The following is an 81,617-nucleotide window of genomic DNA, read 5'->3' as shown; positions in this document are numbered from 1 at the left end:
TTTATTTTCGCTATTCTCTGCTGACCCGGCGGCGTGTGTGCCGTTGTTCCGTGTCAGTGGAGGCGCATTATAGGGAGTTATTCCGACGTGACAAGCATAAAATACAAAAAACTTTTCGTTCGCTCACTTTTCAAACTTAACGCTTATTTATGTCGCGAATCGCCCGTTAAATGTGCGATTTCCCGCGCAAAACTGGCCACCTGCGACCAGTCGGTATAAACCACTTCTTTACGCGTATCGGTTTCACCCCCGGTCATCTTCATAATCAGGCGGATCATAAAGCGGTCATACCAGCGGTAGCGAGGGTAGCGCAGCGCGCCGGCAAAGACGGCGCACAGGTCTGGCTGCCACGGCGAGCTGAGTAAAAACTTGCGCGTGTAGCTGTTGGTCTGCGGTGTACGCTTCTCAGCTTTACGTGCGACCAGGTTGACCGAGTAAAAGGCACCGGGCAATTTGTTGAGCACCGCCGTGTGCTTTTTCACAAAGCGATCCAGCGCCGGATGGAAATGCCCGTAACGAATTGACGCGCCAATTACCACGCGATCGTAATCCTGCCAGGTTATCTGCTCCGCACGGTTCAGGTTCACCACATCCGAGTAAATACCCAGCTCTTTTAATTCCGATGCCAGATACGCGGCAATCTCACGCGTTTGCCCGTCTCGCGTAGAGAAAAGAATCAGTGTTTTCATCAACGGCTCCTTACTCGCGCCAGAATGTAGGGGTGAACAGCACCAGCAGCGTAAAGACCTCAAGACGACCAAACAGCATATTGGCAATGAGGATCCATTTCGCGACCGGATTCATGCTGGCAAAGTTATCCGCCACAACGCCCAGGCCAGGCCCGAGGTTATTCAATGTTGCGACGACGGACGCAAAGGCGGAGAAATCATCCACTCCCGTCGCGATAATCGCCAGCATGCTGACGATAAAGACCAGCGCATACGCCGAGAAGAACCCCCACACCGCTTCGAGGATACGTTCCGGCAGCGCGCGGTTCCCCAGTTTGATGCTGTAGACCGCGTTCGGGTGAACCAGGCGCTTCAGCTCGCGGTTCCCCTGCTTAAACAGCAGCAGAATACGAATCACCTTCAGACCACCGCCCGTAGACCCCGCACAACCCCCGATAAATGCAGAGCATAACAGCAGCACCGGCAGGAACAGCGGCCAGCGCGCGATGCTGTCCGTGGTAAACCCGGCGGTCGTCGCCATCGATACCACCTGGAAGAACGCCTGATTTAGCGTAGTCAGCGCGGAGTTGTAGACATCATGGAACCACAGCACCAGGGTACAGATGATCACCAGCGTCAGCTGGACGCCAATGAACATGCGGAACTCTGGGTCACGCCAGTACACCTTCAGGCTGCGCCCGCTCAGTAAAGAGAAGTGCAGACCGTAGTTACAGCCAGAGATCAGCAGGAAAATAGCAATGATGGTATTAATCGTTGGGCTGTCGAAGTAGCCGACGCTGGCATCGTGAGTGGAGAACCCGCCGATAGCTATCGTCGCGAAGCTGTGTCCGATGGCGTCGAAAGCGGGCATCCCGGCGAACCATAGCGCCAGCGCACAGGCCACCGTCAGCAAGACATAGATAAGCCAGAGAGTTTTCGCCGTCTCGGCAATACGCGGGCGCATCTTATTATCTTTCAGCGGTCCGGGCATTTCGGCGCGATAGAGCTGCATCCCCCCGACGCCCAGAATCGGCAGAATAGCCACCGCCAGGACGATGATCCCCATCCCCCCGAACCACTGCAGCATCTGACGATAAAAGAGAATGGCGTGCGGGAGTGAATCCAGCCCCACCAGCGTCGTCGCCCCGGTGGTCGTTAAACCGGAGAAGGATTCAAAAAAGGCATCCGTGATGCTCAGGTTAGGCTGCTCAGAGAAGATAAAGGGCAGCGAACCGACACTCCCCAGCACCGTCCAGAACAGGACCACAATCAGAAAACCTTCGCGAGATTTCAGTTCACCTTTCTGACGACGGTTTGGCCACCACAGCAGCGAGCCAATCGCCAGCGCGACAAAGAAGGTCTGGGTAAATGCCCGCCCCGCGCCGTCCCGGTAGATAAGCGCCACCAGTCCTGGGAGAATCATCGTCCCGGAAAAAAGTATGACCAGCAGTCCAACGATTCGGGTTATGGCACGAAAATGCATCTCTGCCGCTTCCTTTGGTATTCAAAAGTGAGGTGGGGATTATTCTTCAATCGGCAGCAATTGCAACGAACCACGACTAAAATCAGCTAGTTTTGCTGAAAAAGCAGCCAGTTCCGCCTGAGGAAGCGCCACGCGTAATTGCACCATTGCCTGATATTCACTGTGCGCGATGACGCCGTTAAACTGCCTCAGCAGCGCCTCGATGCCGGATAACTGGGCGTAATCGCACAGTAAAGTATATTCGGTGAGCGGCGTTTTGCGGGTGGTTATGAGCATATTCAAAGCCTGCTGAACCCCACCGCCGTACGCTTTAACCAGCCCACCCGTGCCTAACAAAATACCACCGTAGTAGCGCACCACCACGGCGGTAATTTCACCCACGCCGCTGCCCATCAGCTGCGAAAGCATAGGTTTACCGGCCGTGCCCGCCGGTTCACCGTCGTCGGAAAACCCCAGCTGTTGCGAATCGTCAGGCGGCCCTGCCACCCACGCCACGCAGTGGTGACGCGCGTCAGGATGCTCCGCCCGGACGGACTCGACAAACGCCTTTGCCGCCTCTACGCCGTCGGTATGCGCCAGCAGCGTAATAAAGCGGCTTTTCTTGATTTCCTCAACAAAGGTGACCGGTTCAGCCGGTATCAGCCAGCTTTCCATCAGGCCAGCTTCAGGTCTCGCGTCATGTTCTCGATACCGTTTTCGTGAACCACAACGTTATCTTCGATGCGAATACCGCCAAACGGCTTCAGCGCGTCAATTTTTTCCCAGTTGAAGTGTTTGCTGAACTGGCCTTCACGCCACGGCGCCAGCAGGGATTCGATAAAGTAGATCCCCGGTTCAATCGTCAGCACCATACGCGGCTCCAGAATACGGGTGCAGCGCAGGTAAGGATATTTAGACGGTGCCGCCAGGTGCGTACCGGTATCATCCTGCATAAAGCCCGCAACGTCGTGAACCTGCAGGCCCAGCGGGTGGCCGATACCGTGCGGCATGAATGGCCCGGTCAGATCGTTCTCGACCATCGCCTCTTCGCTCATGTCTTTCACAATCTGATGCTTACGCAGCAGTTTTGCGATGCGCTGATGGAACTGGATGTGGTAATCCACATAGCTGGTTCCCGCCTTCATGGTGGCAATCAGCGCCAGCTGTTCATCGTTCACGTCTTTAATCAGCTGCGCGAAATCGGTATCCGCATTCGCCGCCCAGGTACGGGTCAGGTCGGCCGCGTAGCCGTTGTACTCTGCCCCTGCGTCCAGCAGGAAGCTGCGCATTTCCGACGGAACATGGTGATCCAGTTTGGTGTAGTGAAGCACAGACGCGTGCTCGTTCAGCGCGACAATGTTGCTGTACGGCACGTCGGTATCACGGTGGCCTGTCGCGGTCAGATAGGCCTGGTTGATGTCGAACTCGCTCATACCGGACTGGAACGCTTCATGCGCCGCACGGTGACCGTTCACCGCCGTTTTTTGCGCTTCACGCATGCAGTAAAGTTCGTAGTCGGTTTTATACGCGCGGTAATAGTGCAGGTAATCAAGCAACCCTTTCGGGTTGAGTTTGTCTGCCGGAATATCCAGACCCAGCGCGCGCTCCGGAACAGGGCCAATGTAGCCGATATTGCCACGCGCCGCAGGCAGCTGGCTGCCAATGCCGTCCGCTTTCGGCAGCGCAATCACGTCAATCTCTTCGGTCCAGAAAGAGGTCGGCAGCGGCTCTACGTTGTGCCAGTAATCGACAGGCAGGTAGAACCACAGTTTCGGCTTGTTCACGCCATCCACCAGCAGCCAGCAATTTGGAACCTGAGTTACCGGTACCCAGGCTTTAAACTGCGGGTTCACCTTAAACGGATACGCGTGGTCATCCAGAAAGGTATTCATCAGCTCGCCGGAGTGGATCAGCAGCGCATCCAGCTTAAAGCGGGCCAGTACATCGCGGGTACGTTCCTGTAGGGTAACGATATGATTTTTATAAAGCGAAGCCAGTGAGTCCATCATTCTTCCTTTCGTTTTTTTGACCTCAAGTCATCGCATCTTAGCACACCTCACTCCGGCTGCGTGATTTCCACCGACCGTGATCAATGCAGCATTTTCTTAATGAGTAATTTGCATTTTATTAACATAAATCCCACACTCCGATTCATCTGGTATGACCAGATCCAATTGCTGGATTCAGGAGACTGACATGCTCTACAAAGGCGACACCCTGTACCTCAACTGGCTGGAAGATGGCATTGCCGAACTGGTGTTCGATGCCCCCGGCTCAGTAAACAAGCTTGATACCGCGACGGTGGCCAGTCTTGGCCAGGCGCTTGATGTTCTTGAAAAACAACCTGAATTAAAAGGGCTGCTGCTGCGTTCGAACAAAGCGGCCTTTATTGTCGGTGCCGATATCACCGAGTTCCTTTCGCTGTTCCTGGTCCCGGAAGAACAGCTGAGCCAGTGGCTGCACTTTGCTAACAGCGTCTTTAATCGTCTGGAAGATCTGCCTGTCCCGACCATTTCCGCCGTTAACGGCTACGCGCTGGGCGGTGGCTGCGAGTGCGTGCTGGCGACCGACTACCGTCTGGCGACGCCGGACCTGCGCATCGGCCTTCCGGAAACCAAGCTGGGCATCATGCCGGGCTTTGGCGGCTCCGTGCGCATGCCGCGCATGCTGGGTGCCGACAGCGCCCTTGAGATCATTGCCGCAGGTAAAGACGTCGGCGCCGAACAGGCGCAGAAAATCGGCCTGGTCGACGGCGTCGTGAAGCCAGAGAAACTGGTTGAAGGTGCTGTCGCCATTCTGCGTCAGGCCATCAACGGCGATCTCGACTGGAAAGCCAAGCGCCAGCCGAAGCTGGAGCCGTTAAAACTCAGCAAAATTGAAGCCACCATGAGCTTCACCATCGCCAAAGGCATGGTGATGCAGACGGCAGGTAAACACTACCCGGCGCCGATCACGGCGGTGAAAACCATTGAAGCGGCGGCCCGCCTCGGTCGCGACGAGGCGCTGAAGCTCGAAAATCAGAGCTTTGTCCCGCTGGCGCACACCAATGAAGCCCGCGCGCTGGTCGGTATCTTCCTCAACGATCAGTTCGTGAAGGGTAAAGCCAAACAGCTGACTAAAAACGTTGAGACGCCAAAACATGCGGCGGTACTTGGTGCGGGCATTATGGGTGGCGGCATCGCTTACCAGTCGGCCTGGAAAGGCGTGCCGGTAGTGATGAAAGACATCAGCGAGAAATCTCTGACGCTGGGCATGACCGAAGCGGCCAAGCTGCTGAATAAACAGCTGGAACGCGGAAAAATTGACGGGCTGAAGCTTGCAGGGGTGATCTCCACCATTCAGCCTGTGCTGGAATACAGCGGTTTCGACCGTGTCGACGTGGTGGTCGAAGCCGTCGTCGAGAATCCGAAAGTCAAAAAAGCGGTGCTGGCGGAAACGGAAGACAAGGTTCGTCCTGAGACCGTGCTGGCCTCTAACACCTCCACCATTCCAATCAGCGAACTGGCGAGCGTGCTGAAGCGTCCGGAAAACTTCTGCGGGATGCACTTCTTCAACCCAGTACACCGTATGCCGCTGGTCGAAGTGATCCGTGGGGAAAAAACCTCTGACGAAACCATCGCCAAAGTGGTGGCGTGGGCAAGCAAGATGGGCAAAACGCCGATCGTTGTTAACGACTGCCCGGGCTTCTTCGTCAACCGCGTGCTGTTCCCTTACTTCGCCGGTTTCAGCCAGCTGCTGCGCGACGGTGCGGATTTCCGCAAAATCGATAAAGTGATGGAAAAACAGTTCGGCTGGCCGATGGGCCCGGCGTATCTGCTGGACGTGGTCGGCATTGATACCGCCCACCACGCTCAGGCGGTGATGGCGGCAGGCTTCCCGCAGCGTATGCAGAAAGATTATCGCGACGCCATTGACGCGCTGTTCGATGCTAACCGCTTCGGCCAGAAAAACGGCCTGGGCTTCTGGCGCTATAAAGAAGACAGCAAAGGTAAACCGAAGAAAGAAGAAGATGCCGCGGTGGATGGTCTGCTGGCCGACGTCAGTCAGCCGAAACGCGACTTCACCGACGATGAAATCATCGCCCGGATGATGATCCCGATGGTCAACGAAGTGGTGCGTTGCCTGGAAGAAGGCATCATCGCCAGCCCGGCAGAAGCCGATATGGCGCTGGTATACGGCCTGGGCTTCCCTCCGTTCCACGGCGGCGCGTTCCGCTGGCTGGACACGCTCGGCAGCGCCCGCTATCTCGATATGGCTCAGCAGTATCAGCACCTCGGCCCGCTTTATGAGGTGCCGGAAGGGCTGCGCAACAAAGCGCGCCATAACGAACCCTACTATCCAGCAGTTGAGCCAGCCCGTCCGGTTGGCGAGCTGAAAACGGCTTAAGGAGTCACAATGGAAAAGGTTGTCATTGTTGATGCGATTCGCACCCCGATGGGCCGTTCAAAAGGCGGTGCATTCCGTAACGTGCGTGCGGAAGACCTCTCCGCACACCTGATGCGTAGCCTGCTGGCGCGTAACCCGGCGCTGGATCCTGCTGCGCTGGACGATATCTACTGGGGCTGCGTGCAGCAGACCCTGGAGCAAGGTTTCAACATCGCCCGTAACGCGTCGCTGCTGGCGGAGATCCCGCATTCGGTTCCGGCTGTCACCGTGAACCGCCTGTGCGGTTCATCAATGCAGGCGCTGCACGACGCGGCGCGTATGATCATGACCGGTGATGCGCAGGCCTGCCTGGTGGGCGGCGTTGAGCACATGGGCCACGTGCCGATGAGCCACGGGGTCGATTTCCACCCGGGCATGAGCCGTAACGTGGCGAAAGCCGCGGGGATGATGGGTCTGACCGCCGAGATGCTCTCTCGTCTGCACGGCATCAGCCGTGAAATGCAGGATGCCTTTGCCGCGCGCTCTCACGCTCGCGCATGGGCGGCGACGCAGTCCGGTGCCTTTAAGAATGAGATCATCCCGACCGGCGGTCACGACGCAGACGGCGTACTGAAGCAGTTCAGCTACGACGAAGTCATCCGCCCGGAAACCACCGTAGAAGCGCTTTCCACACTGCGCCCTGCGTTTGATCCGGTCACCGGTACGGTAACGGCAGGTACTTCGTCGGCGCTGTCAGACGGTGCCGCCGCGATGCTGGTGATGAGCGAAAGCCGCGCCCGCGAGCTGGGCTTAACCCCTCGTGCTCGGGTACGTTCGATGGCGGTCGTGGGCTGCGATCCTTCAATCATGGGCTACGGCCCGGTTCCGGCCTCGAAGCTGGCGCTGAAAAAAGCGGGATTAACCTCCAGCGACATCGACCTGTTCGAAATGAACGAAGCGTTCGCCGCGCAGATCCTGCCGTGCATTAAGGATCTGGGGCTGATGGAGCAGATCGACGAGAAGATTAACCTCAACGGCGGCGCGATCGCCCTCGGTCACCCGCTGGGCTGCTCCGGAGCGCGTATCAGCACAACGCTGATTAACCTGATGGAACGCAAAGATGCCCAGTTTGGTCTGGCAACGATGTGTATCGGGCTGGGTCAGGGTATCGCGACGGTGTTTGAGAGAGTGTAAGGCTATAACGTAGGCCCGATAAGCATCGCGCCATCGGGCTTTTGCCGGGAGGCGCTGCGCTTTCCCGGCCTACGAGAGGTATCTCGCCGCCAGTGGCGTCATTGGCGAAGAGAGAGAGTTTAGTTGCCGTTCTTCCCGCCTGTCAGGGGCGGGTTTTTTATTTAAATGAAGGCAAACGCATCGCCGAACAGGCGGTCTTCACGCGCGTCACGTTCGTTACAGAACAGGTCACGGGCAATTTTCGCCATCTCAAAACGGCCAGCGATATAGATATCGTGCCCTGCCAGCGTGCCATGATCCTGCAGCACCGCCGTCAGCACCGTCCCACTACGACCACGCCAGCCCTCTTCCGGCTGCTCAACCACCGGCTCAATACGCAGGTTAGGATGAGTTACGCTCAGCGCTTCCAGTTCAGACAGGTCGTACAGATGTTTCTCTTCGCGGCCACCCCAGTAAATGGTGATGTCGCGGTCCGGGTTTCGCGCCAGTGCGGTCAACAGAATAGAGCGCACATAAGAGAAGCCCGTACCGCCAGCGATCAGGATCAGCGGACGGTCTTCGTCATCGCGCAGCCACGCATCACCGTGCGGAATATCCACTACGATTTCACGTTCCTTCAGGATCCGATCCATCACCGCCATCGCATACAGGTTAAGCTCTGACGCACCAATATGAAGCTCAATAAATTCCTGCTCCGCTGGCGTTGAGGCCATAGAGAAAGGACGCTTATCACGCTCATCCATCACAACCATCAGGTACTGACCCGCGCGGAAAGAGAATGGCGCTTCTGGCACTAAACGGACGCGATATACGGTGTCGGTGATGGCATCTACCGAGGTCACTTTACAGCTTAAGGTTGTCATTCGCTCTCTCTGTCGGGAAGTCTATAGGGCTTAACGGTCAGCTCAGGGTTTACCGTTATTCATTATGGCCAGCTCGTCCCAGATCGCGTCAATTCGCGCGGTCACTGCAGGATCTTTTTTGATCGGGCGACCCCATTCACGGTCGGTTTCGCCAGGCCATTTATTTGTGGCATCCAGTCCCATCTTTGAGCCAAGACCGGAAACCGGCGAGGCAAAATCCAGGTAATCTATCGGCGTGTTTTCGACTAACACCGTGTCTCGCGCCGGGTCCATTCGCGTGGTAATGGCCCAGATTACGTCATTCCAGTCGCGGGCGTTAACGTCATCATCGCAGACAATAACAAATTTGGTATACATAAACTGGCGCAGGAAAGACCATACGCCCATCATCACGCGTTTAGCATGGCCAGGATACTGCTTCTTCATCGTGACCACCGCCATGCGATACGAGCATCCTTCAGGCGGCAGATAAAAATCAACAATTTCCGGGAACTGCTTTTGCAGAATTGGCACAAACACTTCGTTCAGCGCCACGCCCAGCACCGCCGGTTCGTCCGGTGGACGTCCGGTATACGTGGAGTGATAAATCGCATCTTCACGCTGCGTAATGTGCGTCACGGTGAACACCGGGAAGTTATCCACTTCGTTGTAATAGCCGGTGTGGTCGCCGTAAGGGCCTTCTGGCGCCATTTCACCCTGCTCAAGGTAACCTTCCAGCACAATTTCCGCACTGGCCGGAACTTCGAGATCGTTAGAAATACACTTCACGACTTCGGTTTTCGTTCCGCGCAGCAGGCCTGCAAACGCATATTCAGAAAGGGTATCCGGCACGGGGGTGACGGCTCCCAGAATGGTGGCCGGATCGGCGCCTAAGGCGACAGACACCGGGAAACGTTCCCCCGGATGCGCAGCGCACCACTCCTGGAAATCCAGCGCGCCGCCGCGATGCGACAGCCAGCGCATAATGAGTTTATTCTTGCCAATCAACTGCTGGCGGTAAATACCGAGGTTTTGCCGCTCTTTGTGCGGGCCGCGCGTAACGGTCAGCCCCCAGGTGATAAGCGGAGCGGCATCTTCAGGCCAGCACTGCATGATAGGGATTTTGGTCAGATCAACCGCATCGCCTTCCAGCACTTTCTGCTGGCACGGCGCGCCGCGCAGACGTTTGGTAGGCATGTTCAGCACCTGCTTAAACTGCGGCAGTTTGTCGAACAGATCGCGGAAGCCTTTCGGTGGCTCCGGCTCTTTCAGAAACGCCAGCAGTTTACCGACTTCACGCAGCGCCGTGACGTCTTCCTGTCCCATCCCCAATGCAACACGACGCGGTGTACCAAACAGGTTGCACAGCACCGGCATTGAGTAACCTTTTGGATTTTCAAACAGTAATGCGGGGCCACCGGCACGCAGGGTGCGGTCAGCAATTTCTGTCATCTCCAGATAAGGATCAACAGGAAGTGTAATACGTTTGAGTTCACCCTGCTTTTCCAGCAGCGTCAGGAAGTCGCGGAGATCGTGGTATTTCATGCAGTTAATCATGGCCTCTCTGTAAGCGCTTCATTATACGGCGTATGCCTGCTTGATGCTGTAATTTTGTTAAATAAGCGTGAACTTATGCGTTCTGTTCCATTTTCCCCCATTATAATCAACTTAGCGATCCCGCCAGGGTTTTGATATGCTTGCGCCCCGAACTAAGGGAAAGAGTGATTATGCAGGCCTGGTATTTACTGTATTGCAAACGCGGGCAACTTCAGCGCGCGCAGGAACATCTTGAACGTCAGTCTGTCAATTGCCTGACACCCGTGATCACGCTTGAAAAAATGCAGCGCGGGAAGCGCACAACCGTCAGTGAGCCGTTGTTCCCGAACTACCTGTTCGTGGAGTTCGACCCGGAAGTCATCCACACCACCACCATCAGCGCAACGCGCGGCGTTAGCCACTTCGTTCGTTTTGGCGCCCACCCGGCAACGGTTCCGTCGACGGTCATTCATCAGCTGTCGATTTATCAACAGCCTGAAGGGATCACCGATCCCGAAACCCCTTACACCGGCGATAGCGTCGTGATTACCGAAGGCGCTTTCGAAGGCCTGCAGGCGATTTTTGCCGAGCCGGACGGGGAAGCGCGCTCTATGCTGTTGCTCAATCTGCTGAACAAGCAGGTGCTGCAGAGCGTTAAAAACACCGACTTCCGCAAACTTTAAACGTTTATCCCGAACAGATTACGCACGTTGTCATCCGTCTGCGCCGAAAGCCAGTGCGGATCCTCTCCGCGCCACTTCGCAACGCTCTCAACAATGTGCCCCAGATACGCGGGCTCATTTCGCCGCGATGCCGGTTTGGGCTTCATATCGCGCGGTAGCAGATAAGGCGCATCGGTTTCAAGGAGTAGCCGGTCAGCAGGGATTACCGGCAACAGCTCACGAAGTTCAAGCCCGCGACGCTCATCGCAAACCCAGCCGGTAATACCCAGATAAAGCCCTCGCTTCAGGCAATCCAGCGCTTCCTGCCGTGAACCGGTGAAGCAGTGCAGTACCGCGCCGGGCAGTTTATCCAGCCACGGATCCAGAAGTGCCAGGAAACGCTCATGCGCGTCGCGGCAGTGCATAAATACGGGCATTCCAAGCTCTGCCGCCAGCGCAAGCTGGGCAGTGAACGCCTTTTCCTGCTCTTCAGGCGTGGAAAAGTTACGGTTGAAATCGAGACCGCATTCGCCGATCGCCACAACGTCTGGCGTCTTCGCCAGCCTGTACAGGGTGTCGCCGCTTTCCGGGGTCCACTGGCTGCTGTCGTGAGGATGCACGCCGGCCGTAGACCAACAGCGATCGTAGCGTTGCGCCAGCTGCTGCGCCTGCTCGCTCTCATGCAGGTTGGTGCCTGTCAGCAGCAGCCCTTTCACCCCGGCTGCAAACGCGCGCGCAACCACCTCATCACGATCTTTCGCAAACTGCGAGCTGGTCAGGTTAAGTCCGATATCAAACATGCAAATCCCCATATAACAACCGCCCTGACGGGCGGCTGGTTTTACTCTTCAGTGGTCTTGTCGGACGTATCGTCTTCGTCATCCGCTCGACGTCCTTTACCCACGTAGAAACGCGAGAAGAATACGCCGACCTCAAACAGACAGTACATCGGTATGGCCAGCAGCGTCTGCGAGAACACGTCCGGCGGCGTCAGCAGCATGCCGACCACAAAGGCGCCCACCAGGATATACGGACGCTTCTTACGCAGGTCATCCGGGGTGGTTACCCCTACCCAGCAAAGCAGCACAATGGCCACCGGCACTTCGAATGCCACGCCAAACGCCATAAACAGCGCCATCACAAAGCTGAGGTAGCTGGCGATATCCGTTGACACCTGGACCCCTTCCGGCGCGGTATGCGTCAGGAAGCCGAAGGCCAGCGGGAAGACAACGAAGTAGGCAAACGCCATCCCGATATAGAACAGCAGCGAGCTGGACACCAGCAGCGGGATCACCAGCTTGCGTTCATGCTTATACAGCGCTGGCGCCACAAACGCCCACACCTGGTAAAGAATGACCGGTGCAGAGGCAATCAACGACACCCAGAAGGTCAGCTTGATGGGGGTAAAGAACGGAGAAGCAACGTCTGTTGCAATCATCGTTGCGCCCAGCGGCATCTGCTTGATCAGCGGCGCAGAAACCACCTGATAGATGTCGTTGGCAAAATAGACCAGGCACAGGAATATGAGTAAAACCGCAATAATGCAGTTTAACAGGCGCTTACGCAGCTCAATGAGGTGCGTAATCAGCGGTTGAGTATCATCTACTGCCATGTTTACGCTTTATCACTCGACGAGGGGGAGGGTTCGGAAACAGACGCAGCGGGCTTCACTTCCGCCGTTTTTGCTACCGGCTCTTCCGGCTGCGCCTGTTTTTTCACTTCGGTTTCCTGCGGCGTCTGCTCTGGCGCGGCAGCCTGATGTTCAGCACTGGCAGGCGTTATGCCCTCGCGCTGCTCCTCGCTGCCCTTCACCACCGGATTATGGATGGTGTTCGCTTCATCGCTCGCTTTTTCAGGATCGTTAACGCTATAGGAGCGCTTCATCGATTCCGCCGCTTCGCGCAGCTCATCCATTGACGCTTTCAGTTCCGGCGTCAGGTTATCCATGCTCGCCTTCTCGACCTTTTTCAGGCTTTCCTGAAATTCCTGCAGCTTAAGCTCCTGCGCCAGTTCATTCTGAACGGTCGATGCCAGCGATCTCAGCGCACGAACCCATCCCGCAACGGTTTTCACTGCCACCGGCAGACGCTGCGGCCCCAGCACAATCAGGCCAATCACAAAGACCAGCAGGAGCTCACCAAAACCAATGTCGAACACGACTTACACCTGCTCTTTATCGTGGCGTTTAGCGTCATCCTTTTTGGCTTCTTCTTGCTTATCGGCGATGGATTTAGCAGTAAAATCAGCGTCCTGGCTGGTTTTATCCTGCTTGGTCTCATCATCGCTCATCGCTTTCTTGAAGCCTTTGATAGACGCGCCCAGATCGGAACCAATAGAACCGAGCTTTTTGGTGCCAAACAGCAGCACGACAATGACGGCAATGATCAACAATTGCCAGATACTGATACCACCCATACATGTTCCTCAGGGATAGATGATTAATGAGTCAGATCGCATTATACGTATGCGACCCGTCGATAGCGACGCACGCTCAGCGCGTTTTTCGCCAGCCTGCTAGCCAGACTACCACCCCGCCAGCCATCAGCCAGGCGGGCATCATCTGCCAGTCCGGACGGTTGATCAGCAGCAGCGTACCGCTCAGCAGCAGCGTTGCGCCAATTCCAAAGAGATAGCGTGACTGTCCCTGGCGAACACGGCTGGACTGAAGCTCGCGGGCGATTTTATCCATGCTGTGCTGAAGGTTCTTGCTCTGACGCAAACTGTCATAAACCAGTTCAGGAATTTCAGGCATTTTTTCTATCCAGAACGGACCTTTCTCTTTCAGCGAGCGCACCAGCGCCGGAATGCCAACCTGATCCTTAATCCAGGATTCAAGGAAAGGTTTCGCGGTCTTCCACAAGTCTAACTGAGGATAGAGCTGTCGGCCTACACCCTCAACGTAAAGTAATGTTTTCTGGAGTAAAACTAGCTGTGGCTGAACTTCCATATTAAAGCGGCGAGCCGTATTAAACAGGTTTAACAGTACGTGCCCGAAGGAGATTTCCGCCAGCGGTTTTTCAAAAATCGGTTCACAAACTGTCCGGATCGCGAACTCGAACTCTTCGACGTTGGTATCCGGCGGCACCCAGCCGGAATCAACGTGCAGCTCGGCCACTTTACGGTAGTCGCGGTTGAAGAACGCGATGAAATTTTCTGCCAGATACCGTTTATCTTCTTTGTTCAGCGACCCCACAATCCCGCAGTCGATCCCGATATACTTCGGATCCTCAGGGTGTTCGTAGCTCACGAAGATATTGCCCGGGTGCATGTCCGCATGGAAAAAGCTGTCGCGGAATACCTGGGTAAAGAAGACCTGTACGCCACGTTCGGCCAGGAGCTTCATGTTCGTTCCCTGTTTCTCCAGGGCCACCACATCCGAAACCGGAATACCGTAGATACGCTCCATCACCATCATGTCCTGGCTGCAGTAGTCAGAATAGACTTCAGGTACATAGAGCATCGGGCTGTTTTCAAAGTTGCGACGCAGCTGAATGGCGTTTGCCGATTCGCGCAGCAGATTAAGCTCATCAATCAGCGTTTTTTCATATTCCCGCACCACTTCCATTGGACGAAGGCGACGCCCGTCCGGCAGCAGGCGTGGTACCCAGCGCGCCAGACGATAAATCAGCTTCATGTCCGCTTTGATGATGGGCAGGATGTCCGGTCGAATGACCTTAATAACGACTTCTTTGCCGTTTTCTTTCAAACGCGCGGTGTGCACCTGCGCGATTGAGGCCGACGCCAGTGGCTTAATGTCGAAATCGTCGAACCAGGTCTCGACGGGTACATTCCCCATCGCCTCTTCAATCTGCTTTTTCGCGCGCGCGCCGTCAAACGGTGCGACGCGATCCTGCAGCATCGCGAGCTCATCGGCAATGAGAGGCGGGAAGAGATCGCGGCGGGTCGACAGCATCTGTCCGAATTTAATCCAAACCGGACCGAGCTCCTGCAGCGCCAGGCGCAGACGCTCACCCAGCGGTTGACCTTTATGGCGATTGGGCATCCAGAACAGCATCCGCCGCCAGATACGAAGCGGCAGCGTGATACGCATTTTGGGGATAAGCTCGTCGAGCCCGTAGCTCAAAAAGGTGCGAATAATAAAATAGAGGCGCCGAATTTCACCAGGCGTCATTTGCCCTCCAGTTTTTCCAGCCGTTTGGTTAACGCGTCAACCGCACGTTCAACAGCAGCGGTCTCTTCCGCAAACCATGCAACTTCCAGTGCCCCGGGCGCCATTCGCCACTCCTCAGTCAGCACTTCCGCCGCATAGCGTTGCTGGCGCTGAAGGCTTTTACGCGCAAAGGAGGCGCCACCATGAAGGACTTTCCCGATGCCTTCGGCGGCGATGTCGCCGATAAAAGGCGCAAGCAGCTCTGCCGGATCGAACTCCGCCAGATCGGTGAGCGCAACGAAGTTCTGCACGACCTGAATGTCGCCTTCCACTTCCAGCTCACCGCTGCGGATAAGCGCCGTTAATTGCTGGCGATCGCGCAGTTTTGGCAGCACGCTCATGTGCGTGATGACCGAGCAGTCGGCTTCACCTTCCCACGCCCCCAGAACGTCAAGCTGACGTTCGTTGAATACCAGCACAAGCGGCGCCGAGAACTCTTTTAAAACAATGCGCAATACCTTCCCGTTTAGCCGCTGACGTGCAGCTTTCAGCGCCGGAGCGCGATACAGAAAAGCGTTCAGTACATTCTCGACGCCTGCGGAGACTAAGGGTTTAAAGGGCACGGGACACCTCCACTCAGAATTTGTAACCGCGATGCAGCGCGACGACGCCCGCCGTCAGGTTGAAATATTCAACGTTCTCAAATTCTGCATCCTGCATCATGGCTTTTAATGTGTCCTGATCCGGGTGCATACGGATAGATTCTGCCAGATAGCGGTAGCTTTCAGCGTCGTTAGCTACCAGCTCGCCAATACGCGGCAGCACGTGGAAGGAATAGGCGTCGTAGGCTTTGCTCAGCGGCTCAATGATCGGTTTAGAGAACTCGAGCACCAGCAGACGTCCACCCGGCTTCAGCACGCGGTACATGGAGCGCAGCGCTTTTTCTTTATCGGTCACGTTACGCAGACCGAAAGAGATCGTGATGCAGTCAAAGGTATTATCCGGGAATGGCAGCGCTTCGGCGTTTGCCTGCACATATTCCACATTCCCCACCACGCCGATGTTACGCAGCTTTTCGCGTCCCATTTTCAGCATGGAGTCATTAATATCGGCAAGAACAACGCGACCGGTTTCGCCCACCAGACGGGAGAACTTCGCGGTTAAATCGCCCGTGCCGCCGGCTAAGTCCAGCACCGTTTGTCCACGTCGAACGCCGCTACAGTCAATGGTGAAGCGCTTCCACAAGCGATGAATGCCGAACGACATCAGGTCATTCATCACATCGTACTTCGCCGCCACGGAATGAAATACGTGGGCCACCATGTCAGCTTTCTGCGCTTTGGCGACAGTCTGAAAGCCAAAGTGCGTTGTGTCTTGTGAATCGTCAGCCATCTTAGAGCCTGCTTATCAGTAAAATGTTCGTGAAGTGTAACAGATTGGGCGCGTTTGCCCTACGTTTCAACCACCGCGAAAGAAACGCGCTGGAGCCTCGTCTGGTGATAAATCCGCCGCTAACGTGTTGTCTTCACTGTTTGTCTTTTGTTCGTCTGCCCCTTCTCGCAGGCGAAACTCGTCGTCCTGGGCGGTGGCCTGTTCGACCAATTCCGGATTAATCTCGCGTTTAACCTCAACTCCCAGGCTGCGGAATGATTCGGCCTGTGCCAGCAGATTGCCGCGTCCGGAGGCAAGTTTTTTCATCGCCTGACGGTAGTTATCCTGCGCACGATCGAGGCTCTGCCCGACTGAGGACATGTCGTCCACGAAAAGGCGCATTTTGTCGTAAAGCTTGCTGGCGCGATCGGCAATCTGCTGCGCGTTGCGGCTCTGGTGCTCATAGCGCCACAGGTTCGCAATGGTGCGTAACGCCACCAGCAGCGTGGTGGGGCTGACCAGCATAATGTTATTTTTGAGCGCTTCAGTGATAAGCTCAGGCTGTCTGTCGAGTGCCAGCAGAAACGCGGGTTCTACCGGGATAAACATCAGGACATAGTCCAGCGAGCGGAGACCCGGCAACTGCTGGTAGTCTTTTCTGCCGAGCAGGCGAATGTGGTTACGCACGGAGGCAATGTGCTCCTGCAGCGCCGATTCGCGGATGTAGTCATCTTCGGCGTTGAAGTAGCGCTCATAGGCCACCAGCGTCATTTTGGCATCAATCACCACATCTTTACCCTGCGGCAGCCGCACAATCACATCCGGCTGCATACGCGAGCGGGCGTCGTTTTCGATACTCACCTGCGTTTCGTATTCATATCCTTCCCGCAGGCCAGAGGCTTCCAGCACGCGGGTCAGCACCACTTCTCCCCAGTTGCCCTGGGTTTTGTTATCCCCTTTCAGCGCTCGGGTCAGGTTGACCGCTTCCTGCGCCATCTGGGCATTCAGCTGCTGGAGATTGCGAATCTCATGCGCCAGCGTGTGACGCTCGCGCGCCTCCTGCCCAAAGCTGTCCTGCACCTGACGACGAAAACCGTCAAGCTGTTCGCGCAGGGGCGTCAGCAGGCTGTTCAGGCTCTGGCGGTTCTGTTCATCAACGCGGCGGTTGCTGTGCTCGAAAATACGGTTGGCGAGGTTCTCAAACTGTTCGCTGAGGCGCTGCTCGCTGTTGATCATCTGGCGGATTTTGTCTTCCGCGTGCAGCTGGGTGGATTCAAGGCGGGTAGTCACTTCGCGGAGATCGGCCTCCAGCGAGGTGTTGATATCTCGCAGGTTGCGCAGCTCGTTATTGAGCAGCTCGCACTCCTCTCGCCAGTGGTCACTCAGCGCAAGCTGCTGCTTTGCCGCACTTAATTCAGCGACTATCTCTTCACGCTCTGCCAGCTGGTCGGCCTTCTGCTGTGCATGCTGATAGCTGGAAATGAGCCAGCCTATCGCCACACCCGCCAGCGCAATCACCGCATAAATCAGGACTGAGATATCCACAATGCCCCCTGCATCAACGTATTACCCGCACAAAATAAGATTGTGCTGTATAAACGTCCAGTTTGAAAGGGATTTCCTGCGAGGCGCTACGCAAAAAATAAAGGCCGAACGTGTCGGCCTTTGATTTCGAAAGGAGAGGACTAGATCAGACGACGCGCGGCTTCAACCACGATTTTCACCGCATGACTTTCGGTCTGCTTCATGGTTTCGGCGTTCGGGATCTCCTGCTGGGTACGGTTGACGATAACGCCCGCCACCATACCGGCACGCAGACCCTGGCTTGCGCACATGGTCAGCAGCGTTGCGGATTCCATTTCGTAGTTCATCACGCCCATGGACTGCCACTCCTCCATTGAGCCTTTGAAACGGCTTACCACGCGGCCTGAGAAGGTGTCGTAACGCTCCTGGCCCGGGTAGAAGGTGTCGGAAGAGGCGGTTACGCCCACGTGGGTGGTTGCGCCTACGGACTTCGCGGCTTCAACCAGCGCGGTGGTGCATTCGAAATCAGCCACTGCCGGGAATTCCATCGGTGCAAAGTGCAGGCTTGCACCGTCCAGACGGACGGAGGCGGTCGTGACCAGCACGTCGCCGACGTTGATGTGCGGCTGGATAGCGCCGGTGGTACCGATACGCAGGAAAGTACGGATGCCCAGCTGTGCAAGCTCTTCAACAGCAATAGACGTAGACGGACCACCGATACCGGTAGAGCACACGATCACCGCTTTGCCATCCAGCTCTGCGCGCCAGGTGGTGAACTCACGATGGGCAGCCAGCTTGACCGGCTTATCCATCAGCGCGGCGATCTTTTCCACACGCTCAGGATCGCCGGGGACGATAGCGAGCGTAGCCCCTTGTAAATCGTTTTTAGTGAGGCCGAGATGAAAAACATCAGACTTAGACATAGGGTGACTCCTCTGTGGGTCGGTTAGTCAGAAGAAGTAAAACGGTACTTTACAGAAGCACTACGCAGAATTTCGTGACACACCTCACCATGAATGAAAATGATTGCAGTTAATTTCCATTAAATAGTGACTTACATCACATTAACAAGTTATATCGCCAGGTGCTGCACAAAAGATAGACCGTTTAAGGCACTGTGAGTTGTTAACCTGGTGTCTATATTTACCTTTGCGCTAACTCATTGGTACGGAGAATGCCATGACTGAAAAAACCGGATTTGCACCTGCTGCGGCTCCGCATGCTTCAACCATCGTGTCGACGCCAGAAGCGGCAATTACCGCGGGTGAGACCTCCATTCCCTCGCAGGGGGAGAATATGCCTGCTTATCACGCACGGCCAAAATCGGCAGACGGCCCGCTGCCCATCGTGATTGTGATTCAGGAGATATTTGGTGTTCACGAACACATTCGCGACCTCTGCCGCCGGCTGGCGCTGGAAGGGTATCTGGCCGTTGCGCCAGAGCTCTACTTCCGTCAGGGCGATCCGAACGACTACAGCGATATTCCAACATTGCTCAGCAACCTGGTCAGCAAAGTCCCGGACGCGCAGGTGCTGGCCGATCTCGACCACGTCGCCAGCTGGGCGGCGCGCAACGGCGGCGATCCGCATCGTCTGCTGGTCACCGGTTTCTGCTGGGGCGGGCGCATTAGCTGGCTGTATGCCGCGCATAACCCGCAGCTCAAAGCCGCTGTCGCCTGGTACGGCAAACTGGTGGGTGAAAAAACGCTGAATTCACCGAAACATCCCGTCGATATCGCCACCGAGTTAAATGCCCCCGTGTTAGGGCTTTACGGCGGACAGGACACCGGTATTTCGCTTGATTCGGTAGAGACCATGCGCCATGCGCTCCGTGCGGCAAATGCGAAGGCGGAGATTGTGGTCTACCCGGATGCCGGGCATGCGTTTAACGCCGATTATCGTCCGAGCTATCACGCTGAATCAGCCAAAGATGGCTGGCAGCGGATGCTGGCGTGGTTTAGCCAGTACGGCGGGAAGAAAGCATAAAGCAAAAAGCCCGGTGGCGGCTTCGCCTTACCGGGCAATCTAACACCACTACGCCTGACGCAAATTCTGCGCCGCCTTCACCATGTTGGCGAGCGCCGCACGCGTCTCCGGCCAGCCGCGGGTTTTCAGTCCGCAGTCCGGGTTCACCCACAGGCGCTCTGCCGGAATGCGCTGGGCCGCTTTTTTCAGCAGGGCTTCTATCCACTCCACGCTCGGCACGTTCGGGGAGTGAATGTCGTACACGCCCGGCCCGATTTCATTCGGGTAGTCGAACTCTTCAAACGACTCCAGCAGCTCCATATCCGAACGCGAGGTCTCGATGGTGATCACGTCGGCGTCCAGCGCGGCAATCGAATCCATGATGTCGTTAAATTCGCAGTAGCACATGTGGGTGTGGATCTGCGTGTCGTCCTTCGCCACCGCGGCGTTAATGCGGAACGCTTCCACGCCCCACTGCAGGTAGGCGTCCCAGTCGCTGCGGCGCAGCGGCAGGCCTTCACGCAGCGCCGGCTCGTCAATCTGGATAATGCCAATACCTGCCGCTTCCAGATCGGCCACTTCATCACGCAGCGCCAGGGCTATCTGTTTGGCGATGGTTTCACGGGTCACGTCTTCACGCGGGAACGACCAGCAGAGAATGGTCACCGGACCGGTGAGCATCCCTTTTACCGGCTTGTCGGTCAGGGACTGGGCATACTTCGCCCACTCCACGGTGATCGCTTCCGGGCGGCTGACGTCACCAATGACCACAGGCGGCTTCACGCAGCGGGAGCCATAGCTCTGCACCCAGCCGTTTTGGGTAAAGACAAAGCCGTCCAGGTGCTCACCAAAGTATTCCACCATGTCGTTACGCTCGGCCTCGCCGTGCACCAGCACGTCCAGCCCCAGGCGTTCCTGCTCGATAATCGCCTGCTTGATGTGTTCCGCAATACCGGTGCGGTAGTGATTCGCATCCAGATTGCCCTTTTTGAAGTCCAGACGCAGGCCGCGGATCTCCGTAGTTTGCGGGAAAGAGCCGATAGTCGTTGTCGGCCAGGCGGGCAGGTTGAAACGGGCGCGCTGCGCTTCAGCACGCACCTCGTACGGGCTCTGGCGCTGGCTGTCCTGAGCGGTGATGGCCGCCAGGCGTTTTTCCACCGCCGGGTTGTGCACGCGCGCAGAGTGGCGACGCGCCTGAATCGGTGCGCTCCATTCGGTAATCGCCGCCGTATCGCCGCCGTTCAGCGCGTCGCGCAGCAGCGTCAGCTCTTCGCATTTTTGCAGGGCGAAGGCAAACCAGCTTTTCACCTCGGCATCCAGACGCGTTTCCACGCTCAGATCGATCGGGCTGTGCAGCAGGGAACAGGAAGAGGCCACCCAAAGCTCACGTTTGCCGACGATGTCTTTGATTTGTGCATATTTCTCGGTGAGATCGGCGCGCCAGACGTTACGACCGTTAATCAGCCCGGCGGAAAGCAGCCAGTCCGCTGGCAGGCGCTTGTGCAGCTCCGCCACATCATCTTTACCGTGTACGAGGTCAACGTGCAGGCCCTGCACCGGCAGCGCGTTAATGGTCTTCAGGTTTGGCGTCACGCCTTCGAAATAGGTAGTGAGCAGCAGCTTCACCTGCCCGGTGAGCGCGTCATACGCCGGTTTGAAGGCATCGAGCCATTCCTGCGGCAGCTCAAGCACCAGCGCCGGTTCGTCGATTTGTACCCACTGAATGCCGCGCTTGCCCAGCTCAATCAGCACCTGCTTGTAGACCGGCAAGATATCCTTCAGCAGGCTGAGTCGGTCAAACGGCTCACCTTTCACTTTGCCCAGCCACAGATAGGTTACCGGCCCGAGCAATACGGGCTTCACCTGATGACCCAGCGCCAGCGCTTCGTCCACCTCGTCCAGAAGCTGCGTCCAGGTCAGCCTGAACTGCTGACCTTTCACGAACTCCGGCACCATATAGTGATAGTTGGTGTTGAACCACTTGGTCATTTCCGCCGCTGCCGCTGGCTCCCCCGTTGGCGCGCGGCCGCGGCCGATGCGGAACAGGGTATCGATATCTACCGATCCATCTTTGTTCTGATGACGAGCCGGCACGTTGCCAAGCAGCAGGCTGGTCGTCAGAACATGGTCGTACCAGGCGAAATCGCCCACCGGCAGCAGGTCAATGCCCGCCTGTTTTTGCTGCTCCCAGTGGCGGGCGCGCAGCTCGCGACCCACCGCCAGCAGCTCTTCACGGGTGGCGTTCCCCGCCCAGTAGCTTTCTTGCGCTTTTTTCAGCTCGCGACGCAGGCCAACGCGAGGGAAACCGAGAGTGTGATTGCGGATTGTCATGGTATGCCCCTTGTGAAATTCGTTATTTAGACGTCCAGATGTTTACACCTCTATAATTGGCAGGTACTGTATATTCCTCAAGCGCAATATGTTCATGGCGAAGTGAAGGACTTTCATGATCGAGATTAAACACCTGAAAACGCTACAAGCGTTGCGGAACTGCGGCTCGCTCGCGGCGGCTGCGGCCACGCTGCACCAGACCCAGTCCGCCCTTTCTCACCAGTTCAGCGATCTGGAACAACGCCTCGGCTTCCGTCTTTTTGTGCGTAAGAGCCAGCCCCTGCGCTTTACGCCTCAGGGTGAAATTCTTCTTCAGCTGGCGAATCAGGTGCTGCCGCAAATCGCCAGCGCGCTGCAGGCGTGTAACGAACCGCAGCAGACCAAGCTGCGTATCGCCATTGAGTGCCACAGCTGTATTCAGTGGCTGACCCCCGCGCTTGAGAACTTCCGTCAGAAGTGGCCGCAGGTGGAGATGGACTTCAAATCCGGCGTGACCTTTGACCCGCAGCCGTCGCTGCAGCAGGGCGAGCTGGACCTGGTGATGACCTCTGACATCCTGCCGCGCAGCGGCCTGCACTATTCGCCGATGTTTGATTATGAAGTGCGCCTGGTGCTGGCCCCGGACCATCCGCTGGCGACCAAAACGCGCATCACGCCGGAAGACCTGGCGACGGAAACGCTGCTGATTTATCCGGTCCAGCGCAGTCGTCTGGATATCTGGCGTCACTTCCTGCAGCCCGCAGGCATTAGCCCGCAGCTGAAAAGTGTGGATAACACGCTGCTGCTGATTCAGATGGTGGCGGCCAGAATGGGTATCGCGGCGCTGCCGCACTGGGTGGTGGAGAGTTTTGAACGCCAGGGTCTGGTGCAGACCAAAACCCTGGGTGAAGGACTGTGGAGCCGACTGTACGCCGCCGTGCGCGATGGCGAGCAGCGTCAGCCGATCACGGAGGCGTTTATTCGCTCAGCGCGGAACCACGCGTGCGACCATCTTCCCTTTGTGCGGAGCGCGGAGCGACCCATCGGCGATGGACCCACAGCGAAGCCAGGATCACCGCTCCCCCAATAATGAAGCTCGGCCAGTGCGGCTGTTGCTGCCAGATGGCGAGGTTAACCAGCAGCCCTGCCGGGACATGCACGTTGTTCATGATCCCCAGCGTACCGGCGTCTACCTGCGTAGCGCCGTAGTTCCACATGAAGTACCCCAGCCCTGACGCCACCACGCCCAGCCAGACCAGAACGCCCCACTGCACGGTCGTGGTCGGCAGTTTTTGCGGGTTACCGAGCATAAACCACGCCGCCACCGCGACAATTGCGGCGCCCATATAAAACCAGGCGAACGCGTTATGCTGCGGCATCGGACGGGTTTCCATCAGACGTTTGTAGCCCACCATGCCGATGGCAAAACTGATGTTGGCGAGCTGGACGAACATCAGCCCGGTCCAGAAGTGATCGCTGACTTTGTCATAGCGAATAATCGCCGCGCCGATCACCGCCAGCGCCGCGCTAAGCAGGTATCCCCAGCGCAGGCGGCGCCTGCTGAGCAGGTCGTAAATCAGCGTGATATAGAGCGGCGTCAGCACGGTAAAGAGCAGGAATTCGGAGACAGACAGGTAGACATAGGCCCGGAAGCTGAACAAGTACATGATGCCGAGCTGCATCGCCCCCACCAGCATGTACAGCACAATCGTTTTCAGCGATTGCCCGCGCGTGCGCAGAAACGGCAGGAACACCAGCGCCGCCAGCCCCACGCGCATCAGCACCGAGAAGTAGCTGTCGACCGAACCGGCAAGGTATTCGCCAATCAGGCTAAAGGAGAAGGCCCACAGAATAGTGGTGATAATGAGTAGCGCCACAATGCTTGTCTCTCAAAAAGAAGGAGAGGCATTGTAGCGAACTCTTTAGTTGACATCTGAGCAATAAACAACCAAATGAAGATTATTCAAGGAACAGTTTGCGCAGATACTTCGGCACCGCGTTGTCTGCGTTGGTGCCGATCACTTCCAGCTCCGGGTGCAGATCTTTCAGACGCTGGTGCGCATTCTCCATAATGCAGCCCTTGCCTGCCATCGAAAGCATCTCGGCGTCGTTCATGCCGTCACCAAAGGCGATGCAGTCCTTCAGCTCGAAGCCCAGGCGTTTCGCGACGGCTTCCAGCGCGTGACCCTTGGAGACGCCCCCCGCCATCACTTCCAGGCAGGTCAGGGTTGAGAAGCTCACGTTGACGCGATCGCCCCAGCGGGCGTTGATCGCCTGTTCCAGCGGGAGCAGCTCTTCGTGGCTGTCACAGGTGAAGAACACCTTGCTGATCCCTTCCGGCTCCAGCAGGCCAGGTTCGTAAAGGGAGTAGTTGAATACCGCTTCCTTGAAGAAACGCATTTCGTCCGGACGGTGGCGGTTCATAAACCAGTCGTCGTCGCGGTAAACGTTAGTGACGATAGCCGGGTTGTTATGCACCACGCCAAACAGATCGGCGGCAATATCGCGATCCAGGTTGTGGGTAAAGATCAGGTTGCCGTCAGTATCGTGCACGCGGGCACCGTTGGAGGTGATCATGTACGATTTGATTTCCAGATTATCGCGGATCTGCCCCACGTCCACGTGGTGGCGACCGGTGGCAAACACGAAGTTCACGCCACGGGCGGTCAGGAGTTTTAAGGTCTCTTTCGCGTAAGGCGAGAGGGTGTGGTCGGGGGAAAGCAGCGTGCCATCTAAATCAGATGCAACAACCTGGTACATAGGGATTTCAACCTCTGGTGGAAAACAAAAATCAATTATGCCTGTTGAAAAATTCAACAATGGCGTTGAGCGCGACTGAGCGCATAGCGTCCTTTTCAAAAAGGATCTCATGGTACGCGCCGTTAATGACCAGCGGTTTTCCCCCTTCACAAGGGTGACCGGCGGCAGCGCGCAGTTCGCAATAACGGTCATGCATGCGGTTATCCACCACACGCTCTTCTTCAGCCTGAATCAGGAGCGTTGGCGTGTCGTCATTGCCGACGCCAGCCAGCACCTGCTCACCGGCAAGAATACCTTCCCGCACCCAGTGATAGGTCGGACCGCCCACGCGCAGGCGCGGTTCATCGGCATAAAAACGCAGGTTACGACGATAGCGCTGTCGGCTGTGGGTCAGCACGTTCATCGCAAACGGCAGTGCGCGCCAGCGCCCCGTCCCGATGGCATAGCCTTCTCGAATGCGCTGATGGCCCTCAGCCCAGTCAAGAATATGACGCACCATCCAGTCAGGAAAACGCATGACGATGCCATACATCGGCGCGGTGAGCGCAATGGCGTCGCACTGGTGCGCGTGGCGCTGTAAAAACAGCGTTGAAATCGCGCCGCCCATTGAATGCGCCAGAATATAGCGCTTCCGCCAGGGGCCGGGCTCGACCTCCTGCTGCCAGAACGCGGCGAGATCGTCGACGTAATCGCTGAAGTTATCCACGTGGCCGCGATGCGTATCCGATAGCAGGCGGCCAGAAAGCCCCTGCCCGCGGTGATCGATAATCAACACATCGAAGCCCAGATGGAACAGGTCATAGGCCAGTTCGGCGTATTTGATATAGCTCTCAATACGCCCGGGGCAGACAACAATGACCCGGTCATTTTTCTTATCGTGAAAACGCACAAAGCGTACCGGAATATCGCCGACGCCCGTAAACTCATCTTCCTCACGCTGCCGCCAGAAATCGGTCAGCGGCCCCATAGAGAAAGCAGCAAAAGCGTTTTCTCGTGTTTCCCAGTCCTTTTTCTGCTGAAACATTGGGTTTCCACTCACGTAATCCAGGGAATATCGTTTTTTTCGTCACCGGTCACAAAATGACTCAATAATAGCGTATTGTGGCATAAAAATAGACGGTTCGGGAGTTTCAAATGACCTTTGAATGGTGGTTCGCCTACCTGCTGACATCCATTATCCTCAGCCTTTCTCCGGGTTCGGGGGCTATTAACACCATGACCACCTCCATCAATCACGGCTATCGCGGTGCGGCGGCGTCGATTGCCGGTTTGCAGACCGGGCTGGGCATTCATATTGTGCTGGTCGGGATCGGTCTGGGGACCCTGTTCTCCCGCTCCGTGCTGGCCTTTGAGGTGCTGAAATGGGCCGGGGCAGCGTATCTGATTTGGCTCGGCATCCAGCAGTGGCGCGCGGCGGGCTCCATCAACCTGAATACGCTCGCCCAGACGCAAAACCGCGGCCATCTGTTTAAGCGCGCAGTGTTCGTCAACCTGACCAACCCGAAGAGCATCGTTTTCCTCGCCGCGCTGTTCCCGCAGTTTATCGTTCCGCATCAGCCCCAGGTGATGCAGTACGTGGTGCTGGGCGCGACCACCATTATCGTCGATATCATCGTGATGATTGGTTACGCGACGCTGGCGCAGCGAATTGCGGCGTGGATTAAAGGGCCTAAGCAGATGAAGGCCCTGAATAAAGTCTTTGGCTCGCTGTTTATGCTGGTTGGCGCGCTGCTTGCGTCAGCGCGTCATGCTTAGCGAGAAATGATGAGATGAATGCCGAAGCCGGCGAACAGCGCGCCGGCGAAGCCGTCAATCCACTTCGCGATACGCTGATAGCCGCGACGCATCGCCGGTAAGGCAAACAGGCTGGCCACGATGGTAAACCAGGCAAAGGTTTCAACGACGATCAGCAGGAAAATGCCCCAGCGTGCGCCAGTGCCGACGCTATCGCCGACAAACAGCGAGAACACCGAGCCGAAATAGATAATGGCTTTCGGGTTCGCCAGATTGGTCAGCAGCCCTTTTACAAAGCTGCGGCCGCCCGTTGCCAGCTCGACCTTTGGCTCTTGCGGTTTTTTCTCTTCTTTCTTCAACGCCCCGCGCAGCATCTGGTAGCCCATCCAGCACAGGTACAGCCCGCCGCCGACCATAATGATGTTATGCAGCCAGGCCATCTTCGCCAGGATAAGGTTCAGACCGAGCAGCGCAACGGCCGCCCAGACCATAACGCCCATGGTGATACCGAGCACGCCCATCATCGCCTCTTTGCGGGAGCGGCTGACGGCCGTTTGTGATACGAAGAAAAAGTCCGGGCCGGGGCTCATCAGCGCAACGATGTGCACTAACGCCACGGTGAGAAATAGCATTAACATAATTAGCTCGCGAGGAAATAATTTAGTGAGTCATCATCCTGGCACTTTTTCGCCCGGCTGACTACTCCTCATCATCACCGTCGGCGTGAGAGCGGATGAGCGCCATAAACTCTTTACCGAAGCGCTCCAGCTTGCGTGTTCCCACGCCGTTGACGCTGAGCATCTCGCTGGCGCTGAGCGGCATTTGCTCGGCCATCTCGATCAGCGTCGCGTCGTTAAACACCACGTAAGGCGGGATGTTTTCTTCGTCGGCGATGGCTTTACGCAGCTTGCGCAGTTTGGCGAACAGCTTGCGGTCGTAGTTGCCGCCGTAGGATTTCTGCATCACGCGCGGCTTCAGGGCGATGAAGCGCGGTACGGCGAGCTTGAGTTCGACGTCTCCGCGCAGGACCGGACGCGCCGCCTCGGTCAGCTGCAGGGCGGAGTGTTGGGCAATGTTCTGCGTGGCGAAGCCGAGGTGGATCAGCTGGCGAATAATACTCACCCAGTGCTCGTGGCTCTGCTCCTTGCCAATACCGTAGACCGGCAGCTTGTCGTGGCCCATATCGCGGATACGCTGGTTATTGGCGCCGCGCAGCACCTCCACCACGTAGCCCATCCCGAAGCGTTGATTCACACGGTAAATGGTCGAGAGCGCCTTACGCGCGTCCATCAGGCCATCGTACTGCTTTGGCGGATCGAGGCAGATATCGCAGTTGCCGCACGGCTCCTGGCGCCCTTCACCAAAGTAGTTGAGCAGCACCAGACGACGGCAGGTTTGCGCTTCGGCAAACGCGCCCATCGCGTTGAGCTTGTGGCGCTCGATATCCTGCAGCTGTCCCTGCGGTTTCTCTTCCAGACAGCGGCGCAGCCACGCCATATCGGCCGGATCGTAAAACAGCATCGCTTCCGCAGGCAGCCCGTCACGCCCGGCGCGTCCGGTTTCCTGGTAGTAGGATTCGATATTGCGCGGGATGTCGAAATGCACCACAAAGCGCACGTTGGGCTTGTTGATGCCCATTCCGAACGCCACCGTCGCGACGACGATTTGCAGGTCGTCGCGCTGGAATTTTTCCTGCACGTCGGCACGGATGTGGTTCTCTAACCCGGCGTGATACGCGGCGGCGCTAAAGCCTCGGTTTTGCAGACGCGCGGCGGTGTCTTCCACCTTCGCACGGCTGTTGCAGTAGATGATGCCGGACTTGCCGCGCTGCTCCTGGACGTAGCGCAGGAGCTGATCCAGCGGCTTGAACTTTTCCATCAGCATATAGCGGATGTTAGGGCGGTCGAAGCTGCTGACCTGAATATAGGGGTCGTTCAGCCCGAGCAGGCGAACGATATCGAGCCGCGTGGTGTCATCCGCCGTCGCGGTAAGCGCCATAAACGGCAGCTCGGGGAAGCGCTGACGCAGCTGGCCGAGGGCAGCGTATTCCGGGCGGAAATCGTGTCCCCACTGGGAAATACAGTGCGCTTCATCTACCGCCAGCAGCACCGGGTTCCAGTGCGCAAGATGGTCGAGGAAGTTATCCAGCATCAGGCGTTCCGGGGCGATATACAGCAGGCGGATCTGCCCGGTGCGGCACCCGGCCATCACCTCTTGCTGCTGCTCCCGGGTTTGCGTGGAGTTAAGACAGGCTGCCGCCACGCCGTTGGCGAGCAGCTGGTCAACCTGGTCTTTCATCAGAGAAATGAGAGGGGATACCACGACCGTCAGGCCGTTAAGCACCAGCGCGGGCACCTGATAACAGAGGGACTTACCGCCGCCGGTCGGCATCACCACCAGGCAATCACGACCTTCCAGCACCGTTTCAATGATGGTTTCCTGGCCGGGGCGGAACTGCTGGTAGCCAAAGGTTTCATGCAAAACCTGTTTAGCCAGCGACTCCTGATTCAATACTTCCGCCTGCGCCACGTTAACCCCATATGCCAGAAATGAAACAGGCGCTATTTTCAGCGCCTGAGAGAGAAACTTCAACGTTTAACGCAAAAACATTCGAACAGCCTAGAGAATATCGTTCAGCATCACGCCCACGCCGACGCGGGTCTGGTTGAAGTTGTAATCGATAAGCGACTCGCCGTAACCGCTGTACACCTGAGTATAGATGCGGACATGCTTCGTCATTGGATAGCTTAAGCCCACTTCCGCACCGCCGTAGCCGGTGTTCCAGTTGTACTGGCCTTTGGCGCTGAGCACGGCATCACCCAACTGATAGCCGACTTTGAGCTGGTAGTAGCCCATATATTTGGTGATATCCGGGTTATCATCGGTTTCGCCCACCACATACCACGGCTTCACTTCCACCATCCAATTACCGTTCTGCGCCATCAGACGCGTATAGGCGCGGTTCCAGCTGCGGGATGTCGGGTCAGAGCGACCGTTGGAATCGTGGTTAAAGCCCACTTCGACGTCACGCAGCGTCCAGCCCGCAAACTCATAATCCGTTGCAAAACCGAGGAACAGCTGCGGCTCATAGTTGGTTTCACGGAACGGCGAGGACTCTCCGCTGTTAGACAGCTGCCACCAGGATTTTTGGGTGTAAGACGCCCCGAGCACCGAGTTAGGCCCCAGAATACCGCGCCAGAACGGGAACGCGAGGCTGAGCTGGAACTTCACCTCATCTTTACGCGCATTATCAGACCAGTTATAGGAGCTTATCGCCTCTTTGTTGAGATCGCTGGTCTGGGTATAAATTACGTAGTTGGTGTCATACGGATAGAGCGTGAACGGATTGTCATGCTCCTGAAGAAGGTTCGCGATAATGCTACCGTGAACGGCAGGTTTATCATGCACCTCTTTAATCGTCGCTTCCTGCGCATATGCTGTGAGGGGCAGCGCAACCGCCGCCAGTAACCAGGCCAGATACGTCCGCATCGGTGGTGTTCTCCTGCAAAAGAGTAAAATTAGCTGAATAGTTATGTGGCGAACATTCTACAGACTTCTGCGACAACTGCTGCATCCTCGTTTCTGAAAGTGGAATTCCTTGTTGTCGAGGCATAAAATCAACATTTCGTTAACAATAAGGATGTGATGCCTCATGTCAGCCATGCTTACCGCCGAAGAAGTTTTAAAACTCGTGGGCGAGATTTTTGTTTACCATATGCCGTTTAACCGCGCGCTGGGACTGGAGCTGGAGCGTTACGAGAAAGACTTTGCCCAGCTGAGCTTCAACAACCAGCCGATGATGGTGGGTAACTGGGCGCAAAGTATTTTGCACGGCGGCGTGATTGCCTCCGCGCTGGACGTGGCGGCAGGTCTGGTCTGCGTGGGCAGTACGCTGACCCGCCATGACACCATCAACGAAGACGAACTCCGCCAGCGTCTGGCGCGTATGGGCACCATTGATTTGCGCGTCGACTATCTTCGCCCGGGGCGCGGAAATCGCTTTACCTGTACCAGCAGCCTGCTGCGCGCGGGAAATAAAGTTGCCGTGGCGCGCGTTGAATTACACAACGAAGAACAGGTGTATATCGCCAGCGCAACCGCCACTTATATGGTGGGTTGAGGCGGCAAAATCGGGTAAAATTAATTCACTTTTTTGTAACGGATTTTCCCGATGGATGCTAAACAGACGCGGCAGGGCGTTTTACTCGCCCTTGCCGCTTATTTTATTTGGGGTATCGCCCCGGCGTATTTCAAGCTTATCGCCTACGTTCCGGCCGATGAGATCCTGACTCACCGCGTTATCTGGTCATTCTTCTTTATGATTGCGCTGATGAGCCTCAGCCGTCAGTGGTCGGGCGTCAAAACGCTGCTGCAAACCCCGAAAAAGATTTTCCTGCTGGCGCTTTCAGCGGTGCTGATTGGCGGCAACTGGCTGCTGTTTATCTGGGCGGTGAATAACCATCACATGCTCGAAGCGAGCCTGGGGTACTTCATTAACCCGCTGGTGAACATCGTGCTGGGGATGATTTTCCTCGGTGAGCGCTTCCGCCGGATGCAGTGGGTGGCGGTGATTCTGGCCTTCTGCGGCGTACTGGTGCAGCTCTGGACCTTCGGCTCGCTGCCGATTATTGCCCTCGGCCTGGCGTTCAGCTTTGCGTTCTACGGCCTGGTGCGTAAGAAGATTGCGGTGGAAGCGCAGACGGGGATGCTGTTTGAAACCCTGTGGCTGCTGCCCGTGGCGGCGATTTATCTCTTCGGCATCGCCGACAGCGCCACCAGCCATATGGGCAGCAACCCGTGGTCGCTGAACCTGATGCTGATGGCGGCGGGCGTGGTGACCACCATTCCACTGCTGTGCTTCACCGGTGCCGCGACGCGTCTGCGTCTCTCCACGCTGGGCTTCTTCCAGTACATTGGCCCGACGCTGATGTTCCTGCTGGCGGTGGTGTTTTACGGCGAAGTGCCGGGGGCGGATAAGATGGTGACGTTCGCCTTTATCTGGGTGGCGCTGGCGATTTTCGTCGCCGATGCGATTTATACCCAGCGCAGGGTGCGCAAAGGGCTGTGATGTTGCCTTCACCCTAACCCTCTCCCACAGGGAGAGGGAATTCGATCGTAGGGCGGGTAAGCGCAGCGCCACCCGCCAGATTTTTACAGCCAGTTCCGGCGCTTAAAGTACAGATACGGCGCCAGCCCCGCGAGGATCATAAAGATAATCGCCCCCGGGTAGCCAAAGCTCCACTTCAGCTCCGGCATAAACTCAAAGTTCATCCCGTAGCTGGACGCCACCAGCGTCGGCGGCAGGAACACCACGGACACTACCGAGAAGATCTTGATGATGCGGTTCTGCTCGATGTTGATAAAGCCCATCGCCGCCTGCATCAGGAAGTTCACCTTCTGGAACAGAGATTCGTTGTGCGGCAGCAGGGATTCGATATCTCGTAAAATCTCCCGCGCCTGCTCCAGCTGACCGCCCGGCAGACGCGCCTTGCGCACCAGGAAGTTCAGCGCGCGCTGGGTATCCATCAGACACAAGCGCACCTTCCAGCCGATATCTTCCAGCTCCGCCAGCGTGGAGAGCGCTTCGTCGTACTCATCGCCCTGATGGCCTTCCATGATCACGCGGCTCAGCTTTTCCAGATCGCTGTAGATGTTTTCGATTTCGTCCGCCAGCTGTTCAATTTTGGTCTCGAACAGATCGAGCAGCAGCTCGTACGCGTTGCCGTCCACCATTGCCTGGCTGCGGGCGCGCATGCGGTAGAGACGAAATGCCGGCAGCTCGCGCTCGCGCAGGGTAAACAGACGGCCGTCGCGAATGGTAAACGCCACGGTGGAGTTACCCGCGTGGTCTTCCGCATCTTCAAAGAAGAAGAAGGAGTGAATGTGCAGACCGTCTTCGTCTTCAAAAAAACGCGCGGATGCTTCGATGTCTTCCAGTTCCGGGCGAGTTGCCAGGCTTTGCCCCAGTTCAGATTGTACGCGAAGGCGTTCATCGTCGTCCGGCTCGACCAGATCCACCCATACGGCATCAATGAGGGGCTGTGACTCTTCGGCTTCAAGCCGAGTCAGTCGGTTATTTTCGAGTTGAAATGCGCTCAACATGACCGGGACTCCCAATGCAAAAAATATCGGACAGTTCGGTGGGCACACAGAAACAAATTGGGTTTCAGACCATTAAACAGCCTGACTCAGCGCGACGGGAATAATGCAGGTCGCTGACAACCACTAAGGCCATCAGCAAGAGGAGATAGCCTTAGGAGTTGTTCCTGGATGACAGGGAATTGAGCCAGTATCTACTGGGTGTGTCCAAGGCGAATGTCCTCTTAGCGTAATCGTGCGCGCATGTTACGCCAGCTATAACTGTGGCGTCAACACGCAACGGAACGCTGAAGGGCATTAATTGACCTTCACTGTATAAGGCTAGCAGATTATTACAAAATAATGATATTTTTCTGAATGTTAGACTGTTTCCAGCTTCGCATAGGCCGCCACCAGCCATTTGATACCCTGCCCCTGGAACGCTACCTGCAGGCGGCTGTGCTCGCCGCTGCCTTCCAGATTCACAATGGTGCCTTCGCCAAACTTCGAATGGCGCACGCGCTGGCCCAGCTTGTAGCCGGTGTCGGTTTCCGCAATCGGCGAGCCCATGCGCTGATGGCTGACCGGACGGCTGATGCTCGCCCGCAGACGCACCTCTTCCACGCACTCCTCCGGCAGTTCGCCGATAAAGCGCGACGGACGGTGATAAACCTCTTTACCGTACAGACGGCGTGTTTCGGCGTAGGTTAGCGTCAGCTTTTGCATCGCGCGCGTCACGCCCACGTAGGCCAGACGACGTTCCTCTTCCAGACGGCCGCCTTCATCCAGCGACATCTGGCTCGGGAACATCCCCTCTTCCATCCCGACGATAAACACCTGCGGGAACTCCAGGCCTTTGGCGGAGTGCAGGGTCATCAGCTGAACCGCATCCTGCCAGGTGTCCGCCTGCCCTTCTCCCGCTTCCAGCGCAGCGTGGGACAGAAACGCCTGCAGCGGCATCAGGTCTTCGTCTTCTTCGTTGTAGCTGAACTGGCGCGTTGCCGTGACCAGTTCCTCTAAGTTCTCAATACGGGTCTGGCCCTTCTCGCCTTTCTCCTGCTCGTACATGGTGCGCAGGCCGGAGTCTTTAATCACCCGGTCGGTCTGCACGTGCAGCGGCATATCGGCCGTTTCCTGCGCCAGGGCGTCAATCAGCTCGAGGAAGCGCTGTAATGCGCTGGCGGCACGTCCGGCGAGGGCTTTTTCCTGCAGCAGCTCGCGGCACGCCTGCCACAGCGTCAGCTGGCGATCGCGCGAGGCCTGACGCACGACGTCCAGCGTGCGGTCGCCAATCCCGCGGGTCGGCGTGTTCACCACGCGCTCAAACGCCGCGTCGTCGTTACGGTTCGCAATGAGGCGCAGATACGACAACGCATCTTTGATTTCCTGGCGTTCGAAGAAGCGCATGCCGCCATAAATGCGGTACGGCATGCTCACCTGCAGCAGCGCCTCTTCCAGCACGCGCGACTGGGCGTTGCTGCGGTAGAGAATGGCGCACTGCTCCAGCGCGCCGCCGTTGTCCTGCCAGGTTTTTATGCGGTTCACCACGAAGCGGGCTTCGTCGAGCTCGTTGAAGGCGCAGTAAATCGAAATCGGTTCGCCGTCGACGCCGTCGGTCCAAAGCTTTTTACCCAGACGCCCGTTGTTGTTCTCAATGAGGGCGTTGGCCGCGCTCAGGATGTTGCTGGTTGAGCGGTAGTTCTGCTCCAGACGGATGGTTTCCGCGCCGGGGAAATCGTTGAGGAAGCGCTGGATATTCTCCACCTGCGCCCCGCGCCAGCCGTAGATCGACTGGTCATCATCGCCCACGATCATCACCTTGCCGGTATCACCGGCCAGCAGGCGGATCCATGCGTACTGGATGTTATTGGTATCCTGGAACTCGTCCACCAGAATATTGGTGAAGCGTTCACGGTAGTGCTGCAGGATGTGCGGCTTGTTGAGCCACAGCTCGTGGGCGCGCAGCAGCAGCTCGGCAAAATCCACCAGGCCGGCGCGATCGCACGCTTCCTGATAGGCCTTGTAGACGTTCTGCCAGGTCTGCTCGACCGGGTTGCCGAAGCTCTGAATGTGGTGCGGGCGCAGCCCCTCGTCTTTCTGGCCGTTGATGTACCACATCGCCTGACGCGGCGGCCACTGCTTCTCGTCGAGGTTCATCGCCTTGATCAGGCGCTTCAGCAAGCGGAGCTGGTCTTCGCTGTCGAGGATCTGGAAATCCTGCGGCAGGTTAGCGTCCATATGGTGCGCGCGTAGCAGGCGGTGCGCCAGACCGTGGAAGGTGCCAACCCACATGCCGCCCTGGCTGGTGCCCATCAGCTGGGCGATACGGTGGCGCATCTCTGCTGCCGCCTTGTTGGTAAACGTCACCGCCATGATGGAGTACGGGGAGCAGTTCTCCACGCTCTGCAGCCAGGCGATACGGTGAACCAGCACGCGCGTCTTACCACTGCCCGCCCCAGCCAGCACCAGCATGTTGGTGCGCGAGGCGGCAACCGCGTCACGCTGTTTGTCATTAAGGCTGTCGAGCAGGTAAGAAACGTCCATTGGCACCGTCACATAGTATTCAGGAACACAGCAAAGCGCCCGGTGGCGCTTCGCTTACCGGGCCTACAACTGCAAACCCCTGGTAATTTATACAATATTACTGGTGATTATATCAGCGTCGTGAGGGATGCCAACCGTGAAATTTCCACGTGCGGCAGAAGACGGCTGTCGGTTGCGGTCATCAGCTCCGCATTTTCCGGCTTGATCCAGCAGGCCTGCATCCCGCAGCGGATAGCACCGGCCACGTCCGTGGTCAGGTCATCCCCCACGTGCAGAATGTTACCCAGCGGCAGGTTAAGCTTATCCGCCGCCAGATGGTACATATCGCTGAACGGCTTCGCACGCCCGTGCGGGCCTGCGCGCAGCACAAATTCAAAGTAATCGCTAAGGCCAAACAGCTCGGGCTGTGCATTGCCGTTGGTGATGGCCACCAGCGGCCACTTTTCGGCAAGCTTCGCCAGCGTGTCGTGAGTCTCCTGAGGCACGTCGATACGGCTGCGCCATTTGGCAAAGTTTTCCATGGCCGCTTCGGCACCGATGGCCGCATCCTGCGCGCTCAGGCCGGCATTAAGCATCGCCTGCTCAACCGCACGACGACGCCATTCGGTCACGTCGTGGTAAATGTCCGGCTCGGTCTCCCGCAGGGACTGACGGAGCTTCTGAAAGTCCTTGTTCTGCATCGCTTTCAGCGCAGGATGGTAGTTCTGCACAAACGCCAGCGACTCCTGCTCGGTACGCAGGATCACCTCGCGGTTGTCGTAAAGGGTGTCATCAAGGTCAAACGTCAGGGCTGAGATCTGACCAAGTGGGCGGTAAAAACGCATTATTTCCCCCGTTTGGCGCGTGGATGCGCCGCGTCATACACCGAGGCAAGGTGTTGGAAGTCTAAGTGGGTATAGATTTGAGTGGTCGACAGATTTGCGTGGCCAAGCAGTTCCTGCACGCCGCGCAGATCGCCGCTCGACTCAAGCATGTGTGTCGCAAAGGAGTGGCGCAGCTTGTGCGGATGAACGTGGCTGTTCAGCCCCTGCTTAATGCCCCACTCCGCAAAGCGCTTCTGGACGTTACGCGACGAGATCCGTTTGCCGAGTTTCGACAGGAACAGCGCATCCTCTTCGCTGCCAAACAGCCCGCGCAGGTCAAGCCAGTGCTCAATCCAGGAAACCGCATTGCGGCCAATCGGCAGGCGGCGCTCTTTGCTGCCCTTGCCCATCACCCACACTTCACCGGACTCCAGATCGAGGTGTTTGATATCAAGATTAACCAGCTCGGACAGACGCAGCCCGGCACCGTACATCACCTCCAGCATCGCGCGGTCGCGCACGGCGAGCGGATCGTTAAGGTCGATATCCAGCAGGCGATTTACGTCGTCAACGTCGATATTTTTAGGCAGATGGCGCGGCGCTTTCGGCGTGGCGATCCCCTTTGCCGGGTTGGCTTTTAAGGCCCCCTGGCTGACCAGCCAGTCGAAGAAACTGCGCAGCGCTGAGAGCCTGAGCGCCAGGCTTGCCGGGCTGAGATTTTTTTTACGGCTACGCACGACGAACCCGCGTACCGTCGCAGCGTCACATTGTTGCCAGCTTTTCAGGCCGATTTCGTCGGCAATCTGCATGATGGCATCAAGCTGACGCTGGTAGTTGAGCAGGGTAATGGGGCTAAGCTGACGCTCCACGCCCAGATAGCGCAGAAAGCGCGAGACGTCAGTGGCGAGCAGTCCGTCCGTCATACGCGCTCAATCCAGCGCTCCAGCAGCTCGGGCAGCATCAGGGCGATCTCCTGCAGCAGGTGCGTGGCTTGCCCCTGCTCATAGTGATGCGCATCGCGGCTGGTAAATAACATGACACCCAGATCGCCATCGCGCCCCATCAGCGACATCGCCACCGAGCCAATCGCTTTGGCTTCCGGTAACACCACCAGCAGTTCAGGCCCGTTCAGCGGCCCCAGATAGTGGTGCTCATGGCCCAGACGCTGAATGCGCAGCGGTTCAAACGCCTGACGGCTGAGCGCCAGATGGGTGAACCCCGACGGTGCGCCAATGCGCCAGCGGTCAGGGAAAAGACGAATCGTTGCGCCCGCCAGCCCCAGCTCGCGAGCCCAGCGGTGGAAGCGGCTGAGGAACTCGTCAAGGCTGTGCGCCGACGCCAGACGCGCCTGCAGATGCAGCAGACGATAGAACAGGCTTTCGTTGGTGCTGGCCTGCTCCATCAGCAGCGTCATGTTCTCTTCTAACTGATTGATGTGGTTGCGCGAGCGCGCCATGTGCCATTCGACCAGCGACACGGTCCCGCGAACCGGATGCGGCACGCGCATCTCTTCGACGACGCGTGCATTGCGAATAAAAAACTCAGGATTGCGCAGCAGATAATCAACAACAGCTCTGTCGTCCAGTTCCGTCACTGTTTCCTGCAGTTCTTCCCCTGGTTGTTTCATAGATGGATAAACCCGTCATAGACATGTGCCGCCGGGCCAGTCATATAAAGTGGATGACCCGGTCCTTTCCAGGCGATATCAAGCCGACCGCCCGGTAACTCCACGCGAACCTCTTCTGCCAGTAACCCCTGAGAGATGCCCACGGCCACCGCAGCACAGGCGCCGCTTCCGCAGGCCTGAGTCTCGCCCGCGCCGCGCTCGTAAACCCGCAGGCGAATGTGCTCGCGCTTCACCACCTGCATAAAGCCGATGTTCGCGCGCTCCGGGAAACGTTCATGGCTTTCCAGCACCGGGCCGAGCGTTTCGACCGCGGCGGTTTCCACATCATCAACCTGAATCACGCAGTGTGGGTTACCCATTGAGACGACGCCGCACAATACTGTCTGCTCGGCCGCACGCATAATATAGGTCTTTTCCGCTTTGTTTGCGCGAAACGGCACGAGGGAGGGCTCGAAGTTAGGCTCGCCCATATTCACGCGCACCAGCTCATCATCGGTGACGCTGAGCACCATGCGGCCATTGGCCGTGCTGACGCGAATATCACGCTTGTTGGTCAGCCCTTTCAGGCGGACAAAGCGGGCAAAACAGCGCGCGCCGTTGCCGCACTGGTTAACTTCGCTGCCGTCCGCGTTAAAAATACGGTAGTGAAAATCGAGGTCGGGATCGTACGGTGGCTCGACCACCAGCAGCTGATCGAACCCCACGCCCAGATGCCGATCCGCCAGGCGACGGATCAGTTCCGGGGAGAAAAACACATTCTGCGTTACCGCGTCGACGACCATAAAATCGTTGCCAAGGCCATGCATTTTAGAGAACTGCATCATTTGCTCCATTGCGCGGGTACAGAACGTTGTCGTCAGAGATTAACCTGAGTCGGGCCACCGTTGTCGCCACGGTCGTTAGTATTTGGCGTGGTAGACTCAATGCCGCTTTGCACGGGTTTCGTCGGCGGCGGCGCGGTTTTATCCTCTGGCGGGAAGTACAGCGGTCCTTTCAGTCCACAACCAGTCAGGCTAAACAGCGTGATGAGAACGGCAAGCGTTCGGAAGACGTTTTTCATTATAAAGTTGCTCGTAAGTTCAAATCTGTTTCTATCATCGCAGGAGAAGACACAAAAGCAAGAGTTTGCCGCTTTCCTGCAACGGGAATTATTTAGGGTTATACTGCCGGCATCACGAAAAACAGGAACAAAACCATGAACGACAGTGAATTCCATCGCCTTGCCGACAACCTGTGGATGACCATCGAAGAGCGTCTTGACGACTGGGACGGCGACAGCGATATCGATTGTGAAATCAACGGCGGCATTCTGACCCTGAGCTTCGAAAATGGCAGCAAAATTATTATTAACCGCCAGGAGCCGCTTCACCAGGTGTGGCTGGCCGCGAAACAGGGCGGCTATCATTTCGATCTGAAAGACGGGGAATGGGTTTGCGACCGCAGCGGCGTACTTTTCTGGGATCTGCTGGAACAGGCGGCGACCGCGCAGGCGGGTGAGGCTGTGCGTTTCAGATAGTTTTGGTGCCGGGTGGCGCTGCGCTTACCCGGCCTACGGGTTCGAGTTGTTGTAGGCCCGGTAAGGCGTAGCCGCCACCGGGCGAGCGAAAAGGCTCAGGAGAAATACTGCTGCAACAGCGGCGCGGTGTCCTGATTGGCAGGCGCGGCAGGCGTTACGGCCTGGGTACGGAACGGGATCACCTGCGTACGACCGTCGACGTTCACAATCTGGTAGAACTGCGGCAGGTTAAAGTTGATAAAGCTTGAGCCGTAGGTGAAACGGTCGTGCGAAGAGGAGTAGAAGCGGCTGACGTCGCGCACCAGCTCCTCTTTACTGCCTTCACAGTGGTGATACACCTCGGCGCGGTTGGTTTCATCCAGAATGTAGATGTTGAACCCGGCATCGTCGCCCGACTCTTCAAAGAAGAACTGAATAATCCCTTCGCTGGCGAATCCATCCACCACCTGCGGCAGCTTAACGTGGTTGGTTTCCACCTGCACCGACAGGCCATGCAGCTTGTTGTGTGAAATCGCGCCGTAGAACTCGATGGCGTTTTCCAGCTTCTGTACCGACACGTTCAGACGTTCGAAGAACAGGCCCCAGGTCTGGCCGGAGACGCGCAGCGCTTTAAAGCGCCCGGTTTCCTGGCGAGTACTGGAGAGACGCAGTTCGATACACTCGGAAACCAGCTGCTGCACGCGGGTACGAATTAAACCGCGCAGGTGCTGGCTGTAGCAGAACACCTCAACGCTGTCCGGCGGTGCGGCATCCTGGTGCATCTTGCCGAGAATGGTTTTCAGCGCTTCGATCATCGCCTGCTCGCCGTTGAAATGCAGGGTACGCACTTCGTTCCACGAGTTGCGGTACAGCAGATCCACGCTGCCCACCAGGCAGTTTTGCTGCTCGCCAAAGCTGAAGACGTCCAGCTTGCGGAAGTCAAAATGAACCACCTGATTGCGGAAGGCCGCCGTCGGGTCGTATTCCAGGTTGACGATAATCGCCAGATGGCGAATTTCGCACGGGCTGTAGAGCGCTTTCGGCGTTGGAGCAGGCAGGCGCAGCGGGAAGTGGTGCGACACATCCGCGACCATCTCCTGCAGCTTAGCGAGATCAACCACCTCGTTGCCTTTGATAAACAGGCGCGTGCGCGAGGTCAGCAGGCCGTTAAACCAGGCCCAGGCCACCAGCTTGTTCAGGTAGCGGTTATACTCCAGCGGCTGATGGCTGATGATTGAGTCCATGCTTGGCGCACGGTTATACAGATACCACCCGGTGCGGTTTGCGCGGCCCGGCGGCACATAGATAAAGGTCAGATTCGGTTCTGACAGGTCTGGCGAAATCTGCGGGTTAACCAGGGTGACTTTACCTGGCAGCGCTTCAAACGCGGCGTACAGCTTACGGGTTAATACCCCGATGTCCTGCGGGCTGGCGGAAACGCTGAGGTTGTTACGGCGCGCAAAGCGGATCAGGTTACGATAGCTTTGCATCATCGCATCGAGCAGTTCGTTGTGCGCTTCACGCACCTGATCGATTTTCCAGTTGGCCCGGTTGTCGAGCATGGACAGACGCGCTTCGTCCCATCCCCACTCTTTCACTAACTGACTGACCACTTCACGACGCCAGCCCACGCAGGCGCGCTCGCGGCTCAATTTCTCACAGACTTTGAGATAGAAACATCGGCGCACCAGGTCAAGACGCGTGGTGTCATCAATGGCTTTCAGGTATTCGGTCACGCGCTCCAGCATCATGCAGTAGGCGTCCAGCCCGAAGGAGACGATCTCCCCGTCGTGCAAACGCTGCTTGATATCTTTCGCCAGCAGGCGCGGCGTAGGGTATTCCCAGGAATAGGCTTCCAGCAGCAGCGTTTTCAGCACCGCTTTGTACGGCGAGTCGATACTTTTATAGAGCTGCCAGAGGCTTGCGCCAAAGTATTCTTCGGCTGACAGAGAGCTCAGACCGCCGAGGTCCAGCCATTCGTTTGGCGTCAGTACGCCCTGCGCATAAAGCGACATGACGTAGTCATCGTAATGCTCTTCTTCTTCGCAAGGGACCATATTCCACAGAATACGCTTCCCGGCTAGACGCACGGCAGTACGGTAAAATTCATCCAGCAGTAAGATGTGCTGAGTCGAGCCGCAGTCCTCACCACCCAGACTGCCGCTTTCGTTATGGCGGAAACGGTTTTCATCAATCAGGAAGAAGCTTACTTCCACGCCGAGCGAGGCAGCCCAGCTCTCCAGCAGGCTGCACTTGCGCTGCAGCAGCTGACGCTCGTCGTTATCGAGCCATGACTGATGGCAGACCCAAATGTCCAGGTCCGAAGAACAGCTTTGCCCTACCGATGAGGTGCTCCCCATAGAGTAAACGCCGGTAATCGGCAGTTCACCTTTTGGAGACTCTTGTGGCGGCATGCCGCGGTAGAGTTCCAGTTCGTTGAGGTAATGCTGTTGGGTTTCATCAGGCGTGAAAAGGCAAATGCCCTGGGGAACGTTACCGTCAAGGTAGCCAGGCATCAGCGGATGGTGATAGTGCAATAATGTCGGCAGCAGACTGTATACCTGCTGGAAAGCAGGGCCCATGGCAGCAAGCGCGCGATCCACACGCAGTTGATTAATGGCATCCAGTCTCTGTTTCAGAGTCTCAATATAGAGGTACAAGACGTATCGCCTGATGTTTCCGGGTGTCGCAAGCTATTCAAAATACGAATAACAGCGGACCCGCAGTATTTCAAAAAGATAACCGTTACCCTTTTTCGCCCTTATCATTTTTAGTGGTAGCGACGAAAAAATGGTCTAAAACGTGATCAATTTAACACCTTGCCGGTTGACCGTAAAGAAAGATGCGCTACATACAAGTGTAGCACCGTTCTGTACGTGTAAATTCCTGAATACGGCTATGGCTGACGAATACGCCGCCTTGTCCCTCTCACGCTTCATCAACCGTAAAACTGCCATCCCAGAGTCAACAATGTTAGGATGGTTAGCGATTGATAATGACGGTAACAAGCATGTTAGACAATGTTTTGAGAATTGCCACACGCCAAAGCCCTCTCGCGCTCTGGCAGGCACATTATGTGAAGCAGCGCCTTGAAGCCTGCCACAGTGGATTGCGCGTCGAGCTGGTGCCGATGGTCACGCGCGGTGACGTGATCCTCGATACGCCCCTGGCGAAAGTGGGCGGCAAAGGCCTGTTTGTCAAAGAGCTGGAACTGGCATTGCTTGAGAACCGCGCCGATATCGCCGTACATTCAATGAAAGACGTGCCCGTCGAGTTCCCGGAAGGGCTGGGGCTGGTGACCATCTGCGAGCGCGAAGATCCGCGCGATGCGTTTGTCTCTAACCACTATGACTCGCTCGACGCGCTGCCGAAGGGTAGCGTAGTTGGCACGTCCAGTTTACGCCGTCAGTGTCAGCTGGCAGAGCGCCGTCCTGACCTGATCATTCGCTCGCTGCGCGGTAACGTCGGCACGCGCCTGGGCAAGCTGGATAACGGCGATTACGATGCCATTATCCTCGCCGTTGCCGGCCTTAAGCGTCTGGGGCTGGAGTCGCGCATTCGCGTGGCGTTGCCGCCAGAGCTGTCGCTCCCGGCCGTGGGCCAGGGTGCCGTCGGCATCGAGTGCCGTCTGGACGATGCGCGTACCCGCGAACTGCTCGCGCCGCTGAACCATGACGAGACCGCTATCCGCGTAAAAGCCGAGCGTGCGATGAATACCCGCCTCGAAGGGGGATGCCAGGTACCGATTGGCAGCTATGCTGAATTAACAGAAGGTGAACTGTGGCTGCGCGCGCTGGTGGGCGCTCCGGACGGTTCGCAGATGGTACGCGGCGAACGTCGCGGCAAGGCGCAAGATGCCGAGCAGCTTGGCGTGTCGCTGGCTGAAGAGCTGCTGGATAACGGCGCCCGCGAGATTCTGGCTGACGTTTATAATGGAGAGCCCCCTGCATGAGTATTCTCGTCACCCGCCCTTCTCCCGCAGGAGAGCAGTTAGTGAGCCGTCTGCGCGCACTGGGGCAGGTGGCCTGGAGTTTTCCGCTCATTGAATTCTCCCCCGGTCGGGAGCTCTCTGCGCTCGCCGACCAGATGAATACCCTTCAGGAAGGCGACCTGCTGTTTGCGCTGTCGCAACATGCCGTGGAATTTGCCCACGCGCAGCTGCAACAGCAGGGTTTGACCTGGCCAACCGCCCCCCGCTATTTCGCGATTGGCCGCACAACGGCACTGGCGCTGCATACCGTAAGCAGCGCGGACGTTCGTTACCCGTTAGATCGGGAAATCAGCGAAGTCTTGCTACAATTACCTGAATTACAAACTATTGCCGGAAAGCGTGCGCTCATTTTGCGCGGTAACGGTGGTCGCGAGCTGCTGGGCGAAACGCTGCGTGAACGTGGTGCAGACGTGACGTTCGTTGAGTGCTATCAGCGCTGTGCAAAACACTACGATGGCGCGGAAGAGGCGATGCGCTGGCACGCGCGCGGCATTAATACGCTGGTGGTCACCAGCGGTGAAATGTTACAACAGCTTTGGTCGCTGATACCGCTCTGGTATCGCGAAAACTGGTTACTCCGCTGTCGGCTTTTAGTCGTCAGTGAGCGTCTGGCGAACCAGGCCCGGGAACTGGGCTGGCAGGATATTCGGATCGCTGATAACGCCGACAACGATGCGCTGCTGCGCGCATTACAATAACTCTCAAATGGGAAGCCATAATGACGGAACACGACAAATCCTCCGCCGTGGTTGAAGAGACCAGGGAGACTGTGGAGACGACGCCACAGCCAGAGACGACAGAGAAAACCGCTGAGAAGAAAAACGGCAGCAACAAAACGAGCCTCGCGCTGAGCGCGATTGCCATTGCCATTGCGCTGGCAGCAGGGGTTGGCCTGTACGGTCTGGTGAAGCAACAGGGTGCTAATCAAACGTCCACCAGCGACGCGCTGGTGAATCAGCTCACCGCCCTGCAAAAAGCGCAGGAGACGCAGAAAACCGAGCTGGAAGCGGTGATTAAGCAGCAGGCCGCCGCGCTTGCCGAGGCGAACAGCAAACAGGAAGAGCTGACCAAACAGCTGGGCGACGTGCAGCAGAAAGTCGCCACGATTTCCGGTACCGATGCCAAAACCTGGCTGCTCTCGCAGGCTGACTTCCTGGTGAAGCTCGCCGGGCGTAAGCTCTGGAGCGATCAGGACGTCACCACTGCCGCCGCGCTGCTGAAAAGCGCCGATGCGAGCCTGGCAGACATGAACGACCCGAGCCTTATCACGGCCCGTCGCGCGATCACCGAGGACATCGCCAGCCTCTCCGCCGTCTCGCAGGTGGATTACGACGGCATTATCCTTAAGGTGAACCAGCTGTCGAATCAGATTGATAACCTGCAGCTGGCGGATAACAACGACGACGACTCCCCGATGGATTCCGACGGTACCGAGCTTTCCAGCTCCCTGAGCGAATGGCGCATAAACCTGCAGAAAAGCTGGCAGAACTTTATGGACAGCTTCATCACTATCCGCCGTCGCGACGAAACCGCCGTGCCGCTGCTGGCGCCGAACCAGGATATCTATCTGCGCGAGAACATCCGTTCCCGCCTGCTGGTAGCGGCTCAGGCCGTGCCGCGTCATCAGGAAGAGACGTACAAACAGGCGCTGGATAACGTTTCAACGTGGGTACGCGCCTACTACAACACCGATGATGCGACGACCACCGCCTTCCTCGAAGACATTGATAAGCTGAGCCAGCAGAACATCACCATGAACGTGCCGGATAAGCTGGCCAGCCAGCCGATTCTGGAGAAACTGATGCAGACGCGCGTACGTAACCTGCTGGCGCAACCGGGCGTGCCGGCAGAGCCGTCGGGCGAAGCTGCTCCGGCTCCGGCTCCAGCGCCTGAAAGCGCACCACAAGGAGAGTAATGATGCTTAAAGTCCTCTTACTCTTCATCCTGCTGATCGCCGGGATCGTGCTGGGACCTATGCTTGCGGGTCATCAGGGTTACGTCCTGATCCAGACCGATAACTACAACATTGAAACCAGCGTAACCGGCCTGACGATCATTCTGATCCTCGGCGTGGTGGTGCTGTTTGCGATCGAGTGGATCCTGCGCCGCATTTTCCGCACCGGTGCCCACACGCGCGGCTGGTTCGTTGGCCGCAAGCGCCGCCGCGCCCGTAAGCAGACCGAACAGGCGCTGCTTAAGCTTGCCGAGGGTGACTATCAGCAGGTTGAAAAGCTGATGTCGAAAAACGCCGATCATGCCGAACAGCCGGTGGTGAATTATCTGCTCGCTGCCGAAGCGGCGCAGCAGCGCGGTGACGAAGCCCGCGCCAATCAGCATCTGGAGCGGGCGGCAGAGCTGGCTCATGGCGACCCGATTCCGGTAGAAATCACGCGCGTTCGCCTGCAGCTGGCGCGCAATGAAAATCACGCGGCGCGTCACGGTATCGATCGCCTGCTGGAAGTTGCGCCACGTCATCCGGAAGTGCTGCGTCTTGCCGAGCAGGCGTATATTCGTACCGGCGCCTGGGGTTCACTGCTGGACATCATTCCGTCAATGGCGAAGGCCGAGGTGGGTGACGATGAACATCGTGATGAGCTTCAGCGTCTGGCATGGATTGGCCTGATGGATCAGGCGCGCGCCGACCTGGGCAGCGACGGTCTGAAAACGTGGTGGAAGAATCAGAGCCGTAAGACGCGTCAGCAGGTTCCTCTGCAGGTCGCCATGGCGGAACATCTTATTGAATGTGACGATCATGACACGGCTCAGGAGATCCTCCTCGACGGCCTGAAGCGCCAGTATGACGATCGTCTGGTGATGGTGATCCCGCGCCTGAAAACCAATAATCCTGAGCAAATCGAAAAAGTGCTGCGTCATCAGATTAAAACCGTCGGTGACCGCCCGCTGCTGTGGAGCACGCTTGGTCAGTCGCTGATGAAGCACGGAGAATGGCAGGAGGCGAGCCTCGCCTTCCGCGCGGCGCTGAAACAGCGTCCGGACGCGTTTGACTACGCGTGGCTTGCCGATACGCTGGACAAGCAGCATAAGCCGGAAGAGGCAGCCGCCATGCGTCGTGATGGGTTGCTGCTAACGCTGCAAAATAACGGTACGCAGCAGTAAATAAAAAGGAGGCCAGCGGGTCTCCTTTTTTTATCGCCTTTCTCCTGCTACATTCTTTGCACCCACATCCGCAAACGAATCCGCCAATGTAACGATGTCTTTTCATTAACCTTTTTTCACACACGCGCACATTTTGCAGCGTGGACTAAATCGTTTTTGAAAGGAAATCTCAATGAACTCGCTTTTGTATGCGCTTATCCAGGCGCTGCGCTGCCACCGCTGGCTGCGCCTGCTTGCCTGCGCTTTTATCTTTTCTTCGCTGGGGAATGGTCTAACCCAGGTTGTGGTCTTCGGTTTGCTCTTAGCATGGTCAGCCCCGCCCGCTCTGCTGACTCTCGCTTTTCTTTTCGCTACGGTACCCGGATTCATCGGCAGCACGATCGGTGAAAAGCTGTGCTCACGCTGTTCTCCGATCTCCCTGCTGATACTGACCGAGGTGCTGGGCTTGCTCGCCCTGCTCTTTCCCCTGCTTGGCGTGGGTTACCACAGCGTTGCCGCATTGCTCGCCGTGCAATCCACCGAAGCGCTGCTCAGCGGGATGAGTTGGCCCGCGCTGACATTGCTCTTTAAGCGCGGATTTAGCGAAGCAGAGCTGCCTGCTGCGACCTGTCTGGAAAATGTGATTTTTGCTTCTCAGGTGTTGTTAGGGACCGGCCTCGGCGTGGTGCTGTTTCAGAAGACATCCGTGTTTACCCTGCTGGCCATTGATGCCTTGAGCTTTTTCGGGTCACTGTTACTGCTATGGATGGCTGGACGCCGGTTTTCTCCGGCACCAGGCCCCACTACTATGGAAAAGGGGGGTTCTGCAACATTACGCTGGCAGGCGTTGACCGTTCGGCAGAAACGCAGCCTGCTCATCCTGCCGGCGCTGGCCGCCGTCGGATCACCGGCCATGGCGCTTCTTCCTGCACTGGCCCAGCAGCTCCGTCCTCAGGATGCGGCGGGCCTTGCTTTGCCCCTGCTTTTCGCGAGGAGTCTGGGGCAGCTTTGTGGCCCCCTGCTGCTAAAAAAAGAGAGCCTGATGCGCTTTGCGGCCCACACGCCGCGAATAATCGTTTGTCTGAGCATCTTTCTGGCCGCTTATGGCATGCTGCCGTTTTTGTCCGGGTGGACGGTATGTGCGCTGGGGATGATCTTTATCGCGCATCTGGCCTCGAATGTTCTCTTCGCAGCGGGCACGTTTGGCGTACTCAGTAGTTTTCCTCTCACGCAAACCGCTTCTGCCAGCGGTAAAGCCTGGCGCTGGCAAACGCTCAGCGCCTCTCTTTTCACCGGCATTGCAGCGGCGGTGGCTTCAGGGTTTGGCTCAGCACAGGCGCTCTATGCTGTCTCTGCATCGGCCCTGCTGATGGTCGCCCTGATCGTGCGCAGGTACAGGAAATAAGGCATAAAAAAACGCCTGCTATAAAAGCAGGCGTTAAAACAGGTCTGTAAGACAACATATTTGGTGCTTCACTCAACGTTGTGTCCATGGTGTCTGATGAGGCCGAAGCGACATCTGTCAGTGGACGATAAGCACCGTAAATGGCTCTGCGTCATTCCTGAGTTTATGAGGCACTAAGGCGAACATAAGAGATGGAATGAGCATCTACACGCATATTATTGCACGTAACGTGCCAACATAACACCCAGAACTTTTACATGACGCAACATTTTAAGATAAAAGGAAATTATGCTGCTAAGCGCCGTCTTAAGCGCTACAACGTAGCGGGAAAAGGCGGGAATATGTCGCCAGGAGGAGACGGCAAAACCCATAAATGGTTTTTTATATGACTTTCAATGAGTTGCATGTCGCTGGATTGCGACAATGAAAAAGGACGTGGTTGGGGAATAACGACAGGGATGAAGAATCGCAGAAAACAAAAAACCCCGCCGAAGCGGGGTTCAAAATTGGTCGGCGAGAGAGGATTCGAACCTCCGACCCACTGGTCCCAAACCAGTTGCGCTACCAAGCTGCGCTACTCGCCGATGTACTGCTTTTTGAATTTTTAGTTCAATTCATTTAAAAAGTCGTGGTGCGAGGGGGGGGACTCGAACCCCCACATCCAAAGGACACTAACACCTGAAGCTAGCGCGTCTACCAATTCCGCCACCTTCGCAATTCACAACTCTTTCAAATAATGGGGTGGCTAATGGGATTCGAACCCACGACAACTGGAATCACAATCCAGGGCTCTACCAACTGAGCTATAGCCACCACTGTATTCTTTCACGCGGTACTGACTACTTCTCAGACCACCGCAGCTCTAGCGCCGGGACTAAAATGGCGCGCCCGACAGGATTCGAACCTGAGACCTCTGCCTCCGGAGGGCAGCGCTCTATCCAGCTGAGCTACGGGCGCTTAGCGCCGTTGCGGGGCTGGATATTACGTACCTCCGTCCCCGCTGTCTAGTGCTTTTTTGAAAAAAATGCGCGTTTGGTTATGGTTTGCACATTTTGCCGCTTATTCCTCCACTTTCTGCGTGGTGCCGCGGCGACCCAGGCCAAAAAGCTTATATGCGGCCGTCACAGCCGCCAGGAAGATCATCCCGACAAACAGCGACATGCGGGTATCTTCATTAAAGTACATGCCGATTAATACGCAAATCAGGAACGCCATCGTCAAATAGTTCGCATAGGGGAACAGAATTGAGCGGAACGGATGGCTTTCGATCGCTTTTTTATGCGCATGGCGGAAACGCAGCTGGCTGATGAGGATAACAAACCACGGCACCATGCCCGGCAGCACACTGGCGCTATAAACGTAAACGAACACGCGTTGCGGATTCGGGATGATGTAGTTCAGACACGAACCAATCAGCAGGATCGCAATGGAGACCGCCACACCCGCCACCGGTACGCCGGCACGTGAGACTTTACTCATCGCCGCAGGCAGCTGGTTATTCTTCGAAAGCGCATAGAGCATACGCCCGCAGCTGTACATCCCACTGTTACAGCCTGACAGCGCTGCCGTCAGGACCACAAAGTTGATGATACCCGCCGCCGCCGTGATACCAATTTTGGCGAAGGTTAAAACAAACGGGCTACCCGTCGTGCCAATTTCGTTCCATGGGAAGATGGTCACGATGACGAAGATCGCACCCACATAGAAAATCAGGATACGCCACAGCACTTTGCCCACCGCGCTACGCAGCGTGACCTGCGGGTTTTTCGCTTCACCGGCGGTAATACCGATCAGCTCCACGCCCTGATACGAGGCCACAACGATACACAGCGCCGTCAGGAAGCCCTTCCAGCCGCCGGCAAAGAAGCCGCCGTTTTCGGTCAGGTTGCCAAAGCCGATAGCGTGTCCACCGTTGCCAAAGCCGAAGAAAATCACGCCCAGGCCAACGACAATCATCACAATAATCGTGGTGACTTTGATCATTGCGAACCAGAACTCAATTTCACCGTAAAGGCGCACGGCTGCCAGGTTTGCCAGCGCCACCAGCCCCACGGCAATGAGCGCGGGTATCCACTGGACCATGTCCGGGAACCAAAACTGGACGTAGACCCCTATCGCGGTGATCTCTGAGATGCCCACCGCCATCCACATAAACCAGTATGACCAGGCCGTCAGGTAGCCGAAGAAGGGGCTCATATAGCGATGCGCGTAAACGGCGAAAGAGCCGGTTACCGGCTCCAGGAAGAGCATTTCGCCCATGGAACGCATAATGAAGAAAACAAACAGCCCGGCGATAATATACGCCAGTAATACGGAAGGGCCTGCCCATTTGAGCGTGCTTGCGGAGCCCATAAACAGGCCCACGCCGATAGTGCCGCCCAGCGCTATCAGTTCAATATGACGAGCTTCCAGCCCACGCTGTAGCTCCGGTTGTTTCTCTGCCATAGATCCTCGATTGTGTTTGCTGTTTCCCGGCTTAATACCGGGTATTGTTTTTTAGGGGTACTAAAATACGGAGCGAATGGTTTCCTAAAATCTGCCAAATGGCAAACGATGCATTAAAAAAATGAATGCATTGCACAGATTATCAGCAGTTTTGCAGGCGAGTTGCAGCGCGAATAGCATATCGCGCTACATTTTGATTACATTTTCCCGGTGTAATGCCAGGCGAGGTAGCGAAGCAGACGGATCTGTCGTTTAATGCGCGTCGGTTGCGATAGCAGGCGGTACAGCCACTCCAGCCCCAGATTTTGCCAGATCTTTGGCGCACGCTTAACGTGGCCGGTAAAGACGTCGTACGTGCCGCCGACGCCCATGTAGAGGGCATCAGGACAGACCAGACGGCAGTCACGCATCAGGATCTCCTGGCGCGGGGAGCCCATCGCCACGGTGACAATTTTCGCCCCGCTGTCACGAACGCGCTCAAACAGAGCCTGTCGATCTTCCGGTTTGAAGTAACCATCCTGGCTGCCGACGATATTAACATTCCATTGACGACGCAGTTTCTCCTCCGTCTGGGCCAGTATCTCCGGCTTACCGCCAATCAGGAACACGGGCGTGCCCTGCGCACCTGCGCGGGCCATAAGCTGCTCCCAGAGATCGGCCCCCGCCACGCGGGAAACATTAGCGTCAGGATACTTTTTACGGATAGAGCGGACCACGCTGATCCCGTCCGCGTATTTAAATTCAGCCGCTTCAATCAGGCTTTTGACTTCCGCATTATCCTCAACCGCCAGCATTTTTTCCGCGTTGATGGCCACCAGCGTACCGGATTTCATCTGGCCGTCGGCGAACAGAAAGTCCAGCGCGTGCTGCATATCGCGCCAGCCAATAAGCTGCAGGCCACGTAGCGCATAGCGCGGTGCAGAAATTTTATCAGTCATTACTATCCTTACTCAGACTTGCGACAGCGTTGTGCTGCCCTGCCGCTCGCGCTTGTGCACGAGTCCTGCGCTGTCAAACAGCCAGTACAACAGTTTGGCCAGTAACAGGCAGAGGCCGAACACGACCATGAAAAACACCACGCGCGACACGAACGAGTCCAGCCCTTCGCGCGCCAGAACGATCATATTGAAAATGGCACCAAAGCAGAAACTGTGCAAAATGGCGGCTTTATAGCGGTTGGTCTCTTCGTTGCCACGCACGTAAAGCCAGTCGAACCACTTGATAATCAGCCCCACGGCAACCGCCCCGGGGAGAATGAACCACGCCCCTCCCATCACCACCAGGGAACCAATCAGCGTTGGCGAGATTGCCAGACCGGAATGGTTGTTCAGCACTTCCCAGGTAAAGTAATTTGCCGTGTTAAGCACCACGCCAGGCCGGTCCGGCCATAGCCAGGAAGGGATAAAGACGTAGAAGTCGCGAACAATCGGTGCCAGCCCCTGGAAATCAATCTTGTCGTAGTTTTGCAGCAGCAATGCCAGGTTTTCCCACGGCGAGAAGGTATCGCGCGTCAGGTAGAGGAACGTGTAAAACGCCTCATCGCCCGCCACGTTCATCCCGTAGCGTTTCAGCGCCAGCCAGAACATCCCGACAATGCCAAACACGCCTGCTGCAACCAGCATCCACAGCGAGATCCAGCCGCGGATGATGCCGATAAACAGGAAGATGGCGAAGGCGATGATAATGTTCGCGCGCGTACCGCCCACAATCATGTAGGTCAGAATGCCAAACGCGACGGTGCTGACCAGAAAGAACAGCCACGCTTTGCTGTCCTGGCGCAGGAAAAAGACCACCAGCATCGCCGGAATGAAGAAGTAGAAGAAACGCTTAAGCGCCACGCCCGAGACTTCGGCCGAAAAAATCTGGCTGTAGGAGTGGAGCTTAAACAGCAGAAAGCCGTTATGCATGAAGAAGATACCGACGCTGACCAGGGCGATGGTCATCAGCATCACCCACGTCAGGTGGGTTTCCACCCGATTCATGGTAAAAAGCGGCCGGCGCGGGGCAGCAGCCTGCGCTGAACGCAGACGCGTTTTATAGGTGACGTAGTAGACGGCATAGAAGCAGGTTGCCGCCAGAAGCGCCTGGAGCAGGATTTCCGGCGGCGCGACGCTCACGTCAAAACGGAAGACCAGAATGCTGGTCAGCGGGAAGCCGAAAAAGAAGGTCAGCAGAAACAGTAACGAGAAGAAAACGTTAAAGTTGAAACGCACCCGGCGGAATTCAAACCAGGTAAGCGTGGCGATAAATAGGGTGCTCAGAAGCCAGACAACCAGTAAGCCGCTGAATTGCAACTGACTCATGCTTTGTCTCCTGAAGCGATACGCAGCGCGCGGTGCCACGGCGTGAGGTAATTCGGGCTGAAAAAATCGATGCTATTCTTATCCACCAGCGTGAGCTGGCGTTGGGCTTCCCGTACCACCTCGACATTCAGCGTGTCAGAGGTAAACAGCACCGGAATATGCTGCTCGGCCATGTCCTGCCAGAACGGGTTGTCGCGGTTGAGCACGCACGGTACACCCGCCTGGATCAGCAGACACAGCGTGCCGATTCCCTGCTGTCGGGCGAAGATGAAATAGCCAAGATCGCATTTTCTCAGCAGCGCAAGATACTCATCAAATTCCAGCTTATCGCTGAGGATGTGCAGGTTTTCTGCACTAAACAGCGCAAGCCCTTGTTGGCGAACGTCAGCAATATAGGCGTCGTTGTTGGCGGGATAGCCCATCGGCACCACCACGTTCACCGTATCGCCAAACTGCTGATGCACCGCCCTTAGCGCCGCGACGTGTTCGTTACTGCGATCGCCGGAATTCCCCACCAGGATCGTCAGCTTGCCTTCACGCACCGCGTCATTCGCCATGGCGTTCAGCGCCGGATCCATGCGGGTTGGGAAATAGAGTAGTTCTCCGCGCACGTTCGGGTGCTGTTTAGCAAAATAGTTGAGATCGCCTCGGGTGGCAAACACACAGCCTACGCGCCCCTGCGCCATGCGCCGCAGCGGATAGAAAAGACGGAATTTCCAGCCGCGGGAGACTTCGTAGAGATCGGCTCCCCAGATATGCCAGCTGCACTGGGAGGGTTTAATCCCCCCGCTGAGCAGTGCCAGCCACAGGCCGGTATTGAACTGCCCGTGGAAAAAGAAACGTTGCTTACGGTCCGCTTTGGCTTTGGCAACAACCGCCTTCGCCAGCGCGGCCTTATCCGGCCAGAAGCGAATCGTCAGCGCCGGAAACGCCTCGCTCAGGCCCTTATCCTGACCTGCAACCATAAACTCACGCGCATCAGGATTACCCGATGCCAGCTCGTCGTTGAAGAACCGCAAAACGGTCTGGTTATGGTGTGGGATATCCGATCCCAGGATGTGAATCAGTGCAGTCATGCGCGTTTACGCCACAATAAAAATACGCCGCAACAGGCAGCGAAATAAACGATATAGGTTGCCATGTAGGCCTGAGCCGCCCCCAGCGCACCGTGCACGGGTATCAGCCAGTGTGAAAATGCTGTCAGTAACGCAAACTGGCTAATTTCCGCCAGGATATACAGCCGCAGGGACGCTTTTGCAATCACCAGATAGCCGAAAACGTAAGCACCCACTTTCAGCACATCACCCACCAGCTGCCAGGCAAAGAGATCGCGCATGGCGGTAAACTTCGCCGAGAACAGCAGCCAGATGGCGACATCGCGCAGTAACCAGACGGTAAAGCTGGCCGCCGCGACGGCCGGCAACACAAAGCGCAGCGATCGGAAAATCTCACGGGTAATATCCTGTCTGGACGTCAGACGCGATAAGGTTGGCAGCAGGTAAACGCTAAAGGAAGCCGTAATAAACTGGAGATAGGCGTCGGAAATACTGCTTACGCCCTGCCAGATCCCCACTTCATCCCAGCTATAATGCGCCGCCAGCAGGTTTCGCATCATCACGTAGGCCACCGGCAGCGTGACGGAGGTGATGAGCGCCATCAGGGTAAATTTACCCAGCTGGCTGGCAAGCATCGTGTCCCATTGCGGTTTCAGGTAGCTCAAAGGGATGACGCCCCGACGCATCAGCATAAATGCCGCAGGCACAACAACCAGGGCCGGGACCAGCGCAAGCCCCAGCAGCGCGCCTTCATAGCCGCCCAGGCGATAGCAGAAGTAATAGGCAATCACGCCGATGACGCTGCCCAGGATTAAGGCAAGCGCGTTCCCGGCGGCATCACGAAAACCTTTCATCAGCGCCAGCAGCAGGTTTGCCCAGGCAATGCCCATCTGAACCAACGCGACCAGACGCACCAGCCCCTGATAATGGGTGTGCCCGAACAATCCCTGGCTGATGGGCGCCGCCGCAAGCAGAAAGACAACCGCCATCAGGGTCGAAAAACCCGTGACCATCGCCGAAGAGGTGCCCACCACCCTGCGCAGCTGAGCCGCATCATCGTGATACTGCGCAACGTATTTGGTAACGCCGTTGAAAATACCGGCGCCGGCCAGCACCCCAAGGACGGTAACGAGCTGGCGGAAATTACCCGCCAGCCCCACGCCAGAGGGGCCAAATGAGACGGCCAACAGCTTGACGACCAGTAGCCCGGCGCCAATTTTTACAAGCGTGGACGCGGCGGTCCACACCGATGCTTTTGCCAGAGACATATCAGCCGAAATAACTCAGAAGGGTATTAATCACCGTACGCTGGTTAACAGGCGCGAGGTTGTAGAACAGTGGCAGGCGAAGCAAACGCTCACTTTCTTTCGTGGTGTAACGATCTTCACCCGCGAACGTGCCAAACGCTTCGCCGGCCGGGCTGGAGTGCAGCGGGATATAGTGGAATACCGCCATAATTTCGGCCTCTTTCAGCCAGGCGATGAGCTCGCTGCGGTCGTCGTTATCGCGCAGCTTGATGTAGAACATATGCGCATTGTGGACGCAATCTGCCGGGATGGTTGGCAGCTCAATACGCCCGGCTTTGGCGAGCGGCTCAAGCGCATCGTAATACGTTTGCCACAGGGAAAGACGCTGAAGGTTGATACGTTCAGCCGCTTCCAGCTGCGCCCACAGGTACGCCGCCTGCAGATCCGCCATCAGATAGCTGGAACCGATATCGCGCCAGGTGTATTTATCTACCTGACCCCGGAAGAACTGGCTGCGGTTAGTGCCTTTTTCGCGGATCACTTCCGCCCGCTCCACGAGAGCCCGGTCGTTAATCAGCGTCGCGCCACCTTCTCCGCCCGCCGTGTAGTTTTTGGTTTCGTGGAAGCTAAAGCAGCCAATGTGGCCGATAGTGCCCAGCGCGCGTCCCTTGTAGGTGGACATCACGCCCTGCGCGGCATCTTCCACCACGAACAGATTATGTTTTTTGGCGATGGCCATGATGGTGTCCATTTCACAGGCCACGCCCGCGTAGTGAACCGGCACGATCGCGCGCGTTTTGTCGGTGATCGCCGCTTCAATCAGCGTCTCATCAATGTTCATGGTATCCGGGCGGATATCCACAAAGACGATTTTCGCTCCGCGCAGGACAAAGGCGTTCGCGGTGGAAACGAAGGTATAGCTCGGCATAATCACTTCATCACCGGGCTGGATATCCAGCAACAGTGCCGCCATTTCCAGCGATGCCGTGCAGGACGGGGTCAGCAGCACTTTGGCGCTGCGAAAACGCTGTTCCATCCACTGCTGACAGCGACGGGTAAAACCGCCGTCACCACAGAGTTTGCCGCTGCCCATGGCAGACTGCATATAGTCAAGTTCAGTTCCGACAACGGGTGGTGCGTTAAATGGAATCATCTTGTCACCTGTATAACCAGTAGGCGGTGGCGTCGATGTTGGCACCACTCGCAATATAACGTTTAAGCGCGGCGGTGTTGCCCAGTTGGGTCGCGACCCGCAGCGTCACAAGCTGTTGCTGCTGCGCCCAGTGCAGCGCCGCCTGCATGAGTTTCTCACCCATGCCGCGCCCGGCTAATAAGCCAATACGCGCCTCGCGCTCGTTGAGCTTACGCAGCGAGACGAACCCCTGGATTTGACCGTCCCCAGCACGGAAAACCAGGCAGACGTGGTCAAAGGTGCCTTTGACCGCATTCTCTATCCACTGGGCATAGAAACGTCCGCTATCGTCAGGTGCATACCAGGGCGCACGAAAGCGGCTCTGTGCAAATGCCTGGGCCGCCATCTGACGCAGCACGGGGATGTCCTGTTCGTTTGCAATTTCCGCGCCGGACGCATCGTGCCGGGTAAGGGTAATGGAAAGGTCTACCTCACCTTCAACCAGCTGAAAGCCGTGCTGCTGGAGCGCGTCAAGCAGATCGGCGCGCTCCGCCGGGATCTTAGCCTGCACCCGTTGCCAGGCGATAAAATCTGATTCAGCCAGCACCGGCGCATCATCGCGCAGACGTACGATGGCCGACGGCAGGCCGAAAAAGGCACTCTCCCACTGCAGGGACTCAAGCACCCCATTCAGGCTGTTCAACGCCAGACACCTTTGGTATCCACAATATACTGCTGACGAACAGCATCGCCGGACGTCGCTTTAAACTCTTTATGATCTACCAGCAGCACCAGCACGTCCGCCGTCGCCAGCGCGCCTTCCAGCGCCGTCAGCGTGCAGTGTCCCGCCAGTTTTGCCGGTAATTCATGGATATTCGGCTCAACCACCAGCGTTTCACCCTTGTGCCATTCGGCAATCATCTCGGCAATTTCCATCGCCGGGCTTTCACGCAGATCGTCAATATTGGGTTTAAATGCCAGACCAAAGCAGGCAATTTTCAGCTCGCTGGCGCGCTTGCCGCTCTCTGCCAGGCAATCCGCTACCGTCGCTTTAACCTGATTGAGCACCCAGTGAGGCTTGCTGTCATTCACTTCACGCGCGGTGCGAATCAGACGCGCCTGCGCCGGATTCTGCGCCACGATAAACCACGGATCGACGGCGATACAGTGTCCACCCACGCCCGGGCCTGGCTGGAGAATGTTCACGCGAGGATGGCGATTTGCCAGGCTAATCAACTCCCAGACGTTAATCCCCTGGTCGGCGCAGATCAGCGACAGTTCGTTCGCAAAGGCGATATTGACGTCGCGGAAGCTGTTCTCCGTCAGCTTGCACATCTCGGCGGTGCGGGAGTTGGTCACCACGCACTCGCCTTCCAGGAAAATCTTGTACAGCGCGCTGGCACGTTCGGAACAGACGGGCGTCATACCGCCAATGACGCGGTCGTTTTTAATCAGTTCGACCATCACCTGGCCCGGCAGCACGCGCTCCGGACAGTAGGCGATGTTGATATCCGCCTGCTCACCCGCCTGCTGCGGGAAACGTAAATCAGGACGCGCCTCGGCCAGCCACTGTGCCATCTGCTCGGTAGCGCCGACCGGAGAGGTCGATTCCAGGATCACCAGCGCCCCTTTCTTCAGCACGGGCGCTATGGATTTTGCCGCCGCCTCGACGAATGCCATGTCGGGCTCGTGGTCACCTTTAAACGGGGTAGGGACGGCAATCAGGTAGGCATCCGCTTCAACTGGGCTCGTGCTTGCACGCAGGAAGCCCCCCTCCACCGCCTCTTTCACCACGCGGTCAAGATCGGGCTCCACAATATGAATCTCGCCACGGTTAATGGTTTCTACCGCCCGTGCGTTGATATCCACACCAACAACCTGTTTCTGACGAGAGGCAAACGCGGCCGCAGTAGGCAAGCCAATGTAGCCAAGACCAATGACAGAGATGGTAGTAAAACTCATAGCGATACCCGATTGTGTTTAAGTGCATGCAAGATACGGCCACAAGCCTGCCCGTCTCCATACGGATTATGGGCACGGCTCATCGCCTGATACGCTTCATCGTCATGCAGCAGGCGCGTGACCTCTTCGACGATGAGCTGCGCGTTGGTGCCGACCAGACGCACCGTACCGGCTTTGACGGCTTCCGGACGTTCGGTCGTTTCACGCATCACCAGCACCGGTTTGCCGAGGGATGGCGCTTCTTCCTGAATGCCGCCGGAATCGGTGAGGATCAGCCAGGCGTGGTTCATCAGCCAGACAAACGGCATGTAGTCCTGAGGTTCAATCAGAAGGACATTTTCGACATGGCCCAGGATCCGGTTAACCGGCTCGCTGACGTTAGGGTTAAGGTGTACTGGATAGACAATTTGCACATCGTCATTCTGCGCGGCGATTTCAGCCAGCGCGTGACAGATTTGCTCAAAACCCCGGCCAAAGCTCTCGCGACGGTGGCCAGTGACCAGAATGGTTTTTTTGCCGTTGTGAAGGAACGGATAGCGTGCAGCGAGCTCTTTCTGAAGATCGCTGTTTGCCAGGACGCGGTCACGTACCCAAATTAACGCGTCAATGACCGTATTGCCGGTCACAAAGATTTTGTTATCGGCGATATTTTCACGCAGCAGGTTCTGACGAGAGTTTTCCGTTGGCGCAAAGTGGTACATCGCCAGATGACCCGTTAACGTGCGGTTGGCCTCCTCCGGCCACGGCGAATAAAGATTGCCGGTACGCAGACCCGCCTCAACATGCCCCACGGGAATTCGCTGGTAAAATGCGGCCAGGCTTGTCGCCACGGTTGTGGTGGTGTCACCGTGTACCAGCACGACGTCGGGCTTAAATGACTCCAGGATCGGCTTGAGATCTTGCAGTATGCGGCAGGTTATTTCGGTCAAGCCTTGCCCCGGTTTCATAATATTAAGGTCGTAATCCGGGGCGATGGAAAAGAGCGTTAAAACCTGGTCGAGCATTTCACGGTGCTGTGCCGTGACGCAGACTTTCGCTTCAATATCAGGATCGCTGGCCAGCGCATGAACCAGAGGCGCCATCTTAATGGCCTCCGGCCTGGTGCCAAATACGGTAAGTACTTTCACATCGATTCTCTTCGATTAGGCGATGAAGGCCATAGCCTTCATCGTAAACGGCGTTCTTAGTTTTTGCGGCGACGCGCTAACGCCACGCCAGCGCCCGTCAGTGCGCCCACAATCCCCCACATGATCATCAGGAATGCGCGGCGCGGACTGTCGCGTTTTACAGGTTCTTCAGGTGTTCGCAAATAACGATAGGTCTGAAAACGCGGGTCCAGGGATGGGCCGACATTAAGCGTATTGAGCATCGCGCGATTTTGATCGTAATCGAGGTCAAAATCAGGCCCGACGGCCTTCAGGTTTTCCAGACGCGCCTGCAGCATGGGGCGTCCAAGAAGGAACATTTCTGAATCTGGCAGCTCATCGGCCGGCACGTCCGTCTCAGTACGGGAAATATTGTGCTGTTCCGCAATTTTCAGCGCCTGCTCAATGTTATGCACGCGGCGACCGAAAATAGTATTCGCCACCTCTTCCTGACGTTTCACCTGGGCTTTCATCTGGATGGTACGAGCCGCCCAGGCACCTTTAAGCTCTTCGTTAAGATGGCTTGCGGCACGCTGGCTGGCAAACGCGACATACTGACGCAACAGGTTGTTGGCATCCGGCGCGGTTTCTGCAATCAGCTTGACGCTGTCATTCACGCTACGCAGCGCGTCGCCCGGCATAAACTGAATATTGTTAATCAGATCGTCCAGCAGGGCGGCATCGGCTTTTGTATTATCCACCCGGCGCTGCTTGTAGTAATCCGTCTGGGACCAGAAATCGCGGCGGGTATCCCACGAGGCCAGCTGCATCACAAACTCTTTATAGGCTTCATCCATAACGGAAGCCTGGTCTGGCGTAGCAAGACTGGCTTTGATGTCCAGGTTACGCAGGAATTGCTGCTGGGAATAGTATCCCCCGAGCATGTTAACCGTTGGCTTGTCTGTGATTGCCGTGGCGCTCCACTCTTGCTTTGCAAAGAACGTATAGGCCAGCGCTAACAGGGCAAACCCCAGCGCGATCCCCGCAATCCAAAGTTTGCCTGCCCATAACACGCGAAACAAACCCCGAATATCCAGCTCATTCTCTGTTACCACTGATTTCGCTCCCGCCAACGGTTGAGTCATCATAGTCCCGGTTTTACTTAGTTAATGTTGTATGTTTGCCACTGTTACGACGCATCCTGCGCTTAATACGTTTAATGAAGCGTGCTACCTTCCATGCACGCTTGATGCAGTAGCCGTAGAGAGAAAAAGCTAGCAAGAACAATACCAACATAGCCCATTCAGGCACAAAATGTGTATATTCCGCCGTCACGCCAATCCCCGCTAGAATAGCAGCCGCCAGCGTAATAAGCACAAATGCTTGCCGGGAAGTGAATCCGGCTCGCATGATCAAATGATGAATGTGCTGACGGTCAGCAGAGAAAGGACTCATCCCTTTACGCAGGCGGCGATACATAATCGCAACCATGTCCATTAACGGGATAGCGATAATCCATAATGCCGTTACTGGGCTAATGGGGTGCACATCGCCCTGAGTGGTTTCCAGCAAGATCCAAATGATAGTAAAGCCGATAAGTGTGCTACCCGCATCACCCATGAATACTTTATAGCGCCGGCCCAATGCGCCGAGATTCAACAGGATATAAGGCAAGATGGCCGCAATCATGGCAAAACACCACATAGCAAGGCTATATTGCCCATCGAACCATAAAATGAAACCAATTGCGGCAAATGAGACGCAGGACAAGCCTCCCAATAAACCATCGATACCGTCAACCATGTTGAACGCGTTAATTGCCACCCACACGGCAAAAAGTGTCAGGAAATAACCGAACGGACCGAGTTCCATCTCCCAGGAGCCAAAAATATAGCCCAGGCTACTCAAGTGCAGCTTAGCGAACACCATCATAGCGATAGCTACAGCAGCCTGAACGAAGGCGCGGATTTTGACGCTGATATCATAACGGTCGTCAAGAGCGCCAACCACCACAAGCACTGTCGCACAGGTCAGGTACAGCCTGGCATGTGGAATATAGTAATCCGCGATGGCAAACGTGAAGCAGATCCCCGCGAAAACAGAGATACCGCCGACCAAAGGAATCATACCTTGATGACGCTTACGGAAGTTGGGTTTATCCACTAACCCCAGATATTTCGCCACCTTACGTGCCAGAAACAAAAAGCAGGTGGTAAACAAGAAAATACTGGTTAGTTCAGTAAACGTATCAAGTAGGTTCACAATGGATGTTCTCAACAAATGTTAGTCAAGGAAGTATAACCATCAAGGCGCTGAGCCTGAAGTTATAAAGCAAACCTCTTACAATTCCATTTGTTTATTATTCAAGCTATTAATGTTTTTACTGTGCGAATTATCTTATTGTCGCACTGACCAGTCAAAATTGGGAGTTGGTAGTACTAGCGTATAGTCCATAAAAGGAAAACGCCACGTAAAAACGTGGCGTTCGCTGGCTTTATTTGCGTTACGAGCGTTTCATCATGTCGAAGAAATCGTCGTTGGTTTTGGTCATCGCCAGTTTATTAATGAGGAACTCCATCGCGTCAATTTCACCCATTGGATGGATGATTTTGCGCAGGATCCACATTTTCTGCAGCTCTTCCTGCGTGGTGAGCAGCTCTTCTTTACGGGTACCGGAACGGTTGTAATCGATAGCCGGGAAGACGCGTTTTTCAGCGATTTTACGAGAAAGATGCAGTTCCATGTTACCTGTACCTTTAAATTCTTCGTAAATCACTTCGTCCATTTTTGAACCGGTATCGATCAGCGCCGTCGCGATGATGGTCAGGCTACCGCCCTCTTCCACGTTACGTGCGGCACCGAAGAAGCGTTTCGGACGATGCAGGGCGTTAGCATCCACACCACCGGTCAGCACTTTACCGGACGCTGGAACCACGGTGTTATAGGCACGCGCCAGACGGGTGATGGAGTCAAGCAGGATGATCACGTCTTTCTTGTGCTCAACCAGGCGTTTCGCCTTCTCGATAACCATTTCCGCAACCTGAACGTGGCGAGATGCTGGCTCGTCGAAGGTAGAAGCAACCACTTCACCTTTAACCAGACGCTGCATCTCGGTCACTTCTTCCGGACGTTCGTCAATCAGCAGCACCATCAGCACGCAGTCTGGATGATTATAGGCAATGCTCTGCGCGATGTTCTGCAGCAGCATGGTTTTACCCGCTTTTGGCGGTGCTACAATCAGACCACGCTGGCCGCGACCAATTGGTGATGCCAGATCCAGAACACGCGCGGTTAAGTCTTCAGTAGAACCGTTACCACGCTCCATGCGCAGGCGAGAGTTCGCGTGCAGCGGCGTTAAGTTCTCGAAGAGGATCTTATTACGCGAGTTTTCCGGTTTGTCGAAGTTAACTTCATTGACTTTCAACAGCGCAAAGTAGCGTTCACCCTCTTTAGGAGGACGAATCTTACCTGAAATGGTGTCACCAGTGCGGAGGTTGAAACGGCGGATTTGGCTGGGGGATACGTAGATGTCGTCAGGGCCGGCGAGGTAGGAGCTGTCTGCAGAGCGGAGGAAACCAAATCCGTCTTGCAATATCTCCAGCACACCGTCGCCAAAGATATCTTCGCCACTCTTAGCGTGCTGCTTCAGGATGGCGAAAATGATGTCCTGCTTGCGCATACGAGCCTGGTTTTCCAGCCCCATATTTTCGCCGAGAGTGATCAGCTCAGAAACCGGCGTATTCTTTAATTCGGTAAGATTCATAATGGTGTGGGTTCTTAAACTCGGGGTGATTCTCGAACTTAATGTTGTGAATGGTATGGCAGGGTCATCCATGCCTGTTTAGCGGCCATCAACTCATGTCTGTTCGCTGTCTGGTCACAGGGAAAGAACGCAGAACTGAAACGACAAGACGGATTGAGTGACAAGCCCGGAATTTAGCCACTTCACGCACTGTTCATGTTAACAACGGGAAGTATCGGGTAAAACAAGATTCAAACAACAAGATATGTTTAAAACGAAGTCATAGCTAACTTAGCACGACTTCAGCCGGGCGTCCAGAGTTCCACATCATTTAGCCGGGAGCTCTGAACGCACAGCGGAGAAACCTTACGCCAGGTTAGCGTCCAGGAACTCTTTCAGTTGACCTTTGGACAGCGCGCCCACTTTGGTCGCTGCCACTTCGCCGTTTTTGAACAGCAGAAGGGTTGGGATGCCACGGATACCGTATTTTGGTGCGGTGCCCGGGTTCTGGTCGATGTTCAGCTTGGCAACGGTCAGTTTGCCCTGATATTCGTCGGCGATCTCATCCAGAATCGGGGCGATCATTTTGCAAGGACCACACCATTCAGCCCAGAAATCGACGAGGATCAGCCCGTCAGCCTTAAGTACGTCCGTGTCAAAACTGTCGTCAGTCAGGTGAATAATTTTATCGCTCATATATAACTCCACAGGAATAAGCCTGGTACGTTGGTTTTGTCTCCACCAACGACGTGTTGATGTCGCATTAACCAACTAAAGGTTGACTTTATTTCACCGGATACGCTTTCGTAAAGCAATAGTAAGCTGATATTCTACCACACTATGAGCAAAACACATTTAACAGAACAGAAGTTTTCCGACTTCGCGCTGCACCCGAAGGTGATTGAAGCCCTTGAAAATAAAGGGTTTCATAACTGCACGCCCATTCAGGCCCTCGCGCTGCCGCTGACGCTGGCCGGTCGCGATGTTGCCGGGCAGGCGCAAACCGGTACCGGCAAAACGATGGCGTTTTTAACGTCAACGTTTCATTATTTACTTTCTCACCCAGCGATTGCAGACCGCAAAGTTAACCAGCCGCGCGCGCTAATTATGGCCCCGACGCGAGAACTTGCGGTACAGATCCACGCAGACGCTGAACCCCTGGCGCAGTCTACCGGACTGAAGCTTGGCCTGGCCTATGGCGGCGACGGCTACGATAAACAGCTGAAAGTGCTGGAAAGCGGTGTGGATATCCTGATCGGTACCACCGGCCGTCTTATCGATTACGCCAAACAGAACCACATTAACCTCGGCGCAATCCAGGTTGTGGTGCTCGATGAAGCTGACCGCATGTACGATCTGGGCTTCATTAAAGACATTCGCTGGCTGTTCCGCCGCATGCCGCCGGCCAATCAGCGTCTGAACATGTTGTTCTCCGCTACCCTTTCTTATCGCGTACGCGAGCTGGCGTTCGAACAGATGAACAACGCCGAATATGTAGAAGTGGAACCGGAGCAGAAAACGGGTCACCGCATTAAAGAAGAGCTCTTCTATCCTTCCAATGAAGAGAAAATGCGTCTGCTGCAAACTCTGATTGAAGAAGAGTGGCCAGATCGCGCCATTATCTTTGCGAACACCAAACACCGTTGTGAAGACATCTGGGGCCATCTGGCTGCAGACGGTCACCGTGTTGGCCTGTTGACCGGCGACGTGGCGCAGAAGAAACGCCTGCGTATTCTCGAAGAGTTTACCCGTGGCGATCTCGATATTCTGGTCGCAACCGACGTAGCGGCTCGTGGTCTGCACATTCCGGCCGTGACGCACGTCTTTAACTACGATCTGCCAGACGACTGCGAAGACTACGTACACCGTATCGGTCGTACCGGTCGTGCGGGCGCAAGCGGTCACTCGATTAGCCTTGCGTGTGAAGAGTATGCGCTGAATCTCCCGGCCATTGAGACGTATATCGGTCACTCTATTCCGCAGAGCAAATACAATCCGGAAGCGCTGTTAAGTGAACTGCCGCCGCCTAAGCGTCTAACCCGCCCACGCTCCGGCAATGGTCCGCGTCGTTCAGGTGGCGCGCCGCGTAATCGTCGTCGTTCAGGTTAAGAAAATATGCTCAGCTCCACCTCGCTTTATGCGGCAATTGATCTCGGTTCGAATAGTTTTCATATGCTGGTTGTGCGCGAGGTGGCGGGAAGCATACAAACGCTGACGCGCATCAAGCGCAAGGTCCGCCTCGCGGCGGGCCTGAGCAGCGATAATCACCTCTCACCTGAGGCTATGGAACGTGGCTGGCAGTGTTTGCGGCTCTTTGCCGAACGTCTGCAGGATATCCCGCACGCCCAAATCACCGTGGTCGCCACTGCGACACTCCGTCTGGCGGTTAACGCCGTGGATTTCATTGCCAGAGCGCAGGAGATTCTGGGTTGTCCGGTACAGGTTATCAGCGGTGAAGAAGAAGCTCGCCTGATTTATCAGGGCGTTGCGCACACCACAGGCGGTGACGATCGCCGTCTGGTGGTGGATATCGGCGGTGCCAGTACCGAGCTTGTGACCGGCACCGGCGCGCAGGCAACGTCGCTGTTCAGCCTGTCGATGGGCTGCGTGACCTGGCTTGAGCGCTACTTTACCGATCGGAACCTGGCGAAAGAGAACTTCGACGAGGCAGAAAACGCCGCGCGCGAGGTGTTACGCCCGGTGATGGACGAGCTGCGCTATCACGGCTGGAAAGTCTGCGTGGGTGCCTCGGGTACCGTGCAGGCTCTGCAGGAAATCATGATGGCGCAGGGAATGGACGAGCGGATTACGCTTGCCAAGCTTCAGCAGCTGAAACAGCGCGCTATTCAGTGCGGGCGCCTGGAAGAGCTGGAAATTGAAGGCCTGACGCTGGAACGCGCGCTGGTCTTCCCGAGCGGGCTGGCTATTCTTATCGCCATTTTCACCGAGCTGAACATCCAGTGTATGACCCTGGCCGGCGGCGCGCTGCGCGAAGGTCTGGTCTACGGGATGTTACATCTGTCGGTCGATCAGGACATCCGCAGCCGTACCCTGCGCAACGTTCAGCGTCGTTTTCTGGTTGATATCGATCAGGCAGGACGCGTATCGCAGCTGGCGTCACGCTTCGCCGATCGGGTCGCTAACGTCTGGGATCTTGATCATCTGAGCCGGGATTTACTGCTGAGCGCCTGCGCACTACATGAAGTGGGGCTGAGCATTGATTTTAAGCAGGCACCGGCTCACGCAGCGTATCTGGTACGCAACCTGGATTTACCGGGCTATACACCCGCGCAGAAAAAATTGCTGGCAACGCTGCTGCTGAACCAGACCAATGCCGTCGATCTCTCCTCTTTGCATCAGCAAAACGCCGTCCCGCCGCGCGTGGCCGAGCATATGTGCCGCCTGCTGCGTCTGGCTATCCTCTTTGCCAGCCGCCGCCGCGATGATTTGCTGCCCGCCATTAATCTGGTGGCCGATGACGAGAAGCTTTCGCTGACGCTGCCGGAGAACTGGATTGATCGTCACCCGTTAGGGGCAGAAATGATCGAGCAGGAATGCCAGTGGCAGAGCTATGTGCACTGGGTGCTTGAGGTAAAGTAATACACTGAACATTGCCGGGTGGCGGCTTCGCCTTACCCGGCCTACAGCTCCCTACGGCCTTATCCTTTCTCTTTGGCTTTTGCCAGCATGGCGCGGATGTTCGCCACGTTAGCCTGACCCTTGTGCATCCGCTCTTCCGCGGTAATCACTTTGCGCTCCTGTTCCCAGATCACGTCATCCTGCGGCAGTTCCAGCAGGAAACGACTCGGCTCCGGGCGTACCAGTTCACCATACTGGCGGCGCTCTTTACACAGCGTGAACGTTAGCTCTTTCTGCGCGCGGGTGATCCCCACGTAGGCCAGACGGCGCTCCTCGTCGACGTTATCTTCATCAATGCTGCTCTGGTGCGGCAACAATCCCTCTTCCATGCCGACCAGATACACATACGGGAACTCCAGCCCTTTGGACGCATGCAGCGTCATCAGCTGAACCTGATCGGCCTCTTCTTCGCTCTCGCCGCGCTCCATCATGTCGCGCAGGGTAAAGCGAGTGACCACCTGCGTCAGGGTCATTGGCTCGTCGATTTCAGAGCCCTCGAGCATTTCGGTCATCCAGCTGAAGAGCTGGTTAACGTTTTTCATGCGCATCTCTGCCGCCTTCGGGCTGGCTGAGGTTTCATACAGCCAGGACTCATAGTCGATGCCGTGAATGAGATCGCGCACTGCCGCCACCGGCTCGCGCTCCGCGAGACGCTGCACTTCGCCGAGCCAGTGGGTGAAGCGGGTTAACGAGTCATACCCGCGTCCGGTTAACGTCTGGCTTAGCCCCATGTCGAAGCTGGCGGTAAACATACTTTTATTGCGGGTCATCGCCCACTCGCCGAGCTTTTGCAGCGTCGCCGGGCCAATTTCGCGTTTAGGCGTATTCACGATGCGCAGAAACGCGCTGTCGTCATCCGGGTTCGTGAGCACGCGCAGGTAGGCCAGCAGATCTTTGATTTCTGGTCGTGAGAAGAACGACGTGCCGCCCGAGATTTTGTACGGAATGCGGTTCTGCATCAGCATCTTTTCAAAAACGCGCGACTGGTGATTGCCGCGATAGAGGATCGCGTAATCCTTATATTCGGTTTTGTTGACGAAGTGGTGAGCGATGAGCTCGCCCGTCACGCGCTCTGCTTCATGATCCTCATTGTTGGCGCTGAGCACTTTCAGCTCCGTGCCGTAGCCCAGTTCTGAGAAGAGACGCTTCTCAAATACGTGCGGGTTATTGGCAATCAGGATGTTTGCCGCCTTCAGGATACGCCCGGAGGATCGGTAGTTTTGCTCCAGCTTAATCACCTGCAGGGCGGGGAAATCTTTGCTCAGCAGCACCAGGTTTTGCGGGCGCGCGCCGCGCCAGGAGTAAATCGACTGGTCATCGTCGCCTACCACGGTGAAACGCGCGCGCTGCCCCACCAGCAGCTTCACCAGCTCGTACTGGCTGGTGTTGGTGTCCTGATATTCATCCACCAGCAGGTAGCGGATTTTGTTCTGCCAGCGCTCGCGCACTTCTTCATTGCGCTGCAGCAGCAGCGTGGGCAGCAGGATCAGGTCGTCAAAGTCCAGCACGTTGCACGCTTTCATATGCGCATCGTACAGACCGTAGCAGTGGGCGAAGATCCGATCCCGTTCACCTTTGGCGATCGCCGCGGCCTGGGCTGGCGTCATCAGATCGTTTTTCCAGTTCGAGATCGTCGAGATCAGCTGCTGCAGCAGCACTTTGTCATCTTCGATCAGCCCCTCGGTGAGCTCTTTGAGCAGCGCCACCTGATCGGTATCATCGAAGAGCGAGAAGTTGGACTTCATTCCCAGCGCCGCATACTCGCGTTTGATGATATCCAGCCCCAGCGTGTGGAAGGTGGAGATCATCAGGCCGCGCGCCTCTTTACGGCCCAGCGTCTGACCGACACGCTCTTTCATCTCGCGCGCCGCTTTATTGGTAAAGGTGACCGCCGCAATGTGTCGCGCCTGATACCCGCAGTTGTGGATCAGATGGGCGATTTTGTTGGTGATCACGCGGGTTTTACCCGAACCGGCCCCTGCCAGCACCAGGCATGGTCCAGTAACGAATTCGACCGCTTGTTGTTGTCCAGGGTTTAAACGCATGGGAGTGTTGCTCAATCTTCGAACGGGGTGTGGATTGTAGCAGAAAGCCGGGCGCAGATTTACCGGCTAATGATAAAGTGGAGAAATCGCGTTTAACCCGTAGAGCAGAACCATGAAAAAGACCGCAGCAGCCCTGCATATTCTGGTAAAAGAAGAGAAACTGGCCCAGGAGATCCTGGCCAAGCTGGAGCGCGGCATCAGCTTTGATCATCTGGCGAAGCGTTACTCTAAATGCCCTTCCGGGCGCAATGGCGGGGATCTCGGCGAGTTTCAACAAGGTGCGATGGTCGGCCCGTTCGATCAGGCGGTCTTTAGCTGCCCGCTTCTGAAGCCCTACGGCCCGGTAAAAACCAAATTTGGCTACCATATCATTAAGGTGCTTTATCGCCGCTGACGCGTGGTATATTGCGCCCCGATTTATTTCAACCTATTCAAGGCACGATCATGGCAAAAACAGCAGCAGCAGTGCACATTCTCGTTAAAGAAGAGAAACTGGCTTTAGATCTTCTGGAGCAGATTAAAAACGGTGCCGACTTCGGCAAGCTGGCTAAGAAGCACTCCATCTGCCCGTCAGGCAAACGCGGCGGCGATCTGGGTGAGTTCCGCCAGGGCCAGATGGTTCCGGCGTTCGATAAAGTGGTGTTCTCCTGCCCGGTGCTGGAGCCAACCGGCCCGCTGCATACCCAGTTCGGGTATCACATTATTAAAGTACTGTATCGGAAATAAACAGCAAGGCCTTCTCTAAGAGAAGGCTTTTAATGTTTGCACCCTCTCCCCGTGGGAGAGGGTCGGGGTGAGGGCATCAGCCCGCACCTGGTGTTAGCCCGCTACCGCGATACGCTTCATATCGGTCATGTAGCCACGCAGTTTGTGACCCACTTTCTCTATCTGGTGGCTGCGAATCGCTTCGTTCACATCGCGCAGCTGCGCGTTATCCACGGCACCTTCCGCAATCGCTTTGCCCAGATCGCCCGTCTGCAGAGTGGTCATAAACTCTTTCAGCAGCGGTACGCAGGCGTAAGAGAACAGGTAGTTACCGTATTCTGCGGTATCAGAGATCACCACGTTCATTTCGTACAGACGCTTACGGGCGATGGTGTTCGCGATCAGCGGCAGCTCGTGCAGAGATTCGTAGTACGCGGACTCTTCGATGATGCCGGAATCCACCATGGTTTCGAACGCCAGCTCAACGCCTGCTTTCACCATCGCGATCATCAGTACGCCTTTATCGAAGTACTCCTGCTCGCCGATTTTACCTTCATACTGTGGCGCGGTTTCGAACGCGGTTTTACCGGTCTCTTCACGCCAGGTCAGCAGGTTTTTATCGTCGTTCGCCCAGTCCGCCATCATGCCGGAAGAGAATTCGCCGGAGATGATGTCGTCCATGTGTTTCTGGAACAGCGGTGCCATGATGGTTTTCAGCTGTTCAGACAGCGCGTAAGCACGCAGTTTTGCCGGGTTGGACAGACGGTCCATCATCAGCGTAATACCGCCCTGCTTCAGCGCTTCGGTGATGGTTTCCCAGCCGAACTGAATCAATTTTTCCGCGTAGGCCGGGTCGGTGCCTTCTTCCACCAGCTTATCGAAGCACAGCAGAGAACCGGCCTGCAGCATGCCGCACAGAATGGTCTGCTCACCCATCAGGTCAGATTTCACTTCGGCAACGAAGGAAGATTCCAGCACGCCCGCACGGTGACCGCCGGTCGCCGCTGCCCATGCTTTGGCAATCGCCATGCCTTCGCCTTTCGGATCGTTTTCCGGGTGAACCGCGATCAGGGTCGGCACGCCGAAGCCACGCTTGTACTCTTCGCGTACTTCCGTACCCGGGCACTTCGGCGCCACCATCACCACGGTGATGTCTTTACGGATCTGCTCGCCCACTTCAACGATGTTGAAGCCGTGGGAGTAACCCAGCGCGGCGCCGTCTTTCATCAGCGGCTGTACGGAACGCACTACGTCAGAGTGCTGCTTGTCCGGGGTCAGGTTAACCACCAGATCCGCCTGCGGGATCAGCTCTTCGTAGGTGCCCACTTTGAAGCCGTTTTCGGTCGCTTTGCGCCAGGAAGCACGCTTCTCGGCGATCGCTTCTTTACGCAGGGCGTAGGAGATATCCAGACCGGAGTCACGCATGTTCAGGCCCTGGTTCAGACCCTGTGCGCCACAGCCGACGATGACCACTTTTTTACCCTGAAGGTAGCTCGCGCCATCGGCAAATTCGTCGCGCGCCATGAAGCGGCATTTGCCCAGCTGCGCCAGCTGCTGGCGCAAGTTCAGTGTATTAAAGTAGTTAGCCATGGGTGATACCTCGTGATGTTGTGTGTCTTATTGTTCGGTTCGCGTTTCAGCGAGAATGTACCCACATTACAACAGGAAATTTATTGCGGAAATTGATATATTCACAACGTCATGTTGCAATTTTTGCAATATAAAAAGAGGGAGTGGAATCGATGGATTTACGCGATCTGAAAATGTTCCTGCACCTGGCGGAAAGCCGCCATTTTGGCCGCAGCGCCCGGGCGATGCACGTTAGCCCCTCCACGCTTTCACGCCAGATCCAGCGGCTTGAGGAAGACCTCGGCCAGCCGCTGTTCGTGCGCGACAACCGCACCGTCACCCTCACGGAAGCGGGTGAAGAGCTGCGCATTTTTGCCCAGCAGACGCTGTTGCAGTACCAGCAGCTGCGGCACTCGATTGACCAACAGGGGCCGTCACTTTCCGGCGAACTGCATATTTTCTGCTCCGTCACCGCCGCCTATAGCCATCTGCCGCCCATCCTTGACCGCTTCCGCGCGGCGCATCCGTCGGTTGAAATTAAGCTCACCACCGGCGACGCCTCCGACGCAATGGAAAAAGTGGTGACGGGCGAAGCGGATCTCGCTATTGCCGGGAAACCCGAAACTCTGCCGGGTGCGGTGGCATTCTCAATGCTGGAGAATCTGGCGGTGGTGCTGATCGCGCCGGCGCTGCCCTGCCCGGTGCGTAATCAGGTGTCGGTGGAAAAACCGGACTGGTCGACGGTACCGTTTATCATGGCCGATCAGGGGCCGGTGCGCCGCCGCATCGAGCTGTGGTTCCGCCGTCAGAAAATCAGCAACCCGTCGATTTACGCCACGGTCAGCGGCCACGAGGCGATGGTGTCGATGGTGGCGCTCGGCTGCGGCGTGGCGCTGCTGCCGGAAGTGGTGCTGGAAAACAGCCCGGAGCCCGTTCGTAATCGCGTGATGATTCTGGAGCGCAGCGACGAGAAGACGCCGTTTGAGCTTGGCGTGTGCGCACAAAAAAAGCGGCTGCATGAGCCGCTTATTGATGCGTTCTGGACGATATTGCCGAACCACTAAAGCCGGGTGGCGCTGCGCTTACCCGGCCTACACGCAGCTCAGCCCTTAGCCCGCGAGGAAGAAGCGGAAGGCCGGGTTATGGGTTTCGTCGTGGCACTCATAGCCCAGCTCGTTCAGCCGCGTTTCGAAATCCGGCTCGTGCTCGCCCAGTTCGAACGCCGCCAGCACGCGGCCGTAGTCGGTGCCGTGGCTACGGTAGTGGAACAGTGAGATATTCCAGTGCGTGCCAAGCGTGTGAAGGAACTTGAGCAGCGCGCCCGGCGATTCCGGAAACTCGAAGCTGAACAGACGTTCCCTGAGCGGCTTCGATGGACGCCCGCCGACCATGTAGCGCACGTGCAGCTTCGCCATCTCGTCATCAGAGAGATCGACCACGCTGTAGCCGCCCTCATGCAGCAGGTTGAGGATCTCTTTGCGCTCCTCGACGCCGCGGCTCAGACGCACGCCGACAAAAATGCAGGCGTCTTTGGCATCGGCAAAACGGTAGTTAAATTCCGTCACCGAACGGCCGCCCAGCAGCTGGCAGAACTTCAGGAAGCTGCCTTTCTCTTCCGGAATCGTCACCGCCAGCAGCGCTTCCCGCTGTTCACCCAGCTCGCAGCGCTCGGAAACGTAGCGCAGACCGTGGAAGTTCACGTTGGCGCCGGAAAGCACGTGCGCCAGCCGCTCGCCGCGAATGTTGTGCTGCGCGATGTATTTTTTCATCCCCGCCAGCGCCAGCGCGCCGGAAGGTTCCGCCACCGCACGCACGTCCTCGAACAGATCCTTCATCGCCGCGCAGATGGCGTCGCTATCGACCGTGACGATATCGTCGAGATATTCCTGGCACAGGCGGAAGGTCTCATCCCCAATGCGCTTCACCGCCACGCCTTCGGCAAACAGCCCGACGCGCGGCAGATCTACCGGATGACCCGCATCCAGCGCCGCTTTGAGGCAGGCAGAGTCTTCCGCTTCAACGGCGATGACTTTGATCTGCGGCATCAGCTGTTTGATCAGCACAGCCACGCCTGCGGCTAAGCCACCGCCGCCGACCGGCACAAACACGCGATCGAGATGGGCATCCTGCTGCAGCAGTTCCAGCGCCAGCGTGCCCTGCCCGGCAATCACCATCGGGTGATCAAACGGCGGCACCCAGGTGAAACCCTGCTGCTGCGCAAGCTCAATCGCTTTGGCTTTGGCTTCGTCAAAGTTGGCGCCGTGGAGCAGAACTTCGCCGCCGAAACCGCGCACCGCGTCGACTTTGATATCTGCGGTAGCGACCGGCATCACGATCAGCGCCTTCAGCCCCAGACGAGCAGACGAGAACGCAACGCCCTGGGCGTGGTTGCCCGCAGACGCGGTAATCACGCCGCGTGCTTTCTGCTCATCGGTCAGCCCGGCCATCATCGCGTAGGCGCCGCGCAGCTTAAAGCTGTGCACCGGCTGACGGTCTTCGCGCTTGACCAGAATGACGTTGTCGAGGCGCGAAGAGAGCTTTTCCATTTTCTGCAGGGGCGTAACCTGCACGGCTTCATAGACCGGCGCGCGTAGCACCGCTCTCAGGTATTCCGCCCCCTCGGGGGCGGCGGATAAGGGTTGTGACTCGGCCATCATTAGCCCCCAAGTTTAGATTTATCGCGCACCGCGCCTTTATCTGCACTGGTGGCAAGGCTCGCGTAGGCGCGCAGGGCAAAGGAGACTTCACGCTGGCGGTCTTTCGGCGTCCAGGCTTTATCGCAGCGGGCTTCCTGCGCTTCACGACGGGCCGCAATTTCCTGGTCACTCAGCTTCAGCTGAATACCGCGATTCGGAATGTCGATTTCGATCAGATCGCCGTCTTCGATGATGGCGATGTTGCCGCCGCTTGCCGCTTCCGGGGAAACGTGGCCGATAGAGAGGCCGGAGGTGCCGCCGGAGAAACGCCCGTCGGTGATCAGCGCACACGCCTTACCGAGTCCCATGGATTTCAGGAAGGTGGTTGGGTAGAGCATCTCCTGCATGCCGGGACCGCCTTTCGGCCCTTCGTAGCGAATGACAACCACGTCGCCTTCCACCACTTTGCCGCCGAGAATTGCCTCTACCGCTTCATCCTGGCTTTCGTATACCTTCGCCGGACCGGTGAATTTCAGGATGCTGTCGTCCACGCCTGCGGTTTTCACGATGCAGCCGTTTTCCGCGAAGTTACCGTACAGCACGGCCAGACCGCCGTCTTTGCTGTAGGCATGTTCCAGCGAGCGGATGCAGCCTTCGGCGCGGTCATCGTCCAGGGTATCCCAGCGACAGTCCTGCGAGAACGCCTGGGTGGTACGGATACCGGCAGGACCGGCGCGGAACATCTTTTTCACCGCGTCATCTTTGGTCAGCATGACGTCGTACTGGTCCAGCGACTCCGGCAGCGTCAGGCCGAGCACGTTTTTCACGTCACGGTTCAGCAGCCCGGCGCGATCCAGCTCGCCCAGAATGCCCAGCACGCCGCCGGCACGGTGCACGTCTTCCATATGGTACTTCTGGGTGCTCGGCGCGACTTTGCACAGCTGCGGCACCTTGCGGGAGAGCTTGTCGATGTCGCTCATGGTGAAGTCGATTTCGGCTTCCTGCGCGGCGGCCAGCAGGTGCAGAACGGTGTTGGTAGAGCCGCCCATGGCGATATCCAGCGTCATGGCGTTTTCGAACGCCGCTTTGCTGGCGATATTGCGCGGCAGCGCGCTGGCGTCGTCCTGCTCGTAGTAGCGTTTGGTCAGCTCAACGATGCGCTTACCGGCATTGAGGAACAGCTGCTTACGGTCGGCGTGGGTCGCCAGCAGCGAGCCGTTACCCGGCTGAGAAAGACCCAGCGCTTCGGTCAGGCAGTTCATGGAGTTAGCGGTGAACATCCCGGAACAGGAGCCGCAGGTCGGACACGCGGAGCGTTCCACCTGGTCGCTCTGCTCGTCAGAGACTTTCGGGTCCGCGCCCTGGATCATCGCATCGACCAGGTCGAGCTTGATGATTTTGTCGGAGAGCTTGGTTTTCCCCGCTTCCATTGGACCACCGGAGACGAAGATCACCGGAATGTTCAGGCGCAGGGAGGCCATCAGCATCCCCGGGGTGATTTTGTCGCAGTTGGAGATGCAGACCATCGCATCGGCGCAGTGGGCGTTAACCATATACTCTACGGAGTCGGCGATCAGCTCGCGCGACGGCAGTGAATAAAGCATGCCCCCGTGCCCCATCGCGATACCGTCATCCACCGCAATGGTGTTGAACTCTTTTGCCACGCCGCCGGAGGCTTCGATTTGCTCGGCAACCAGCTTACCGAGATCGCGCAGGTGCACGTGGCCCGGTACAAACTGGGTGAAGGAGTTCACCACGGCGATAATCGGCTTGCCGAAATCGGCGTCGGTCATTCCGGTGGCGCGCCACAGCGCGCGGGCTCCCGCCATATTACGGCCGTGGGTGGTGGTGGCTGAACGATACTTAGGCATGCTTTATTGACTCCCGTCTGACTATTTAATGGGACGGTGCGTGCCGTCCCAAATTTATGCTTAGTGATTAACCTGATCCAACCAGCCGTATTTATCTTCTGTCTCGCCGGTGAAGAGGCCGAAGAACGCTTGCTGAATACGTTTGGTGACCGGACCGCAGCGGCCTTCACCCACCTGGATACCGTCTACGCTGCGCACCGGCGTGATTTCAGCCGCGGTACCGGACATGAACACTTCATCGGCCAGATAGAGGGATTCACGGGACAGCACCTGCTCGCGCACTTCGATACCCAGATCTTTCGCCAGCTTGATGATGGCGTCACGGGTGATGCCCGGCAGCGCGGACGAGGTAAACGGCGGCGTGAACAGGATACCGTCTTTAACCTCAAACAGGTTTTCACCCGCGCCTTCAGAGATGTAGCCATTCACGTCCAGGGCGATACCTTCCTGATAGCCGTGGCGGCGCGCTTCGCTACCGACTAGCAGGGAAGAAAGGTAGTTACCGCCTGCTTTCGCGGCGGTCGGAATAGTGTTTGGCGCCACGCGATTCCAGGAAGAGACCATTGCGTCGATCCCCTGCTCCAGGGCTTCTGCACCCAGGTAGGCACCCCATGGGAACGCGGCAATGATCACATCGGTGTTATAACCGGCTGGCGGGTTCACGCCCATGCCGACGTCGCCCACGAACACCAGCGGACGAATATAGGCGCTGGTCAGGTTGTTTTTACGGATCACGTCGCGACAGGCTTCCATCAGCTCGTCAACGCTTTGTGAAACCGGGAAACGATAAATTTTGGCTGAGTCATGCAGACGCTGCATGTGTTCGCGATGGCGGAACACCACTGGCCCTTTGTGAGAATCGTAGCAACGGATGCCTTCAAATACGGAGGTACCGTAGTGCAGCGCGTGGGACATCACGTGGACCTTCGCGTCCTCCCAGCGAACCATCTCACCGTTGAACCAAATGTAATCAGCTTTTTTTGTCGTCATTTTTTCGTCCTGTCACGCTCAAGCGCGGATTTGTTGTGATGTGGTTGTGCTCTGGCAGATGGCAACATGGGCAACGTCTACCAGCTTTGATAACTGACTAAACAGTAAGTCGACCGACCGCGGGCTGGCAACGGTTAATTCGATACTGATGTTTTGGGCGTCTGTGGCCGTTTCCATATTCATAGAGCAAATCTGAAAACCACGATGACGCACCACACGCAAAACGCGTTCTAAGGTTTCCGGGTTGAAGCGAGCCTGTACGGCGACCTGATGCTGCATCATGATAATTTCTCCATCATTTGTGAGTTACTGGCACCAGGCGGTACCAACGGCCAGACGTTCTCGAGTTCGTCGATTGAGACATGAAGCAGGTAAGGCCCATCGCTGTTCAGCATGGTGTCGAGCGCCGCTTCAACCTGATCTTTACGGGTGATGTGCTGGCCAGGGATGCCAAAGGCGCTGGCCAGGGTGAGGAAATCGGGGTTATCGGTGAGAGTCGTTTCGCTGTAACGCTCCTGGAAGAACAGCTGCTGCCACTGGCGAACCATCCCTAAACGCTGGTTGTCGAGCAAGACGATTTTCAGCGGCAACTGCTTGCGCTTAACGGTGCCGAGCTCCTGGACGTTCATCATGAAGGAGCCGTCACCGGAGATACAGATAACGGTATCGTTAGGGCGAGCAACCTGCGCACCAACGGCTGCTGGCAGACCGAAGCCCATGGTACCCAAGCCGCTGGAGGTGATGAAGTTTTCCGGGCGGGTGTAGGTCATATGCTGCGCGGACCACATCTGGTGCTGGCCTACATCGGTTGTGACGACGCTCTCAGCAGGTTTACGGTCAGACAGCTGCTTCAACAGCAGCGGCGCGTAGATGGCCTCGCCGGGGTGGTCGTAACGCCAGGCGTGCTCGGCGCGCATGTCTGCGGTGTGCTGACGCCATGCGTTGATATCCAGCGGCTGCTGCAATGCCGGTAACAGCGCGTTGAGATCGCCCTGCAAGGCGACATGCGCCTGACGCAGCTTGTTCATCTCCGCCGGGTCGATATCCATATGGATGACTTTGGCGTTCGGCGCAAAGGTATTCAACTTGCCGGTAACGCGGTCGTCAAAACGGGCACCTACGGCGATGAGCAGATCGCACTCCTGCACCGCCAGGTTTGCCGCTTTGGTGCCGTGCATCCCCAGCATGCCCAGATAGTATGGGTAATCCGCCTCGACAGCACCGAGACCTTTCAGCGTGCAGGTCGCTGGCATCTGCGTTGTTGCGATAAATTCGCGCAGGGCTGGAACGGCCTGCGCCATGCCGACGCCACCGCCTACGTACAGCATCGGCTGCTTCGCCTGCGCCAGCATCTGACGGGCCTCTTCAACTTCCGCTTCCGGAAACGCACCGTCGCTTTCAACGGTGGAGAAGTGCGGTTCCAGATCGCCGAGTGCCACCTGGATATCTTTCGGGATATCGACCAGAACCGGACCAGGACGGCCGGAGCTTGCCACTTCGAATGCTTCTGCCATTACGCGCGGCAGCTCTTCGAGAGACTGGACGAGGAAGCTGTGTTTGGTGCAGGCCAGCGATAAACCGAGGACGTCGACTTCCTGGAAAGCATCAGTACCGATGAACGGAGACGCCACCTGCCCGGTGATGGCGACAACGGGAACGGAATCCAGCAGCGCGTCAGCCAGACCGGTGATCAGGTTCGTTGCGCCCGGGCCTGAAGTCGCCATACACACGCCGGTTTTACCAGTCGCGCGGGCATAGCCAATGGCTGCCATCGCTGCGCCCTGCTCGTGTCGGCACAAGAGATGTTCCACGCCGCCGTCATACAGTGCATCGTAAATCGGCATAATTGCGCCACCCGGATAACCGAATACGGTTTCGACTCCCTGCGCGCGCAACGCATGTACTACCCACTGTGCCCCATTCATAGTCAGTTCCCCGTCATAAATCGGGAGAAACAGAATTTTGTGCTAGTCGTCATTCTCTGCTCCTCATTTACGTTTTTTAGTCATAAAAAAACCCCCGGACCTTTCGGTGCGGGGGTCTTAGTTCGTTAAGGCTTGATTTCTAAGCCTTTCCTCGTCCAAGTGCAGCCCCGCACGGTGGGATAATAATCACCACCACGCTAATCACGACCAGGCTAATCACTCGTAGAAGGGCTGTCATTTTCAGTTCTTTCTGCATCTTGTTCGAAGGAATACCTAAAGAGTTATCACAGAATTCAAAACAAACACAAGATTTATTTATGGCTCATTTGATTAGCCAGCAAATCATATTTCTTAAAATCGTTGTTTTATATGAGGAAAATAGAAAATGAATATTTTTCATTTTTTTACTGAGGTTTTAAGCGTCAAAACGGGTCTTTTTACATTCTGCGAGGAGGCTTCCACGGTTATGCAATGGTTTCATTGTGCGCTTAAAATCTCTGAACGGGCGGCGTAAATTCGCAAAATGATGCTAAACAGACAAAAGAGACGCTGGCATAGTCACACCAGGAGGTAGTGCAAATGTCACTGTCAGTTGTTTATACGCGTGCGGCTCTCGGGGTAAAGGCACCGCTTATTTCCGTCGAGGTTCATTTAAGTAATGGGCTACCGGGACTCACGCTTGTCGGGTTACCTGAAACGACGGTTAAAGAGGCCAGGGATCGCGTTCGCAGCGCAATAATAAATAGCGGTTATACCTTCCCCGCGAAGAAGATCACCATCAACCTTGCCCCCGCCGATCTGCCTAAAGAGGGGGGACGATACGATTTACCTATCGCAATTGCCCTTCTCGCGGCTTCTGAGCAGCTTAATACGACACGGCTAGGCTCGTATGAGTTCGTTGGCGAACTCGCGCTTACAGGCGCGTTAAGAGGCGTTCCCGGTGCGATATCGGGAGCGCTGGAAGCCATACGAGCAGGACGGCAAATCATTGTCGCCAATGAAAACGCATCAGAAGTGAGTCTTATCGCCGAGAAGGGGTGTCTCATCGCGGGGCATTTACAGGAAGTTTGTGCCTGGCTGGAAGGGCGTCATGAACTGTCCGAGCCGGAGGAGTGCGATGATGCTATAGCGGATGCTCCAGAGGATCTCAGCGAGATTATGGGACAGGAGCAAGGGAAACGGGCGCTGGAGATTACGGCGGCAGGTGGACACAATCTTCTGTTAATTGGCCCGCCGGGTACGGGTAAAACAATGCTGGCAAGCAGGTTAAGTGGGTTGCTTCCACCGCTCAATAATCATGAAGCGCTGGAAAGTGCCGCCATATATAGCCTTATCAGTTCGACGTCGTTGCAAAAACAGTGGCGCCGCCGTCCTTTTCGTTCGCCACATCATAGCGCTTCACTGACGGCAATGGTTGGCGGTGGGTCTATCCCCGGGCCGGGTGAGATCTCGCTGGCACACAATGGCATTCTATTTCTCGATGAGCTGCCTGAGTTTGAGCGCCGCGTGCTGGATGCACTGAGAGAGCCCATTGAATCCGGTGAGATACATATCTCACGCGCACGAGCGAAAATAAGCTATCCCGCGCAGTTTCAGCTGGTCGCGGCGATGAACCCCAGCCCGACGGGTCACTACCAGGGCAACCATAACCGCTGTACGCCAGAGCAGACGTTGCGCTATCTGGGTAAGTTATCCGGCCCGTTCCTCGACCGTTTCGATTTATCCCTCGAAATCCCCCTTCCCCCGCCGGGTCTACTCAGGCAAACGGGCATAACGGGTGAAAGCTCAGCGGATGTACGCGAGCGGGTGATTGCAGCCCAGACGCGGCAGTACGCTCGTCAGAACAGGCTGAATGCGCGGCTGGATAATGCCGGGATCCGACAGTTCTGTTCTCTTAACGTTGAGGATGCGGGATGGCTGGAGGAGACGTTGACGCGGTTCGGGCTGTCTATACGTGCGTGGCAGCGTTTGTTGAAAGTGGCCAGAACTATTGCTGACGTGGAGGGATGCACTGACATTGAGAGAAAGCATTTGCAGGAGGCGCTGAGCTACCGCGCTATCGATCGTTTGCTGCTGCATTTGCAGAAATTGCTGGCATAAAAAAAGGGGCCGTAGCCCCTTCTTTTCGTTTAGTCATCAGACTCGGTGTAGTCTTCTGCACCTTCCATCTGCGGCTTGCCGCCAGAAAGCGTATGGAAGCGTTTTGGACGCTTAATGCGCGCCATGTATTTGATCCATACACGTTCCGCTTCAGACTCCGGCTCACGCTCACCACGGCAAACAGAAACAAACTGTTTTTCGTCTTCGGTTGCAGGTTCACGCTTACCAAGATCCAGCTCGTTAAAGGCATAACCATGGCGCTCAAGCAGTTGAGCTTCTTTGATGGTGAAATCGCCGTGACGAGAGAACCCGCGCGGATAATGTTTATTGTCGAAAAAACGATTAGTCGTCGTAAAGCTTTCCGCCATCCTACACGCTCCTAATTCTTTGGCCGAGCTATTTATGGCGCGGAGTATTAGTTACGCTTGACAGAGTGTAAAACAAAACATTTAAATCATAACGACAAATAATTTTGCGGAGAAAGATGTGGATACGGAATTGCTTAAAACTTTCCTTGAAGTGAGCAGAACACGCCACTTTGGGCGAGCAGCTGAAGCCCTTTACCTGACGCAGTCAGCAGTCAGTTTTCGTATTCGACAGCTGGAAAATCAATTGGGTGTGAATCTTTTTACCCGCCATCGCAACAATATTCGCTTAACGCCAGCTGGCGAGAAACTGCTGCCGTACGCAGAAACGCTGATGAATACCTGGCAGGCGGCACGTAAAGAGGTCGCACATACTTCAAGACATAATGAATTTTCGATAGGGGCCAGCGCTTCTCTGTGGGAATGCATGCTAAGTCAGTGGCTTACCCGGCTGTATCATTCACATGGCCACCTGCAATTTGAAGCCAGGATTGCACAGCGGCAGTCGCTGGTTAAGCAACTTCATGAACGCCAGCTTGATCTTCTGATCACAACCGAAGCCCCCAAGATGGACGAATTTAGCAGCCAGATTGTGGGCCAGTTTGGCCTGGCGCTTTATGCGTCTGAACCTTCGATGATGAAGGTAGACCTGACCTATTTACGCCTGGAATGGGGACCGGATTTTCAGCAGCACGAGACGGGACTGATTGCACCTGATGATGTTCCGCAGTTAACGACCAGCTCGGCAGAGATCGCCTGTCAGCAGCTGTCTCTGCTGAAAGGTTGTACCTGGTTACCTGTTCGCTGGGCAGATGCTAAAGCAGGGCTGCACACCGTGCTGGATTCCACCACGCTTACCAGGCCGCTGTATGCAATTTGGCTGCAAAACAGTGATAAGCAATCTCAGATAAAAGATCTGTTAAAAATCAATGTAATGGATTGATGCATCAGCCAGCAGGGATGCTGGCTGAAAATTAAGAAGAGAATTTTCTGCAGTGTTTCAGGCAAAAAAAAATCCTTTGCCGAAGCAAAGGATTCTATATGGCAGGGGCGGAGAGACTCGAACTCGCGACACCCGGTTTTGGAGACCGGTGCTCTACCAACTGAGCTACGCCCCTAAAGTTTTTTGCCATTAAGCCTGCCAATAAGGCAGGCTTAATGTCTTAATAAGTGGCGGAACGGACGGGACTCGAACCCGCGACCCCCTGCGTGACAGGCAGGTATTCTAACCGACTGAACTACCGCTCCACCGAAGACT

At 56.5% G+C, this 81,617-nt stretch carries 75 protein-coding genes and 6 tRNA genes; 21 read left to right on the top strand and 60 right to left on the bottom strand.

The features are described from left to right. Positions 1 to 143: 143 nt before the first annotated feature. From hemG to pepQ, 4 genes are read right to left on the bottom strand one after another with little or no spacing between them, the layout of a single operon-like run. Positions 144 to 689 (bottom strand): menaquinone-dependent protoporphyrinogen IX dehydrogenase, encoded by a 546-nt coding sequence (gene hemG, locus BJ885_RS23080; RefSeq protein WP_047647028.1) that lies wholly within the window; start codon positions 687 to 689, stop codon positions 144 to 146. A gap of 10 nt (positions 690 to 699) precedes the next feature. After that, the gene (gene trkH, locus BJ885_RS23075; RefSeq protein WP_023309600.1) at positions 700 to 2,151 is read right to left on the bottom strand and encodes a Trk system potassium transporter TrkH; all 1,452 of its coding nucleotides are present in this window, start codon (positions 2,149 to 2,151) and stop codon (positions 700 to 702) included. A gap of 39 nt (positions 2,152 to 2,190) precedes the next feature. Continuing rightward, complete coding sequence (locus BJ885_RS23070; RefSeq protein ID WP_121423306.1) at positions 2,191 to 2,805, bottom strand: IMPACT family protein; 615 nt, start codon at positions 2,803 to 2,805, stop codon at positions 2,191 to 2,193. Continuing rightward, positions 2,805 to 4,136: a Xaa-Pro dipeptidase gene (gene pepQ / locus BJ885_RS23065; RefSeq protein ID WP_121930880.1), complete on the bottom strand. Its 1,332-nt coding sequence runs from the start codon at positions 4,134 to 4,136 to the stop codon at positions 2,805 to 2,807. Before pepQ ends, BJ885_RS23070 begins: the two co-directional genes overlap by 1 nt. 190 nt (positions 4,137 to 4,326) lie before the next feature. Here pepQ and fadB point away from each other — a divergent pair, with 190 nt between their 5' ends. Both fadB and fadA read left to right on the top strand, forming a co-directional pair. Then, positions 4,327 to 6,516, top strand: a complete 2,190-nt coding sequence (gene fadB, locus BJ885_RS23055) for a fatty acid oxidation complex subunit alpha FadB (RefSeq protein WP_121930881.1) — start codon at positions 4,327 to 4,329, stop codon at positions 6,514 to 6,516. 9 nt (positions 6,517 to 6,525) lie between these two features. Next, positions 6,526 to 7,689, top strand: a complete 1,164-nt coding sequence (gene fadA, locus BJ885_RS23050; protein ID WP_121930882.1) for an acetyl-CoA C-acyltransferase FadA — start codon at positions 6,526 to 6,528, stop codon at positions 7,687 to 7,689. A 161-nt stretch (positions 7,690 to 7,850) separates the two neighbouring features. Here fadA and fre read toward each other — a convergent pair whose 3' ends face one another. Further along, complete coding sequence (gene fre / locus BJ885_RS23045; RefSeq protein WP_008501516.1) at positions 7,851 to 8,552, bottom strand: NAD(P)H-flavin reductase; 702 nt, start codon at positions 8,550 to 8,552, stop codon at positions 7,851 to 7,853. A gap of 42 nt (positions 8,553 to 8,594) precedes the next feature. Then, a complete protein-coding gene (gene ubiD / locus BJ885_RS23040; protein ID WP_162269347.1) occupies positions 8,595 to 10,085 on the bottom strand; it encodes a 4-hydroxy-3-polyprenylbenzoate decarboxylase in 1,491 nt (496 codons plus the stop codon). A gap of 173 nt (positions 10,086 to 10,258) precedes the next feature. On the opposite strand from ubiD, the gene rfaH reads away from it, so the two are divergent. Continuing rightward, the gene (gene rfaH / locus BJ885_RS23035) at positions 10,259 to 10,750 is read left to right on the top strand and encodes a transcription/translation regulatory transformer protein RfaH (protein ID WP_023309605.1); all 492 of its coding nucleotides are present in this window, start codon (positions 10,259 to 10,261) and stop codon (positions 10,748 to 10,750) included. On the opposite strand, the gene tatD is transcribed toward rfaH, so the two are convergent. The 9 genes from tatD to udp form a co-directional block, all read right to left on the bottom strand. After that, positions 10,747 to 11,529, bottom strand: a complete 783-nt coding sequence (gene tatD, locus BJ885_RS23030; RefSeq protein WP_121930883.1) for a 3'-5' ssDNA/RNA exonuclease TatD — start codon at positions 11,527 to 11,529, stop codon at positions 10,747 to 10,749. The genes rfaH and tatD overlap by 4 nt on opposite strands. Positions 11,530 to 11,570: 41 nt before the next feature. Then, complete coding sequence (gene tatC / locus BJ885_RS23025; RefSeq protein ID WP_023309607.1) at positions 11,571 to 12,341, bottom strand: Sec-independent protein translocase subunit TatC; 771 nt, start codon at positions 12,339 to 12,341, stop codon at positions 11,571 to 11,573. Between the two features lie 2 nt (positions 12,342 to 12,343). Further along, positions 12,344 to 12,886 carry a Sec-independent protein translocase protein TatB gene (gene tatB, locus BJ885_RS23020; RefSeq protein ID WP_121930884.1) on the bottom strand — a complete coding sequence of 181 codons (543 nt, stop codon included), beginning with the start codon at positions 12,884 to 12,886 and terminating at the stop codon, positions 12,344 to 12,346. A 3-nt stretch (positions 12,887 to 12,889) separates the two neighbouring features. Then, positions 12,890 to 13,144, bottom strand: a complete 255-nt coding sequence (tatA, locus tag BJ885_RS23015; RefSeq protein ID WP_121930885.1) for a Sec-independent protein translocase subunit TatA — start codon at positions 13,142 to 13,144, stop codon at positions 12,890 to 12,892. Positions 13,145 to 13,220: 76 nt separating this feature from the next. Beyond that, positions 13,221 to 14,861: a ubiquinone biosynthesis regulatory protein kinase UbiB gene (gene ubiB / locus BJ885_RS23010; RefSeq protein WP_121930886.1), complete on the bottom strand. Its 1,641-nt coding sequence runs from the start codon at positions 14,859 to 14,861 to the stop codon at positions 13,221 to 13,223. Beyond that, entirely contained in the window at positions 14,858 to 15,463 is a 606-nt protein-coding gene (gene ubiJ / locus BJ885_RS23005) for a ubiquinone biosynthesis protein UbiJ (protein WP_121930887.1), read from the bottom strand. Before ubiJ ends, ubiB begins: the two co-directional genes overlap by 4 nt. A 13-nt stretch (positions 15,464 to 15,476) precedes the next feature. Then, on the bottom strand, positions 15,477 to 16,232 hold the full coding sequence (gene ubiE, locus BJ885_RS23000) for a bifunctional demethylmenaquinone methyltransferase/2-methoxy-6-polyprenyl-1,4-benzoquinol methylase UbiE (protein ID WP_023309612.1): 756 nt from the start codon (positions 16,230 to 16,232) through the stop codon (positions 15,477 to 15,479). 66 nt (positions 16,233 to 16,298) lie between these two features. Further along, positions 16,299 to 17,756, bottom strand: coding sequence for a DNA recombination protein RmuC (gene rmuC / locus BJ885_RS22995; RefSeq protein ID WP_121930888.1), 1,458 nt, complete (start codon positions 17,754 to 17,756; stop codon positions 16,299 to 16,301). A 140-nt stretch (positions 17,757 to 17,896) separates the two neighbouring features. Next, the gene (gene udp / locus BJ885_RS22990; RefSeq protein WP_003860792.1) at positions 17,897 to 18,658 is read right to left on the bottom strand and encodes a uridine phosphorylase; all 762 of its coding nucleotides are present in this window, start codon (positions 18,656 to 18,658) and stop codon (positions 17,897 to 17,899) included. A gap of 256 nt (positions 18,659 to 18,914) precedes the next feature. Here udp and BJ885_RS22985 point away from each other — a divergent pair, with 256 nt between their 5' ends. Further along, a complete protein-coding gene (locus tag BJ885_RS22985; protein WP_023333795.1) occupies positions 18,915 to 19,721 on the top strand; it encodes a dienelactone hydrolase family protein in 807 nt (268 codons plus the stop codon). A 48-nt stretch (positions 19,722 to 19,769) separates the two neighbouring features. Here BJ885_RS22985 and metE read toward each other — a convergent pair whose 3' ends face one another. After that, on the bottom strand, positions 19,770 to 22,031 hold the full coding sequence (gene metE / locus BJ885_RS22980) for a 5-methyltetrahydropteroyltriglutamate--homocysteine S-methyltransferase (protein ID WP_121930889.1): 2,262 nt from the start codon (positions 22,029 to 22,031) through the stop codon (positions 19,770 to 19,772). A 115-nt stretch (positions 22,032 to 22,146) separates the two neighbouring features. Between metE and metR the strand changes: the two genes are divergently transcribed. Further along, the gene (metR, locus tag BJ885_RS22975) at positions 22,147 to 23,100 is read left to right on the top strand and encodes an HTH-type transcriptional regulator MetR (protein WP_023333797.1); all 954 of its coding nucleotides are present in this window, start codon (positions 22,147 to 22,149) and stop codon (positions 23,098 to 23,100) included. On the opposite strand, the gene BJ885_RS22970 is transcribed toward metR, so the two are convergent. The 3 genes from BJ885_RS22970 to pldB all read right to left on the bottom strand — a co-directional run bounded on the left by BJ885_RS22970 (position 22,988) and on the right by pldB (position 25,794). After that, positions 22,988 to 23,887 (bottom strand): carboxylate/amino acid/amine transporter, encoded by a 900-nt coding sequence (locus BJ885_RS22970; protein ID WP_121930890.1) that lies wholly within the window; start codon positions 23,885 to 23,887, stop codon positions 22,988 to 22,990. The genes metR and BJ885_RS22970 overlap by 113 nt on opposite strands. Positions 23,888 to 23,969: 82 nt before the next feature. Then, positions 23,970 to 24,770 carry a sugar/pyridoxal phosphate phosphatase YigL gene (gene yigL / locus BJ885_RS22965; protein WP_024907991.1) on the bottom strand — a complete coding sequence of 267 codons (801 nt, stop codon included), beginning with the start codon at positions 24,768 to 24,770 and terminating at the stop codon, positions 23,970 to 23,972. Between the two features lie 31 nt (positions 24,771 to 24,801). Beyond that, positions 24,802 to 25,794: a lysophospholipase L2 gene (pldB, locus tag BJ885_RS22960; RefSeq protein WP_024907990.1), complete on the bottom strand. Its 993-nt coding sequence runs from the start codon at positions 25,792 to 25,794 to the stop codon at positions 24,802 to 24,804. A 110-nt stretch (positions 25,795 to 25,904) separates the two neighbouring features. Here pldB and rhtB point away from each other — a divergent pair, with 110 nt between their 5' ends. Next, on the top strand, positions 25,905 to 26,525 hold the full coding sequence (gene rhtB, locus BJ885_RS22955) for a homoserine/homoserine lactone efflux protein (protein ID WP_008501533.1): 621 nt from the start codon (positions 25,905 to 25,907) through the stop codon (positions 26,523 to 26,525). On the opposite strand, the gene rhtC is transcribed toward rhtB, so the two are convergent. The 3 genes from rhtC to pldA all read right to left on the bottom strand — a co-directional run bounded on the left by rhtC (position 26,522) and on the right by pldA (position 29,993). Next, entirely contained in the window at positions 26,522 to 27,142 is a 621-nt protein-coding gene (rhtC, locus tag BJ885_RS22950; RefSeq protein WP_121930891.1) for a threonine export protein RhtC, read from the bottom strand. The genes rhtB and rhtC overlap by 4 nt on opposite strands. 61 nt (positions 27,143 to 27,203) lie before the next feature. Beyond that, a complete protein-coding gene (gene recQ / locus BJ885_RS22945; RefSeq protein ID WP_121930892.1) occupies positions 27,204 to 29,033 on the bottom strand; it encodes an ATP-dependent DNA helicase RecQ in 1,830 nt (609 codons plus the stop codon). Positions 29,034 to 29,123: 90 nt separating this feature from the next. After that, positions 29,124 to 29,993 carry a phospholipase A gene (gene pldA / locus BJ885_RS22940; RefSeq protein WP_023333803.1) on the bottom strand — a complete coding sequence of 290 codons (870 nt, stop codon included), beginning with the start codon at positions 29,991 to 29,993 and terminating at the stop codon, positions 29,124 to 29,126. A gap of 163 nt (positions 29,994 to 30,156) precedes the next feature. Between pldA and yigI the strand changes: the two genes are divergently transcribed. Both yigI and rarD read left to right on the top strand, forming a co-directional pair. Continuing rightward, positions 30,157 to 30,624: an acyl-CoA thioesterase YigI gene (gene yigI / locus BJ885_RS22935; RefSeq protein ID WP_008501538.1), complete on the top strand. Its 468-nt coding sequence runs from the start codon at positions 30,157 to 30,159 to the stop codon at positions 30,622 to 30,624. Positions 30,625 to 30,675: 51 nt separating this feature from the next. After that, positions 30,676 to 31,572: an EamA family transporter RarD gene (gene rarD / locus BJ885_RS22930; protein WP_023309622.1), complete on the top strand. Its 897-nt coding sequence runs from the start codon at positions 30,676 to 30,678 to the stop codon at positions 31,570 to 31,572. A gap of 83 nt (positions 31,573 to 31,655) precedes the next feature. Here the strand turns inward: rarD and corA are convergent, their stop codons facing one another. From corA to BJ885_RS22890, 8 genes are all read right to left on the bottom strand, one after another. Then, positions 31,656 to 32,606 carry a magnesium/cobalt transporter CorA gene (corA, locus tag BJ885_RS22925; protein ID WP_008501540.1) on the bottom strand — a complete coding sequence of 317 codons (951 nt, stop codon included), beginning with the start codon at positions 32,604 to 32,606 and terminating at the stop codon, positions 31,656 to 31,658. 151 nt (positions 32,607 to 32,757) lie between these two features. Further along, on the bottom strand, positions 32,758 to 32,814 hold the full coding sequence (gene ysgD / locus BJ885_RS23380) for a YsgD/CorL family protein (protein ID WP_212743980.1): 57 nt from the start codon (positions 32,812 to 32,814) through the stop codon (positions 32,758 to 32,760). Positions 32,815 to 32,963: 149 nt separating this feature from the next. Further along, positions 32,964 to 35,126: a DNA helicase II gene (uvrD, locus tag BJ885_RS22915; RefSeq protein WP_033146899.1), complete on the bottom strand. Its 2,163-nt coding sequence runs from the start codon at positions 35,124 to 35,126 to the stop codon at positions 32,964 to 32,966. 107 nt (positions 35,127 to 35,233) lie between these two features. Next, entirely contained in the window at positions 35,234 to 35,950 is a 717-nt protein-coding gene (gene yigB, locus BJ885_RS22910; protein WP_121930893.1) for a 5-amino-6-(5-phospho-D-ribitylamino)uracil phosphatase YigB, read from the bottom strand. Next, positions 35,950 to 36,852 carry a tyrosine recombinase XerC gene (gene xerC, locus BJ885_RS22905; protein ID WP_121930894.1) on the bottom strand — a complete coding sequence of 301 codons (903 nt, stop codon included), beginning with the start codon at positions 36,850 to 36,852 and terminating at the stop codon, positions 35,950 to 35,952. Before xerC ends, yigB begins: the two co-directional genes overlap by 1 nt. Continuing rightward, complete coding sequence (locus BJ885_RS22900; RefSeq protein WP_023309626.1) at positions 36,849 to 37,556, bottom strand: DUF484 domain-containing protein; 708 nt, start codon at positions 37,554 to 37,556, stop codon at positions 36,849 to 36,851. The genes xerC and BJ885_RS22900 overlap by 4 nt, the downstream gene beginning before the upstream one ends. Next, positions 37,553 to 38,377: a diaminopimelate epimerase gene (gene dapF / locus BJ885_RS22895; protein ID WP_121930895.1), complete on the bottom strand. Its 825-nt coding sequence runs from the start codon at positions 38,375 to 38,377 to the stop codon at positions 37,553 to 37,555. Before dapF ends, BJ885_RS22900 begins: the two co-directional genes overlap by 4 nt. A 35-nt stretch (positions 38,378 to 38,412) precedes the next feature. Continuing rightward, positions 38,413 to 38,616, bottom strand: a complete 204-nt coding sequence (locus BJ885_RS22890; protein ID WP_038417776.1) for an LPS translocon maturation chaperone LptM — start codon at positions 38,614 to 38,616, stop codon at positions 38,413 to 38,415. A gap of 135 nt (positions 38,617 to 38,751) precedes the next feature. Between BJ885_RS22890 and cyaY the strand changes: the two genes are divergently transcribed. Then, a complete protein-coding gene (cyaY, locus tag BJ885_RS22885) occupies positions 38,752 to 39,072 on the top strand; it encodes an iron donor protein CyaY (RefSeq protein WP_038417775.1) in 321 nt (106 codons plus the stop codon). A 95-nt stretch (positions 39,073 to 39,167) separates the two neighbouring features. Here the strand turns inward: cyaY and cyaA are convergent, their stop codons facing one another. Beyond that, entirely contained in the window at positions 39,168 to 41,711 is a 2,544-nt protein-coding gene (gene cyaA / locus BJ885_RS22880) for a class I adenylate cyclase (protein ID WP_023309629.1), read from the bottom strand. Between the two features lie 350 nt (positions 41,712 to 42,061). Here cyaA and hemC point away from each other — a divergent pair, with 350 nt between their 5' ends. The 5 genes from hemC to BJ885_RS22850 all read left to right on the top strand — a co-directional run bounded on the left by hemC (position 42,062) and on the right by BJ885_RS22850 (position 47,543). After that, entirely contained in the window at positions 42,062 to 43,003 is a 942-nt protein-coding gene (gene hemC / locus BJ885_RS22870) for a hydroxymethylbilane synthase (protein WP_059347446.1), read from the top strand. Beyond that, positions 43,000 to 43,740, top strand: a complete 741-nt coding sequence (gene hemD, locus BJ885_RS22865; protein ID WP_048976898.1) for a uroporphyrinogen-III synthase — start codon at positions 43,000 to 43,002, stop codon at positions 43,738 to 43,740. Before hemC ends, hemD begins: the two co-directional genes overlap by 4 nt. A 20-nt stretch (positions 43,741 to 43,760) precedes the next feature. Further along, positions 43,761 to 44,957, top strand: coding sequence for a uroporphyrinogen-III C-methyltransferase (gene hemX / locus BJ885_RS22860; protein ID WP_121930897.1), 1,197 nt, complete (start codon positions 43,761 to 43,763; stop codon positions 44,955 to 44,957). 2 nt (positions 44,958 to 44,959) lie between these two features. Next, on the top strand, positions 44,960 to 46,159 hold the full coding sequence (hemY, locus tag BJ885_RS22855; RefSeq protein WP_121930898.1) for a protoheme IX biogenesis protein HemY: 1,200 nt from the start codon (positions 44,960 to 44,962) through the stop codon (positions 46,157 to 46,159). A 172-nt stretch (positions 46,160 to 46,331) separates the two neighbouring features. Next, on the top strand, positions 46,332 to 47,543 hold the full coding sequence (locus tag BJ885_RS22850) for an MFS transporter (RefSeq protein ID WP_121930899.1): 1,212 nt from the start codon (positions 46,332 to 46,334) through the stop codon (positions 47,541 to 47,543). Positions 47,544 to 48,050: 507 nt separating this feature from the next. Here the strand turns inward: BJ885_RS22850 and BJ885_RS22845 are convergent. The 17 genes from BJ885_RS22845 to trxA form a co-directional block, all read right to left on the bottom strand. After that, a tRNA-Pro gene (locus tag BJ885_RS22845) sits at positions 48,051 to 48,127 on the bottom strand. A gap of 45 nt (positions 48,128 to 48,172) precedes the next feature. Next, positions 48,173 to 48,258, bottom strand: a tRNA-Leu gene (locus tag BJ885_RS22840). Positions 48,259 to 48,280: 22 nt separating this feature from the next. Next, positions 48,281 to 48,356: transfer RNA gene (locus tag BJ885_RS22835), tRNA-His, on the bottom strand. Positions 48,357 to 48,423: 67 nt separating this feature from the next. Continuing rightward, positions 48,424 to 48,500: transfer RNA gene (locus tag BJ885_RS22830), tRNA-Arg, on the bottom strand. 102 nt (positions 48,501 to 48,602) lie between these two features. Next, complete coding sequence (locus BJ885_RS23320) at positions 48,603 to 49,988, bottom strand: amino acid permease (protein WP_047646996.1); 1,386 nt, start codon at positions 49,986 to 49,988, stop codon at positions 48,603 to 48,605. 197 nt (positions 49,989 to 50,185) lie between these two features. Beyond that, a complete protein-coding gene (gene wecG / locus BJ885_RS22820) occupies positions 50,186 to 50,926 on the bottom strand; it encodes a lipopolysaccharide N-acetylmannosaminouronosyltransferase (protein ID WP_059347443.1) in 741 nt (246 codons plus the stop codon). A gap of 12 nt (positions 50,927 to 50,938) precedes the next feature. Further along, entirely contained in the window at positions 50,939 to 52,291 is a 1,353-nt protein-coding gene (wzyE, locus tag BJ885_RS22815; RefSeq protein WP_059347442.1) for an ECA oligosaccharide polymerase, read from the bottom strand. Beyond that, complete coding sequence (locus BJ885_RS22810; RefSeq protein WP_121930900.1) at positions 52,288 to 53,367, bottom strand: TDP-N-acetylfucosamine:lipid II N-acetylfucosaminyltransferase; 1,080 nt, start codon at positions 53,365 to 53,367, stop codon at positions 52,288 to 52,290. The genes wzyE and BJ885_RS22810 overlap by 4 nt, the downstream gene beginning before the upstream one ends. Continuing rightward, a complete protein-coding gene (gene wzxE, locus BJ885_RS22805; protein ID WP_121930901.1) occupies positions 53,364 to 54,614 on the bottom strand; it encodes a lipid III flippase WzxE in 1,251 nt (416 codons plus the stop codon). The genes BJ885_RS22810 and wzxE overlap by 4 nt, the downstream gene beginning before the upstream one ends. A gap of 1 nt (position 54,615) precedes the next feature. Further along, entirely contained in the window at positions 54,616 to 55,746 is a 1,131-nt protein-coding gene (gene rffA, locus BJ885_RS22800; RefSeq protein ID WP_023309640.1) for a dTDP-4-amino-4,6-dideoxygalactose transaminase, read from the bottom strand. A gap of 4 nt (positions 55,747 to 55,750) precedes the next feature. Further along, the gene (gene rffC, locus BJ885_RS22795) at positions 55,751 to 56,428 is read right to left on the bottom strand and encodes a dTDP-4-amino-4,6-dideoxy-D-galactose acyltransferase (protein ID WP_054829706.1); all 678 of its coding nucleotides are present in this window, start codon (positions 56,426 to 56,428) and stop codon (positions 55,751 to 55,753) included. Further along, positions 56,425 to 57,687, bottom strand: coding sequence for a UDP-N-acetyl-D-mannosamine dehydrogenase (gene wecC / locus BJ885_RS22790; RefSeq protein ID WP_121930902.1), 1,263 nt, complete (start codon positions 57,685 to 57,687; stop codon positions 56,425 to 56,427). The genes rffC and wecC overlap by 4 nt, the downstream gene beginning before the upstream one ends. Beyond that, complete coding sequence (gene wecB, locus BJ885_RS22785; protein WP_029739565.1) at positions 57,684 to 58,814, bottom strand: non-hydrolyzing UDP-N-acetylglucosamine 2-epimerase; 1,131 nt, start codon at positions 58,812 to 58,814, stop codon at positions 57,684 to 57,686. Before wecB ends, wecC begins: the two co-directional genes overlap by 4 nt. 56 nt (positions 58,815 to 58,870) lie before the next feature. Then, a complete protein-coding gene (gene wzzE / locus BJ885_RS22780; protein ID WP_029739566.1) occupies positions 58,871 to 59,917 on the bottom strand; it encodes an ECA polysaccharide chain length modulation protein in 1,047 nt (348 codons plus the stop codon). 13 nt (positions 59,918 to 59,930) lie between these two features. Beyond that, positions 59,931 to 61,034 carry a UDP-N-acetylglucosamine--undecaprenyl-phosphate N-acetylglucosaminephosphotransferase gene (gene wecA / locus BJ885_RS22775; protein ID WP_029739567.1) on the bottom strand — a complete coding sequence of 368 codons (1,104 nt, stop codon included), beginning with the start codon at positions 61,032 to 61,034 and terminating at the stop codon, positions 59,931 to 59,933. A gap of 241 nt (positions 61,035 to 61,275) precedes the next feature. Further along, the gene (gene rho, locus BJ885_RS22770) at positions 61,276 to 62,535 is read right to left on the bottom strand and encodes a transcription termination factor Rho (protein WP_008501566.1); all 1,260 of its coding nucleotides are present in this window, start codon (positions 62,533 to 62,535) and stop codon (positions 61,276 to 61,278) included. Positions 62,536 to 62,880: 345 nt separating this feature from the next. Then, on the bottom strand, positions 62,881 to 63,210 hold the full coding sequence (gene trxA / locus BJ885_RS22765; RefSeq protein WP_006179218.1) for a thioredoxin TrxA: 330 nt from the start codon (positions 63,208 to 63,210) through the stop codon (positions 62,881 to 62,883). A gap of 144 nt (positions 63,211 to 63,354) precedes the next feature. Between trxA and rhlB the strand changes: the two genes are divergently transcribed. Both rhlB and gppA read left to right on the top strand, forming a co-directional pair. Beyond that, entirely contained in the window at positions 63,355 to 64,623 is a 1,269-nt protein-coding gene (rhlB, locus tag BJ885_RS22760) for an ATP-dependent RNA helicase RhlB (RefSeq protein ID WP_023309646.1), read from the top strand. A gap of 6 nt (positions 64,624 to 64,629) precedes the next feature. Continuing rightward, positions 64,630 to 66,114 carry a guanosine-5'-triphosphate,3'-diphosphate diphosphatase gene (gppA, locus tag BJ885_RS22755; protein WP_121930903.1) on the top strand — a complete coding sequence of 495 codons (1,485 nt, stop codon included), beginning with the start codon at positions 64,630 to 64,632 and terminating at the stop codon, positions 66,112 to 66,114. Between the two features lie 59 nt (positions 66,115 to 66,173). Here the strand turns inward: gppA and rep are convergent, their stop codons facing one another. Next, positions 66,174 to 68,198 carry a DNA helicase Rep gene (gene rep / locus BJ885_RS22750; protein ID WP_032646096.1) on the bottom strand — a complete coding sequence of 675 codons (2,025 nt, stop codon included), beginning with the start codon at positions 68,196 to 68,198 and terminating at the stop codon, positions 66,174 to 66,176. A 112-nt stretch (positions 68,199 to 68,310) separates the two neighbouring features. On the opposite strand from rep, the gene ppiC (BJ885_RS22745) reads away from it, so the two are divergent. Both ppiC (BJ885_RS22745) and ppiC (BJ885_RS22740) read left to right on the top strand, forming a co-directional pair. Then, positions 68,311 to 68,592: a peptidylprolyl isomerase PpiC gene (gene ppiC / locus BJ885_RS22745; protein ID WP_004886860.1), complete on the top strand. Its 282-nt coding sequence runs from the start codon at positions 68,311 to 68,313 to the stop codon at positions 68,590 to 68,592. A 50-nt stretch (positions 68,593 to 68,642) separates the two neighbouring features. Then, the gene (ppiC, locus tag BJ885_RS22740; RefSeq protein WP_023309650.1) at positions 68,643 to 68,924 is read left to right on the top strand and encodes a peptidylprolyl isomerase PpiC; all 282 of its coding nucleotides are present in this window, start codon (positions 68,643 to 68,645) and stop codon (positions 68,922 to 68,924) included. Between the two features lie 93 nt (positions 68,925 to 69,017). On the opposite strand, the gene ilvC is transcribed toward ppiC (BJ885_RS22740), so the two are convergent. Next, on the bottom strand, positions 69,018 to 70,493 hold the full coding sequence (gene ilvC / locus BJ885_RS22735) for a ketol-acid reductoisomerase (RefSeq protein ID WP_023333828.1): 1,476 nt from the start codon (positions 70,491 to 70,493) through the stop codon (positions 69,018 to 69,020). 152 nt (positions 70,494 to 70,645) lie between these two features. On the opposite strand from ilvC, the gene ilvY reads away from it, so the two are divergent. Continuing rightward, positions 70,646 to 71,536 (top strand): HTH-type transcriptional activator IlvY, encoded by an 891-nt coding sequence (gene ilvY, locus BJ885_RS22730; protein ID WP_023333829.1) that lies wholly within the window; start codon positions 70,646 to 70,648, stop codon positions 71,534 to 71,536. Positions 71,537 to 71,581: 45 nt separating this feature from the next. Here ilvY and ilvA read toward each other — a convergent pair whose 3' ends face one another. The 7 genes from ilvA to ilvL all read right to left on the bottom strand — a co-directional run bounded on the left by ilvA (position 71,582) and on the right by ilvL (position 78,132). After that, positions 71,582 to 73,126, bottom strand: a complete 1,545-nt coding sequence (gene ilvA / locus BJ885_RS22725; protein WP_024907958.1) for a threonine ammonia-lyase, biosynthetic — start codon at positions 73,124 to 73,126, stop codon at positions 71,582 to 71,584. Positions 73,127 to 73,128: 2 nt separating this feature from the next. Next, positions 73,129 to 74,979 carry a dihydroxy-acid dehydratase gene (ilvD, locus tag BJ885_RS22720; RefSeq protein WP_121930904.1) on the bottom strand — a complete coding sequence of 617 codons (1,851 nt, stop codon included), beginning with the start codon at positions 74,977 to 74,979 and terminating at the stop codon, positions 73,129 to 73,131. Positions 74,980 to 75,039: 60 nt separating this feature from the next. Continuing rightward, a complete protein-coding gene (gene ilvE / locus BJ885_RS22715) occupies positions 75,040 to 75,969 on the bottom strand; it encodes a branched-chain-amino-acid transaminase (protein WP_023326297.1) in 930 nt (309 codons plus the stop codon). A gap of 18 nt (positions 75,970 to 75,987) precedes the next feature. Next, positions 75,988 to 76,251, bottom strand: coding sequence for an acetolactate synthase 2 small subunit (gene ilvM, locus BJ885_RS22710; RefSeq protein WP_006179206.1), 264 nt, complete (start codon positions 76,249 to 76,251; stop codon positions 75,988 to 75,990). Further along, positions 76,248 to 77,894: an acetolactate synthase 2 catalytic subunit gene (gene ilvG / locus BJ885_RS22705; RefSeq protein WP_029739571.1), complete on the bottom strand. Its 1,647-nt coding sequence runs from the start codon at positions 77,892 to 77,894 to the stop codon at positions 76,248 to 76,250. The genes ilvM and ilvG overlap by 4 nt, the downstream gene beginning before the upstream one ends. Positions 77,895 to 77,896: 2 nt before the next feature. Beyond that, positions 77,897 to 77,947, bottom strand: a complete 51-nt coding sequence (gene ilvX, locus BJ885_RS23375; protein WP_166792073.1) for a peptide IlvX — start codon at positions 77,945 to 77,947, stop codon at positions 77,897 to 77,899. An 86-nt stretch (positions 77,948 to 78,033) separates the two neighbouring features. Next, positions 78,034 to 78,132 (bottom strand): ilv operon leader peptide, encoded by a 99-nt coding sequence (gene ilvL, locus BJ885_RS22700; protein ID WP_001311244.1) that lies wholly within the window; start codon positions 78,130 to 78,132, stop codon positions 78,034 to 78,036. Between the two features lie 341 nt (positions 78,133 to 78,473). Here ilvL and BJ885_RS22695 point away from each other — a divergent pair, with 341 nt between their 5' ends. Beyond that, positions 78,474 to 79,994 carry a YifB family Mg chelatase-like AAA ATPase gene (locus BJ885_RS22695; RefSeq protein WP_121930905.1) on the top strand — a complete coding sequence of 507 codons (1,521 nt, stop codon included), beginning with the start codon at positions 78,474 to 78,476 and terminating at the stop codon, positions 79,992 to 79,994. A gap of 29 nt (positions 79,995 to 80,023) precedes the next feature. Here the strand turns inward: BJ885_RS22695 and BJ885_RS22690 are convergent, their stop codons facing one another. Continuing rightward, positions 80,024 to 80,362, bottom strand: coding sequence for a DUF413 domain-containing protein (locus BJ885_RS22690; protein WP_023309658.1), 339 nt, complete (start codon positions 80,360 to 80,362; stop codon positions 80,024 to 80,026). Between the two features lie 118 nt (positions 80,363 to 80,480). Between BJ885_RS22690 and hdfR the strand changes: the two genes are divergently transcribed. Continuing rightward, on the top strand, positions 80,481 to 81,302 hold the full coding sequence (gene hdfR, locus BJ885_RS22685; RefSeq protein ID WP_121930906.1) for an HTH-type transcriptional regulator HdfR: 822 nt from the start codon (positions 80,481 to 80,483) through the stop codon (positions 81,300 to 81,302). Positions 81,303 to 81,401: 99 nt separating this feature from the next. Here hdfR and BJ885_RS22680 read toward each other — a convergent pair. Together BJ885_RS22680 and BJ885_RS22675 are read right to left on the bottom strand one after the other, a co-directional pair. After that, positions 81,402 to 81,477, bottom strand: a tRNA-Trp gene (locus BJ885_RS22680). Between the two features lie 53 nt (positions 81,478 to 81,530). After that, positions 81,531 to 81,607 (bottom strand) — tRNA-Asp (locus BJ885_RS22675). Positions 81,608 to 81,617 lie beyond the last annotated feature (10 nt).

The organism is Enterobacter sp. WP_7_1 (assembly GCF_003688535.1).
Lineage (GTDB): Bacteria > Pseudomonadota > Gammaproteobacteria > Enterobacterales > Enterobacteriaceae > Enterobacter > Enterobacter asburiae.
This window is presented reverse-complemented; position numbering and strand designations above follow the sequence as displayed.

Coding starts and splice junctions, on each gene's coding strand:
- BJ885_RS22850 (WP_121930899.1), top strand. CDS start 46,332: ATGAACTCGCTTTTGTATGCGCTTATCCAGGCGCTGCGCTGCCACCGC.
- metE (WP_121930889.1), bottom strand. CDS start 22,031: ATGACAATCCGCAATCACACTCTCGGTTTCCCTCGCGTTGGCCTGCGT.
- BJ885_RS22900 (WP_023309626.1), bottom strand. CDS start 37,556: ATGAAACAACCAGGGGAAGAACTGCAGGAAACAGTGACGGAACTGGAC.
- rffA (WP_023309640.1), bottom strand. CDS start 55,746: ATGATTCCATTTAACGCACCACCCGTTGTCGGAACTGAACTTGACTAT.
- hemY (WP_121930898.1), top strand. CDS start 44,960: ATGCTTAAAGTCCTCTTACTCTTCATCCTGCTGATCGCCGGGATCGTG.
- rhtB (WP_008501533.1), top strand. CDS start 25,905: ATGACCTTTGAATGGTGGTTCGCCTACCTGCTGACATCCATTATCCTC.
- rhtC (WP_121930891.1), bottom strand. CDS start 27,142: ATGTTAATGCTATTTCTCACCGTGGCGTTAGTGCACATCGTTGCGCTG.
- pepQ (WP_121930880.1), bottom strand. CDS start 4,136: ATGGACTCACTGGCTTCGCTTTATAAAAATCATATCGTTACCCTACAG.
- yigB (WP_121930893.1), bottom strand. CDS start 35,950: ATGCGTTTTTACCGCCCACTTGGTCAGATCTCAGCCCTGACGTTTGAC.
- ilvD (WP_121930904.1), bottom strand. CDS start 74,979: ATGCCTAAGTATCGTTCAGCCACCACCACCCACGGCCGTAATATGGCG.
- hemX (WP_121930897.1), top strand. CDS start 43,761: ATGACGGAACACGACAAATCCTCCGCCGTGGTTGAAGAGACCAGGGAG.
- hemC (WP_059347446.1), top strand. CDS start 42,062: ATGTTAGACAATGTTTTGAGAATTGCCACACGCCAAAGCCCTCTCGCG.
- pldB (WP_024907990.1), bottom strand. CDS start 25,794: ATGTTTCAGCAGAAAAAGGACTGGGAAACACGAGAAAACGCTTTTGCT.
- hemD (WP_048976898.1), top strand. CDS start 43,000: ATGAGTATTCTCGTCACCCGCCCTTCTCCCGCAGGAGAGCAGTTAGTG.
- rho (WP_008501566.1), bottom strand. CDS start 62,535: ATGAATCTTACCGAATTAAAGAATACGCCGGTTTCTGAGCTGATCACT.
- fadB (WP_121930881.1), top strand. CDS start 4,327: ATGCTCTACAAAGGCGACACCCTGTACCTCAACTGGCTGGAAGATGGC.
- wzyE (WP_059347442.1), bottom strand. CDS start 52,291: ATGAGTCAGTTGCAATTCAGCGGCTTACTGGTTGTCTGGCTTCTGAGC.
- uvrD (WP_033146899.1), bottom strand. CDS start 35,126: ATGGACGTTTCTTACCTGCTCGACAGCCTTAATGACAAACAGCGTGAC.
- dapF (WP_121930895.1), bottom strand. CDS start 38,377: ATGCAGTTCTCTAAAATGCATGGCCTTGGCAACGATTTTATGGTCGTC.
- fre (WP_008501516.1), bottom strand. CDS start 8,552: ATGACAACCTTAAGCTGTAAAGTGACCTCGGTAGATGCCATCACCGAC.
- BJ885_RS23320 (WP_047646996.1), bottom strand. CDS start 49,988: ATGGCAGAGAAACAACCGGAGCTACAGCGTGGGCTGGAAGCTCGTCAT.
- yigL (WP_024907991.1), bottom strand. CDS start 24,770: ATGTACCAGGTTGTTGCATCTGATTTAGATGGCACGCTGCTTTCCCCC.
- BJ885_RS23070 (WP_121423306.1), bottom strand. CDS start 2,805: ATGGAAAGCTGGCTGATACCGGCTGAACCGGTCACCTTTGTTGAGGAA.
- wzzE (WP_029739566.1), bottom strand. CDS start 59,917: ATGACTCAACCGTTGGCGGGAGCGAAATCAGTGGTAACAGAGAATGAG.
- ilvE (WP_023326297.1), bottom strand. CDS start 75,969: ATGACGACAAAAAAAGCTGATTACATTTGGTTCAACGGTGAGATGGTT.
- BJ885_RS22985 (WP_023333795.1), top strand. CDS start 18,915: ATGACTGAAAAAACCGGATTTGCACCTGCTGCGGCTCCGCATGCTTCA.
- BJ885_RS22690 (WP_023309658.1), bottom strand. CDS start 80,362: ATGGCGGAAAGCTTTACGACGACTAATCGTTTTTTCGACAATAAACAT.
- rep (WP_032646096.1), bottom strand. CDS start 68,198: ATGCGTTTAAACCCTGGACAACAACAAGCGGTCGAATTCGTTACTGGA.
- ubiB (WP_121930886.1), bottom strand. CDS start 14,861: ATGACGCCTGGTGAAATTCGGCGCCTCTATTTTATTATTCGCACCTTT.
- BJ885_RS22810 (WP_121930900.1), bottom strand. CDS start 53,367: ATGACTGCACTGATTCACATCCTGGGATCGGATATCCCACACCATAAC.
- wzxE (WP_121930901.1), bottom strand. CDS start 54,614: ATGTCTCTGGCAAAAGCATCGGTGTGGACCGCCGCGTCCACGCTTGTA.
- yigI (WP_008501538.1), top strand. CDS start 30,157: ATGTCAGCCATGCTTACCGCCGAAGAAGTTTTAAAACTCGTGGGCGAG.
- fadA (WP_121930882.1), top strand. CDS start 6,526: ATGGAAAAGGTTGTCATTGTTGATGCGATTCGCACCCCGATGGGCCGT.
- ilvY (WP_023333829.1), top strand. CDS start 70,646: ATGGATTTACGCGATCTGAAAATGTTCCTGCACCTGGCGGAAAGCCGC.
- pldA (WP_023333803.1), bottom strand. CDS start 29,993: ATGCGGACGTATCTGGCCTGGTTACTGGCGGCGGTTGCGCTGCCCCTC.
- trkH (WP_023309600.1), bottom strand. CDS start 2,151: ATGCATTTTCGTGCCATAACCCGAATCGTTGGACTGCTGGTCATACTT.
- BJ885_RS22890 (WP_038417776.1), bottom strand. CDS start 38,616: ATGAAAAACGTCTTCCGAACGCTTGCCGTTCTCATCACGCTGTTTAGC.
- ilvL (WP_001311244.1), bottom strand. CDS start 78,132: ATGACAGCCCTTCTACGAGTGATTAGCCTGGTCGTGATTAGCGTGGTG.
- rhlB (WP_023309646.1), top strand. CDS start 63,355: ATGAGCAAAACACATTTAACAGAACAGAAGTTTTCCGACTTCGCGCTG.
- metR (WP_023333797.1), top strand. CDS start 22,147: ATGATCGAGATTAAACACCTGAAAACGCTACAAGCGTTGCGGAACTGC.
- ilvG (WP_029739571.1), bottom strand. CDS start 77,894: ATGAATGGGGCACAGTGGGTAGTACATGCGTTGCGCGCGCAGGGAGTC.
- hemG (WP_047647028.1), bottom strand. CDS start 689: ATGAAAACACTGATTCTTTTCTCTACGCGAGACGGGCAAACGCGTGAG.
- ppiC (WP_004886860.1), top strand. CDS start 68,311: ATGAAAAAGACCGCAGCAGCCCTGCATATTCTGGTAAAAGAAGAGAAA.
- xerC (WP_121930894.1), bottom strand. CDS start 36,852: ATGACGGACGGACTGCTCGCCACTGACGTCTCGCGCTTTCTGCGCTAT.
- rfaH (WP_023309605.1), top strand. CDS start 10,259: ATGCAGGCCTGGTATTTACTGTATTGCAAACGCGGGCAACTTCAGCGC.
- trxA (WP_006179218.1), bottom strand. CDS start 63,210: ATGAGCGATAAAATTATTCACCTGACTGACGACAGTTTTGACACGGAC.
- ppiC (WP_023309650.1), top strand. CDS start 68,643: ATGGCAAAAACAGCAGCAGCAGTGCACATTCTCGTTAAAGAAGAGAAA.
- cyaY (WP_038417775.1), top strand. CDS start 38,752: ATGAACGACAGTGAATTCCATCGCCTTGCCGACAACCTGTGGATGACC.
- tatA (WP_121930885.1), bottom strand. CDS start 13,144: ATGGGTGGTATCAGTATCTGGCAATTGTTGATCATTGCCGTCATTGTC.
- BJ885_RS22695 (WP_121930905.1), top strand. CDS start 78,474: ATGTCACTGTCAGTTGTTTATACGCGTGCGGCTCTCGGGGTAAAGGCA.
- ilvA (WP_024907958.1), bottom strand. CDS start 73,126: ATGGCCGAGTCACAACCCTTATCCGCCGCCCCCGAGGGGGCGGAATAC.
- ilvM (WP_006179206.1), bottom strand. CDS start 76,251: ATGATGCAGCATCAGGTCGCCGTACAGGCTCGCTTCAACCCGGAAACC.
- wecG (WP_059347443.1), bottom strand. CDS start 50,926: ATGACTGATAAAATTTCTGCACCGCGCTATGCGCTACGTGGCCTGCAG.
- rarD (WP_023309622.1), top strand. CDS start 30,676: ATGGATGCTAAACAGACGCGGCAGGGCGTTTTACTCGCCCTTGCCGCT.
- corA (WP_008501540.1), bottom strand. CDS start 32,606: ATGTTGAGCGCATTTCAACTCGAAAATAACCGACTGACTCGGCTTGAA.
- gppA (WP_121930903.1), top strand. CDS start 64,630: ATGCTCAGCTCCACCTCGCTTTATGCGGCAATTGATCTCGGTTCGAAT.
- tatC (WP_023309607.1), bottom strand. CDS start 12,341: ATGGCAGTAGATGATACTCAACCGCTGATTACGCACCTCATTGAGCTG.
- ubiE (WP_023309612.1), bottom strand. CDS start 16,232: ATGGCTGACGATTCACAAGACACAACGCACTTTGGCTTTCAGACTGTC.
- wecC (WP_121930902.1), bottom strand. CDS start 57,687: ATGAGTTTTACTACCATCTCTGTCATTGGTCTTGGCTACATTGGCTTG.
- ilvC (WP_023333828.1), bottom strand. CDS start 70,493: ATGGCTAACTACTTTAATACACTGAACTTGCGCCAGCAGCTGGCGCAG.
- udp (WP_003860792.1), bottom strand. CDS start 18,658: ATGTCTAAGTCTGATGTTTTTCATCTCGGCCTCACTAAAAACGATTTA.
- tatD (WP_121930883.1), bottom strand. CDS start 11,529: ATGTTTGATATCGGACTTAACCTGACCAGCTCGCAGTTTGCGAAAGAT.